Source organism: Bacillus sp. N447-1, assembly GCF_022701035.1.
Classification (GTDB): Bacteria; Bacillota; Bacilli; order Bacillales; family Bacillaceae_G; genus Bacillus_A; species Bacillus_A cereus.
The window spans coordinates 4,999,097-5,114,439 of sequence record NZ_CP065509.1; the positions used below are offsets into that span (position 1 = coordinate 4,999,097).

Genomic DNA, 115,343 nt, shown 5'->3' on the forward strand with positions numbered 1-115,343 from the left:
CGTATTTTCGTTTCTTTAGGTGTGAGAAAATTACGGATTACAGGCGGAGAACCGTTACTTCGAAGAGGGCTTCCAAAGCTTATTGAGCGCCTTAATAAAATTGATGGTGTAGAAGATATCGGTTTAACAACCAATGGATCGTTACTTAAAAAGTTTGCTCCTGATTTATATAAGGCGGGACTATCACGTGTAACAGTTAGCTTAGATTCCTTAGAAGAAGAGCGGTTTTTCTATTTAAATGGTAATAGGAGCAAAGTGCAAAGGGTTCTGGAAGGAATACAGGCTGCAGCTGAAGTTGGAATGAAAATTAAAATAAACATGGTCGTTCAAAAGGGAAAAAACGAACAGGACATTTTGCAGATGGCGCAATATTTTAAGGAAAATAAGCATATTCTTCGTTTTATTGAGTATATGGATGTTGGAAATTATAATGGTTGGGATTTAAAAGAGGTCGTCTCTAAACAAGAAATAGTAGATACGATTCATCAAGTTATGCCGTTAGAACGGATAGAAGCAAATTATTCTGGTGAAGTGGCTACTAGGTATCGTTATATAGGAAGCGATGAGGAAATAGGTATTATTTCATCAGTAACAGATTCTTTTTGCTCATCATGTACGAGAGCTCGTATTTCTGCAGAAGGAAAATTATATACTTGCTTATTTGCTTCTAAAGGAAATGATTTAAGAGAATTGCTTCGTTCTGAACATACAGATGAGGACATTACAGATGTAGTACGCGATATATGGAATAATAGGGAAGATCGTTATTCAGATGAACGCTTAAATCATACAAATAAGAAAACAATACCTAAAATTGAAATGTCACATATCGGTGGTTAATATATAAAGCTAGCGTCATAGTGAAAAATGGAAAATTTACAAGAGTTGTGGATTTTCTATTTTATAGTAAAAGTGATGATTGATATCTCTGTAAAAGATGTGCAGAGAAATTAAGCAGCATTCAAAAACCTTTATTTTGAGGAGGTTTTTTGAAGCTGCTTTTTTATTTGGAGAAAATGGAGGAATGGGTAATGGCATTTCATAAGCCGGAACAAATTGCTGAGCTTGTCATTGAGGCCGGTGTTCAAAAAGTAAGACAGACATTGCCAGCGATGCTTATTCTCGGTTTTTTAGGAGGAGCGTTTATTGCGATAGGTTTTTTACTTAACATTCGAGTTTTAGGGAATTTACCTGAGCGCTGGGGAAGTCTAGTGAATGTTTTAGGAGGAGCAGTATTTCCTGTTGGACTCATGCTCGTAGTATTAGCAGGAGGAGAATTAATTACGGGAAATATGATGTCACTGTCTATGGCGCTTTATGCAAAGAAAATTACATTGATAAGTGTACTGAATAACTGGGTTTGGATTACTCTCATGAACTTTATTGGGGCAATTTTCGTTGCGTATTGCTTTGGACATCTTGGCGGATTAACAGAGGGAGAGTATTTAAATAAAACGGTAGCGATAGCGGAAGGGAAGTTACATGAATCATTTGGGAGAACTTTGATTTTAGCAATTGGTTGTAATTGGCTCGTTTGTCTTGCTCTTTGGCTCGCTTACGGGACGAGTGATTTTGTCGGGAAAATCATCGGAATTTGGATTCCAATTATGGCATTTGTAGTGATTGGATTTCAGCAAGTAGTAGCAAATATGTTTGTCATTTCCGCTGTTATTTTTGCTGGTCATCTAACGTGGATGGATCTGGCTAAAAATTTTGTTCCTGTTTTTATCGGAAATGTAATTGGAGGAGCTGGGTTTGTTGGTTTTGCTTACTTTGCTTGTTATCAGAAACAACATTCTAATATGAAATAGAGTTCTTGAGAGGAAGGGTATGTAATGGCTGATCGGTATTCACGACAACAGTTGTTCAAACCAATTGGGAGTAAAGGACAAGAAAAAATTCGAAATAAACATGTGTTAATTGTAGGGGCAGGCGCATTAGGAAGTGCAAGTGCCGAAAGTTTCGTACGTGCAGGTGTTGGTAAGTTGACGATTATCGATCGTGACTACGTTGAATGGAGTAATTTACAAAGGCAACAATTGTACTCTGAACAAGATGCGAGAGAGAAAATGCCGAAAGCAATTGCTGCAAAAAATCGGCTAGAACAAATTAATTCGGAAGTACAAATACATGCTTTCGTAATGGATGCAACTTCAGAAAATATGGAAGGTCTATTAAAAAATGTAGATGTAATCATTGATGCAACAGATAATTTTGATATTCGATTTGTAATAAATGATTTATCACAAAAACATAATATTCCGTGGGTATATGGTTCTTGCGTTGGATCATATGGTATGAGTTATATAATTATTCCGCAAGAGACACCGTGTTTACATTGTATGCTGAAAAATATCCCTGTTACAGGTGTGACGTGTGATACTGCTGGGATTATTAGCCCGACTGTTCAAATCGTCGCAGCATATCAAGTGGCAGAAGCGCTCAAAATTTTAGTGGAAGATTTCTCAGCAATTAGAAAAACATTTTTCATGTTTGATATATGGAGTAATCAAAATCATTTTATAAAATTAGGGAAAATAAAAACAGACGCTTGTCTCTCATGCGGTTTGAATCGAACTTATCCTTATTTATCATACGAAAATCAAACGAAAGCAGCTGTTTTATGCGGAAGAAATACAGTTCAAATTAGAACAGTAGACAATAGGAAATACAATTTTGATGATATAGAAAAAGTATTAAAAAAACTGGGAAAAGTAGATCGGAATCCGTATTTACTATCTTGCCAATCCGATGATTACCGCATCGTTTTTTTTCGGGATGGTCGTGTTTTTATTCATGGTACAAATGATATTTCGAAAGCGAAACAACTATATTATCGCGTATTCGGTTAATAGAGAGGGTGTCAACAATGGAAAGAAGAGTGCCAATTACGGTTGAAGAAGCTGTTCGTAAAGTGATGGGATTTGCTGATAAGGGCTTAAAGGAGCTATTACCAATTGAATTAGCTTATGGACGTATATTAGCAGAGGATTTAGTAGCTGACCATGATGTACCGTCATTTAATCGTTCGCCGTATGACGGATTTGCTATTCGAGCAGAAGATACTAATTTAGCAAGTTATGAAACGCCAATTGTATTTGAAGTAGTGGGTGAAATTGGTGCAGGATCGCTATTCCATGAGAAAGTAGGTCCATTTCAAGCAGTTCGAATTATGACAGGAGCACAAATTCCGAATGGATGTGATGCGGTTGTTATGTTAGAGCTGACTCGTCAATATGAGAAGAATGGCAACAATTATATGGAAGTGAAGCGATCATTCAAAACGGGCGACAATATTTCTTTTCAAGGTGAAGATGCTCGTAAAGGAACAGTTCTTGCAAAGAAGGGATCGTACATTAATCCAGGTATTTCAGCTCTTCTTGCTACATTCGGTTATAGTGAAGTACCAGTTGCGAGAAAGCCTGTAATTGGATTGTTAGCGACTGGGAGTGAATTACTGGATGTCAATGATTCATTACAGCCAGGGAAAATCCGAAACAGTAATACGTACATGATATTGTCTCAAATTCGAAGAGCGGGCGGAAGAGTAAAATATTTTGGGAAGTTTAGTGATGATTTTAATACGTGTTTTACAGCTGTGAAAGAAGCGCTTGGCCAAGTAGATATGTTAATTACAACGGGCGGTGTATCAGTAGGAGATTATGATTATTTACCAGCTATTTACGAAAAGTTAGGTGCATCTGTTCTTTTTAATAAAGTTGCAATGCGACCAGGAAGTGTTACGACTGTAGCACAATTAAATGGCAAGTTATTATTTGGTTTATCAGGGAATCCATCAGCTTGTTACGTAGGGTTTGAATTATTCGTAAGACCGTGTATTCGGACGTATATGTTTAGTGAAAAAGTACATTTAAAAAGAGAAAAAGCGTTATTAGGAGAAGATTTTCTAAAACCGAATCCATTTACAAGATTTGTACGAGCAAAATTGCAATATGATGAGGGGAAATTAATCGCTTATCCATCAGGGTTTGATAAATCTAGCTCAGTTTCTTCATTGGCAGAATCCAACGCGTTTATCGTATTGCCGGGCGGGACAAGAGGATATAAAAAAGATATGTTTGTCGATGTTCTTTTATTAGAAGATAACGAAGGTAGTGAATGGCCTTGGACATTTCATAAAGTGAGAGGTGGTTTTAATGGGACAAGTGCTATTTGAGATTGTAGATAAACCGATTTTAGTTGAAGAAGTAACGAATAAAGTCGCAAGAAGGGAAGCAGGTGCGATTACAACATTTATTGGTACGGTGAGAGAATTAACAAAAGGAAAACGAACGCTACATTTAGAGTATGAAGCATATAAACCGATGGCAGTAAAACAACTTATGAGAATTGGTGAAGAAATTAGTGAAAGATGGCTGGATGCAAAAGTAGCAATTACGCACCGTGTAGGGCGGCTAGAAATAATGGATATTGCGGTAGTCATTGCAGTTTCATCACCGCATCGTAAAGTAGCTTATGAAGCGAATGAGTACGCGATTGAACGTATAAAACGAATCGTTCCAATTTGGAAAAAAGAATTTTGGGAAGATGGAACGATGTGGGTTGGAGATCAACTTGAAAACACACCTTATCCAGAAGGAAAACCAAAGAAGGAAGAATGAGAAAATGATTACAATTTTACTGTTTGCAAATTTGCGTGAGGAAGTTGGATCGGATCGATTAGTAATTTCAGAAAAGCAAGAAATGACAGTGCAGCAATTAAAAGAATGGCTCAAAGCCAGCTATTGTTTACAATCGCTGGATAAAGTGATGGTGGCTGTTAATGAAGAGTTTGTAATGAATGAAGAGATGATAAAAGCCGGAGATATAGTCGCATTAATCCCACCCGTTAGCGGGGGATAATAAGCTTTTTCACCAGATGAAGTGCCAAGAAAATGTTGTATATAAATTAGAATAAGAGAAGGGATGAGTTCTATGCTTACTCAAGAACAAATAATGAATGCATTAAAACATGTAGAGGATCCAGAGTTACACAAAAGTGTTGTAGAATTAAATATGGTTAGAAATATACAAATGAACGGAACAGAGGTTAAACTTGAAGTAGTACTAACAATCCAAGGTTGTCCGTTAAAAGCAAAAATTCAACAAGATATTGAAGAATCGCTTCACGCAATTGGTGCCTCTAAAGTGGAGGTAACATTTGGTTCTATGACACAAGAAGAACGTGCAGCTTTAACAGAGAAGTTAAAGCGAAATACTAGAACAGAAACTGGTATGCCGAGCATGCTTCGCCCGGATTCAGGAGTACGTTTTATTACGGTAACGAGCGGAAAAGGCGGAGTTGGAAAATCAACGGTGACAATTAATCTTGCAACTGCACTAGCTCGTATGGGCAAAAAAGTGGGGATATTAGATGCAGATATATATGGTTTTAGTATTCCAGCTATGATGGAAACGAATAAGAAACCAACGATGATTGATCAAACGGCAATTCCAGTCATTAGTCACGGTGTTAAAATCATGTCGATGGGATTCTTTACAGAAGGAAATAACCCAGTGATGTGGCGCGGACCGATGCTAAATAAATGGATTCAAAATTTCCTTGCGAATACGCACTGGGGAGAATTAGATTATTTATTACTTGATTTACCACCAGGTACAGGAGATGTTGCGATTGATGTTGCAGCGATGATTCCGCAAGCGAAAGAAATAATTGTTACAACTCCGCACAATATAGCTTCATTCGTTGCTTCAAGAGTTGGTGTAATGGCAAAACATACGAAGCATGAGATTTTAGGTATTGTGGAAAATATGGCTTATTATGAAGAACAAGATGGATCGAAAAATTATCTCTTCGGAAAAGGCGGCGGCGAAATGCTTGCAGAACAATTGCAAACAGAAGTAATTGCCAAAATACCTTTTGCGAAACGTGAAGAAAATAATGGCTCATCTGTATATGATGAAGATTCTCTTGTTGGAGAAGTGTTTACATCGTTAGCTGAGGATATTATTTATAGAGGATAGAGGGGGAAGTTTAGTATGGCATGTAACATTGATCATTCTATTGAAGATGTGATGAATAAGCTTGAAAGTCAAAAGAATTTTTTACCTGAAGGGATCTTTAAAGAGTTAAAGAGTTTTTTGCAAGGTATTCATTCACAGAAATTATTAAATGATGTTTTTCACCTCCTAAAAAAGTATGATTTAGTCAGTGAGGAAGAACGAGAGACGAGAAACGCACAATTGTTGTACATTTTGAATTAAGTACTCTTTGGCTTTAGAATTTTTTCAGAAGGGGTGAATGTGATGGATATGAAAAAGATGATTGAAACGATAGAAGTAACTAGAGTGACTGACGAGGAATTATCGATTTCGAATTTACATCCAAAGCTTGTGAAGTTGTATAGTCAAAAAGATAGTGCAGAGTATACGAAGCTATTAAAATATATTTTATCATTATCCGTACAGCTGAAGCTGAATCTTGTATTGAAATATTTTGGTGTACGTCCCATTGTTGCTGCAGACGAGCGTATGCAATTTCAAGAGATATTTAAATGCTTAGCTAAGAAAGATGAGAATGGGGAATGGTTTCTAAATTTTGTTTCTTTATATGTAGGGCTAATTGTAGTTCTTCGTTTTGATGAGAAAGTGATTGAGAGCAATTTTTTTGATGATATGGTAGTGGATGAATGTAATGAAATATAAGATTCTACTCATAACATTTTTCTATATTAAATGCTTTAACTGCGATTTTAGTTGGTTATGTAAATATGAAGGTAACTAATTAAGAAAAAGGAATGAAACTAGTTGGATAAAAAGAGTTCTTCAGTTGTTTCCATCGTTTTTTCGTGTTACTATTAATCGAATTTTTCATAAGGAGAGAAAGCGATGAAATGGATTTATTTTCTTATTATTAACGTTATAGCTTTTAGCCTTATGGGGCTTGATAAACGAAAAGCAAAGAAGAAACAGTGGAGAACGCCAGAAAGTACGTTGTTTTTATCGGCGGCAGCTGGAGGAGCAGTTGGAGCTTGGATCGGCATGTATATGTTTCATCATAAAACTCATAAAAAGAAATTTGTTTTCGGCATACCGTTACTTGTTGTAATAACGGTATGTTTATTATTCGTTGTATGAGAAATGTCGAAAGAAATGCAGATTGATTATTGGTAAAGTGAGCATGTGAGACCGTATAATGGAGAAAAAATGAGAAGAGGAGAAAAAGGAAGATGGGGAGTCAATCAGCAGAGCAAAAAAAAGGGATACTATACGCGGCTGGTGCTTACACGATGTGGGGAATCCTACCGATTTATTGGAAATGGGTTGAGGAAGTTCCAGCAGATGAAATATTAGCACACCGCATCGTTTGGGCATTTGTTTTTATGTTACTCGTATTAGGTGTTACGAAGAGGTTTCGTCAGTTTATTGGGGAATTTGTGAATCTTTTTAAACGACCTAAATTATTAATGTCATTAACAATAGCTTCAGTCTTGATTAGCGGAAACTGGTTTGTTTACATATGGGCCGTTAATCATAATCATGTTATTGAAGCGAGTCTTGGCTATTATATTAATCCGCTTATTAGTATTTTACTTGGTACAGTCGTTTTAAAGGAAAAGTTAAACTTCTGGCAATATGTTGCAGTTGGTTTAGCTGGAGTGGGGGTTATCATTTTAACAGTGCGTTTCGGATCTATTCCGTGGGTTTCTCTTTCACTTGCCTTTTCATTTGGATTATACGGATTAACGAAAAAACTGTTAAACTATGATGCTACAATTGGACTTACGATGGAAACGATGTTAGTGACACCGCTTGCAATCATTTACCTTGTTATGACAGGCGCCCATGGTTTCGGCTCATTTGGATCTATTTCAATGTTATCGACATTACTATTAATAGGAGCAGGTATTGTTACAGCTCTACCACTTTTTTATTTTGCAAAAGGAGCCCAACTTATTCCGCTTTATATGGTAGGTTTTTTACAATATATTGCACCAACAATTAGCTTAATTTTAGGTGTATTCGTATTTGGTGAACATTTCACATCTACTCATATGATTGCATTTTTCTGTATATGGGTTGCATTATTTGTATTCTCGGTAGCGAAGACTAAGTTTTTAGTGCAGAAACAACCGAAATTTATAAAAAATAAATCAGCAAAAGTATCATAATGCGTAGTATTTTCTACGCATTTTTCTTTATACTTATATTATATAGAATTTCCATTATAGTCAGTAAGGAGCTGAGAACATGGAAACAATTTTACATAATGATCCGCTTATGGCAGCTGTAATTTCATGGTTTTTAGCACAATTAACGAAAGTAGTCTTCAAATTAGTTAAAACAGGTGAATTTGATTTTGCAAAGTTTTTTGCTTCAGGTGGGATGCCAAGTTCTCATGCTTCAACAGTTACAGCGCTTGCTACAGGAGTTGGAGTAGTGGAAGGCGTGGAAAGCTCGATGTTTGCGGTTGCTACAATTTTTGCCATTATTGTTATGTATGATGCTTCAGGAGTAAGGCTTGCAGTAAGTAAACAAGCAAAAATATTGAATGACTTTTTTCACGGTAGAGAAACAGAATATAAGAAGTTAAATGAACTTGTTGGGCATACACCGTATGAAGTAGTAGTCGGTGCTTTATTAGGGATTATTGTCGGAGTAGGGTATTGTTTATGAGCAGAACATTTTATATGTTCTGCTTTTCTTTGTTTTTATACATATTCAGCTACCTTTTTGAATATCGTTATACGGATTTCGAAAGGGTGGGTGAGCAACTTGTTATTATATGAAAAAGTGCATGAAGAAATAGCGAGAAGAACAACTGCACTTCAAACAATGCAACGGCAAGATGGTACGTGGCGGTTTTGTTTTGAAGGAGCGCCACTAACAGATTGTCATATGATTTTTTTATTAAAATTATTAGGTAAAGATAAAGAGATAGAACCGTTTGTAAAAAGATTAGCATCACTCCAAACAAATGAAGGAACATGGAAATTGTATGAAGATGAAGTGGGTGGTAATTTATCTGCTACAATTCAATCTTATGCTGCCTTACTTGCATCGAAAAAATATACAAAAGAAGATGTGAATATGAAGCGAGCGGAAATGTTTATAAATGAGCGCGGTGGGGTAGCGCGTGCTCATTTTATGACGAAGTTTTTATTAGCGATTCATGGAGAATATGAATATCCTTCTCTCTTTCATTTGCCAACACCAATTATGTTTCTGCAGAATGATTCCCCTCTCAGTATTTTTGAACTGAGTAGCTCAGCACGTATTCATTTAATTCCGATGATGTTGTGTTTAAATAAAAGATTTCGAGTAGGGAAAAAGTTATTGCCAAATTTAAATCACATTGCAGGCGGGGGCGGAGAATGGTTTCGGGAGGATCGGTCTCCAGTTTTTCAAACGTTAGTAAGTGACGTGAAGAAAATTATAACGTATCCACTTTCTTTGCATCATAAAGGATATGAGGAAGTAGAACGTTTTATGAAAGAGCGTATTGATGAAAATGGAACATTATATAGCTACGCAACTGCCTCGTTTTATATGATTTATGCTTTACTTGCATTAGGACATTCTATTCAATCACCAATTATTCAAAAAGCTATAACGGGAATCACATCTTATATATGGAAGATGGAGAGAGGGAGCCATTTGCAAAACTCTCCATCAACTGTATGGGATACAGCTTTACTCAGTTATGCTTTGCAAGAAGCTCAAGTTCCGAAAGCAAGTAAAGTGATTCACAATGCATCAGCATATTTACTAAGAAAACAGCAAACGAAGAAAGTAGATTGGAGTGTACATGCACCGGATCTCTTCCCGGGTGGTTGGGGCTTTTCGGATGTGAATACGACGATTCCAGATATTGATGATACAACTGCTGCGTTAAGAGCATTGGCGCGAAGTAGAGGGAACGAAAATGTAGACACTGCTTGGAAGCGAGCGGTTAATTGGGTTAAAGGATTGCAAAATAATGATGGTGGTTGGGGGGCTTTTGAAAAAGGGGTAACGAGCCGTATATTAGCAAATTTACCAATCGAAAATGCAAGTGATATGATTACAGATCCTTCTACACCAGATATTACAGGAAGAGTATTAGAATTTTTCGGAACGTATACGCAAAATGAATTGCCCGAGAAACAAAAACAAAGTGCGATAAATTGGTTAATGAATGTACAAGAGGAAAATGGATCGTGGTATGGGAAATGGGGAATTTGTTATATATATGGTACATGGGCAGTGTTGACTGGTTTACGGTCACTAGGAATACCATCTAGCGATCCATCAGTGAAACGAGCAGCTTTATGGCTTGAACATATACAGCATGAAGATGGTGGCTGGGGAGAATCTTGCCAAAGTAGTGTGGAAAAAAGATTTGTTACTTTGCCATTTAGTACACCATCCCAAACAGCATGGGCGTTAGATGCCCTCATTTCTTACTATGATAAAGAAACGCCAGTCATTCGAAAAGGTATTTCATATTTGCTCTCCAACTCTTATATAAATGAAAAATATCCTACTGGAACAGGTTTACCAGGTGGGTTTTATATTCGTTATCATAGTTATGCTCATATATATCCATTGCTTACTTTGGCTCATTATGCAAAAAAATATAGAAAATAAACCGAGAGATGTCTCTCGGTTTATTTTGTTGGGTAGTAGGTCCCTTTTGAAAAGAATAAGGTTGTGATGTACCTTATTTTTCGGTTGATTGGCGCTTTTGACGTGCATCAGCGGCATTTGCACGTGCATTTGCTTCTAAGTCGTTGTGGTCAGCGAGTTCGCGAGAGAACTCAACATCAATGCCATCAGTTGCTTTGCTTTGTTTGAAATTCTTTTTGTTCATTCGACACAATCTCCTTGCGTTTATGCGACGTTGCAAAGTTAGTTTGACACAAATAGACTTTTTTATACAAAGAGGAATTGGAAAGCAAGGAGCCGAAATATACAGTATAAGTAATAGAAATGGGGGATAGGAATGGAGTTTTTAAATGGGAAAACAGCTGTTGTAACAGGAGCTGCACAGGGAATTGGAAAAGAGATTGCAAGGGTTTATGCAAAACTAGGGGCGAAAGTATTAATTAGCGATGTAAATGAAGAAAATCTACAAAAAACGACACGTGAATTATCAGATGAAGGATATGAAGTGTGCTCATATCGATGTGATGTGAGTAATCAAAATGAAGCAAAGTCGTTAATTGAATATGCGGTTCAAAAATTTGGTACATTACATATTTTGGTGAATAATGCTGGAATTACAAGAGACGCAATGTTACATAAAATGGAGAAGTCTGCTTGGGAACAAGTATTACAAGTGAACTTAACTGGAGTTTTTTATTGTATGCAACCCGCGCTTCTTTACATGAGACAACAAGGGTATGGACGCATTATTAATATATCTTCAATTAGTAGAGAAGGAAACATAGGTCAAGCAAATTATGCGGCTACAAAGGCAGGAGTTGTAGGATTAACGAAAACAGCAGCGAAAGAAGTTGGAAGTTTCGGTATTACTTGTAATGCGATTTGTCCGGGGTTTATGGATACAGATATGACCAAAACGATACCAGATAAAGTGAAAGAAAAGATGGTTGGCGCTATTCCAGTTGGTAGAATTGGAACGCCAGAAGATATTGCGAACGCAGCAGCCTTTTTAGCATCAGAATACGCATCTTATATTACAGGTGAAGTATTAAATGTGAGCGGAGGACTGCAAGTTTAAAGGAATACATAATGAAAAGAACCTGACCAGGTAGGTCAGGTTCTTTCTCATTAATTTAAGTTAAGCCAAACGCTCTTTACTTCTGTATAGTTATTTAATGCGTAAGATCCCATTTCACGGCCAAGACCAGATTGTTTAAATCCTCCAAATGGAGATGCTGCATCAAAGACGTTATAGCAGTTTACCCATACTGTACCTGCACGTACTTTACTTGCAACATAGTGTGCTGTTTTAACATTTTCTGTCCACACACCAGCCGCTAAGCCGAATTGTGATTTATTTGCACGTTCAATTACTTCGTCAATATCGTTAAACGGTATTGCAGAAATAACTGGACCGAAAATTTCTTCTTTTGCGATCGTCATTTCATCATTTACGTCAGCGAATACTGTAGGAGAAACGAAGTAGCCTTGATCGAATGGATTACTTCCTCCGCAAAGTACTTCAGCGCCTTCTTCAATCCCTTTTTCAATGTAGCCCATTACACGTTTTTGTTGTTCTTCGGAAACGAGAGGGCCAATTGTTGTTTCAGGGTTAAGACCGACACCTTGATTTAGTTTTTTAGAATAGAGGACGAGATCAGCCATGACATTATCATACATTTTCTTCGGAACAAATAAGCGTGATCCAGCAGAGCATACTTGTCCTTGGTTAAACATAACACCAGAAAGTGCACCAGGAATCGCGCGAGATAAATCAGCATCTGGCAATATGATATTTGGTGATTTACCGCCTAATTCAAGTGTAACGCGTTTTAATGTTTCGGATGCTTGTCGCATAATTTGTTTACCGACAGGAGTAGAACCGGTAAATGCAATTTTATCAACGAGTGGATGATTAACGAGAGCTTGTCCAGCTGATTCACCGAATCCAGGTACGATATTAATAACACCTTTCGGGAATCCAGCTTCTTCAATTAATTCAGCTAAGTATAGAGCAGATAGTGGAGTTTGTTCTGCAGGTTTTAAAACGATTGTACATCCTGTAGCAAGCGCTGCTCCCATTTTCCACATTGCCATAAGAAGCGGGAAGTTCCAAGGGATAATTTGACCAACGACACCAACAGCTTCATGGCGTGTATAGTTAAAGTAATCACCGGAAACAGGAATTGTTTGACCAACGATTTTCGTAGCCCATCCAGCGTAATAGCGCATATGCTCAATTGCAAGTGGTATGTCTGCTGCCATTGTTTCACGGATTGGCTTTCCGTTATCTAATGTTTCGAGCTGTGCAAGCTCTTCTTTATGTTCTTCCATTAAATCAGCTAACTTGTACATGAGACGGCTTCGCTCAGCGGTGCTCATACGAGACCAAGGACCTTCGTCAAAAGCCATACGAGCTGCGACTACAGCTTTATGAATATCTTCGCGACCAGCTTCAGAAACGACGGCAAGTGTTTCACCAGTTGCTGGGTTAGGTGTTTTAAATGTTTTACCGGAAGCGCTTTCAATGAAAGATCCATTCACATATAACTTTTTTGTACCTTGAAGAAATTTCTCTACCTTTTCATGAAGATTTACAGCTAGTTGACTCATTGTATAACCCCCTTGAAAATATAATGTAAACGCAGTACGAGACGGCGCTTATTCCGAAATCAAGGATGTGGAAACTAGATGGAAAGCCTCTAATTAAAATCATAATTAAGAAATACTGAAAATTCAAATTTCATTTGTGTTACAATTGTAAAAAATATGTAATGTAAGAGAATCTTCTATATGATTATAAAAAATCCTGCTTGTTTTTGCTTTCTAGTAGGAAAAACTAGAAGAACAATGGTACAATAATACATCGTGAGAGGAGGGGTAAAAATGAAAGATTATCATGATGATCCACGCTTTCGAATAGCCCATAGAGAAGCGTTAATTGGTCTTGGACTTGCTATTATTAATTTTATAATATGGTACGGATTTGCTTATGGGCTTGGTAGTAAAAATCCGAATGAATATACATATGTATTAGGTTTTCCCGCATGGTTTTTTTATAGCTGTATCGTTGGATTTATCGTTATGGTTATTTTACTTAGTTTAGTTGTTCGTTTTGTATTTCAAGATATTTCACTCGATGAGGAAGAAAAAAGTGAGGAATAATAGATGAATTGGTATGTAATCATTCCAATGATAATTTCGTTTATCGTTGTATTTTTAATTGGTGTATATGCTTCAAGACGTGTGCAAGCAACTGCTCATAATAAATTTTTACAAGAATATTTTCTTGGTGGGCGTGAGCTAGGCGGTTTATTATTAGCGATGACAATGATTGCTACGTACGGTAGTGCAAGTAGCTTTATTGGTGGCCCTGGTATTGCTTACAATATGGGGCTTGGATGGGTACTGTTATCTGCGATTCAAGTTGTAACAGGCTATATCGTTTTAACGGTTATCGGTAAAAAGTTTGCAATTATCGCTAGGAAGATGGAAGCAATTACTCTTATCGATTATTTAAAAGGGAGATACAATAATAAAGCAGTTGTTATACTTTCTGCGTTATGTATTATTATCTTTTTATTTTCAGCGACAGTAGCCCAGTGGGTCGGTGGTGGACGATTAATCGAGTCACTAACTGGTCTATCGTATACAACAGCACTATTTTTATTTACTTTTTCTGTACTTGTGTACGTATTAATTGGTGGATTTCGTGCAGTTGCTCTATCAGATACATTATTAGGAATCATTATGTTAGTTGGAACGACAATCATTTTAATTGCTACTGTCATTGCTGGTGGTGGAATTGAAAAGATTATGCAGGAACTTGTTCAAATTAATCCAAAGTTAATTACACCATTCGGAGCAGATGGCAGTTTAACGAAATCATATGTTACATCATTTTGGATTTTAATTGGAATTGGCGTTGTCGGCTTACCGCAAATTAGCGTGCGTGCCATGTCTTATAAAAATTCAAAAGCGATGCATCAAGCTTTAATAATTGGAACCGTTGTCGTTGGCACAATTATGATCGGTATGCATTTAACTGGTGTATTTGCAAGAGTAGTACTTCCAGGTATAACGGTACCAGATAAAGTAATGCCGCTACTTGCGATGGAAGTGTTACCTCCTTGGTTAGCTGGAGTTTTCTTAGCTGCACCGATGGCAGCGATTATGTCTACAGTAAACTCTTTATTATTACTTGTAAGCTCGTCAATTATTAAAGATATATATGTAAATTACATAAATAAAGATGCAGCAGACAGTACGATAAAAAAAGGAAGTTTGTGGATTACTGGTATTGTAGGACTACTCGTTTATGCAGCGGCGATTAAACCACCAGATTTTTTAATATGGCTAAATTTATTTTCTTTCGGTGGATTAGAAGCAGCATTCATTTGGCCAATCGTATTAGGGTTATATTGGAGGAAAGGAAATGCTACAGGAGCGCTTGCGTCTATTTTAGTTGGGGTAGGCTCATATATGTGTATTCATCTTTTCTATCCAAATCCGTTCGGTATACATACAGTTGTCTTCCCGATTTGTTTTGCGTTTATCGCTTATGTTATTGGAAGTATGAGTGCTGTAAAAAAAACAGTATAGGTTAGCTGAAGAACGTAGTCCTTATAAGACTGCGTTTTTTCGTATGAATTTGTTCTTTTTTTATTCTGTATATCCACGGTTATTCATAAATTAATAACAACTGAGGGGATGGAGTTGAGGTCGATGAAAAAAGTGTTATTTTTAGGAGACCCGGGAATTGATGACTCTTTAGCAATTATGTATGGATTGTTGCATCCTGATATTGATATTGTTGGTGTAGTAACGGGATATGGAAATGTAACACAAGAAAAGGCGACAAGTAATGCCGCATATTTATTGCAAATGGCAGGACGGGAAGATATACCTGTTATTAATGGTGCGAAAATTCCTTTATCCGGAGATATTACGACGTATTATCCAGAAATTCATGGGACAGACGGTTTAGGGCCAATTAAACCTCCAAAAACTTTTTCACCAAATATAAAGCCTTTTTGTACATTTTTTGATCTTCTTGAAAAATATAAAGGAGAATTAATAATAGTCGATGCTGGTAGATCAACAACATTAGCGACAGCATTTATTTTAGAAAAGCCGATGATGAAGTATGTGAAAGAATATTATATAATGGGCGGTGCTTTCTTAATGCCTGGCAATGTAACACCAGTCGCAGAGGCGAATTTTCATGGTGATCCCATTGCGTCACAATTAGTTATGCAAAATGCCAAAAATGTGACATTAGTGCCACTTAACGTTACATCTGAAGCAATTATTACACCGGAAATGGTAAAATATATTACGAAACACTCTAAAACGAGTTTTAATAAGTTAATCGAGCCGATATTTACGTACTATTATAAAGCTTATAGAAAGTTAAATCCGAAAATAAAGGGAAGTCCAGTACATGACGTCGTTACAATGATGGTTGCGGCAAATCCATCCCTTTTAGATTATGTATATCGTCGTGTCGATGTAGATACAGCTGGAATTGCAAAAGGAGAGAGTATTGCTGATTTTCGGCCTCAACCTGATGCAAAAGCATTAAAAAATTGGGTGCGAATTGGTTGGTCGTTACATTATAAAAAGTTTCTTGAGGATTTTGTGAAATTTATGACGTAGACATAATAGGAGCATACAAGTTAAAATAATGGAGATGGTTATGTAAATGACCATCTCCATTATTTTGTTTTTAAATGATAAATAGAGAAGAGTTACACAATAGGAGAGGAATTTTACTTGAAAAAAACTATAGTATGCGCAGTAATTGTGGGTATTTTTGTTTTGCTAATATCGGGTAACTTTTTAGTGAAAAAAGTGTGGAGTTCAAATAATGATGATGCACAGTATATTGCATCTTTTATTGAAGAACATAAAGATGAAAAAAATAGTGCGCTTCTAGTAAAGAGAAATGATAAAGTTGTTTATTCTGTAAACCCAAATGTTGTATTGCCAGTTGCTAGTACGATGAAATTAATTGTGGCGCTTGAATATACGAAACAAGTTACTGAAGGGAAAATTGATTCTTCTAGTTTCGTGTCGATTAATGATGTGAATCGCTATTATGTGCCGAATACAGATGGTGGTGCACAAGATAGATGGCAAAAGTATTTGGAGAAAACGGGCAAGATAACTGAAGGAGCGGTTTCTTTAGAAGAAGTGGCAAAAGGAATGGTTAAGTTTAGTTCGAATGCAAATGCTGAATACTTAATGGAATTGTTAGGATTAGATAACATCAATCGAAATTTACAAAGTTTATCACTTCCTGCACATCAACCACTATTTCCAATCGTTTCATCTTTGTATATCCCGGGATATTTGCATAAAGAATTACATGTTCCAAAATATAAAATAGAGAAAAAGTTAAAAGAAATGTCTCAAGAGCAATATCGTGAATATGCGATGATTATTCATGAACGCTTAAAGAAGAAGGGACCATTATTACAGAAGGAAATTCCGCTTTATTTAGAGGAACGTTACGACAAAATTTGGTCAGATAGATTACCAGCAGCTTCTGCAAATGATTATATGGTATTACTTCAAAAGGCAAACCATAAAGGTGGCTTGACAGAAGCTGAAGAAAAAGTGTGGGCAAATATCGTTGAAACAGACATGAGTGCCAAGAAATACCGTAAAACATTTAGACATGCTGGGCAAAAGAATGGTTATACACCATGGACGGTTACAAAAGCAGTTTACGCTATGGATAAACGTGGAAACTGTACGGAGATTGTGTTTTTGGCGAATAATTTAAATGAAGACGATAGTGCAGAAATACGGAAACATTTAGCAAACTTACATTTCCAAGTGTTGCAAAGTGATAAGTATGATGCGACTTTTATTAAATAAACTCGGTGCAGAGAGCACCGAGTTTATTTTGATGTACAGGCACTTTTTTTCTATCAATGGGTATGATGGGTAGTAATACTTAGGTGAGAGGGGAAAAGGTGATGAAACAGAGTAAGGAAGAGTTTATAAAGAGTGAAGGCGCTGATTTCCCTGGAAAAACATATGTGGATTGTGTATTACAACATGTATTTGATTTTCAACGAAATTACTTATTGAAAGATATGTTTCAAGTGCATAAAGCACATATTACGATGCTGACTGAAGAAAGTTTAATAAAAATAGAAGAAGCTAAAGTTATATTAAACGCACTTAGAAAAGTAGAGCGAATACCAAAAGATAAATTGGTATATACAGAGCAGCATGAAGACCTCTTTTTTTTAATCGAACATTTAATTTCTCAAGAAGCGAAATGCGATTTTGTAAGTAATATGCATATTGGTAGAAGTAGAAATGATATGGGTGTAACGATGTATCGCATGAGTTTAAGGCGGTATATATTACGATTAATGGAACATTATTTGCTATTGCAAGAAAGTGTACTGCAACTTGCTGATAATCATAAGGAAACGATCATGCCAGCTTATACACATACACAACCGGCACAGCCAACAACATTTGGTCATTATACGTTAGCAATTTATGATACGATGCAAAGAGATTTAGAACGAATGAAAAAAACGTACCAGCTTTTAAATCAGTCTCCAATGGGGGCGGCTGCACTCTCTACAACAAGTTTCCCGATTAAACGAGAACGAGTTGCTCATCTACTTGGATTTACAACTGTAATTGAGAACTCATATGATGCTGTTGCCGGAGCGGATTATTTATTAGAAGTTAGCTCGCTACTTATGGTAATGATGACGAATACGAGTAGATGGATTCATGACTTTTTGTTGTTAGCAACGAAAGAATATGACGGTATTACTGTTGCAAAGCCATATGTACAAATCAGTAGTATTATGCCGCAAAAACGAAATCCGGTTTCAATTGAACACGCTCGTGCAATTACGAGTAGTGCTTTAGGAGAAGCATTTACAGTGTTTCAAATGATTCATAATACACCATTTGGTGATATTGTCGATACGGAAGATGACTTGCAGCCATATTTATATAAAGGGATTGAAAAGGCGATTCGTGTTTTTTGTATGATGAATGCAGTGATCCTAACGATGAAAGTAGAAGAAGAAACGTTAAAAAGTCGTTCCTATAAACATGCAATAACGATAACGGATTTCGCTGATGTTTTAACGAAAAATTATGAAATTCCATTTCGGCATGCTCATCATGCAGCAAGTGTTATTGCAAATATGTCATTGGAGCAGAAAAAAGAACTACATGAATTACACTTCAAAGATGTAAATATGTATTTGCAAGAACATTTTAAAATAAATTTATTAGAAAAAGAGTGGAAAGAAATTATATCGCCAGAAGCTTTTATTCAAAAAAGAAATGTATACGGTGGACCGAGTAAAAAAGAAATGAAGCGTATGATTAAAAATCGAAAAGAGTCCTTTCGAAAAGAAGAAGATGTATTTGAAAAGGAAAAACAGAGAATTTTACAAGCTGAAAATGCCTTGAATACATTAGCTTTGAATATTATTGAATCGTAAAAGAGGGATTTAATGAATTAATCGCCAATACTTAATTAAAATATAAATAGAGAGAAGAGATTGTCGATGATTCAATTACATGTATATGAAGAGATTTTTCATTTTAAAGAAGATGTTACACCATTTCTAGAAAAGAATGAGCAGGAAAACAATCTCATATTAGGTGTATTACAAATGGTTCAAGAACCGATATTTATGGGGATAGCGAAACAAGGAGAAGACATTGCGGTTGTATTTCTGCAAACAGAAGAGAAGAAACAAATCATTGTTGCAACTTCTGAAATTTCGGGAGTAGCTATTGAGGAACTTGCAAAAGAGTTAACGAAAGTATATCCGGATATTCCTGGATTGATCGGTAATAAGAAAATTGTACAGAAATTAGCGGAAGAGATTGCGGTATTAGAAAATAAGAAAATGAATGTTGCAATGGAGCAAGGTGTGTATGAGTTGAACAGAGTAAAGAAGAAGTGTAATGCGAATGGACTTTTTCGAGCGGTAAATAATGATGAATTACCATTAATAGAACAGTGGATATATCAATTTTGTGAAGATGTAAAGCTTCCTACTACGAAAGAAGAAGCAAAACAAACTGCATATACATTAATAACTACAAATCGACTGTTTGGTTTGGAAGTGGATGGGAAACTCGTTTCTGTAGCTGCAAAAACGAGACCAACTAAAAATAATATAACAGTTAATTTTGTATATACGCCGAAAGAAGCAAGGAAAAAGGGATACGCATCTAAGTGTGTAGCGGCACTTAGTCAACGTATGTTAGATGAAGGGTACAAGACGACTACGTTATATACTGATTTAGCGAATCCGACATCGAATAAAATTTATCAAGAAATTGGTTATGAGCAAATTGCGGAGTCTGTGCTTATATTTTTAGAGAAGTAGAACAAAAAGGCGTGCTATTTTAGCACGCCTTTTTGTTATTCATCGATTCTAATAACCTCGCCTTGAGGGAAGTCCTCAGTTTCTAGTAAGTTACGAATAGCTTTCGCAACATATTCAGGTGATAATAGTTTTCCTTCTTCTTTTAATGCAATGAAGCGGTCCAAATTTATGAAATCTTCTTTATTTGTTTCGCGAATTTGTGATTGCATATTTGTATCAACAACGCCAGGTGCAAAAGCGACGATTTTTACTGGATATTCTTTTTCCACTTCTTCAGTTGCTACGCACTGTGTAAACATATTTACACCAGCTTTCGTTGTACAATAAGCGCCCCAGCCAAAGTAAGGGTTTTTTCCTGCACCAGATGAAATGTTAATAACGCGTTTATCTACTTTCCAGTCTTTCGTATGTTTCATAAATGTAGATGTAAGAATCATAGGTGCAAGTAAATTAATGTGAACGTTCGTAATGAATTGTTCACTTTCAGCTTTTTCAATTGGCTTCATAGGTGCAACTGTACCCGCATTATTAATTAAATGAATAGAGGATACATTGTCTTTTTTAATAGATGAAATGATCTCTTTAAAGTTAGTTTCTAAGTTATGTACATCTTGAAGATCTAGGGAATGAAAAATGCAATTGCTGTTATATTGCTCTGCAAGTTTTGTAAGCTCTTGATTTTCTCTTCTAGAAATAGAGATGACAGTTGTATTTTTTTCTAATAATTGCGTAGCGATTGCCTCACCTAAACCTTGTGAAGTTCCTGTTATGATAACGTAGCGCATAGTTTTATAAACCCCTCTCATATGTGCGGAATTTTGTTGGACAACGTACATTGTATAGTTTGTCTACATTTTATAGTATAGAGCACTTTTTACTATAATTGAAATGAGATGATTGTGTGCCTTTTATAAATAGGTTTACGACAACAGTACCTGGTGCCGTCACGTTTACTGGGAATACGCTGGGACTTAGCCCTACATCACCTGCACCAGGTAATATTTTTGGTACACTTGCTGTGTTTACGACAGTAAATACAGCATTGCAAGTACCAGGGTTCCCAGCAGGGACAACAGATGAATGGCAATTGAATTCTTCAAGTGCAATTTTAAATCTTCCAGCGGGAAGCAGTGTATTATATGCAGAATTAGTTTGGGCTGGTACTTTCCGGACTGATACGGAAGATGTGTTACCATTTTTAAATGATAACATTACATTTACAACGCCAGCAGGGACGTTTTCTGTTACGCCAGATCCTGCTACCGCGCAGCAAGGTTCAGTAGGAAATCAGTTTTATTATGCTCGCTCTGCCAATGTAACAAATCTTGTTAGTGCAGGTGGAGCAGGCACATATACAACGGGTGCTGTGCCAGCTGCAAGAACTTCAGCCGACCCGACAATCAGTCGTTCAGCTGGATGGACGCTTGAGGTTGTGTATCAAAATGCAAGTTTACCACTTCGAAATTTGTCAGTATATGCAGGTCAAGAAATTATCGATGCTTCATCCCCGCCAGTTGATGCTACAATTTCAGGTTTTGCTACGCCGGCAACAGGAGCTGTTACAGGAAGAGTGCTCGTAACTGCTCAAGAAGGTGATTCTAACATTGTTGGAGATCAACTTCGCTTTGGGCCGAATGCAAATGCTACAGTTGCATTATTCGGACCGAGAAATCCTGCGAATAATTTCTTTCAGTCACAAATTTGTAATGATAGTGGAAATTTAGATACGAGCGGCACGTTTGGAGATTTGAATCAGCCGTTAGGGGTAGCTTTGGCCGTCCGAAGACAAGGGTGGGATATTACGAATGTAGATGCCTCCTCATCTTTAGTAAACAGTCAAACATCAGCAACGGTTCGATTTGTTACAAATGGAGATGGATACGCAGCAGCTGGTTTTGGTGTTCAAATTGATGCAACAGGTCCAATTATTAATCCTGTTAAATCAGTTAATAGAACAGTCGCAGGGGTAGGGGATATTCTCACTTATACGATTACGGTCCCAAATACAGGAACAGGAAGTGCAGAAAACGTTGTATTACGTGATAGTATTCCGAACGGAACGACGTTTGTTGCAGGTAGTGTTACGGTAGGGGGAGTAACACAGCCGAATGCAAACCCTTCTAATGGAATTAATTTAGGTACAATCCCAAATAACACGCAAAGAATTGTTACATTTCAAGTTCGAATAATATCATTCCCGAATCCCAATCCTATTTTAAATCGTGCAATGGTGTCATATCAATTTCGTCCTTTCGTTGGTAGTCCTCCTATTACAAGTACGTCTTCTTCAAACACAGTACAAACGACAGTGAATCAAGCAACTATAAGTATGCAGAAATCTGTAGATTTACAGACGGCAACGCTTAATGATGTATTAACGTACACAGTTAATATCACAAATAATGGAAATGTCACTGCGAGCAATGTTATTTTTGTTGATAGTATCCCTGCTGGAACAACATTTGTCGCAAATAGCGTTACGGTAAATGGAGTAGCGCGTCCAGGAGCGAATCCAGCAAGTAGTATTAATCTAGGAAGTATTAATGCTTCGCAAACGACTGTAGTGCGCTTTCAAGTTCGAGTAACATCGAACCCTCTTGTCAATCCAATTCCAAACCGTGCAAGTGCAACATTTACCTTTACTCCAGTGCCTGGTCAACAACCAGTTTCAGGGCAAGCGACAAGTAATACTGTAGTTACGACAATTAATATAGCTGATATAACAACGAGAAAAACAGTGGATAGAGCTTTTGCAACGGTTAACGATGTTCTTACGTACACGGTAACAATTCAAAATACAGGAAATGTACTTGCAACGAACGTTATTTTTCAAGATCCAATACCAATTGGAACGACATTTATAGCAAATAGTGTGACTGTGGATGGGGTTTCACAACCTGGGGTAAATCCAGCGACTGGGTTTACAGTAGCTAATATATCTCCTGGCGGAAGTAGGACTGTTACATTTCAAGTACGAGTAACATCTACACCATCGGGAGGTACGATTGCGAATCGCGGAAATGTATCTGCTAATTTCGTCGTTATTCCGAATCAGCCACCGATAACAATTAATAGACAAACGAATACAGTTGTGACACAAGTTAATACAGGCGGTTTAAATGTAATAAAAGAAGTAAATACAACGCAAGCGGCGGTAGGGGATACTTTAACGTACACAATTGCCGTCCAAAATACAGGGAATGTTCCGTTAACAAATGTATTTTTCCAAGACCCTATTTCTTCTGCTGTTTCATTTGTTGCAAATTCTGTAACAATTAATGGAGTACAGCAAAGTGGACTAAATCCGAATACAGGATTCTCTCTTCCGAATATTCCTGCGGCTCAAACGGTTGTAGTCACATTTGACGTAGTAATTGTACAGAATCCAGAAAATGAAGATATTTTAAATCAAGCAAATGTAACAGCAAGCTTTCAAGTGAATCCGAATGAACCACCAGTAACAATCAATGTACCGAGTAATGTTGTGAATACGACAGTACAATCAGGAAACTTTGAAGTTGTGAAAGCAGTCAATACGGATGTTGCAACAGTAGGGGATATTTTAGTATATACAATAGAAGTCATAAATGCAGGTAGTGTACCAGCTACGAATGTATTTTTCCAAGATTCAATTCCCCAAGGGACATTATTTATTGAAAATAGTGTAGTTGTGAATGGTGTTTTACAAGAAGGGGCAGATCCAGAACTTGGATTCCCATTAAATAATTTGCCTACTGGCGCCAGTGTTATTGTTACATTTGAAGTATTAATTGATGAAATTCCCCAAGGAAATAATGTTGTAAATAATGCGAATGTAACTGGAGATTTCCTTGTAAATCCAACAGAGCCGCCGATTACTGTAACAGTACCAAGTAATACTGTTATGACGATCGTGAATTCTTCAGGGTTAAATGTAATGAAAAGTGTAAGTGCTACTGAAGCCGGTGTAGGAGATACGTTAACGTATACAGTTCGTATACAAAATAGTGGAACGGTGACAGCGACAAATGTATCATTCCTTGATCCGATTCCAGTTGGAACCACTTTTGTAGCGAATAGTGTAACAATAAACGGGACACCTCAACCAGGTTTAAACCCGACAACTGGATTTCCACTTGCTAATATTCCAGTAGGAGGAATGGTGACGGTCACTTTTCAAGTGACAATCACGAGTGTACCACCAAATAGAGTTCTTCCAAATAATGCGAATGTCACTGCTGATTTCCAAGTAAGTCCTCTCCAGCCACCAATTACAATTGTAACGATTAGTAATATTGTTGTGACGCGAGTGAATGTAGGATCACTTAATGTAATGAAGAGTGTAAATACACTACAAGCCGGTGTAGGAGATACGTTAACGTATACGATTCTTATTCAAAATACAGGAACTGTTCCTGCAACGAATATTGTTTTTCAAGATCCAATTCCGTCTGGTACTGCCTTTGTAGCAAATAGTGTGACGATAAATGGAGTCGTACAGCAAGGCGCGGATCCTATGCTAGGTTTCCCGGTACCAAATATTCCGGTCGGGCAAACGGCTACGATTACGTTTCAAGTTACAGTGACGAGTGTTCCGAGCGGTGGAAATATAAGAAACCAATCAAACGTTACTGCAAGTTTTCTTATAAATCCAGCAAACCCTCCAATAACGACTGTTACAAATAGTAATTTTGTAGTGACGCAAGTAAACACAGCACAGTTAAATATACAAAAATCTTCATCTGTACAACAAGCAGCACTTGGAGAAACTTACACGTATTCTGTTGTTATTCGAAATAACGGTACAGTAACAGCAACGAATGTCTCTTTCCTTGATCCAATTGCTTTAGAAACAACTTTTGTAGCAAATAGTGTAACGATAAATGGAACGCCACAACCTGGATTTGACCCAAATGTTGGTTTCCCGCTTCCTAATATTGCAGCTGGAACATCATTGACAGTAACGTTCCAAGTTACGGTAGTTGCACCGTCTACACGTGGAGCAGTATTAAATACAGCATCTGCTACAGCCACTTTCTTATTAAATCCTTTACAGCCACCTGTAACAACAACGAATTCAAGTAATACAACGGTAGTTACAATACCGTTACCTCCTCCTGGTGAAGTAACTGCAACAAAGACAGTTGATGTTGCAACTGGGGCCGTTGGGGATGTATTAACGTATACTGTGCTCATTTCAAACGTAGGAATTATCCCTGTTACAGATGTGTTCTTCCAAGATGTCATACCAGAAGGAACGACGTTTGTTGACAATAGTGTAACGATAGGTGGAGTGCAGCAACTTGATTTAAATCCAGAAATAGGATTTACAGTTACTCCATTATTAATCGCTGGTGGAAGTATTGAGGTCACATTCCAAGTGACGATTACAGAAATTCCAGATAATGAAGTCATATTAAATGATGCAGATGTTACATTTACTTCACAACCAAATCCGCAGGAACCACCGATTACGGAAACGATATTAACAAATTTAGTCGTTACGACAATTAATATAGCGTTTATTTTTCCATTGAAACTAGTAGATAAAGAAGTAGCGACGGTAGGAGAAATATTAACGTATGATGTATTGATTTTTAATTTCGGAACAGTGCCAGCGACGAATGTTCAATTTATCGATACTACTTCCGCGGGTGTAGCATTTGTACCAGGAAGTGTGAGCATAAACGGGGTACCAGCACCAGGATTAGATCCTTTCATTGGTTTTACAGTTCCAGATATACCTGTCGATGATTTTGTACTTGTCACATATCAGGAAGTGGTTACAAGCATACCAGAAGGTGGAACGATTGTTAATTTTGTAGACGTTACAGCTACATTTGCTGTAAGTGAAACAGAACCGCCTATTACGGAAACAACGACAAGTAATACGACATTAACAGAAATCAATGAGCCTGGTTTGAATGTTTTAAAATCAGTGAGTCAGCCGGTTGTTGCAGTAGGCGATACAATCACATATACAACAGTAGTTCAAAATACAGGAACAGTGCCAGCAACGAATATTCAATATAGTGATCTATTACCTTCCTCTATAGCATTCGTGCCGAACACTGTAACGATAGACGGTGTGTTACAACCTGGATTCAATCCGAATAATGGATTCCCGCTTCCAGATATAAACCCAGGTGAAAGTGTAGAAGTCATCTTCCAAGTAACCGTTGTTAGTGCGCCATCAAACGGAACAATTGCCAATACGGCAAATGTAACTGGAAGTTTTGTATTAGTACCAGGAGAACCACCAGTTATAGTAACAGAGCCGAGCAATACAACACTTACAACTGTAAATAGAGGGCAATTTAATGTTATTAAACAAGTAAATAGGGTTGCTACTCTCGTTGGAGATATATTAACGTATACGGTTCAAATAACAAATACTGGAACAGTAACAGCTAATGCTGTTCAGTTTGTTGATACCATTTCAGCAGGGGCGTCATTTGTACCAAATAGTGTAACGATAAATGGAGCCTCGCAACCAAACTTAAATCCGATTACTGGATTTGGAGTTGGAGATATCCCAGTTGGTGAAACAGTTATAGTGACGTTTCAAGCGACAGTTACAAACATCCCGTCATCAGGAACAATTACGAACGTTGCAAATATAACAGGAAGCTTTACTTTAGTGCCAGGAGAACCACCAGTTGTAGTAACAGAGCCGAGTAATACGACGATAACTAGAGTGAATAGAGGACGATTCAGCGTTATAAAATCTGTAAATAAAGAAGCGACACGATTAGGAGATACGTTAACGTATAGTGTGCAAGTTACAAATACGGGAACGGTAACAGCAACGAATGTTCAGTTTATCGATGTTCCATCACCTAGTTTAGAATTCGTTCCTGGAAGTGTACAAATAAATGGGATTCCGCAAGTAGGTTTAGATCCATTTGTAGGCTTTGCATTGCCTGATCTTGCAGTAGGGGATAGTGTATTAATTACATTTGAAGTAAATGTAATCGCAGTTCCGCCTTCTAGTAGCATTATGAATACAGCAAGAGTAACGGGTGATTTCGAATTGATTCCAGGAGAACCTCCGTCTACAATTACAAATTCAAGTAATACGACGGTTACGCCGGTAAATAGAGGTAGCTTAGATATGCTAAAAGAAGTAGACCATTCAGTTGTTGGTGTAGGAGAAACGGTAACGTATACTGTTCGTATATTAAATACTGGTACTGCTGATGCAATGAATGTTCAATTTATCGATGTGCTATCTCAGGAAGCTGATTTCGTTCCAAATAGTGTAACGATAAATGGGGTTCCGCAACCGGGGTTAAATCCGCAGATTGGATTTACGATACCTGATATACCAGTTGGTGAGACGTCACTTGTAACATATGAAGCTACGATTACAAGTTTTCCGGATGGTGGTACAGTAGTGAACGTTGCTGGGGCGTTAGCAGAATATATTTTAGTACCAGGGGAGCCGCCAGTTACAGTGATGGATACAAGCAATACAGTTATAGTGACGGTAAATACTGCAATCTTATTTGTTGCAAAAGGAGCAAACTTTGAAGTAGCAATGATAGGGGATGTTGTCACTTACGGAATCGCTGTTATAAATGATAGTACAGTTCCTGTGACCAATATTGTGTTAACAGATATCATTGATCCGAATACGCTATTTATAAATGGTACGGTAACGGTAAATGATGTACCTCTTCCATTTGCTAATCCGAATACTGGTATTCCGTTAGGTGATTTTCAGCCAAATGATGCAGCAATTATTAATTTCCAAGTTGTAATAATAGGAGGGCAAGTAAATAATTTAGTTACAAATACTGCTACAGCGAATGGGCTTGCAACTGTAAATCCGAATGAGCCGCCAGTAGTAGTTGAAGGTGATAGTAATACAGTTGTTATCCCGTTTATTCCTCAAAATGTCTCAACGACAGTCGTAAAAACGGCAGATTTACAGGTAGCAACAATTGGAGATGTCATTACGTTTACGACAGTCATCACAAATACGGGTGATACTGTAATGCAAAATATTCGTTTTCAAGATATGTTAGATAGTAGTGTTCGATTTGTTCCTGGAAGTGTAACGGTTGATAATACGCCAGTGCCGAATGTAAGCCCGGCAGTAGGGTTTCTTATCGAAAGTTTAAATCCTGGTGAAGCAAGGACAGTTTCGTTCCAAGTAGCAGTACAGAGCGCGCCAAATGGTTCAGGAAATTATATAAATCAAGCGAGTATTCGTTTTGAACATCAAGTAGGCACAGTATTGCCACCTGTTACACAAATAGTAGAAAGTAACATAGTTGTCATTCCATTTGTTCCAACGATTGAACAAATTTGCGAAACAAACTTTAATTGCTTAGATAAGATTCCATTTCAATGTTCTCCGTGTAATCATTTGCATGGACATAAAAAATAAAAACAGAAAGAGCATCCTGAAAAATAATTGGATGCTCTTTCTGTTTTAATCATATAGATTCATTTTCGGGCGAGGTGAAAAATTCGTCGATTTTGTCGGAAAGTAGTAATGGAATAGCTCCTTTTATAACAGAAATGTCCCAGTCCCACCATGCAAGATTCTCTAGTTTGTCAATTGTTTCTTGCGGGAAACGATATCGAATAAATTTTGCTGGATTACCAGCCACAATTGCATATGGAGGGACGTCTTTTGTAACAACACTTTTTGCACCAATAATGGCACCGTTACCAATTGTAACACCAGATAAAATGCAGGATTGATAACCAATCCATACATCATTGCCAACTACGATATCACCTTTTGAAGAAGGGTGACCAGTAATATGTGCTCCTTCATCAAAAAGTGCATTAAATGGATAAGTTGTTATCCAGTCTGCGCGATGTTCACCGCCAAGTATGAAAACGACTTCTTCTGCTAATGAACAAAACTTACCTATTTTCAATTTTGTTTCATCGTTCCAAGAAAAAATGGTTGGCCCTACTTTACTATAAGTATAATCACCAATATCATATTTATTATATTCAGGTTTTTGATTTAAATATAACATGCTTCTTCAGCCTCCTTTCTCAATTAAGTGATACGTATGGAATATTATATGCAAGATGTAGTAATGTGAACTGTATTAATAGGTGAAATGAACAAAAGGGAGTGGGATGTATGCGATACGAAATGGGTTTATATAATAAACCGTTTCAGTCAATTCGATCAGGGAAAAAAGTATATGAAGTACGCCTATACGATAAAAAACGTCAACTAATAAACAAAGAAGATGAAATCGTATTTACGAATCTTAAGACAACAGAAATGATGACGGTAAAAGTAACGGAAATAAAGCGATACGAGAGCTTTAAAGCTATATATGAACAAATCGATAAAAATTTATTGGATTGTGAAAATGATAGTTTAGAGGAAATGTTAGAAAGTACATACAAAATATATACGAAAGAACAAGAAAAAGAGTGGGGAACAGTTGCGATTCGTATTGAGGTAATAAAATGATAAGAAATCGCGGAGCAGCTATCATTGTACAGGAAGGAAAAATCGCTCTTATAAAACGTATTCGAGGAGAGGAAAGATATTATGTTTTTCCTGGCGGAGGGATTGAGGAAGGTGAAACGCCTGAAGAGGCAACGAAAAGAGAGGTATACGAAGAATTAGGGGTACACATATACAAGTGGAGCACCTTATTGCAAAGGTAAAATATAAAGGAAATGAATATTATTATGCTGCCTATATTACAGGCGGAGTGTTCGGAAGCGGAACAGCTGAGGAATTTCAGCTGGAAGGTAGGGGAAATTATATTCCGTTATGGCTATCGATAAACGAGTTGGAAAAAGTGAATATAAAACCTTATGAAGTGGTCAGAAATATATTTAATCATTATAAAATATAACGTCTGACAACATACAAAAAAAACCATTGACATAGTCTTCTGATTTAAGTATTGTATTCGAGTATGTTTATAATCAGGAGGTTTATATGAGCAATCAAACTACTACACATCATGTGAAAATGACAACAGCGGATCCATCTGGAATTGGTCTATTTGGATTAGCGATGGTAACACTTGTAGCATCATCTCAAAAGTTAGGCTTAACAGATGGCGTTTCACTTGTATTACCGTGGGCAATCTTTTTAGGAGGATTTGCACAAATCTTTGCTTGCATTCATGATGCAAAGCATAACAATACATTCGGTACAACAGCATTCGGTGCGTACGGTTTATTTTGGCTAGGTGTTGGAATGACTTGGTTAATTCAACTTGGAGTATTTGGCGAAAAATTAGCACAAGCTGCAGATTCAAAACAGCTTGGTGTAGCCTTTATCGGATATTTGATTTTCACAATCTTTATGACAATTGGTGCAATGGAAACACATAAAGTATTATTTATGATTTTCGTCCTTATTGATTTCTTATTTATCGGTCTTTCATTAAGTACTTTAGGTGTTATGCCGCATGCAATGCATAATTTAGCAGCATATTCTGAACTTCTTATTTCATTATTATCTTTCTACGGTTCAGCTGCAGCAGTGTTAAATACACACTTCGGAAAAGTTGTTTTACCAGTAGGAAAGCCTTTTGGTATTTTTAAAAAATAATAAAAAAGCACAGATGATTGTATAGTCATCTGTGCTTTTTTATTTATTCCGCTCTTTGTGGGTTGTCTGAAAAAGCCTGATTGGTGAGGACTCATTAAACTTTCACTTTATCCCGCTATTTGCCGGGCAGTAAGCCCCCCGCCTCAAAATTCAGCGGAAACAAAGAAGTTAGGTGGGGGATGAATACCCTCACTGATTAAAGTTTCACCTTATTTGAAATAAGTAATGTGAAATGTAAATAAAAGTAGAAAAAATCAATTGAAATTGATTCTCATTATTAATATAATGAGAATGAGAATCATTTATTGTTAGAGGGGGATGCCAAAGTGGCAAAAATTTTAATAGCTTATGCAAGTATGTCAGGAAATACAGAGAGTATTGCTGATTTAATTAAAGTTAGTTTAGATGCTTTTGATCATGAAGTAGTATTGCAAGAAATGGAAGGCATGGACGCTGAAGAATTATTAGCTTATGATGGAATCATTTTAGGATCTTATACGTGGGGCGATGGTGAATTACCATTTGAAGCGGAAGATTTTCATGATGACTTAGAAAATATAGATTTAGCTGGGAAAAAGGTAGCGGTATTCGGATCGGGTGATACAGCGTATGAACTGTTTTGTGAAGCGGTAACGATATTTGAAGAACGTCTTGTGGAACGCGGTGCAGAGCTTGTACAAGAAGGGCTGAAAATTGAATTAGCTCCAGAAGATGAAGAGGATGTTGAAAAATGCAGTAATTTTGCAATTGCATTTGCTGAGAAGTTCTAAGAATGGGAGTGTCAACGTGGAGACAATGTTAAGTGCAACTGCTATTACAAAGTTAAGAGATGGAAAACTGTTGTTAGCTACTACATATAATGGCTTATTTGTTGAACAAGACGGAGAATGGAAACGAATTTTAAATGGTTTTCAAAAACGAATTAGGGATTTACATAGCGAAGATAATGTAGTTTATGGTGTAGGTGACGAAGGGATTTTTATTCGCAGTATGAATGGTGGAGAGAACTGGACAATTCAGCGTTTTCCAACAAAAGCAACGAGTTGGAATGTATGTAGCAATGTACAAGGAACTGTTGTTGCTCATGGAGAAAAAACGCTGTATCTTTCTAATAATTTCGGTTTGACATGGGAAACTATTCATCCGTTTCTTGAGTATGGCAGTGCGGCACCGTCTATTCGATCATTATTTTTATATAAACATTACTTATTTATTGGTACGAAAATACATGCTAAATATGGTGGTGTTTGGCTCTTTGATTTGAAGACACGTAAATTAAAGAGGATTAAAATTGCGATGAATCAAATGATCTCCGCGTTGACTTTACACAATTCTTATTTAGTAGTGGCAAGTGGATCGTGCAAGGGAGTTAGCGGAAATATTTCTTATTGTAAAATAGATGAAAGTATTGCAAGTGAAAAAATATATTGGCATACATGTCAAAGTGAGCAGAAAGCAAGTAGTTATTTAGACTTAAGTGTAGATCAACATGTTTTATATACAACTTCAACGCAAAATAAGGCGGGGATTAGTAGTGTGTGCCGTGTGCTTCTTGAAGAAGGTATTGTTACAGTATGTGATTCAGTTAAAGGGCACGGATGGCGCATTGTTAATCAAAAAGATGGTTATGTAGTAGCCGGATCAGGTGAATTAAAAGCAATGCAGTGGGAACAAAAAATAATTTAAGAAAAAAACTTTACTTTTATTATATTGATATGATATAGTATATTTAAACCATTTTACTTTTAATAATATAGAGATTTAAATGAGCTGTAACTTCCGAGGAGGATAGCAATGTTAAATCTCCTCAGGGGTTGCAGTTTTTTAATATCTGGCTTATTATTGTAAGGTGGTTGAAAATGAATATGTACATATAGGTACATTGTAGGAGGATTTTTTTCATGCAAAACGGTAAAGTAAAATGGTTTAACTCAGAAAAAGGTTTCGGTTTCATCGAAGTTGAAGGCGGAGAAGACGTATTCGTTCATTTCTCAGCTATCCAAGGCGAAGGCTTCAAAACTTTAGAAGAAGGTCAAGAAGTTACTTTCGAAGTAGAACAAGGTAACCGTGGACCTCAAGCTACTAACGTAAACAAGAAGTAATTTTTGAAAAAAGAAGGGCTCGCCCTTCTTTTTTTTTGCATTTTTATAGATGTCCTCCTACTTACATATCATAACAAGACTGAATTTTCATTTATTTATTCGGAGTATTTTTGTATAAAGTACATGAATAAATAAATACTGAAAATAAAGTGTTTGTGTGAAAAGGAATTTAGAAAGAGGTAAATAAATTGAAAAATGCTACACATTTCATTGTGTTTGATATTGAAAGGAATTTCAGACCGTATAAATCAGAAGATCCATCAGAAATAGTTGATATCGGAGCTGTAAAAATAGAAATAGGTACAATGAAGATAATTGAAGAATTTTCGGAGTTAGTAAAACCAAGTGCACGATTAACTCGTCATACAACAAAATTAACCGGTATTACGAAAAAAGATTTAATGGGTGTAGAAAAATTCCCTCAAATTATAGAGAAATTTATTCAGTTCATCGGCGAAGGTTCTATATTTGTTTCATGGGGAAAAGAAGATTATCGCTTTCTATCTCATGATTGTACATTATATGGTGTTGAATGCCCAAGTATAGAAAAAGAAAATAGAATTGATTTGCAAAAATTTGTTTTCCAAGCATATGAGGAATTGTTTGAACATACGCCAAGTTTACACTTTGCGGTAGAACAGCTCGCTTTAACGTGGGAAGGAAAACAGCACCGTGCTTTAGCAGATGCTGAAAATACAGCAAATATACTTCTTAAAGTATATAGCGAGAGAGATATCAATAAGCGATACAAAAGACATGGTGAACTTGAACTTGTAAAAAACGGAAAACTAACAGAAAAAGCGAAAAAAAAGATGCGAAAATGGGTTTTTAAAGAACTAAAGAAAAATACAGAACGCCCTTTTGAATGGAGTACATTTGAAAGTGGTGACACGTGGGAAAGTATAACGGAAAGATATTATATAAGTGAAAATACAGTGGAACTCCTGAAAAAACATTTTCGTACAGCAGTGAGAAAAGCGGAACGGCAGATTAGGTATTTGGCTGAGATGGAGGAGAATACAGAGGTTAAATGAATTTCTCCTCCCCCTCTAACTACATACATGTAATAACAGCGTATTGATATTAAATAGGCATCAACTTGTTGTTGTGATTGTGCATTATAATTGCTTTGGGATTGTTAAGACGTAATAAGAGTTTTAAACCGTATTAATAAAATAAAAATATATATAAAGAAAAGAGTGTAGTTTAATGGAAACGATCTTTAACATTTTAACTGTTTTAGTTTTTGGGATAATATTTACCACACAATTAGCATTAACTACACTTTCTTTCATAGTAAAGAAGAATTGGAAAAAACTTAATATCTCTTTAAGTTGTGGTGTATTAAAGTTTAAAATAGAAGAGTAAGATTGAGTTTTGTACAAGGGAGGTGTGATAGTGGTAGACTTGGATATTAAAGATGTCACAGTAAAGATGGAATTAAACGGTGTCTTTTGGAATGAGGATCGGATTGCTGAAATGAAGGTGACTACAAAAGAAGAGCATTCTGTTATTCTTCGTCTAGTAGTTGATTTAGAAAGTAAAACTATTAGGGCGACGAGTGCGGAAATAGTGAATGGATTCTGCCCTCTGTGCAAACAGAAAAGGGACGAATGTAGTGAACTTAATGACTTGCAAAACAAAATGGAAATTTTAGAAGAAGCCTACGATTGGGTGAGAGAACATCCGGAATATCGTTTTCAATTATCTTTTTACGAGTACAATAAATTTGAGGTAGTAAAGTGAAATTTGCATCTTAACAACTTATAGAAGGTCTTGGTCAACTAGAAATATTGAAGTAGATATTTCTAATGGAAATAAGCTTGTATAACAAGGAAGGGATGTATTTGATTCTGCAACAAATGTCATCTTGCATCAAAAAAATTTGAAAATAAACATGTTTTATTATAAAGCAGAAAAATCGATTCTTAGTAGAATCGGTTTTTAATATAAACAAAAGAGCGCTTATTATAAGCGCCCAGTAACAACAGTTATATGGAAGTATTTATCCCGTAACAGCCCGATTGGTGAGGGTAATAATTAGTGGGGGATGAACAAAACCCCACTGATTAAAGTTTCATTTTATTCAATACCGCTCGGATCAAATGAATACTGCTGCTTATTCTCAATCCGCTCAATCACATCCTGCAGCTCATCTGGCTTCAGAAACTCAATCGGAGAGAAGCCTTTTTCAAATGTAAGTGTGTCTGCTTCAATCATAAGTACATATCGGTCATTTACCTTCGCAATATGTATTTGATCCCCGAAATCAGCAAGCAAAGCCTTCACAGAGATATGATCGGCTTTTAGTTTTAATTCCACTTCAGGAGCATGCTCGACGATTTGAGCGGTAGCTTCCATTACTTCTTCGGTTGAAAATTGTTCCATAATTTCCCGCTTCGGACTAGCAGCCCATACTTCCATCGCTTGGTCGAATTGTTCGCGTTCTTCCGTACCTTCTTCAAATACATCTTCAATTTGGTCGTATACCATGTCCATTACTTGTGTTTTCATAATTTCAGGCATAGAGCGTTCATATTCGACGAATTTTAAGAAGTCTTCAAAGTAGCGGGCATGTGATGCTTGGTGTATTTTTAGTTCGCCTACTTCAACCATACCTTCTTCAGGCATGTACGGATATTGGATAGATTTCATATTCTTTGTTGTGATGGCCATTTCAACGTTACGAATCAGTGTGGATTCATCAGAAATAGAAGCAACCTTTGGTTCGAAGTCGCATTTCATTACGAATACGAATGGGTCATCAAAGTATTTGCGTAGTTTTGCCTGAGCAATTAAAAATACACCACCGCGTACAGCGCTTGTGTCAAGATATGTATAAACGAGAGGTTCGCTCATATCTTTAAAATTGTCCTTTGTTTCTGCAAAGCGAATACGATTAAAAAGGTTGTAATGAGGGTTTGAATCAAGTTCGTGCCCTTCTTCTACAATAAAGCGACCAATTTTTGTTGGGGCTTGTTCTGTTTTTGCATGACGTTCTACTTTTCGCTTCGATATTTTTAATAACTCACCATTCAAAAATTCTTTTAAGGAACTATCTTCATATTCTTCAGCGTCTAAAGTTTGAAAATGTTTGTAGCGTTTATCAACTGCTTCACCTTTTCCTTCTACTTGTACAACATAAAAGGAAAGATAATTTATTTCAAAATCCATATTTATCACCTTGTTTCATTTCATTAACTCTTATCAGTATAGAGATGGAAAAAACTTTCGTCAATTTATATAAGGAAGGGGAAGCCCCTTCCTTTATATAATCTTTATTTTCTCGATTAAAATCCGTCTTCTAATGCTGCGAATGGAATGTTTAGTCTGTTTTCTACTGTGCGTAAACGTTGGTTTAAGCGGTTTAGTCTACGTGTATGGCGCTCAACTGTATTTTCTAGTTGACGAACTCTTTGTTCAAGCTCATTTACGCGTCTTTCTAATTGACGATTTCCAGTGCCAGGAAAAGAGATTGGAAGTTGGAATTGTCTATTTTGGTCATATGGATTCGTGTGCTCTGCTTGATCTATATAAGATTGATATTGTGTTTGTAAGTCATACTGTGGTTGTTGGTACGCATATTGATTATATGGATCATATGGATTGTAGGGATACATAATAACATCCTCCATTTCTTTAAAATAGGTTGAATTCACCATAATGTATGTGCAAAAGCGGAGTGGTGGCACGGCAAATACCTATTTATGTTGACGGGATTTCTCTTTATCCCGCTATTTGCTGGGCAATAAGACCCCCATGTCAAAATTCAGCAGAAACAAAGAAGGTCGGGATGCCCGTAAAACCCCCACTGATTACAGTTTCACTTTATAAAAAATAGCTTGAGGGTTTTTGATTTGTATTTCTTTTACTTAATGGTATATACTGGATAAAAGAGAGAGTTTACATAAAAGTTACAATTCTATCAAACTCAAACTTTTATGTAAATATGTATAGACATTTATAAAAGAAAAGAGTAATTTATATAGAGTGAAAAATAACTTGTAACATTTTATAAACATATTGTAAAATGATTGTAACAAAACATACATGAAAATGAAATAAATACATAATAGTGATGTTGGGGAAAGGGAGAGAGTATATTGTTCCGTAAAGTAAAGGGTATATTGGTTGGGGTGTTATGTGTAGCTATAATGAGTGGCTGTGGTGCAAAAGTAAGTGATGTTGCATTGGTAAGTGATATTGGTGGGCATACTGTAGAGGCTAAAGCAGAAGTGCAGGATACTATTAGTTTAGTTGATGGTCGAACTGGTACTGAAGTGAAAAAATTAGATTTATCTAGTTTAGGCTATTTTGAAGATGAAGCGAAATTTAAAAAGTCTGTAACAAAGGTTGTTGGTGAGGTTGGAAAAAGCGTCGACAAAAAAATGGTTCCTTCACGTATAGCACCTGATGGAAGTTGGCAAGAAGGAAAACCTTCTTATGAATTAATGGAAAAAGAATTAGTAGATAAATTGTTAAATGTTGGTATGTGGGATGCTACGTATCAGTTGCCGATCGTGGAGAAAAAACCAGTCGCAACATTAAGTGATGCGCAAGGAAATGGTACGGTAATTGGTAGATATGAAACGAACTTAGGTGGTTCAACAGGTGGCCGTATTGAGAATATTCGTTTGTCAGCAGCGAGCATAAATGGAGTTGTGTTAGCAAAAGGAGACCGTTTCTCTTTTAATTCATTAATCGGTGATACAACACCAGATAAAGGATATCAATTAGGGAAAGAAATAGTTGATGGTAAATTAGTAGATGGATATGGCGGTGGTGTTTGTCAAACATCTTCAACTTTATACAATGCAGCAGATCAAGCTGGTCTGAAAATGGTGGAGAGAACTACACATTCTAAAACGGTAGGTTATGTTCCACAAGGAAGAGATGCTACAATTGCATATCCATACTTAGATTTAGTATTTGAAAATACGAATGATGCACCTGTGAAGCTTTATATGGGCATTCAGGGTGGAAAGCTAGTTGCTGAAGTACATAAAATGAGATAAGAGTTAAAAAGCCACCTTTTCTAAAAGTTAGAAAAGGTGGCTTTTTATTATGAAAATAAAAATGTATGTAAATTCTGACTTTTCTTATTTACATAGGATGATTTTAGTTGTATCCTTCATAGTAACGGTTATATGTAATGGGAAAATATAGGGATAAGGAGATGAAGTTATTCATGGTAAAAATTCATCCGAAAACACGTATTGGTCATGTTGAATTTAAAGTGAAAGATTTAGAGCGTCAAATTGCTTTTTATGAGAATGTTGTAGGATTAGAGGTAATTAAGCAAGAGGGGAATAAAGCATATTTATCTGGAAAAGGTGGAAAGAATGCGTTACTTGTTCTTGAAAAGTTAGAGGACGGGGTACTGCAAGAACCGCGTACGACTGGTATATATCATGTAGCCTTTTTAGTTCCGACTCGTGAAGCTTTTGCTTCTGCGCTATTTGGGGTTCTTCGTAATAAGAATGTAATTGACAGCCCGGCTGAGCAAGAAGGGCGTTATACATATTCAAATGAAATTTTACCAATTTCAAGGTTTAATAGTGCAAGTGATCATACATATAGCGAAGCTTTTTATTTGCAAGATTTAGAGGGGAATGGTATTGAAATTTATGCAGACCGTCCGCGCGATCGATGGGGAGAAGGGCCAGGAGGAAGTACACCACTTGATTTAAAAGAATTGGCAACATTCGTTGATTATGAGTTTGATGGTTTGCCTGCTAATACTGTCGTTGGGCACGTACATTTACGAATAGCTGATGTAGAGAAATCACATGAATTTTATGTGGAAACAGTAGGTTTTGAAGTACAACAGCGTGAAGAGGATTGCTTATTTATTTCAGCAGGGGGATATCATCACCATATTGGTGCAAATACGTGGAACGGAGTAAACAATCCACACCCACCAGTACATGCAACTGGGCTAAAGGTGTATACGATTGTACTACCGTATAAAGAAGCGTTAGATGAAGTGAAAGAAAGATTAATAGAAAAACAACATGAAATAAATGAAACTACAAATGGGTTTGTGGTGGTAGATCCAAGTGGTATTACAGTGCAGTTTGAAATAGAAGCAGTGTAAAATAAGCGAGAAAGTGTATAATCACTTTCTCGCTTATTTGTGATCATTCATAGCTCAATCCAATATCTTCTTACTACATTCCCATCTTCCTCAGTGAAATCATCATCACGAAGCCCGCCGTTATGTAAAATCGTTTTTTCAGAAGCGGTATTCACTGCGTCGCAAACGACAAGTACTTTCGTGATGTCTAATTCCTTCGTTTTTTCTAATGATAATGCTAGTAACTTCGTAGCATAACCTTTTCTTCTTTCAGAAGGGCGAATGCCATAACCAATATGACCGCCAGCGTTAAATAAGTGTTCGGTTAAACTATGACGTATATTAACAGCTCCCACAATTTTATTTTCATCTGTAACAAGCCAATATGTAGAGTCTGGTACCCAAGTTTCAGGGATATTTATTCCGTTATGCGCATCGAGAAGTTCTTGAACCATAGCTGGGAAGTTGGCAGGATTTTTTGAGATAACCCACGGGATCATTGTTTCACCGCTATCTTTCCATTCGTTATAGAAATCTAAGTATTCTTCTTGTAAATCAGTAGTAGGTGTAAGTAACGAGACGTTCATTGTTAGTAAGCTCCTTTGTTTATGTAGTATTTATAAAAAATTATGATACAAAATGAAAGCGTTTTCTGAAGTTTCTCAACCTAATTTCATGTAATTCACCTTTTATTTTTTAGAAAATTAGTGAAGGTTTAAAATTAGAAGTTATTTATTTTATGTTAATATTTTAAATATTAACATAAAACGACCGGAGTATTAAGTGTATTTTAGTGGTATTCCTTCATGTTGATAAATGGATGTTTGTGATATTTTTTGTTTTATCTATCTATAATGAATGAAAGGGGGAAGTGCCCGTGAGTGTAGATTTTGATTTTATTATACGAATCGGTGTTGCTGGCTTGTTAGGAGCAATGATTGGCATTGAAAGAGAAATTCGATCGAAAGAAGCTGGATTAAAGACTCATTTCCTCGTAGCGGTAGGAAGTGCGTTAATAATGGTTGTTTCGAAATATGCCTTTTCAGATATTGTGTTTGAAGAGCATATGTCTCTAGACCCAAGTCGTATTGCAGCACAAGTCGTTAGTGGAGTTGGTTTTTTAGGTGCAGGCACAATTATTATTCAAAAGCAGGCGGTGAAAGGATTAACGACCGCGGCTGGTTTATGGGCTACTGCCGGTATAGGATTAGCAATTGGAGCGGGAATGTATGTAGTAGGCATTGGAGCGACGATTCTCGTTTTAATTGGTTTAGAAATTGTAAGTCGTATTTTTAAGGTGCAATTTCTATTTCCACAAAATATAACAGTGCAAATGTTTGTAAATAAACATGAAGCGATACAACAAATATTAGAAACACTACAAGTGAAAGGCATCCCAATACTCTCATATGAGGTGGAAGCTTCACAGCAAGGTACAGAAACTGTTTATAAGGTAGGAATGCAGCTGAAAAATATATCGTCAGAAGAAAAGAATGAGTTTATTCAGCATATGCAAACATTACCGGAAGTTACGTTTATAAAGTTAAAATCATAGTGTTGAAAACGAGGATAGATGTAGCAGAAATTTTGCTATTATCTATCTTTTTTGATATAAAATGCACGGAAAGTCAAGCGTTAATTTTACATGGAATGGATACATGTGTGAACGTTACCTTATTTTTTCTCAATACAGGACAAAAAGCGAAAATAGTAAAATAATGGAGCGGGACACTAAAAATGTAAGGTAGGGGAGAGCATGAAAGGCTATTCAAAGAACATGTTAGTAGGGGTAAGTTTTGCTAGTTTAATGTTAGGGAGTTTTCAAGGGGTCAGTTTGGCAGAAGATACTAAGGGAGAGCAAGTTTCTTATCGAAATGTGCTCAAAATGGAGCCAGTCGGTGTACAACTACCAGTACAAGAATTAGCTCATTCATCGAAAGTGCTCGAAAGCAAGTCTTTTGAGAAAAGGTTACAATTTGCCGATTTATCACAAAGACCACCTGAGGTGAAAAAAGAAAGTAAGCAATTAGCTGTAGCGAAAACTTATACAATTGCTGAATTAAATCAATTAAGCAATCAGCAGTTAGTAGATTTACTTGTAACAATTGATTGGGAGCAAATTACGGGGCTATTTCAGTTTAATACAGACAGTCTAGCATTCTATCAAAATGATAGTAGGATGCAGGCGATTATTGATAAATTGAAGCAGCAAGGACAAGCCTATACGAAGGATGATTCAAAAGGGATTGAGACATTAGTGGAGGTATTGCGTTCAGGATTTTATTTAGGATTTTATAATTCGGAACTTAGTAAATTAAATGAACGGAGTTATCATGATAAATGCTTACCTGCATTAAAAGCGATAGCTAACAATTCAAATTTCAAGCTGGGTACATTAGAGCAAAATAGAGTGGTATCATCATACGGAAAGTTAATAGGAAACGCTTCGAGTGATGTGGAAACGATAACATCAGCTGCAAAAATTTTCAAACAATATAATGATAATTTTTCTACATTAGTAGATAATCTTTCAGCTGGAAATGCTATTTACGATATTATGCAAGGTGTTGATTACGACATTCAATCGTATTTGTACGATACGAGGAAAGCTCCGAAAGATACAGTATGGTATCAGAAAATAGATAGTTATATTAATGAACTAAGTCGTTTTGCATTAATGGGAACGATTACAGCAAAAAACGGTTGGCTTATTAATAATGGCATTTATTATACAGGTAGACTTGGTACATTCCATAGTACAGGAACGAAAGGGTTACAAGTTGTAACAGATGCGATGAAAATTTATCCGTATTTAGGGGAGCAATATTTCGTAGCTGCTGAGCAAATCGCAACGAATTATGGCGGAAAAGATGCAAATGGTAAAGTGGTGAATTTAGATCAAATAAGAGAAGATGGAAAGAAAAAATATTTGCCAAAAACGTATACGTTTGATGATGGGGCAATTGTTTTAAAAGCTGGAGATAAAGTGACAGAAGAAAAAGTAAAACGTTTATATTGGGCGGCAAAAGAAGTGAAGGCACAATTCCATCGTACGGTTGAAAGTGATCAACCTTTAGAAAATGGAAATCCTGATGATGTACTAACGATGGTTATTTATAATAGCCCAGCAGAATATCAATTTAATCGTCAATTGTACGGTTATGAAACGAATAACGGTGGTCTTTATATAGAAGGAACAGGTACGTTCTTTACTTATGAGCGTACGCCAGAAGAAAGTATTTATAGTTTAGAAGAATTATTCCGGCACGAGTTCACGCATTATTTACAAGGTAGATATGAAGTACCAGGATTATGGGGACAAGGAAAAATATATGAAAATGAAAGATTATCTTGGTTTGAAGAAGGAAATGCTGAATTTTTTGCAGGGGCAACGAGAACGGATAATGTTGTACCGAGAAAGAGTATTATAGGAGGATTATCTTCAAATCCAGCAGAGCGTTATACGGCAGAGCGAACGTTAAATGCAAAGTATGGAACGTGGGATTTCTATAATTATTCCTTTGCTTTACAATCGTATATGTACAATAAGAGATATGATATGTTCGATAAAATACATGATCTTATTAGGAAAAATGATGTAACAGCATATGATGCATATCGCTCTACATTAAGTAAAGATGCGAATTTAAATAAAGAATATCAAGACTATATGCAAATGCTAGTTGATAATCGTGAGAAGTATAATGTGCCATTAGTATCAGACGATTATTTAGCGAATCATGCATCGAAGCCAGTTTCAGATATTGCAGCAGAAATAACAGCGGAAGCAAAATTGAAAAATGTATCAGTGAAGAAAAATAAATCACAGTTCTTTAATACATTCACACTACAAGGAACATATACAGGAACTGCAGCAAAAGGAGAATACGAAGATTGGAAAACAATTACACAAAACGTTAATGATACGTTAAAACGTTTAAGTGTAAAGGAATGGACAGGCTATAAAACAGTAACAGCATACTTCGTAAATTATCGCGTGAATGCATCAGGACAATTTGAATATGATGTTGTGTTTCACGGTATTAATACAGAAGAAGGTGCAGAGAATAAAGCACCAGTTGCAGTTATAAATGGTCCGTATAGTGGAAATGTAAATGAAGCAATTTCATTTAAAAGCGACGGATCAAAAGATGAAGACGGGAAAATTACTTTGTATAGATGGGAGTTTGGTGATGGAGCAGTAAGTAATGAGCAAAATCCAACTCACGTATATACAAAAGAAGGAACGTATACGACGAAATTAACGGTAACAGACGATAAAGGAGCAACTAATACTGCTACAGCGACTGTAACTGTTCAAAAGAAAGAAGATAACAGTGTAGAAAAAGAACCGAATAACTCATTCCAAACAGCAAACAAACTGCAGTTAAATCAAGTTTTACGTGCTAGTTTAGGAAATGGCGATACAAGTGACTTCTTTGAAATTAATGTGGAGAATGCTAAAAACCTTCAAATTAACGTAACGAATGAAAATAATATCGGAATGAACTGGGTACTTTATTCTGCAGCAGATTTAAATAATTATGTTACGTATGCTCAGCAACAAGGGAATAAACTAGTAGGTAGTTACTACACATATCCAGGGAAGTATTATTTACATGTGTATCAGTATGGTGGTGGAACAGGGAATTATACGGTGGAAGTGAAGTAGTAAAAAGGGAGTTGTCTTTTTCAATGAATGGCACAAGGTCTGTACTTTAATGAAAAAACAACTGCAGGAAATGTCCCTAATGATAATAACAAATTAAGTATCGCGAGATATTATATTTACATTAAACAAATCTAATCAGTAAATGAGATAAAATCGATGAACTAGTATTTCATCACGATGTAAGAAAAGTTATAAATATTAAGTGCGTTTAATGTAGTTAAACTAAAGGATCAGAGTGTATCTGTAACAATAGATAAGCTCTGATCCTTATTATATTTAATTAACGCATATGAATTTAAGATAATTAATAAGTAAGCTAGCTAGCGGGATTCTTAAAATTCATTTATGTAATTAACTAAACAGAAAATTGTTATCACATTAGCAAGGGATACTAATAGAAAAGCGTGTCCCTTTACCTAATTCACTCTCTATTTCTATATCTCCGTTTAATTCTCTAATAATACTATAAGCAATCATAGTACCAAGCCCAGTTCCTTTTCTGTTGCTAGAAAAAGACTTTAAAATTTACATGTTTTTATGAAGTGTAATATTGTAGCTTTATCTATGTGGCTTTCTCAATAACTATTAAGGCGGAAAGTTAATATATATAGGTTTATAGATATGAATTATTACATAAAAACGCACTTAAAAAAGGATGTATGATGGTAATAGAATACAAACATCAAGGGGGAACTTAAAATGAAGTTAAATAAACTAGTGCTTAGTTGTGGAGTAGTTTCAGCATTAACACTTGGTGTGTTAGGGAATAATACTTATGCTGAAGAAGTACACAAAACGAATGATCCAATTCATGTAGTTGAACATGTTTCTGCAGACTTATTATTAACCCAAACAATGGATTATAGTGGTGAGGCTGTAACTTCTTTCGTATATGATGGGAGTACTGACTTAAGCTTCTCTATGAAAAATAATGGTCAAAATACAATGGGATATAGTGTAAAAGGTCCAAATACAGAGCTAATTGTTGGTGGTTATATAAAACCTGGAGAACAACAAATTAATGTTACAAATGTACGGAATGCTTTATCTCCATTACCGAATGGAACATATAAAATTTACGTTTCAAATGATGATGGTTCTAAGGGGCAATTCCAAGTTTCAGTAAGATCTATGAATTAAATTTAAAACGCTTTGTTTTTAAGTTAATTTAATCTTTACTTATTGGAAAGAAGCTAAATTGAATTGAGAATTACCGATAAAAATGAAAACGAGCACCTTATCTAATTGGGAGAGGGTGTTCGTTTTTTGCTATTAAACAGAAAATAATTATAAATATATTTTGATATTCCCATTGCTAACCTACTAGATTGTGTCAACTAGAGAATGTCTACTATAAAACATATTAAAATAAAGATGATGTAACATTCCGCTAAATTATATGGGAAAGCTTAATAACTGGAGTAAAGGAATTGCTATTTATATATTTAACATACATATTTGTCTTTTAAATTGTAGACGTGTTTTAGAATTTGTATATAGTAAATTCGTTAAAAACTTGATAAATAATAAAATGTGTAAATTTTTTGACTATTTTATTAAAATTATTTAATATTTGTAATTTATTGTTTTATAATGATAAATGGGTCGATCGTGAATGTTTTAGATATTGCGATATATACTCGGATTAATTTATTCTAGGGAGGTTACAAAATTGGGTAAGAGAGTCATTATAAGAGTTTTTACATTATTATCAGTACTGGCATTATTCCTTAATGTATTTTTACCTAGGGCTAGTGCAGAGGTTATGACGCATGAGAAATATTCAATGGACTGGAGTTATAGTAATAGTCTAGGTAAGTACATTCGCACTGAAATGATTAAAAATTCAAGTGGTCAAATTGCTTATTGCTTAACCCTTGGATTAAAATCACCAAATGGTGAAGATCTTCCTGAAATGGGGAAAACAGATAATGTAGTATATAGAGTCTTATTAAATGGTTTCCCGCAAAAAAGTGCTGAACAGCTGGGAGTAGCTAATAAAAATGAAGCGCATTATGCAACGCAACTTGCGGTTTGGAATGCATTAGGTCAACTCGATGTAAATGAATTAAAACATGAGAATAAAAATGTTGAAAAAGCAGCTAAGGCTATTATTAGTAATGCTAATAATAGTGAAGAGACTCAAGATGTTTTTATGAATGTGATTCCTGCTGAAAAGCAAAAAGCAGAATTAAAGGGTGAATTCTTCGAAACAAATCTATATTCAGTACAAACAAATGCTAAGAGTGGTTCTTATAAGGTAGTAGCGAAAAATGCACCTAATGGAGTTAGAATTGTTAGTGAAAATGGAGAAGTGAAAGATCAGCTTTCAGTTGGAGAAAAATTTCGTATCCAAATTCCTAAGAATACAAAAACGGGTGAATTTAATTTAAGTGTTGCTGCTAATTTAACTAAAGTTCAAGCAATTGCTTACCGTGGTACGGATACTGTTCAGAACGCTACAGTACTATTAGAAAGAAATGAAGAAAAGCTTAGTAGTGATCTTGCAGTAAATTGGGAAGCAGCTGGTTCTTTAAAAATTAAAAAGGTTGGAGAAAATGGAGAAGTTTTAGCTGGTGCAGTATTTGAGGTCTTTAATGTAAATAATGAATCAGTCGGAAAAATCACGACTGGTGCTGATGGTATGGCAGAATTAAACAACTTACCAATTGGTACTTACACATTAAAAGAAATTAAAGCACCAACAGGCTATGTTTCAGATGATAAACCACAAACTATTGAAGTTAAGACAGGAGAAACAGGAGCTGTCCAAATAGTAAATAACAAAGTAAAAGGTAACATCGAAATTAAAAAGCTTAGTGATTCAGGAAAGATTTTACCAAATGTTGAATTCACAGTCTTCACTGAAGATGGAAAAGAAGTGAAAAAAGTAGTAACAAAAGAAAATGGAATTGCAAACGTTGAAGGTCTTACGTATGGTAAATATTATTTCTTAGAGACAAAAACACCTAATGGATATATTGGAAATAAAACAAAGTATCCTTTTGAAATTAAAGAGCACAATAAAACACTTACTTTTACAGTGGAAAATACCGAAGTGAAAGGTAGTGTAAAATTACTAAAAGTAGATAATGAAGATATTAGTAAAAAATTAGAAGGTGCAGCATTCGAGCTAAAAGATGCAAGCGGAAAAGTAGTTGGGGAATATAAGACAGATAAAAATGGTGAGATTAACGTCAAAGATTTAGCGTATGGTAAATATTCATTTGTAGAAAAGGCTTCTCCACATGGTTACGTTCTTGTTAAAGAACCAATTATGTTCGAAATAAAGGAACATGGGAAGATTATTGAGTTATTGGCAGTTAATCATCTTATCAAAGGTGATCTAGAAATTACAAAGGTAGATGTAGCTGATGGAAATAACAAGCTTCCAAATGCAGAATTTACGATTTATAACGAAGCAGGAAAAGAAGTAGTAAAAGGAAAAACAGACGATAAAGGAATCGCTAAATTTGAAAAATTACCATTTGGAAAATACACATATAAAGAAACTGTTGCACCAAAAGGTTATGTATTAAATGAAGAAACGTTCTCTTTTGAAATTAAAGAGAATGGTCAAATCATTAAACACATTGTCAAAGATGAAAAGATTCCTTCAATAAAAACAACAGCTACTGATAAAACAGATGGTACAAAAGAAATGCACACGTCTAAGTCTGTAACAATCCAAGATAAAGTGGAATACAAAGACCTACAAGTAGGTAAAGAGTACACTTTAAAAGGTAAATTAATGAATAAAGAGACTAATAAACCATTAGTTGTAAATGGTAAAGAAGTAACTGCTGAAACGAAGTTTACACCAAAAGAAGCAAATGGTTCTATTACACTAGATTTCACTTTTGATGCAACTGGTTTAGAAGAAAAAGAAGTAGTAGTATTCGAAGAGTTACTGAAAGACGGAAAAGTTGTTACGACACATGCTGATATCAATGATAAAGGTCAAACAGTTAAGTTCGTTAAGCCATCAGTAAAAACGACAGCAACAAACAAAGCTGATGGTTCTAAAGAGTTAGACGCTTCTAAATCTGTAACAATCCAAGATACAGTGGAATACAAAGACTTAATCGTGGGCAAAGAGTATGTTGTAAAAGGTAAACTGATGGATAAAGCAACAAACAAGCCATTATTAGTTGATGGTAAAGAAGTAACAGTAGAATCTAAGTTTATTGCTAAAGAGAAGAATGGTTCTATCACACTAGATTTCACATTTAATGCTTCTGCATTACAAGGTAAAGAAGTAGTCGTGTTTGAAGAACTGTATCAAGATAATATATTAGTAGCTATTCACGCTGAAATTGAAGATAAGGGACAAACAGTGAAATTTAAAGAGGCAAAGCCGGAACAACCTAAACCAGAACAGCCAAATTCAGATAAAAATACTTCAACACCAGAGCAGCCTAACGAGCAAGTAAAAGAACAACCACAACCTAAGCAAGAAATTCAATCTAAAATTGGATGGTTACCGCAAACAGGTACTAATCTTACAAGTTGGATCTCTATGGTTGCAGGCGCATTACTGTTAATTGTTGGTGGAGTTATTTTCTTGAAACGTAAAAATGCATAGAAATTAAAAAATAAGCACATCTGTTTTTTAACAGGATGTGCTTATTTTCTTACATATCTTTGATTTAAAATAAAATTTTTGCAGGATCAATTAAATTCATTTCTTGTTATGCAAACACATTTTCAGCGAAAATAACGTCTTCACTATTTTGCGCAGGACAGACTTTATAAAAAAATGGCTACGTTTCCTGATTTTGAAATAATCTTCTCAAATTGCAATCCTGCTTTTCTAAAAGCTTTACTGCATCAACAATAGAAGTAATTGCTAAAAAGGTTATTCAAATGAAATTTATAAAAGCTTGATAGGCGATACCAAGTGAAAATACCGTAGCTACTATATGTGCAGTCCATTTAGGCATATTTAATTTCAATACGGTATTGTACAAGATTCCATATACGATACAAATAATTAATATAAATGCAATGAATTGAAGAACTAATAAAAATAGCGGTTGTCCCATTTATTTTCACTTCCTTTATTTAATATATTAATATAATTTATTTAGAAGTGAAAGTTTTATTTCTATGAATTTCCAAAAATGTGATATGAAAGGAATAGTGGTAATCACAAGAATTACTGCAAAACTATAATGTAACTAAAAGTATTATTACGAGATCAGTAAAGTAGTAAAAAAGGTCGCCATTCAAGGCGACCTTTTTTACTATGCGTTATACCCAAATAATTTTAAATCTTCTCCTGAATCTGAAATGATTTTCTCAAATCGTAATCCTACTTTTTCTAAAAGCTTTCCTGAGGCAATGTTATCTATAGAAGTAATTGCTACAATTCGTTTCATGCCGAGCTTTTGTACACCGTATTCGATTATCGCAGAAGCTGACTCGTAGCCATATCCTTTTGAACGGAATGTTTCTAAAAAGGCAAATCCGATATCAACGTCTTCTAATGAATCTCTTTTAATAAGGCCACACATACCAAGTGGAGTGAGATCTTCTTTTCGTTCTACTAAGTAAAGGCCAAATCCGAGTTTGTTATACATATCGATGGGACCGTTTACAATATAATTTTTTGCATCTTCTAAGTTTCTAACCCCTTTGTCACCGATAAACTGAATCCATGCAGGATCGTTTACTAACTCAAGAATAAAAGAAGCGTCTTTTATATCAAACCAACGAAGATTTAGACGTTCGGTTTCAAGAACTATCAATTATTACACCACCTTTAAAAAGTTATAACAATTAGTATGGATTGTGTAAAACAAAAGTGCAACATATTTTAATGGGGGTGTTTGTTCACATAAAGTTCGTTTGTTTTGTATAGAGAGATATTTTATAATTAGGATTGATTGTAAAGAGTGAGATACTTATACAATGACTCCTAGGTGACTAGGAGTTTTTACTATATAACTATCATTATTACTAAATATGACACACTACACATTCTACTCAAGGAGGTACATAATGAAGAAATTATATAATGCATCGTTTACGTATTTGATTATCGGTTTATTATCAGGGATTTTCGCTAGGGAGTATGGTAAGTATAAAGGGATTTTAGGATCTACTTTGTTAAATCTTTTGCATACACATACACTTGTACTTGGCTTTTTCTTCTTTTTAATTGCTTTAGGATTAGCAAAAGTATTCGCATTTCATGAAGTGCAAGGGTTTAATAAGTGGTTTGTTTTACATAACATTGCATTAACATTAATGTTAGGTTCGCTAGCAGCGAGAGGGCTTCTTCAGTTAAATGGAGCTGACTTTAAAGGGTTAACTTATATTGTAGGGTTTTCTCATTCGTTGATGGCAGTTACTTTAATTTGGTTTATGTTGTTAATAAAGAAATCGTTTAAAATGTAGTAAAAAAGAACTTGTAGCGTGTGCTACAGGTTCTTTTTTGTATGTTCAGATTTAATAATCTTATTTTTCTAATTATTTAGTATAAAGATGGTATACTTGTTTTAAAATTAAAAAGGAGAGTTGATTATGGAAATAACAATTGAACATGTAGTAAATGAATTAAAAGGCATACTTCCTGAAGATCGAGTAGTAATAAATATGACAGTACGAGAGTTACATAGTAAAGATGAATCTTACCATAGTAGTAGTTTACCTGATGTAGTTGTTTTTCCAAAAACAACCGAAGAAGTTAGCGCGATAATGAAAATAGCGAGTCAGCACGGAACAGCTGTCGTTCCATTTGGAGTAGGATCCAGTTTAGAGGGACATGTAATCCCTTACGAAAAAGGAATTACAATGGACTTTTCTCTTATGAACAAAATACTTGAAATAAGAGAAAAGGATTTTCTTGTGAGAGTACAGCCAGGGGTGACGCGCTCTCAGCTTAATAAAGAATTGAAAAAGTATGGATTGTTTTTTAGTGTAGACCCAGGAGCTGATGCAACGTTAGGAGGAATGGCTGCTACAAATGCGAGCGGAACGACAGCGGTAAAGTATGGGGTAATGCGTGATCAAGTTCGAGATTTAGAAGTCGTTCTTGCTGATGGAGTAGTAATACATACCGGGAATTTAGCGGCGAAGTCATCATCAGGTTATCATTTAAATGGTATTTTCGTAGGCTCAGAAGGAACACTTGGATGTTTCACGGAGTTAACTTTAAAAGTATACGGTATACCAGAACATGTTATGGCTGCGAGGGCATCGTTTCCAACTATAAATGATGCAGTAGAAGCTGTAATTAACATATTACAAGCAGGTATTCCAATCGCGAGAATTGAACTCGTTGATGAATTATCTATGAAACAAGTAAATCATTACAATGAAACAAGTTACAGAGAAGAACCGACACTGTTTGTAGAGTTCCACGGCAATGAAGCAGGGTTAAAGCAAGATATTGAATTTACGAAAGAAATCGTTCTTGATCATAAATGTATAGAAATTGCGTTTGAGATGGAAACAGCAGCGAGAAATAAACTGTGGGATGCAAGGCATAACTTAGCGTACTCTTACGTGCATAGTTATCCTGGTAAAAAGCTAATGAGTACAGACGTATGTGTGCCAATTTCGGAATTAGCTGGAGCGATTCAACATGCGAAAGAGGTATTAGATAAAGTAGGGCTTATTGGCGGTATTCTCGGTCATGTTGGGGATGGGAATTTCCATGTACTCTTAATGATTGATACAAATGATAAAGAGGAAGTGAAGAAGGCAGACGAAATAAATGAAAGTATCGTTCAGTATGCTCTTAAACGAGGAGGAACGTGTACAGGAGAACATGGCGTTGGAATCGGAAAACGAAAGTATCAAGAAGAAGAGCATGGGGCAGCATTATTTGTAATGGAGAAAATAAAGAAAGCTCTTGATCCGCAAAATATTTTGAATCCGAATAAGGTGTTTCAATTAAAAGATAGGGGCTGATTGGATGAAAGTACTAGAAGCGATAAGTAATATAGCTGGAAAGTATTTTGCATTGTGGACCGGCTGCTGCACTCCCAAGTGTATTAGCGGCAGTATGGCATAACATTGTAGGGCCAATATTAGCAACCATCTGGTCAAAAAATGCAAAGAACACTTTCAGCGATGAAAATGTATCAATAAATATAGAAAAATAGGAATGATAAATAATGCAAAAACGTATTGTACATTTTGAAGGAATGGTTGTATTTTTAGCCACGATTTATATGTATTCAATATATGAGTTTAGTTGGATTATATTTTTTGTATTCCTTTTTGCGCCGGATTTATCCATGTTAGCGTATGGGATCAATAATCACGTTGGTGCGAAAATATATAACGTATGTCATACATATATCATATCCATATTAATTGTTCTAATAGGTGTCTATTTTAAGATAGATACCGTTATAATGATTGGCTTAATATGGACAGCACATATTGGAATGGATCGAATGTTTGGATATGGATTGAAATATGAGACGGATTTTAAGGATACTCATATTCAAAGATTATAATTGCTTTTGAGGAGAGGGATACGTTGAAACAGAGAATTACTATCGAAGAATATAACATCAAATGGGAAAGTGAATTTAATAAGCTACAAACTCTCATTAACGATGTGATGGAAGACAGCATTTTATCCATTGAACATGTTGGGAGTACATCTGTTAAAGGGCTTGCATCAAAACCAATACTAGATATTGATGTTGTAATAGAAGAGTACGAAATTTTTCATGAGGTAGTAAAAAAACTTGAGAAGATAGGGTACTATCATCAGTTAGAATGGAGCTTTAAAGGAAGAGAGGCATTTGGAAGAAAGGATATGTTCGTTCCATGGAACGAGGGAAATACAGTTTGGATGGAACATCATTTATATGTGTGTGATAAAAATAGTGAAGAGTTGAGAAGGCATATAGCGTTTCGAGATTACCTTCGTGAACATACTGAAGTAGCTAATAAGTATGGAAACTTGAAGGAAGAGTTAGCAAGAGAGTCGAAAAATCGATCTAGTTATATTGAAGGTAAGACCGTATTTATTACAAATATATTAGAAAAAATAAACTAAGGCAGCATGGAATACATGCTGCCTATTGTTTTGAAATAGAAAGCTGCCATTATAAAACAAATATAAACTGGCCCTGTTGATTGATGCGGTTACTAAATATAATAGGAAATAAAATAGAAAAGAGCGGAAAAGAGGGAGCTTATGTACATACCAAAATATTTCGCAATACAAGATGAAGAGATGAAGTACGAAATAATGGAACAAAATAGCTTTGCGACATTATTTTCTCAACATAACGGAGAACCATATGCAACGCACTTGCCGTTGTTGCTAAATAGGGAGACCCTTACTTTACATGGTCACTTCGCACGACCGAATGAACAGTGGAAAGATATTGGGACTCAGCAAGTACTAGCTATATTTCAAGGACCACATAGTTACATCTCTCCGTCATGGTATGAAACAAACAATGCAGTACCAACATGGAATTACGTTGCAGTGCATGTATATGGTGAATTAGAAATTGTTGAAGATGAGAAGACATTAGTAGATTCTCTTCAAGATTTAGTAAATAAATATGAAGATCCAGAGAGCACCTACTCACTTAATGATGTAGATCCAAATTATATGGGAGGATTAAGTAAGGGAATAGTTGGATTCAAAATAAAGATAAATAAAATAGAAGGAAAAGCGAAGTTAAGTCAAAATCATTCTGTAGAGAGACGGAATTTAGTTGTGGAGAAACTTGAGAAAGTTGGTAGTGAGGAGAGTAAGAGGATTGCGGAGTTGATGAGAAAATAAAGCCTACATGAAAGGGAAATATTCTAAATAAGCGTATTTAAAAAGACCTTCTTAATTGAAGGTCTTTCATTTTTTAAAGTGCTTTTTCAGTTGTTGTTGAGTTGTAGTCTTTACTTACGTCAATAGATTGAACAAGGTCAGGTCTTTGTGGTGCAGGGGTGTCCCCAATGTTTAATGCTACATATCCTAACTGTGTTTTCGGTGTTTCTGAGGTGAAGCTTAACCCAAGAGTTGTGATGCTAATAACAGCTAAGCCAATGATGCTCAATTTAATCTTTTTCATTATATCAAAGCTCCCTTTTCTTCATGTTTTTTTCTTGCTTGATTGGCCATGTAAAAGTATTGACTAGCTTTTATATGGTCTTCTTTTTCATAAAACATATTTGCTAGAACATCAGTGTACTCTTGTATACATTCCCAAAGGTTTTCTGTTTTAAAGTAAGAAATTCCTTCCAAAATTATCATTTCTAAATCATTTATAGAAGTTTTATTATTTAGTTCTCTTAAAATCATGAAACGATATTGAAACTCTTTGTTTTCTAGTTTATTTGAGATGTTTAATCCTTTTTTTATAAGTTCTTTAGCCTGGGTATATTCTCCAAGCTTGTAGTATTCACGTGCTTCAACAAAAAGTGCTTTAAAGTGATTTGGTTGCTTAGTTGTAACCTCTGAAATATGACGCATTGCTAACTCTGAAAGGTTTTGACTTGCATATAGCCAAGCTAAATTATGTCGTACTCTTAATGATAAAGTCTCCTCTGAATACTTCTGTAGAATATTTAATGCTGAATCAAGTCTAATTTCAGCTTGTTCAAACTGTTTTAAATCAATACAAGATAAACCAAAGATGTTATCACACAAAGCAACATTAATTTCACAGTTTATATGTTTTGAAAAAATCGCTTTAGCTTCATTTGCAGATTGGATTGCTACTAGTGGTTGATATGTTTGATAATAATAGGCAGCTAAGCGGTAGTTAAATTCAGCATTCTCTAGTTCGTCAGATACGTGTATTAGCAGCTTTTTAGCGTTCTCGAAAAGGTGTTTTGCTGCATTGTAGTTTCCAATAATTGTATTGTGAATAGCCTTAAAAAAATGATAATAATAAGAAAATAGCCCATTCTCTGGAAGTGGGAAAGAATCAATTTTATTAAAATCATCTTTATTAATATTTAAACCATCTGTTAAGATTTTGTATCTGAAATTAAAAAGTGAATAATACAATTGTAGGTTTGTATCTTCTTCTGAATTAGAGATGGTATTTTCAATATCTTTTTATTTTTGTTGCATGGGTAGTTTGATGCTGTAACATAGCTCTATACCAGTCATTAAATAATTTTGTAATTTGTTCATTACCTTGTAGTTGAACGTTCATGAAATCCCTAACTTTTTGAATATTCTTATAAAATATAGTATCAAAAATAAAAATATTTAGAAATGATGTTTTATATTTCTCAATATTTGTTTAACAAGCTTACGAGTAAGTCTATTGGAATAGTGTAGAATTTGTTTTGGATTAAAGAAATGGCATCGGGGGATGTGTATTTTAAAGTTTTAGTTGAGTGGGGGGATATAAAAAGGGTGCGTTCACACAAATTATATGAACGCACCTTTTTACATATTAAACAATCAAGTCCCACAAAAAGTACGATAAGGGCGATTCGTCGGTGCAGGCGGAATGCAGTATTCTTCTTGATCTGTAGAATACGCATAAGGGTTTGATAAAGCTTCAAGAAGTTGCTCCATTACGCTATAGTCTTCATTTGTAACAGCTGCTTCTAGTGCTTCTTCTACACGGTGGTTCCTCGGGATGATTGATGGGTTATTATTTTTCATCATCTCGTAGGCGTTTTCTTTTGATTGTTCTTGTCTTTCTAATCGAGATTGCCACATTTTGTACCATTCTTTAAATTCAGGACTTTCAAATAGAGCTGTATTTTCGATAGCATCAAGAGTTAATGAACGGAATGTATTTGTATAATCCGCTTTATATTTCTCCATCATTTTTAAAAGTTGCTCAATAAGTGATTGATCTTGTTCTTCGTTGCTAAATAGTCCTAATTTCTTTTTCATTCCAAGGAACCACTGTTTTTCATACTGTACGCTAAATTTCGAAATTTCGTCTTGAGCGATTTTTAATGCTTCTTCTTCATCTTCGTGCAGAATTGGTATTAAAGATTCAGCTAGTCGTGCTAGATCCCATGCGGCCATATATGGTTGATTTCCATATGCATAACGACCTTGTGTGTCAATAGAGCTAAATACGGTTCCTTGGTCGTAATTGTCCATAAATGCACAAGGACCGTAATCAATTGTTTCGCCACTGATTGTTATATTGTCAGTGTTCATTACGCCGTGAATAAATCCAACAAGTTGCCATTTTGCGATAAGACTGGCTTGTCTTTTAATGACTTCTTGTAGTAATGCAGTATATCGGTTTTCATGAGCTTCAATTTCTGGATAATGCCTTTTTATCGTATAGTCAGCTAGTGATTTCAGGTCCTCTATTGAACCACGAGCTGCAGCATATTGAAATGTACCGACCCGTATATGACTACTAGCGACTCTAGTTAAAATTGCTCCAGGTAATTTTGTTTCACGATATGTTGGCTCCCCGGTTGTAACAACTGCTAAACTGCGAGTAGTCGGAATATCAAGTGCATACATTGCTTCACTAATAATATATTCACGTAGCATCGGACCGAGTGCAGCACGGCCATCTCCTCGGCGTGAATAGGGAGTAGGGCCAGAACCTTTCAGTTGAATATCGAAACGCTCACCTGAAGGAGTAATTTGTTCGCCAATTAAAAGAGCACGACCGTCGCCTAACATATTAAAATGTCCGAATTGATGACCAGCATATGCTTGAGCTAATGGATGAGCTCCTTCTGGAAGTCCATTGCCAGCGAAAATGGCAATTTCAGCTTCCTTTTTCAGTTCTTCAGGGGTTAAGCCAAGAGATATCGCTAATGAATGATTTAGTTTAACTAACTCCGGTGAACTTACGGGAGTAGGGGGGATTTCTGTATAAAATGATTGTGGTAAAGTCGTATAACTATTATCTAAATTCCAACCTGTTTCATTATTTTTAGTCATTGTATCTCCTCCTTTTTGTATTTTAAATTATGTATTTGTACGTATATATTCTTTGTAAAGTTAACTAAAAGTATAATATAATATTTCCCCTTGCAATCTATTGTAAGGACTTCATTGCACTATGTCTATTTAACAGCAAATTTAAAACCTCCATTTTAAGAAAATGGAGGTTTTATTATTATTTAATTTTTACAATTATTTTTCCTTTTGCTCTTCCAGCCTCGGAATATTCCATTGCTTTTTGCGCATCTTCAAAAGGGAAAACTCGATCGATTACCGGTTTGATTTCACCAGCTTCAATATAGTTTGCAATAGTACGTAATTGACCCCCACTTGGCTTCATAAATAAAAATGAATATTGAACATTATGCTTTTTTTCAAGTGCAGTAAGTTTTTTGCTGGCTAATGAAAATAAGAGAGTTTTAAAGAATCCTGAACCAAATTCTTTACCGAAGCGAGCATTCGGCATGCCTGAAACGGAAACAATGTTTCCTCCCCTTTTTATAATATTGAATGATTTTTCAAGTGTTGCACCGCCGATTGTATCAAATACGGCATCATAATTTTTTAGTATATCTTCAAATTTCTCTGTTTTGTAATTAATAATTTCATCTGCGCCAAGAGACGTTACTAAATTCGCACCAGCTTCACTAGCAGTCGTTGTAACAATGGCACCCATTATTTTTGCTAGCTGAATAGCGAAAGTACCAACACCACCGGATCCGGCGTGAATTAAAATCTTTTGTCCTTTTTGTAATTGCATGATGTCATGTAATGCTTGATATGATGTTAAGCCAACGAGTGGAATCGAAGCAGCTTCCTCAAAACTTAAATTTTTCGGTTTTAAAGCAATATCATCTTCATGAATGGCTATATACTCCGCGAAAGTACCAATCTTATTTTTTCTTGGACGAGCATATATTTCATCACCGACTTTAAAACGAGTCACTTTTGATCCAACCTTCGTGATGACACCGGAAAAGTCATTCCCAAGGATTAGAGGCATTTCATATTTCAGTAACATTTTAACTTTTCCATCACGTATTTTAAAATCAATTGGGTTAATACTAGCTGCATGAATTTCTGCGAGCACTTCATACTCATTAATTTCAGGAGTAGGTACCTCTGCCATACGCATTGGGACTTTTCCATATCTATCAATTATCATTGCTTTCATATCTTATACCTCCAAGTTTTAATAAAAGTTTTGCAATAGCTTCTCAATATCTAATACAAGATTTTTTAATAAACCTAATTTTGTACGTATATCAATATAATAAAAATTCTTTGTACCTTCTTTTCTCATTAAAATAATGCCAGCTTCTCGTAAAATCTTAAGGTGATGTGATACTGCTGGACGGGAAAGGTGTGTTTGCTTCGTGATTTCTCCTACACGTAATCCTGTTTGACATTCTGTTTCCATTAGCACTAATAAAATAGCTTGACGTGTTTCATCACCAATTGCCAATAATACTTTTTGAGAATCAATAAAATCTTTTTTTATAATATTTAATTGTTCTTGTTTATTCATTTCAATCACTTTGCCTCCAGGTAATTAGTCGAAAGGTTTAAGATGATAAACCATTACTTCGATACGGTAATGCTACATGATTGTTGTACGAGGTGCAATATTGAGAAAGAAAATCGAGACGAATGAATTTTTTATTGTTGAAAATTATAGGGAGATAGAAAAGGGATTGGAAGGATTACATAACACAATAGATGAAGTTTTAAAAACAAAAAATGATGTAACAATAAAATAAGCGGTCGTAACCTTGTATAATCCATAAGGTTACGACTGCTTATAATGTTTATATTATTTTTGATTTTTACGATAGAACATGGTTCAACGTAAAGTAAGTTCTTTTGTTTTACACTTTCATACAGACACAATTCAGGTGGATTATAGATGTATGAAAAGGTAAAAGGAATTTTGGGGCGTAATCTATCTATATGATAATTCAAAATGAAATATAAGTCTATATTTTAATGTTTTTTTTGATTATATTTATGTCACTGAGCTCAGAACAATGATGTGGAGGGTAAATATATGAAATCGAATTATGTACCAGTTTTAATTGTTGGAGGGGGATTATCTGGGTTAGCGTCTGCGTTATTTCTTGCAAAACATAACATTGAGTACTTACTTATTGAAAGGCATCCGTCTACTGCCATTCATTCGAAAGCAGGTGGTCTTACTTTACGTACAATGGAGTTATTTCGAGAATTAGGCTTGGAACAAAGAATTAAATTGGCAGGTAAAGCATTAGAGAACTGCCGAGGAAGAATAGCGGTTCATACAATAGCTGAAGCGAATAAAGAAGACCTGGAACAAATGAGAGCGACGCAATACAGAAACGATGAAGAGTTACTTCAAAAAATAGAAAAGATTAGTCCATCAAAACAAACTGCATGTTATCAAATTATTTTAGAAGAGATGATGTTACAAGAGGCAAAAACGCTAGGCGGGCAACTATCTTTTTATCATGAATTAGTTTCATTTGAACAAAGTGAAAACGGGGTAAAAGCAAAGATTCGAAATCGTGAAGCAGAAAAAGAAAGTGTCATACATTGTGACTATGTAATTGCAGCAGATGGAGCGAAAAGTAAAATACGTGAGCAGTTAGGGATTAAAACTGAGGGGCGTGGAACCATTGGTGGCTATTATATGAATATTTATTTTGAAGCAGACTTAAGTGAGTTTATACAAGGAGACGCATTCGGTTTTTCTATGGTACTTCATCCAGAGGTTCTTGGTGCACTGATCCCAGTAGATAACGTAAAAAAATGGATTTACCATGTAGCCTACGATCCATTAAAAGGAGAGGGACCAGAGGATTTCACGATGGAACGTTGTAAACAAATTATTGAAATAGCAATTGGAAGTACAAATGTTGAGTCAGAAATATTAAGTGTTTTACCGTGGGAAGCGGCCGAAAGTACAGCAATGAAATTTCAAGGAAATCGAGTCTTTCTAGTTGGAGATTCAGCACATATTATGCCACCAACAGGCGGATTTGGTTCAAATACAGGAATACAAGATGCGCATAACTTAGCTTGGAAATTAGCGGCTGTTATAAAAAGGAAGGCAAAACCAAAATTGTTAGAAACATATCATGAAGAGAGACACTCTGTTGCAAAATTAACGACAGCTTATGCAAGTAGTTTACTGTTTCGTGCTGCGAAGAGAGAGAAAGGCAGTTTGAATAATATGGATGGTTTAGCTGTTACAGTTGGATATCAGTATTGTTCAGAGGCGATTATAGATAATTCAGTCACTCCACATAGAATGGATAGCATAGAGTTGAACGGAAGACCTGGAACGCGAGCGCCACATTTATGGGGAACGTATGAAGGGAAGAAAGTTTCTACATTAGACTTATTCGGTAACAGTTTTGTATTACTTACAGGAGTAGAAAATAGTTCTTGGGCTGAGGTAGCACATACTGTTTCAGCTAAATTAGGAATAAATATAAAAGGGTATCGTGTTGGCTTAAGTGGAGACTTTATTGCTCCAGAAGATATTTTTAGCAAATTATATGGTATAGAGAATGGAGGTGCTGTATTAATTAGACCAGATGGCTTTATAGGATGGCGTTCAGAAAAAGCGGTAGTAAATCCAGATATAGTATTGGACGAGGTAATGGGAAATTTATTATGTGATTTTTAAGTAACTACGGAAATATTGTTTTATGTGCTTCACTGCACTGAAAAAAATATTCACAAATTTCAATAGGTTTGATATGATTAAATTCGACAAGTTAATAGAGGCCGGAGATATTTGAGAAAAGCCATAAATTTATTTAGGGATACAGGAGTGTAGCCTAAATAATTTATGGCTTTTTTTATTGAATGAACCGTACAAAATAGGGAGTTACATGTGAAAAGGAGGGCTATAGAAATTAAATAGGATAATACTAGTTTTCTATATTAATAATATAGAAAACATTTGTAAGATTGGAATTTTAATATAGGTTTATAAAAATAATGAAAGTGTGTCTTCTGTTTCGTGTAAATCTCATTAGCTTGTTGAAATTTGCAACGTAGGAAGGGTTAGAAGAATGAGAAAGATTATTAGCGTTTTAGTTATTTTCTTTATGACTGGAAGTATCTTTGCTGGGGGAGCTGTTCATGCGAAAGCAGAAGGAAAGCATGAATGGAATACGAATAAGTTTTTAAATATTGCACATCGCGGAGCAAGTGGACATGCACCTGAGCATACTTTTGCTTCTTATGATTTAGTGAAAAAAATGAAAGCGGATTATTTAGAGTTAGACATTCAATTAACAAAGGATGGCCAATTAATTGCAATGCATGATACAGCAGTTGATCGCACTACAAATGGAACAGGCGAAGTACGCGATAAAACGTTAAGTGAAATAAAGAGTTTAGATGCTGGATCATGGTTTAATAAAGCGTATCCAGAAAAGGCTAAGCAAGAGTATGTTGGGCAAAAGGTTCCAACTCTTGAAGAAATCTTCCAAAAGTATGGAAGAAGTATGAAGTATTATATTGAAACAAAATCACCAGATGTGTATCCAGGAATGGAAGAGAAATTGTTGGCGTTGTTACAAAAATATAATTTAGTAGGCCAAAACATGTCTTCTAGCCGTGTTATGATTCAATCATTTAGTAAAGATAGTTTGAAAAAGATTCATAGTATGAATGAAAATATTCCGTTAGTTCAATTGCTTTGGTATTACCCAAATGAAAACAATGAAATTGTTGAATGGTCTGGCATTACACATGAACCGAAAAGTGTAACAAATGATGATTTTCAAGAAATTAAAAAGTATGCAGCTGGTATTGGACCAAACTTACGTAATGATAACGGGGAACTAATTATTGATGAGTCATATATGAAAATGGCTAGGAAAAATGGACTGTTAATTCACCCTTATACAATTAATGAGAAACCAGATATGAGACTGTTAATCAAATGGGGTGCTACAGGAATGTTTACAAATTATCCGGATCGATTACATAGTGTATTGAAGGAAAAATAAGTGGAAAAGGGTATACCAGTGTTTTAGGTATACCCTTTTTAATCTAACTCTCCAATAAACAGAATCTCTTTTTCATAGCATTCATCTGCATCATAAATAATTTCTTGAAAGTGAAGCGTTTTGAAGGAATGACAAACTGACATTTCCCGTGTCTCCCAAAAATCAATTTCATTTGAAAGAAGAATCCATTTTTGAAATTCACTATCTCTATTAAAGAAATTATGAAAGTAGTCCTCATTTTTAAATATAATGATTTGCGAATCCCACAAATTATTTATAGAAATCAAAACAACAACTCGATATGTATGTGTATCGCTCGGTTTCATATTTATTAAATGATTTGCTTGATTTAATAAGGTTTGAATACATAACCGTTTTACTTTTCTAGGTGTTTTACGAGAGTCAATAAAAGCTTGCGAAACTGGCAATAGCATATTCCAATATTCATCGTTATAGAAAGTAGAAGGGAACGTTTTTGTATGTTCCTCAATTCGCTTTATCATAGTGTTTGTTTTTCGTTTCATACCACTTATTTTCTTTTCACGCATTGCGAGTCATCTCCATAAATTTTTGTAATGCAGCAGAGTGATATATATCTTTTCTAGTAATAAAAGTAGTAGGAACTTTTTTGAAGCTATTTGGTAAAGGATTGAATGATATGTCATGTTTATGACCACTTAAAATAGACTTCATCATAATTGCTATGCCTATACCTGATTTTACACATGCGAGAATCGCTTCAATTGTTCCAAACTCTAATACTCGCTTAGGTGAAATTCCTTCTTCTTGAAGCCAATCTTCTAATAAATTTCTATAATAGCACCCATGACTAAATGCAAGTAAATTCATGTCTCCTATGTCTTTAAAGGAAGATAAAGGCTTTTTGCTAATGAGAACTAATTCTTCTTCACGAAATATATTTGTATGAAGTTCAGCATGCTGAGTAGAGCCAGCTATAAACGCTCCGTCCAGTTTTCGTTCTAGTACAAGCCTAATCAATTGTTCCGTCGTATTTGATTCTAAAATCAATTCGACTTTTGAGTATTTCTCATAATAGGCCGTTAATATAGATGGAAGTCTTACAGCGGTTGTAGATTCTGTACATCCAATTTTTAAAGTGCCTCTTGGTTCGATCCCATTACTTTGAACTGCTTTAACAGATTGATCCATTAAGTAGATAATTTGTTTGGCGTATGTTAATAAAATCTCACCATTAGAAGTTAAAGTTACACCTTTTCCGTTTCGGTAAAATAAAGGCACACCTAATTCGTTTTCTAGTTGTTTCATACGCATTGTTACGCCAGACTGTACATAGTTTAAATTTTTAGCTGCGTGAGATATGTTTTTTTCTTTCGCAACTTCGTAAAATACAGTTAAATCTTTTATATCCAAGTATCATCCCTCCAGAAAAGGTATCATTTTTTTTGATGAATTACATGATAAATCTTTATTTTATATGATATCAGAACTTTCATACAATGGAAGGGGATGGAGGGATTATTGTGTTAATGGAAGAAAGGGTAAATAGTACTTATAAGTGGGTTATGTTAATTTTTGCGACGGTTGCTCAAACAACAGCGACACTTATAACGTATGGTGTTGGAGCGTTTGCTTTATTTTGGAAAGAAGAATATGCACTTACGAATACGGAGATTGGATTGTTAGTAAGTGTTGTAAATATAGGACCGCTATTTTGTATGCTTTTTGTCGGGCGGCTACTTGATCAATACAATGAAAAGTTGTTAATTTCGATAAGTTCATTTTTACTAGGAGGTTCGTTTTTACTGACTAATATGGTCAATGGATTTAATGGGTTACTCTTTGTACTTTTATTAGTAGGAACGTTTTATAGTGTTTCGCAGCCAGGAGGAAGTAAGGTGATAATGAAGTGGTTCTCAAAAGAAAATCGCGGGTTAGCGATGGGGATTAGACAAGCCGGTATACCGATTGGTGGTACATTAGCGGGAGTATTGATCCCGTTTCTTACAATAAAATATAATATGGCCTATGCGGTAAATAGTATTGCATGTATTTGTATAATTGGAGGGTTTTTATTTTTTATATTTTATAAGGAACCATATATTCAAGAGAAAGTTAAACAAGCACGTAGTAAACTTTCTTTTTGGATGCAGTTAAAAGAAGTGATGTGTAAAAAAGAGTTATATGCAATTTATATAACTGGCATTTGTATGATTTCATTGCAAATGGTGTTAGTTGCGCACTTTATAAAATTTTTAGTATTGGAACAATCAATCACGCCAATTTTAGCTGGAAAAGTATTTTCCGTTATGTTCTTTTCTGGAATGGTTGGTAGGGTTATATTAGCAGCTACTAGTGATTTATTTTATAAGGGGAATAGGCGTAACCTCTTATTTATAACTGTTTGTATTTCTATTTTCTTCATTCTAATATTAGTAATGAGCATACATACAATAACGAATGTATTGTATGGTGTAAGTGCATTGTTAGGGTTCTTTGCAATTGGATGGTTTAGCCTTTTCATAACTGAAGTTGCGGAATCAGCAAGTGAAGAATCGGTAGGGATGACAGTGAGTTTTGCACTTACATTAAATCAAATTGCCATTATTGCTGCGCCTGCTTTATTTGGTTATATTGTAGATAAGAAGGGATATACGTATGCGTGGTTATGCATAGTTGTATTACTAACTATTTCAGCGGTTAGCTTATATAGGAAGGATAGAAAATGAAGGAATGTTAGCAATGTAAATTTTTTATGAAGAAAGTCTAAAGAAATGTTGAATGAGCGACATTTCTTTTTTTATTTGTTGTATAATCAAAATATAAATGAGATTCGTTTTCAATTTCGTTCATTACCTCTTTTGAAATTACCTGTAATTTTAGCCATAATTAGCTGTTTTTCTTTATCGTTATTTGCATGATTTATTTTATTTGAAAATTTTTCAGCATCTTTTCCTTTTAATACCATAATCAGTTTTCCGTAATATTCAATTAATACCATGTTGTTTTTGTTATCCGATAATGAAACATCTTATCATCTAAACGATTGCGTTTATCGGTGTTTTTCATATTACATCTCCATTCTTTTAGTATGTAACAAATGTTACAAAAGAATTTGAAATTATAGTGTAATGCATCCGATTGTATGTTGGAAATTTTGCAAGAAAGAAATACAATAGAGAGTAGTCAAAATTGAAAATGAGAAAAGGAATCTAGTTTTAACAGAGTGAATATTAAATAATATTATAATATACTTGATAATTAAAAGATATAAAATAGAATGGATGTACGTTAAGTGAAACTAGATAAAAGAGGGTTCCTAGTATGTTAAAGAAATGGTTAATCGTTTTCTTTATTTTTGCAGTTTTTTGTGGAAGTATTGTTACACTAATACATGCAAATAAAGGAAAAAAATATGATGCAAAGGCATTTTCTAATGTAAATAGTAAGCAAAAAGATGTTAAGCAGGAAATTGATGCGAATGAGAAAAAGCGTTATGAAATTGCAGCTGGAAAACTAGATCAGTACTTAAAAGATAAAGGATTTAATGGAAGTGTTCTTGTAGCAAGTAAAGGTCATGTGATTTTACGAAAAGGCTACGGTTATGCGAATGTGAAAGATCAAGTATTAACAACGCCAAGAACGAAATATCGCATTGGTTCTATTACGAAAACAGTTGTTGCAATATCTATTATGCAACTAAAAGAAAAAGGGAAGTTGAACATTGAAGACAATGTAAATAAATATATCCCATCGTTTCCAGCAGATAAAAATATTACGTTACGAAACTTGTTAACACATACGTCTGGATTACCAGAACAGGGACAAGGTAGTGTTGACGCAGCATCACGGTTAAAATTAGTAACGTGGATTGGGGCACAAACGTTACAATTTCCAGCAGGGACAGGATGGAAATATACAGATTATAATTATATGGTGCTTGCATATATTGTAGAAAAAATATCGAATAAACCACTTGCTGAATATGTGAAAGAAAATATTTTGACTCCCGTTGAAATGAATGAATCTGGAATGGGCGCAACACTTCCAGAAGATATTTTCTTAGCAGAAGGGTATACGAAAAAAGATAATAAGTTAATAGCCACGCCGCGCTTAAAAATGAACTGGCTGTATGGTTGTGGTGAAATGTATACGACTGTTGAAGATATGAAAAAGTTAGATGAAGCTATTATGGATGGTAAACTACTTTCTAAACAAAGTGTATCAGATATGTTTTCTGCATCACCTGCAAGAAAATATGGATTTAGTTTCTATATTTACCCAGATTATTATCATAACCACGGTGTATTAGCTGGTTGGAACACTTTTAATAATTTTAACTGGGATAAACGAACGTTTGTCATATTATTTTCTAACGTCCAAAATGGTATGAATGACGCATTTAATCAAGAATTCAGGAAAATGGCGAATGATTTAATAGAAGGAAAATAATTATAAAAAATCGGTATTGATATGTAATTATCAATACCGATTTTTTTATTTTGTAAAGTTTTACTTACTGAATAAAGTGAAACTTTATTCAGTGGAGGGGCTTTGTTCATCCCCCACTGAGTAGAAGCCCTCATCAATCGGGCTTTTACGGGCAGCAGGGCCCCCACCTAACTTTTTTGCTTGCGCTGAATTTTGAGGTGAGGGTCTTACTGCCCATAAATAGCGGGATAAATAGGTAAGAAAGGTGATTGGCATATGAATAAATCTAAATAGGTAGTTAAATGCTAAGTAATGCAAAGAACAATTGGTAATTTTTACATTGATAAAAAAGCTTGAGCTTCACACTATGTGAAGCTTTATATTATTGGAGACAAGAACAGGAGGTTGAAAAAATGAAAAAAGCAATAAAGTTTTGTTTAATAGCTACATTATCTACAACAATTATTAGTGGATGCTCTTTTGAGGGTAACAATGAAAATGTTAAAGGGAAAGAAGGGGAAAAAGTAGAGGTACAGAAAAATGCTGGGAAATATACGATGCCAGATGAAAAAGATAAACATGAAGGTACATGGCTGCAATGGCCACATGAATATACATATGGTGAAGAGTATAAGAAGGAAGTTGAACCTATTTGGGTTAAGATGGCAAGTGCTTTAACTGAGGGTGAGAAAGTCCACATTGTTGCATATGACCAGGAAGAAAAAGAAAGAATCAATAACCTTTTAACAGATGAAGGGTTAAATATGGAGAAGATTGATTTCTTTATCGCGCCTACTGATGATGTATGGGCAAGGGACAGTGGACCAATTTTTGTTTATGACAGCAATAAAAATCTCAAAATATTAGATCCAGCATTTAATGGTTGGGGGAAGAAAACACCTTATAAAAATGATGCTCAAATACGTAAGAATGTTAGTAAACAATCAGGAATTGAAAGAGTTGATTGGGGGAAATTTGTCCTTGAAGGCGGCGCAATTGAATTAGACAGCAATGGGACTGCTTTATTAACTCGAAGTGCAGTAACGAATAAAAATAGAAATCCTGATTTATCAGAAAAGGAAATTGAAAAATATATAAGTGACCTTGGGGTATCAAACTTTATTTGGTTAGACGGAGTACCTAATTTAGATATTACGGACTTTCATATTGATGGATTTGCTAAATTCCATAATAAATCTACTATTGTAACGATGAAAGAAGATGACCTAGCTGAATGGGGTTTATCTAATAAAGATATGGATACATTGTTAGATGCCAAAAATGCTTCAGGACAGAAATATAAGTATGAATACTTGCCGCTTAGTAAAGAAAAGGTTGCTTTAGAGAATGGAAAAACTCTCGATTATAAGGGATCGTATATCAATTATTATATTGGGAATACAGTTGTATTAGTGCCTAATTATAATGATCCGAATGATAAAATCGCAAACGATACGATTCAGAAGTTATACCCAGATCGTAAAGTAGTCGGTATTGATGTGAGGGAGTTGTATAAAAACGGCGGTATGATACATTGTGTGACACAACAACAACCAATTGCATTGAAGTAATTAATTGTAATTTCGTTGTGCTGCTATATAGACAAAATAGGTGGAATCTTATTACCTATTTTGTCATTCCTTATTATTTATAAAAATAAATTTAAATATAATGATAAATGAATTGTAGTGTATATTCGCTTTTCGTTTTATATGGTAAAGGAGAAAAATGTTTGTGTTAAAGAATTTTAAAATAGTGTTTTCGTATTTCCCTATCGTTTTACAGTACATTTTAAATGTAGCTTTAATTTGCTTAGGGTTGTTCTAAGTGTGTTTCTTATGAAAGAAGTCATTCAGTTTATACAAGAACTGAAATTGGATGGTAATGAATCTAGTTATCATTTAATTGATAGTATCGTCGTATTCTTTCTGTACTTCGAGTTCATCGTAATGATTATAAAGTATTTTCAAATGAATTTTCATTTTCCATTACGATATTTTATATATATAGGTATAACAGCTATTGTGCGTCTCATCATTATAGATCACGATAGTCCGTTAGATTTATTGTTATATGCCTGTGCAATCTTTGTATTAATTAGTGCATTGTTCATTGCGAATTCTAAAATGATGCGTCGGGATTTAGAATAGTAAACATTTGTTGTTGAATTAAATAAGATATTTTATCTTTTTGCAAAAAGGAGTAACGGTATTGAAAGAAATAATCTTAACCAGCCTCATAATGATAGGGTTTATGATTCTATTATTTAATTGTATACTTTCATGATTTAAAAGAATAAAAGGTTAATAGAGAAAGAGGTTTTTGTAAATATGGTTCATTACAATAATCAAAATAGTTTACATCAAATATTTACATTAAAAGGGACAATTATAAGAGATATTTTCCCACAAATCGTATTATATACGTGTATTTCAACGATAGTAGCTGTGATTAATTATTACTATACAGAAATAAATATAAATCAGACTCCTTGGGTAATCGTCGGAGGAGCTTTAGGATTACTATTAGTGTTTCGTACGAATACTGCCTATGATCGGTACTGGGAAGGTAGAAAGCTGTTTGGCGCGATTGGTGCTTGTACTAGAAATTTAGCAATTAGTTTTTTGTGTCATTGGGATTCTAAAGGGAAGAGTATGGAGCAGGAAAAAATAAAATTTTTACATCTATTAATTGCATTTCCAAAGTTAGCGAAAGGACACTTGAGAGAGGAAAAAGATTTATCTGAAGTGAAATCATTGCTCGCTGTCTGTTCTGAGAAGGAAAAAGCACTTTTGGTTGAGTCCAATCATTTACCGATTAGTATAGTTTTTATGTTGAAAACTATACTATCAAAAGGTTTGAAAACGGGGCAAATTCATCCAAATGCGATAATTAGTATGGAAATGGATTTGAATACGTTACTTACATCTGTGGGTGGATGTGATCGTATCAAAACAACACCTATTCCTTTTGCATATTTTGCTCATATAAAAATTTTATTGATTATATTTTGTGCGACTTTACCAATTGGTCTTGTTGATAGTCTCGGATGGTTTACAGTACTTGCGACTACGTTTATAAGTTTTGCATTCATAGGTATTGAAGCAATAGGGGTTGAAATTGAAGATCCCTTTGGTCAGGATCCAAATGATCTTCCGCTAGAAGGAATTTGTATAGGAGTAGAAGCGCATTTAGTGAATTTATATAATCAAAACGATCTATTAGAAGTAATGGGTTTGAATCTTGATACAAAAATCATTTAATCATTTATTGTTGTTTTAAAATAGGTTATTTAAAAAACTTGTCAAGAGTCAATTTAAGACTTAACGTCAGCTTTATATTTTTTATATAAATATATAATATTTCTCCATGCTATAATCCATTCATGAAATATACGCGGTTCATGAGTTGTAATGAAAAGAGAAATGAATTGAGGAATAGTTGGCTTTGTGAAATCAGTTATGTAACTACTATTAAAAAGCGAGGTAAATAATATGGAACAAAAACATAATGGGATTATTTTTACTGCAATACCAGACGAATCGAATGAATATTATCAACCATTTTATGAAGACTTGATTTACTTTAATGAATGTTTAAATGAAAAGAAATCAATTGCGGATCAACTTATATCTTTATCTGTTGAAGAACAAGACTTTCATACGAGCTGTTTTGAGTATGATGATATTTGGCTAAGAGATGTTGCACCGGTTGTCACAAATCATCTAGTTAAATTTAAATATCGACCAAATTATTTGCCAGATGATCAAGGGCGATATTTAGATCAACAGTTTAATAAATGGTTGAAAAAGAATGACTTTGAATATGTGAAATCCCCATTAATATTAGATGGTGGTAATCTTATTTGGAATAAAAAAGATACCGTAATATTAACAGAACGTATATTTGATGATAACGATGATTGGACAGAAGAGGAAATTATTGAGCAGTTAGAATGGGATTTAGATGTGAGCCGAGTTATTATTATTCCTGCTGAAGAAGGGGATGTACTAGCACACGCAGACGGAATGGTTAAATTTATTGATGAACATACAATGTTTATTAGTGATTTTTTAGGGGATCATGAATTTAGATATAGTGTTCAAGAGATTATTCAAGAACAAATGCCAGAAGCTGAATTTATAGTTGTTCCTTCATCATATACAGAGAAAGGACAATATGATCAAGAGATAGCATCAGCAAAAGGGTTGTATATAAATATGTTAGAATCATGTGATGCTCTTTATGTTCCTAAGTTTGGATTAGCTAAAGATGAGGAAGTTTTACGATATATTCAACAGTATACGGAGAAGCAAGTTATTCAAATTCATGTAGGAGAAATATCAACAATGGGAGGCGCAATGAATTGTTTAACGTGGTATTGTCCAAGCCATTTGTTACCTTCAAAAATGAGAAGATTAAAAAATCAGAATGAAGATTTTTCAATGAAGAAGATTTTTGATTGGTTTTAATAAATAAGTAATGAAAAGAAAATCTATTCAAGGAGTATTGATATGTATACCATCGCTGAGTTTTCTCGGATTTGTAAAATGAGTACGCGGATGTTAAGACATTATGACAAAGAGGAGATATTAAAACCGGCATATGTGAATCCGGTTAATGGGTATAGATATTATGAACAAGAGCAGCTGGAAGTAGCGTTGAAAATCAAAAAGTTAAGGGAGTATAAATTTCCTCTTCCAAAAATTAAAATTGTTTTGCAGTCATCAGATCAAGATTCGTTTGTTCAACATATACAATCACAAATTATCGAGTTGTCTCATGAAGTGAAGCAAAATTTACAGGTTATTTCAGAAATGAATGAAATGGTAAAGGTGAATAGTAGTCTAAATATTGCTCGTCATAGAAATTACGATATATTAATGGGAATGAGGAATGAAGTAACGATAATTACTCAAAGAGTAAAAATAGATATAGATGATATGGATGATTATTTTTATGACTTATATGAAGAGGTACAAAAAAATAATTTTCAAATAGTCGGTTCACCATCTGCAGTCTTTTATGATGAAGAATATATTCCAAGTAACAGTGATATTGAATTAAGAATCCCGGTTATGCAGGGGAATGATGAAGACGTAGCACAAGAGTATGAAATGAAACAACTAAGTCCACATCATATCGTTACTACTATGCATTATGGAAGTTACGACTATATAGGTTACGCTTATATAGCGTTAGAAGAATGGATTGAAAGAAATGGGTATGTGATAATTAATTCGCCATATGAGGTTTATATAAAGGGACCTGAATGTGATTGTTTAGCAGAAGAGTATGTGACACAAATTTGTTTTTTAGTTACGAAAATAGAATGAGAATAAGGATTGACATTAACATTATGTCAATCCTTATTCTATGTATGAAAGCAATTTATCATAATAAAAAGGAGAGAGAATATGAGAAGAACAATCATGATTATTTGTCTCGTTCTAAGTATGGTATGGATTTCCGCATGTACTGCTGGAGTAGGAGAAGGTGAGAGTGGTAGCGCTGTACTACCAAGTCAGTTACCTAAAAATGTAGTGTTTAAAAATGGTACAATCTATACTTCAAATGAAAAGCAAGACATCGTAGAGGCTGTAGCCGTTAAAGAGGGGAAAATTATATTTGTTGGTTCAAACAAGGATGTAGAGGAATTTATAAATGAAGATACGAAAGTGGTGGATTTACAAGGACGTTTTATCCTTCCTGGTTTTGTGGACAATCATAATCATATATTTGAAGCAAAATCACCAGCAGCAGGAAATTGTAGTGTCTCACCAGATGCTTCTCTGCAAAAACAACGCTCGTATTTAAAGGCTTGTAAAAAAGGTGTGAAAGATGGCGAATGGATAAGTGGAACGGGGTTCAGTTTGGAAGCGTTGTTAAAAGATATGGACGAAAAATCAGAGCAACAAACCCCATTACAAGTTCTTGATGAGTTATTTCCTAATAATCCAGTATTAATTATGGAAAGAACCTCCCATTCTGTATGGGTTAATTCAAAGGCACTCGAGTTAGCTGGAATAAATAAAGATACAAAAGATCCACAAGGTGGAAGGATTATTCGGGATTCCGAGACAGGAGAACCGTTTGGTATTCTTTATGATACAGCAGGAGATATCGTGATGGAAAAAGCATGGAATTCTCAACCAAATCTGTTTGAAAAAAATTATGAAGGTTTATTAGACGGTTTAGATGAGGTTGCAAAGAATGGTATTACTACAGTTGGTGATGGACGTCTTTATTGGAAGCGAGGCTGGTTAGACGTTTGGAATAAAGTAAATGACGAAAAAAAGCTAACGTCACGCGTAGTACTTCGACCATGGGTATATCCAAATTTAAACGAAGCAGAACAAATGGAGTATTTCAAAAAAATTAAGCGTGATGATGTGTCATCCCGTATGCTTATTAATCAAGTGAAAATGTATAGTGATGGAATTAGTATTAATAGCACTGCTAAAACACTAGAAAAATATAAATTTGAATGGTTTACAGGAACTCCGTATGGGTTGAATTATATTCCAGAAGAAAAAATGAAATGGTGGTTAACCGAATTAAATAAAATTGGTTACGGTGCACTTATTCATACAATTGGAGATGCTGGGGTAAGAGAGAGTTTAAATGCGATTGAAGCAGCGAAAAAAGAAGGTGCAAACCAGCCTTATACACTTACGCATGTGGAAATGGTAGAAGATAGTGATATAGATCGTTTTGCTAAGTTAGGTATTAGCGCTGATTTTCAAGTAGGTCATGATTTTGCGGAAGATCCAAAACAAAGCTGGGCAAGTACGTATTTTACAAATCAGCAAATGAAACGAATTATGCCGTTAGGGCGAATTTGGAAAACCGGTGCGAATGTATCACTTAGTAGTGATTGGGATGTAAACGAACTGAATCCACTTGTGACGATTTCAAATGCATTAAGCATTGATGAAAAGGGCTTGTCTGATGTATACGCAGCTATTGATGCCTATACAATTAAGCCAGCTAAAGCGCTAGGTCTTGATAACATTACAGGTTCGATTGAAGTAGGCAAATCAGCTGATATGGTATTACTAAATGAAGATATTACTAAAATGAGTGCCGATAAGATTCCGAATGCGAAAGTTTTAGTGACGGTTTTACAAGGAGAAGTAGTGTATCACAAGGAGAAATAAAGAGTCACCTTATAAAGTTGCTACAAGTAAATGAATATATTCCTGTTGACCTTAACACGATGTCAAAGTATAGACTGGACATACATTCATATAAGGGGTGAACACGTATGAGAAATATAGAAAATAGTTTGTATTATATGCCTGCGGAATGGGAGAAACATGAAGGTACATGGCTCCAATGGCCACATGATAAAACACATAGGGGTGAAGGTTACAGAGCTAAGTTAGATGATATTTGGATATCGATGGCAAAGGAGCTTCACTATGGAGAAAATGTCCATATTGTTGTATGTGATGAAGAAGAAAAAATACATGTCCAATCGAAGTTAATGGAAGCTAACGTGAATATGAATAAAATTGATTTCTTAATTCAAGAAACTGATGATATTTGGATAAGAGATAACGGACCAATCTTTGTAAAAGATAAAGAAGGGAACCGCTATCTAACGCACTGGATATTTAATGGTTGGGGAAATAAATATCCGTACGAAAACGACGCTAATATTCCGAATAAAATAAGTGAAATGTATCGCATTCCAAAAGTTGAATCTAGTGTCTGTCTAGAGGGCGGGGGAATTGAGACAAACGGAAACGGGACCTTAATGGCGGCGGAAACGTCTATTATAAATGAAAATCGAAATCCTACACTAAGTCAGAAAGAAATTGAAATGGAGTTAACGAAATATTTAGGAGTAACAAATTTTATATGGATAACTGGTATACGTGGAGAAGATAATTATGATGAAGATACGGATTATCATATTGATGGCGCAGCACGGTTTGTAAATGAAAATACGATATTGTATGAATATGATCCTTTCGGTGAAGGAGAGTCATATCTTTTGGAGGCGTACGAAAAGCATTATCAAGAATTGCGACAAGCAAGAAATATAGATGGCAAGCCATTTCAGCTCATTCCAGTACCAGTAACAAGAAAATTGGTAAAAGAAGCAGATTGTAAAGGATCGTACTTAAATTTTTACATTGGTAATGAAGTTGTATTGGTACCTATATACGGTGATGAACATGATAAATTAGGGCTTCAAATCATTGAAGGTCAATTTCCAGGGAGAAGAATTGTCGGTATATATGTTAACGAATTGTATGCATACGGTGGTATGATTCATTGTGTGACGCAGCAGCATATAGAATAGAGTAATTCAAATAAAAAGCATGCAGAGCATATACTCTGCATGCTTTTTATAATGTTGAAAACTCCTCAACAAGTTGAGTGAATTGTTTCAATGCACTTTCAATCGGTTCTGGCGTAGTTAAATCAACACCAGCTTTTTTCAATAGGTTTAGTGGATAATCAGAACTTCCACCTTTCAGGAATTCAATATAATTTTTCTGAGCATTCGGATCACCGCTTAATAGTTTATCAGCGATTTGAATGGCAGATGCGAATCCAGTTGCATATTTGTATACGTAAAACGGGCGATAGAAATGAGGGATTCTAGCCCATCCGTATTTTACTTCTTCATCAAATACAAGTGAATCACCGTTATATTCTTTAAATAGCTTTTCATAAATTTCACTGAATACTTGTGCATTTAATGGTTTACCTTGTTCAGCCATTTCATGTGTGATTTTTTCAAATTCTGCAAACATAATTTGTGTAAAGAAAGTACCTTTAAATTTCTCAATAAAATGGTTAACTAAATGGTTACGTACGTTCGTTTCTTTTGCTTCTTTTAATAAATAGTGAATTAATAACACTTCATTTACTGTTGAAGCGACTTCTGCGACAAAGATAGAATAATGTGCAGAAATTCTTGGTTGGTATCCATGTGAATAGTGCGTATGCATACCGTGTCCGCATTCATGAGTAAGAGTGAACAGGCTGTTTAAATCATCGTGATGATTTAAAAGAATGAAAGGGTGAACACCATATACACCAAAGTTATAAGCACCAGAACGTTTTCCTGGTGTTTCCCTTACGTCTATATATCTTTTATCTTTAAAACTTTTTAATGTTTCAATATATTCTTCTCCTAAAGGAGCTAGTGATGCAATCATAATGTCAAATGCTTCACTATATGGAATGTCTTGTTTTGCACCTTCTACTAAATCGACGCCTAAGTCGTATTGTCTTAGTTCATCTACGTTTAATTTTTCTTTTCGAATTTCATTGTATGTATGTAATGTTTGAATGTTTTTTTTCGTTGTATCAATTAGGTTTTCATATACTTCTTTCGGAACCATATCGCCAAATAATGATTTCTCTAGCGCTGATGGATAGTTTCTTAGCTTCGAAACAGTAACATTATTTTTAATAGCAGCGGATAAAGTAGATGCGATGGAATTCTTTAACTGAACATATGGTTTGTAATATGCTTTATAAGCTTCTTTACGCTTTTCACGATTCGTATCTTCTATTAACTTTGCATACATTCCGCGTGTTAAGTTCACTTTTTCTCCATCGTCAGTCGTCACTTCACCAAATAATATATCTGCATTGTTTAACATACCAAATGTGTGCTGTGGAGAAGAAAGAGCTTCACCCATCTGTGATAAAATTGCTTCTTGGTCCTTATTCAATACGTGTTTTTTATAACGATATAATTCAAATAAGTCTTCTTTATAATATTGTAAGCCTTCTGTTTCTTCTATGTAAGAATGTAATGTGCTTTCGTCTATGCTAAGTAAGAAGGGGGAAAAGAAAGATTTAGCTGCACTTACTTTCACGTGTAATTGTGATACTTTATCGACAAGAGATTGTGCGTCAGTATCGCGTGTATCAAGGTCAGATTGTAATCGTGCATAAGCGAACATTAAAGATATTATGCTAGAAATTTCTTCACTCTTCGTTAAATAAGCTAATAAACTATTGCCATCGTGAATATTGCCATTAAACTCGTGTAATTCCTTCGTTAATACTTCAATTTTATGAAAATCACTTTCCCAATCTTCAATTGTATGGTAAATGTCTGTTAAATCCCATTTTTCTATATCAGCTACTTGTAATCGATCTTTAAGTTCTGTCATAATCATTTCCTTTCTAAACATGTAGTTATATTTCTATATAACTATGAAATACAACAAATTGCAAAAAATCCCTGCTGAAAATTGAAAAGCCTTGCTAAAATAACAAGGCTTACATACTTATAGTGTAATTCCGAATTTTGAATGTAAAAGGTTTGTATATTGCATGTCTGTAACGGTTTCTTTCGTTTTTTTACCATTTTTCGCTACTGTAAGGCTATCTTTCGTTAAAGAGGCATGCCCATCTTCAGTTAGTTTTACAATAAGAGGTACTTTATTAAAGGGTGATCCTTCATGTTCAACGATAATTTTTTGTGCTGTATTTGCTTTTTCTTCATCCACTTCTTCTATATAAAATGCATAGCCTAACGTCCAATCATCAGCAGCAGATTGATCCAAGAACTCATTGTTTTTCCGCATCTCTAAAATGTAGTTTCCCTTTTCGGTCATTTCTTTACGAATACGATAATCTCCTGTAGCAGAGTGAATGACTTCACCTGAGAAAGGGACAGGGGCAAGAGGTAAGTATGATCCGAATCCTACTTCAATTAAATAAAGTTCATTATGATGTGTTAAAACGGTTGCGATATGGCCAGAATCAACAGCCCATATGGAGTTTGCAGCGTTATAAACTGTTCCTGAAACGAGATGAACATCGAATCCAGAATCTTTCAGGAAGTAATACATAGTAGGATTGAGTTCATAACAAAGACCGCCACGGTTATTTACTAAAATTTTCTCTTTCAAATTTTCTTTTGATATTTCTTTAAAATTCTTTTCGAGAATATTTAAGTTTTCAAAAGGAACAGTTTGTGCCATTGCGTACATAATGTTAGATAAATCTTCAAATGAAACTGTGTCTTTTTCTTCTATATGTAATCGTGCGAAAAATTGTTTTTGAAAGTCTGTCATCGAAATCCCTCCGTTATGCTTTTATAGGTAAATTGTAAACAATCTTGAATAGGATGTGAAATGAAAACTACGTTGAATATTTGAAATTAGATTAAAAATAATATGGGAGAGTGAGAGATTGCTACTTTACTAACGGTGGGACGAATATTATAATAATTCTGATAAACTATGCAAACGCTTTCTTGGAAGGGGATGGTGTACAGATGTTTAAAAGAATAACAATAGTCGGATTGTCAGTTGTTATGTTTTTACCTAGTATATATGAGGGGAGTAAGGCATATGCAGACACAGTTAACAATGGAACGTTAATGCAATATTTTGAGTGGTATGCTCCGAATGATGGGAATCATTGGAATCGTTTGCGTACTGATGTTGAAAATTTAACGGAAAAAGGAATTACATCTGTTTGGATACCACCTGCATATAAAGGAACTACGCAAAATGACGTAGGATATGGAGCATATGATTTATATGATCTGGGGGAATTCAATCAAAAGGGCACAGTGCGGACGAAATATGGGACGAAAGCACAATTGAAATCTGCAATTGACGCTTTACATAAGAAAAACATCGATGTATACGGTGATGTAGTTATGAATCATAAAGGTGGGGCTGATTATACAGAAACTGTAACAGCAGTTGAGGTAGACCCGAGCAATCGAAATGTTGAAGTATCAGGTGATTATGAAATTAGTGCGTGGACGGGATTTAACTTTCCAGGACGTGGAGATTCTTATTCTAATTTCAAATGGAAATGGTATCATTTTGACGGAACGGATTGGGATGAAGGAAGGAAATTAAACCGAATTTATAAATTTAGGGGCATAGGTAAAGCATGGGACTGGGAAGTGTCTAGCGAGAATGGGAATTATGATTATTTGATGTATGCGGATCTTGATTTTGATCATCCAGATGTTGCGAATGAAATGAAAAAATGGGGAACGTGGTATGCGAATGAATTAAATTTAGATGGTTTTCGTTTAGATGCTGTTAAACATATTGATCATGAATATTTGCGCGATTGGGTAAATCATGTTAGACAGCAAACAGGGAAAGAAATGTTTACAGTAGCTGAATATTGGCAAAATGATATCCAGACTTTAAATAATTATTTAGCGAAGGTTAATTATAATCAATCTGTGTTCGATGCACCACTTCATTATAATTTTCATTATGCTTCAACAGGAAATGGAAATTATGATATGAGAAATATTTTAAAAGGAACGGTAGTTGCGAATCATCCTACACTTGCGGTTACTCTAGTTGAAAATCATGATTCACAGCCTGGTCAGTCATTGGAATCTGTAGTGAGCCCTTGGTTCAAACCGCTGGCATATGCATTTATTTTAACGCGTGCAGAGGGGTATCCTTCTGTTTTCTATGGTGATTACTATGGTACAAAAGGAAATAGTAACTATGAAATTCCAGCGTTAAAGGACAAAATTGATCCGATTTTGACGGCACGAAAAAACTTTGCATATGGTACGCAGCGTGATTATTTTGATCATCCGGATGTGATTGGCTGGACAAGAGAAGGTGATAGTGTACATGCTAATTCTGGTTTAGCAACATTAATCTCTGATGGACCAGGAGGGGCGAAGTGGATGGATGTTGGAAAGAATAACGCAGGGGAAGTATGGTACGATATTACGGGTAATCAAACAAATACTGTAACAATTAATAAGGACGGATGGGGGCAGTTCCAAGTAAGTGGAGGATCAGTTTCCATATATGTTCAACAATAATTTGGTGATGAAAAAGAAGAGGTAGACTGAAATATAAGTTTTCCTCTTCTTTTTATATTGTGCATATTTATCCCGCTATTTGTGGGAAGCCCGATTGGTGAGGGCTTATTAAAGTTTCACTTTATTTTTCATAAATCTTTATTGTAATAAAAGAGCTAGTCGACCTTTATAACAACAAGAGAGGCATTGGAATATATAATGTCACCCGTGGCTTCTCTTATTCGTACTCGAAGAACATCCCCTTGATTTAAAGGTAGTAAATCAGTTCTGGCGGATGTAGCTCTCACCCCAGAAGCACCACCAACTCGCGTTTCAATTGCGAATTGAATGGAATCGTTTATTGTAAGATTTAATATACTAGACGATATAGCTTGTATTACAAATACAATTGAAAAGGATACAGAGTACACGCCAGTGGTATCAATTGTAATAGAATTATTTAATGGATTTAGGGTAGTTCCACTAGCAGGTCCTGGAATGGTAAAATTAATATTTGTATTAACTACTGCTGAAAAACCGATTCCTACTTGAGAAGTTATTGTTCCAAATATGGGAAGAATCCCTAAACCGGTTGCGCCAGTAGGACCAGTTATTCCGATTCCGGTAGGACCTGTAGCCCCAGTAGGACCAGTTATTCCGATTCCGGTAGGACCTGTAACCCCGGTAGGACCAGTTATTCCAATTCCGGTAAAACCTGTCGCGCCGGTAGGTCCTGTGATTCCAGTAGGTCCGGTGGGGAATGTAAATGGTGGAATTGATGGTAGTGTGGGACCGATTAAATTTGGTTCCAGAGCAGGTCCGTGTAAAATACTATACTCTTCATTCATATAGTAAACCTCCTATCATTGCTTGTCATAATTATTAAATGTATTTGGGGAAGTAAATGACATTCGCAATAGCGGAGGCGCTTCTTATAATTTCTCTTCAGCGAATATAGACCTAATTTAAGCAATATTGAAATTTATAGTTACGTACTACTAAAGTATGACACCTTTACTTCTCACGTAACATATAGTATGATGATTTCAATAAATTAGATTTCAATGACTATAATATAAATTAATGAGAGGTGCTTTTTGTGAGTGCGGTAGGTATTAAATAGGAAAAATTTAATGAAATAAATCGGATAAGACCAGGGGATTTTTATGTACATCATACCCCTAATTTTGTCATGCATTTATTTCAAAACCTATGAAGATACCTACAATACTTTATAAAGCGTGTAATAAGGGACTGCCATCTATTTTTTATGGCTTATTTCCTCATACGTTATTACACATGCCTTGTAAATGTAAAAGCTGCGGTATCCCCGCAGCTTTTTTGTATATGTTTTTATTGTATAATTATGGAATTTTATATATGACTCATTGGAATCTAATGAGTAGGTATCTTCATTTATGATAAAAATCAATCATAGTGAGGAGAAACAAAATGAATACGATGACTTTTGAAAAGTTACAATATAACGAATTAAAGGATATAGTGAAATCTTATTGTGTAAGTGGATTAGGTAAGGAATTATTAAACAAATTAGAGCCGAGTACGAGTATAAAAGTAGTGAGAAATCGGCTGAATGAAACGACAGAAGCACGAGCTATATTAGATGCAGAAGGGCATGTTCCTTTCTTCGGCATTTCTAATATTGCTAGTACAATTCAAAAATTAGAAAAAGGTATGATTTTAGATCCAGAAGAATTAGTGAGTGTTTCAGACTTTTTACGTGGATGTAGAAAGATTAAAAAGTTTATGTTAGATAAAGAATTTTTTGCACCAGTATTAGCTTCTTATGCAAATTCAATGACTGAATATAAAAGTATTGAAGAGGAAATTAACTTTTCAATTAAAGGAAATAGTATTGATGCAGCTGCAAGTAAAGAGTTAAAACGAATTCGAAATAATATCGATTCTGTAGATGGGAAAATAAAAGAACGTTTAACGAAGTTTTTAAATAGTAGTGCAAATAAGAAATTCATTCAGGAATTCTTTATTAGTAAAAAGGATGACCGTTATACGATTCCAATTAAATCTTCCTATAAAAACCAAGTTGCCGGAAGTATTATTGAAGCCTCGGCAAAAGGTTCTACTGTATTTATAGAACCGCATACGGTTACGAAATTGAATGCAGAACTAGCAGGTTTGAAAGCAGAAGAAGCGATTGAAGAATATCAAATTTTAGCGACTTTATCAGGGATGGTATTAGAAAATATTTATAGTATAAAGATTAACATGGAGCTAATTAGTCAGTATGATATGGTATTTGCGAAAGCGAAGTTTAGTAAATCGATTGATGGAATAGAACCGAAGTTAAATGATCATGGCTACATTCATTTAGTGAATTGTAAGCATCCGCTTTTAACAGGGCAAGTTGTACCCTTGAATTTTAAAATTGGTCAAGAGTATCGTAGTTTAATTATTACAGGGCCGAATGCGGGCGGAAAGACAATTGTGTTAAAAACGATTGGATTGTTAACATTAGCTACAATGTCAGGTCTTCATATTGCAGGAGATAAAGGGACAGAAATCGCTATTTTTGAAAATGTATTTGTAGATATTGGTGATAATCAAAGTATCGAAAACGCACTAAGTACATTTTCATCTCATATGAAAAATCTTTCTGAGATTATGAGGATGTCAAATAATAATACGTTACTTTTATTTGATGAAATAGGGAGCGGTACAGAGCCAAATGAAGGTGCAGCACTTGCAATTTCTATTTTAGAAGAGTTGTACTTTGCGGGATGTATTACCGTTGCGAGTACGCATTACGGAGAAATTAAACGATTCTCAGAAATGCATGATGACTTTATGAATGCAGCGATGCAGTTTAATAGTGAAACGTTAGAGCCGCTTTATAAATTAGTTATCGGAAAATCAGGAGAAAGTAATGCACTTTGGATTGCGAATAAAATGAACGTAAAAGAACATGTACTGAAAAGGGCGAAAGAGTACATGGGAAATAAAGAGTACGCTTTAGAAAAAGTGAATGAAAGTAAAATTAGAAAACCGAAATTCGTACAAGAAAAAAGAGAATCTCATTATGAGTACAAAATCGGCGATCGTGTTAATTTATTGGATCATGATGATTTTGGTATCATCTATAAGGAAAAAGATAATTTTTATAACGTTGTTGTATATTATAACGGTGAATTCGTTGAAGTAAATGTAAAACGTATTACTTTAGAAGTAGCAGCGAAGGAGTTATATCCAGAAGGATACGATTTAAATACACTATTTGTTGATTATAAAGAAAGAAAAATGCAACACGATATTGAGCGCGGATCGAAAAAAGCACTGCGTAAAATTCAAAAAGAAATAAGAAAGAATAGAGGATAAGTTAAAATGGTAACGATTAGACAAGAACAAAAAAATGATTATAGAAAAACAGAAGAAGTCGTAAAAGAAGCATTTTTAAAGGAAGAATTTAGTGATAAAACAGAACATGAACTTGTAAAACGTATTAGAGAATGTGACGCGTTTGTTCCAGAGTTATCAATTGTTGCGGTAGATGAAGATATAGTTGGTCACATTATGTTATCGAAAATTACAATAGAACAAGATGGAACTTCTGTAGAATCGTTAGCGCTTGCACCAGTTTCAGTTGCTAGGGGTCATCAGAAAAAAGGAATTGGTGGAAAACTGATTGTAGCTGCATTAGAAAAAGCGAAAGAACTTGGATACGGATCAGTTGTAGTATTGGGACATCCAGAGTACTACCCGAAATTTGGTTTTAAGAAAGCAAGTGAGTGGAATATAAAAGCACCGTTTGAAGTGCCTGAAGAGGTATTTATGATAATGGAATTAACAGAAAATTCTCTTCGAGGTGTAAAAGGAATTGTACAATATTCGAGTGCTTTTGCTGAGTAGGAGTAACGGTTAAGAAATGTAATCATAAAAGATGCTATCTTTTTGTATGGATATACAGAAAGATAGCTTTTTTTATTAAGCGGATCTACTGACGTATATTTTGCTCAATGAATAATTGAGGTGGTAAAATTGATATAGAAACGTAAAGGGAGAGAATGAAATGAATAAGCGAGAAACAGATAGCAATGAGAATGCAGTTACGTTATATGTTACAAGACACGGTAAAACAATATTAAATACGAATCATCGCGCGCAAGGTTGGGCTGATTCTCCATTAGTAGAAAAAGGTGTTGAAGTTGCCACAAATTTAGGGACAGGATTAAAAGATATTCATTTTATGAATGCATATAGTAGTGATAGCGGCCGCGCAATTGAAACTGCTAATTTAGTATTAAAATATAGTGAGCAATCAAAATTAAAACTTGAGCAAAGAAAAGATTTGCGAGAATTAAATTTCGGTATTTTTGAAGGTGAAAAACTTGAGAATATGTGGGATGTGGTTGGAAAAGCTGCAGGCGTTGCATCACCAGAAGAACTTATGAAGTTTTCTATTCAAGAAGTGATTAATCTTATTAGAGTAGCAGATCCTACAAAACAGGCGGAAGATTGGGAATTATTTTCTACTCGCATAAAAGCTGAGATAGATAAAATTAGTGAAGAAGCTGCTGGAAATGGTGGCGGTAACGTTTTAGTTGTCGTTCATGGGCTTTTGATTACTACCTTAATAGAAATGTTAGACAGTAGCAAAACAAAACTTGGGGTGGAAAATGCTAGTGTGACGAAGATTGTATACCAAGATGGAACATATACAGTCGAGTCGGTTGGAGATATGAGTTATGTTGCAAAAGGGAAAGAAAGTGTGGAAATATAATTAAATCTCAAATAGAAATAAGAAAAGGAAGGTAGAGAAATCTAGCTTCCTTTTCATTTTGTGAATTATGGGATTAATAAAATCTTCCCTGTGCTTTTACGGCTCTCTAATAATTCATGAGCAAGAGCACCGTCTTGTAAAGAGAATGTAGTAGGATTTGAAATGTTTAATTTTCCAGTTGCGATCCAATCGAATAATTGAGTAGATCGTTTTTTACGTTCTTCATAAGTGGTAAGCACGTTCCAAAGGTCTCCACCAGTTAAAGTTTTTGAAGTATCCATAAGCATACGCGGATCAACTGGCGCAGGATTACCACCAGCCATTCCGTAAAATACGACAGTACCGCCAATTTTAGTAGCGTTAAAACTTTCCCCTAATGTAGAACCTACTGATTCATACACAACATTTACTCCAGTTCCATTAGTCATTTCAAGTACTTTCATATGCCATGCTTCGGTATATAAAAATACGTGATCGGCACCAGCTAATGTAGCTATCTTTGCTTTTTCTTTTGATGATGTAAGACCAATTACTGTTCCGCCCTGTAGTTTAATCATTTGAATAAGAAGTTGACCGACGCCACCAGCTGCAGCGTGTACTAAAGCTATATCACCTTGTTTTAGTTGATAGCTATCGTGCGTTAAATAATGTGCAGTTAATCCTTGTAATAAGACAGAAGCGGCTGTTTCAAAAGAAATAGAATCTGGTAGTGGGATTACTTTTTCAGATGGAACGGCAACTAGTTCTGCATTTGCAAATGGGACGTCCGCAAATGCAATACGGTCTCCTAGGTTGATAGTAGTAACGTCAGCTCCTACTTTTTCAACAATTCCAGCTCCTTCATAACCTAATACATAAGGCAGATTGCCAGCAAGATGATAATCGCCGCGGCGTCTATAAATATCAGCGAAGTTTAATCCGATTGCTTTCGTGCGGACAAGAATTTCATTTGGACTTATGATTGGATCGTGTATTTCTTTATAGTGTAGAACATTAGCGTCTCCGAATGTTTCGAAACAAAGTGCTTTCATATGGAATACCTCCATTTATATTGTTTATAGATGTTCTTTATCATACAATACAAATATCAATAGACAAAGAGGATTATTTCGATGGAATCAATCGGAAATATCGATTGAAAAGAGGGATGATAAATGGAAATAAAACAGTTAATTACATTTAAAGTAGCGGCACATACTTTGAACTTTACACAAACTGCGAAGAAATTAAACTTTGCCCAATCGAGCGTTACAGCACAAATTAAAACATTAGAGGCTGAGCTCGGTACACCACTATTTGAGAGATTAGGGAAACGTCTTTTCTTAACTGAAGCAGGTAGGAAGTTTCAACTATATGCCGACAAGATGATTGCACTCAGTAACGAAGCGAAAATGGCTGTGAAAGATGATGAAGAAATAGCAGGTACGTTAATAATTGGTGCACAAGAAAGTCAATGTACATACAGACTGCCTTCTATACTAAAGAGGTTTAAAATACAATTCCCAAAAATAAAACTTATATTTAAACCAGCACATTCCAATAAAGATGCGAAGGAACAATTGATGGAGGGAAAAGTAGATCTTGCATTTATTTTGGATGAGTGTAAAACAGAAGATGTTTTACATGTGGAACCACTTATGAAAGAAGAATTAAAAGTAGTAGCTGCTCCTACACATCGTTTACTTGAACAGACTACTGCTTCTATAAAAGATTTAGAGAGTGAAACACTGTTACTAACAGAATTAGGCTGCTCGTATCGGACTTTATTTGAAGAGCTATTTCGCTGGGAAGATGTATATCCAGCAAATAAAATTGAGTTTGTTAGTGTTGAAGCAATTAAACAATGTGTTATTGCAGATTTAGGCATAGCCGTTTTACCAGCAATAGTAGTAGAAAAAGATATACGAGAGGGGACGATAAAAGAGTTACATTTAGAAAATACAATCTCTCCGATTTATACGCAAATCGCTTGGCATAAAGACAAATGGATGACAGTGCCACTGCAGCAATTTATTGATGTAACGAGGGAGTTCTTTACAACGGATTAAGTGGAGAAATATTTATTTTATAAAAAGAAAAAATGGCAATTTTGTATAAAGAACTGATGCTTGCATGTAACAAGTATCGGTTCTTTTATGTTTGAAATAAAGGATGTCTTCAAATTTGTATTTCTCAATTTTTTTTCTTAAAAGGATAAGTAAATTTCTTTGTATATTCCAATAATCGTAAGGGAATTTACAACTTTTATTCGTTTCTGTAAGATGCCTCTAGGCAGCATGAAAGGAGGGGCGTACATAGGGGATAGATAAACGTACTTATTTTGAGGGAGGAGATTTACAATGTTTAAAAAGCTAATGAAAGTATGTGTGTTAAGTGCAGCGAGTGTAGGGGTATTATTTAGTTTCCAAGGAAGTACATTTGCAGCTACTGATTTAAGCAGTTATTATGACGGGAAAAATCCAGCAACAACGAAAGTATACGGGGGAAGTACGACGTGTGATGCAGATGGATTTAATGCAAAATCTACAGCTGTATATGAAGGTAGTAAAAAAGTAGGGACAGTGTATTTACGTTACAGTAATAAATGTCATGCAGCATGGGCTAAGTTTGTTTTAGATCAACCAGCACCAGCTGTTTCGGGAGGAGTGTACGCGTACGCTGTTGTGAATAAATACAAAAATGGTGTATTCCAAAAATCAGTTACTTCTAATCAGGGGAACGGCACAATAAAAACAGGTCAAACGAGCACTTATACAGGAATGGTATTTGATTTGACTGCTGATTTCGGATACACAGCAGATGCTGAAGCAGTTACGTTTAATAACGGTTACGGAAAAACAGCACGTTATTAAGAAAGGAGTGAAATGATATGAAACTTTTAAAAAAGACGAGTGCATGTTTATTGCTATCTTTACTCATTGTAACTAGTATGTTTAGCACGACTAATAGCGATAAAGTATACGCAGAAGATCATTCATATGATGGGAAAAGTCCTTACTATAACAGCTGTGATCAATCCGCAGTAACGAAAGAAAAGAAGTGGATTGATTCAAATTCTTATGTAGAATTAAAATTTAGCACGACGTGTAAAACAGCGTGGGCAAAAGTTACTGTAACTCGCCTGGCAGTTTATAATAACGAAGCTGATGCAAGGATTGTTAGAAAAACAGATGGAAAGGCATACACTTGTGGAAGTGCTGGAGGAAATGGTGTTGTAAATAAAGGGCAAACATCATGCTATACGCCAATGGTATATGACTTAGATCCAAGAAAGGCGCAAGCACAGGGGAAACATGCAATACCAAATAGTGATGCTTATAATTATGCGGAGACTATTTGGTATTAATACGATTATACATGTTTTAAGAGCTGTTATTTGATATAAAAATGAAAGAGCCTTACTGCATTTTATTGTGGTAAGGTTCTTTAAATTTGTTTAATAGATTAACTGCATCCATTTACAAAGGTCTCTCTATATAATCGCTTTTAAGTATGGCCATAATAATTTCATCTGAGTATGTATCGTTATAAAATAAAGATTGACGTAAGGTTCCTTCTTTTACAAAACCAACTTTTTCATAAGCTTTAATTCCGCGTAAATTATGGCTAAATACTTCTAACTGTAAACGATTTAATGATAGTTGTTCAAAAACAAATCTTAAAACTATTTTAATAGCTTCCGTTCCATAGCCTTGTCCTGTTAATGCTATTGAAAGCATTGATATTCTGAATCCTGCTCTTTTGTTCTCCTCATCGATATCTAAAATCGACAACTCTCCAATCATCTTGTCAGTACTTTGTAAACAAATAGCGAAATCATAGCGACTTGAATCATTATTTATATGATCTATATGTTTCGTAATTTGCTCCAATGAAAAAGTGGACTTAGTTCCAGTCATATATCTTATTTCATCATCCATTGTACTTTGTAATATAATAGGAGCATCTAGCTGACAAAGAGGCCTTAAATAAATTCTCTCGCTCTCTAATCTCATTATAATTTTCTCCTTTAGTTAGTAATTGAATGTATAAATACTTAACTTTCTTCAATGAGTTACATAAAAATATGAATCTTAATTCGATGTTACATGAATTTTATAATGGCATGGTATACCTAAAACAAATAATAAATGTTTTATACACAACAAAATGTATCAACGAGTTTTTTGATCATACTATTATTCTTGCTGCTCATTCCGCTTTTAAATGAACACGAATGTATTAACTAAGGTCTGTATCAGGAGGAGTATATCCAAGGTGACGAGCCATAGATACAATTTGTCCTTTATGGTGAAATTCATGCGTCTCCGTATGAGTTAAAAGCCATAGCGGAGTTGTGCTCCAAGGTTCTTTTTGCCATTTCACTTCATTTGCTATATTTTCGAGCCAACGGTCATTGTATTCATCTAAAAAATGTTGTACAGTCTCATCTACTAACTTAAATCTAGCGCGAACTTTTTCCACATCTGCATGCTCAATTTCGTAATCGCTAGCAAATGAAAAATCTGCTCTTTTTTGCTTGAATGCGAATGATCCAAGCCAGTATCGATAGCAATCGGCTACATGAATATGAGTCTTTATAATGCTACCGCTTCCGAAATTAGGAACTGTGCTATGTAATTTTTCTACTGGGATTTCTTCCAAAAACGAAAATAGAGTTTCTCTTGTAGAGCTAATAAGATTATATTGTTGTTTTAAAATATGTAACATGCAAGTACACTCCTCTTTTATTAACATAGTAAGTAATTCTATATTTACGAGGAGTGAACCTTTTTATTATTTTTAATAAGCATATTAGATGTATTTCTTATTTGTTTCTGATAGATTAAACAAGGTGAAACTTTAATAAGTTGAACATTCTTAGTTCATAATAAATTGTACATCAAGAAGGGGAACGATAAAATGAATAGACTAGTGGGTTTAAAACAATTTGAAATAACGCGCGGGGCGTTACTTAAATTTATGGAAACGTTAGATGATAAAACTGTGGATACGCAGCCAGAGGGTTTTAACAATACAATTCGTTGGCATATCGGTCACGTGTTAACAGCAGCAGAGACTTTCATGTTCGGAAGAGAATTTAAACAATTGCCAACTGAATATCCAGGTATGTTTGGATATGGATCAAGACCATCTAAATGGACGACAGAAGGACCATCGTTAGAAGTGTTAACGGCTCAATTAAAAGAACAAGCAAAACGTATTAACGAAATTCCAGCAGAAGCATTTGAAAATAAACTGCCAGAGCCATTCCTAGGATTGGAAACAGTAGGGGAGCTTTACGGTATGATGCTTTATCATGAAGCTGATCATATTGGGCAAATGAAGGCGATGGAACGTATTATTAAAGCTCTTTAGTCTTAATTGCATATAACAAGCAATACAGTTGTAATGTTAAATAATATATACAAAAAAGGTAGATAAATTATTATCTACCTTTTTTGTATAACTTCTTGAAGGATTAGAGAATTTTATAATTTTTTATGTTGTGATTATTAATTGTAGTATTCCTAAATATGGAATATACGTATAATAATAGAGAAGAACTAGAAATAGGGGTGAATACTATGATTACATTAGAGCAAAAGTTGGAGCAATATAAACATACATATGTACAGTTAAAGGGAGAACTAAAATGGAAAACGAGTGATTCTCGAACAGGAATGATGATTGCTGCTATGTATGCAGGTAGTGATAAATTGTTTGATCTCGGACGTTTTTTAGAAATTAGTAGCTATATTAAGAATCAGGTAGGGATGTTTTCATACTTAAAGTCTTATCATCGTTTTGTAGTGGCCGCAACATTAGATATTCACTTTACAGATTACAAGGAAGCTTTTCGGAAGTTTTTAGATTTATATGAACAATTGGTCACTGGTGGCTTTAGCCGGAGTATATTTACTTATCTCGCAGCAGCTGTGCTTTTAACAGAAGAAAATGAACAGCATGGCGCGCACATTCAGCGTTCGATGCAAGTATATAAACGCATGAAAAAGGATCACCTCTTTCTTACAAGTACAAATGATTATCCGCTCGCAGTTTTATTAGCAGGACAATCAGAGCATGTAGAAACACTTATGGACCGAGTGGAACGTCTTTATCAGAAACTAGCGACAGCTGGTTTGCGTAAAGGGAATGATCTTCAATTTTTGAGTCATATTCTTTCACTAAAGAAGGATGTCAGGGAAGAACTATTAGTTGCAAAATGTACAAATATATGGAATTTGTTAAAGCAAGAAAAGGTAAAAGTAAAACAGATGCATTACCCAGCTATCGGGCTACTAGCGTTACTCGAGGACGGAGAAAAAGAGATTCATTCTATTCGAGCATTTATTGAAAAATTGCAGGGGGATAAATTGTTCCGTTGGCATACAGATACAACTATTCTTATTGCTATTCAACTGTTCGTAAGTCAGAAAGGTGAGGAAAGTAAAGCTACTAACACAGGTTTACAAACAATGATAGAAGTCCTCATACAAGCACAACAGGCAGCTATGATGGCAACGATTGCCGCTTCATCTGTAGCAACATCTTCTGCTAGTAGTAGTTCATAATGTGTAATTGCTTATACTCTTGTAAATTATAACTCCCTTGATAAGGACGGTTTAAAAAATATTACTAAAAACAGTTAGCTCATCACTTTCTAATGAGTGATGGGCTAACTGTTTTTACATAATTAGCATTATCTTTTTGATTCCTTCAAATGTTTGAGCTGCGTGACAATCATAATGCTAATAACAACGAGTAAAAACCATGAACTAATTTTGCTTAAGTGGACGAGATTCCATGCTTCCCGTTGATTTGGATATTGCCATGCTCCGAAAAATGTTGCGATGTTCTCTGCAATCCAAATGAAGAAACCGATAAGGAAAAAGGAGAGAACGAGTGGTATTTTATATGTAACGCCTCGTAATGAAAATTCCACAAATGTCCGAAAGAAAACGATGAATAGAAGTAAAGTTAAGAACCATCTAAAATCGTATAGAAAATGATGCGTGAAAAAATTGAAGTAAATCATTGCTCCTAATGGCACGGTAAAAATAGCTTTCGGCCAATAATGCATTTGTAAATGCAACCTTCTCCACGCTTGGCATATGTAACTTGCGACACTTGCGTACATAAAGCCGCTGTAAAGCGGAACTCCAAAAATCTTTGAATACGCCTCTTCAGGATAACTCCATGAACCGAAATGAACTTTATATATTTCTAGTAAAAGGCCGATGAGGTGAAAGACAGTAATTACTTTTAATTCGTCTTTCGTCTCAAGTCCAGTCTTGTACATAATCCACTGCATAAGAAGACATGCGATGAGTATGAAATCATAGCGATATAACCCTGGAATAGAAACGATTTTTGAAAGGGCTAGTGTTAAGAAAATAACGACTGGGAATAAGCAAGATAATGTTTGCTCGTAAGTGAAGTGTAGTAGTTGTTTTATATGGAACATTGTGTCACCTTCGGGATTTTTATTAGAAAAATCAAAATAATCAATAAGTATACTACAATTTAAAAAATAATCCAGTAGTCTATGTTGCATGTATTTGTAAGTTTTAGAAGGAATTGTAATGAGTATTTTAATATTTAGCGAAGTGAAAAAATAGTTTGCTATTTAAAAAAGTGGGGATATAATATCTAAATGAAAATGATAATTATTATCAATAATAATTATAAATAAAAAACAATTATAAAAAACAACTGAATATAAAGGATGAAATGAAACATGTTACATAAGTCTACTGTACATGCTGGTAATAACCGCTGGATACATATTAAGTTCATATGTTTCATGAGCTTAACAATTTTATGTTTAATTGGATCTATATTTTTAGCCATTTCATTTGGTGCAAAAGATATTCATTTACAAACGGTTTGGGCAGCGATTTTGAATTACAATCCGAAATTAACGCAGCACCAAATTATTTATGAATTAAGGCTCCCGAGAGTAATTGGTGCAGGAGTTGTAGGGGCAGCTTTTGCGGTTGCTGGTGCTGTTATGCAAGGTATAACACGAAATCCTTTAGCTGATGCAGGTGTACTCGGAATAAATGCAGGTGCGATGTTTGTAGTGGCACTTAGTTTTGCTTTTTTTCCGCATATGCCGTATTCCTATTTAATGATTGTTTCCTTTATTGGAGCAGTCTTAAGTACAGTACTTATTTTTGTTATTGGATCAGCAACATCAGGCGGGTTAACACCAATGAGATTAACGATTGCTGGAGCAGTTATGGCAGCGCTTTTACATTCATTAAGTTCAGGTGTTGCGATTTATTATGATTTAAGCCAAGATTTAGCATTTTGGTATGCTGGTGGTGTTGCAGGGGTTAAGTGGGAACACGTGAAATTTTTAGTTCCTATTATTCTTATAACGATTATTTTCGCGACAATGCTAGGGAGATCTATTTCACTCATATCAATGGGGGATGATGTTGCTACAAATTTAGGAGTGAAAACGAACCGAACGAGAATACTAGGGATGATTATAGTAGTTATTCTGGCAGGTGTTTCTGTTTCAGCTGTTGGTTCTATTGGATTTGTAGGACTAGTTATCCCGCACATTGCTAGAAAATTAGTTGGTGTGAATTATAGACTCATTATTCCTATGTCAGCATTATTAGGAGCTATGTTATTAGTTGTAGCTGATTTAGGGGCAAGAACAGTAAATCCTCCTAAGGAACTTGCGATAGGGATTATGGTAGCTCTTGTTGGAGTTCCGTTCTTCCTCTATATAGCACGTAAAGTTGGGAGGGAGTTATAAGTGAAAGATCTTTTTAACACGGATAAAAAGAGAGCTATTACTGTAACTACAATCTTCGGATGTATAAGTATCGCTGTAATTTTAATTAGTTTAAATACAGGGACGCTGAGTATAGCACCACTTAGAGTAATTGAAACACTTTTGGGTTATGGTGATTTTGAGAGTGCAACCGTGCTATATGATTATCGTATGCCAAGAATAATAATCACGATGTTAGCCGGTATTGGTCTTGGTATTTCCGGTGCGATTTTGCAAGGGTTATCACGTAATGCACTTGCAGATCCTGGTATTTTAGGGTTGCATTCAGGTGCATCTTTCGGTCTTATCGTATTTGTTACTCTCTTTCATTCTATTAATGAGAGTGCATCCATTTTAATACCGTTATTTACATTTGGCGGAGGAGTATTAGCTGCATTTCTTATTATTTTACTTGCGAGTGATCGGTCAAAAGGTTTACTTCCCATTAGACTTATTCTCGTCGGTATTGCAGTTTCAGCTGGCTTTAGTGCAATTTCGCTATTTTTCTCTCTCAAGTTAAATGATGAGACGTATACATTCGCTTCTAGATGGCTAGTTGGTAACGTGTGGGGAAGGGATTGGATTCATGTCCTTGCATTATTACCTTGGATTTTCATACTAACCCCTTATGCGTGGCTAAAATCTAAAACGTTAAATGCATTGTCACTAGGTGATAGTGTAGCAGCAGGACTTGGTGTTTCTGTTCAAAAAGAACGGTTATTACTTTTAGCTACAGCGGTTGGATTATCTTGCACAAGTGTATCGATGGCAGGAGGAATTGGTTTTATCGGTTTAGTTGCTCCGCATATCGCAAGGAAGTTAGTAGGTACTACATATCAACACTTTCTTCCTTTAGCTGGCATTATCGGAATGATTATTTTAGTGCTAGCAGATACGATAGGTCGTTCTATATTTGAGCCAAACTCTATTCCAGCTGGTATAGTAGTGGCAACTTTAGGAGCACCGTATTTTCTTTATTTACTTACAAAAACAAAATAAATACTTCAAAGAGGAGAACATATGAAAAAGAAACTTACTATTTTATTTAGCATGATGTGTATTTTAGTATTAGCAGCATGTGGTCAAACGAAAGCTAATGAAGAGGCAACGAAAAAAACGGAAAAAAGTAATGACCCAAAAATTGCTTCAATGTCTATTCATTTAACGAATGATTTACTTGCATTAGGAATTACACCAGTAGGTTCTGTTATTGGTGGAGATTTAAAAGATTTCTTACCGCACGCTAAAGAGAAGTTGAAAGATACGAAGAAGCTTGGTGTTGTAACAGATCCGAATATGGAAGCGTTACTTCAATTAAAGCCAACTGACATTTATGTTGATGAAAAATATGCTGGTAAAGATGTAGCGAAATACGAAAAAATTGCAAAAACACATTCTTTCAATTTAGATGAAGGTACGTGGAGAGAGCATTTAAAACAAGTTGGTAAACTTGTAAACCGTGAGAAAGAAGCAGATAAATATATTCAAGATTACGAAGAGCAATCAAAACGAGTAAAAGGTTTAATAGATAAAGAGCTAGGTAATAACGAAAAAGTAATGGCAATTCGCGTTACTGCAAAAGAATTGCGTGTATTTAGTACGAAAAGACCGATGGGACCAATTTTATTCCAAGACCTAGGGTTACAACCTGCAAATGGTGTAGAGAAAATTGATGGAAACCGTCCTTTCGAAGTCATTTCACAAGAAGTATTACCTGACTTTGATGCAGATGCGATTTTCGTTGTTGTAAATAGAGATGACAAAGCAAAAGCAGCATTTAAACAACTTCAAGAAACACCAATTTGGAAAGACTTAAAAGCAGTTAAAGGCAAGCATGTATACATTATCAATGATCAACCATGGCTTGACTATTCTGCTTTAGGAAACAAAATGGCAATGGATGAAGCGGAGAAAATGTTTACGAAATAATATAGTTTTGTTATTAGGAAAGGCCCTCTAAATTTGGAGGGCCTTTCTATTATTGTTAGAATAAATGAAAAATTATACAATGAAGTTAATTCGATATGGAGGAGATGTGCCAATGTCAGCGCTTATTGTAAGTATCCCGTTTATGAAACAGTTTATGAAACGAGGGGGTAAATAGGCTGGAATAATTATCCCCGTTATTTAATAAAGGGGGAGTTTGAAATGACAATGAATCTTTTTCGAAATAAAACGATTAAATTATCAGCTATGAGAGAAACAGATGCTGAAGTAATGGCTATGTGGCAAGAAGATAGTGAGTATTTAAGAAATGTTGATACAGATGTAGCATTCCCGCAATCTTTAAATGAAATAGCAAGTGATGGGTTATTAAAAGGACGAAGATCGAATAGTGTTTCTTTCATGGTAAGGACAGTTCAAGAAGATCGCTTAATTGGTTTTGTGGCGATTCATGGTATAGAGTGGAATAACAGAACAGGTTTATTAGCCATTGGTATAGGAGATGCGAATGATAGAGGAAAAGGATATGGGAAAGAAGCAATACATCTTATTTTAAAGTATGCTTTCTATGAATTGAATTTACACCGCGTCGGTCTGGATGTGATTTCTTATAATAAAGCAGCCATTGCGTTGTATAAAAAGATAGGTTTTCAGATGGAAGGGTGTATGAGAGAAGCGGTTCAAAGAGATGGGAAGTGTTTTGATCGTATCATTATGGGGATATTGCGGGATGAATGGATAGGGTTGCAAGATTAGCGAATACATTCAATATTATATATGTAGTATGCAGGAGATATAATGATAATTGGCGAAAATTTACAGTGAACTGATTGAATTTATAAGGAGTTATGTAAAATGAATTTAGAAAAAGCAAAACCAGTAAATGAAGAGGTCGCTGAATTAAAGGAACTAATTAAAGAGTTACACGGAAGTGTACATCAACTGCAAAGCGAAGTGCAGCAACTAAGGCACGAAAGACCAGTTGTTGAAGTGAGAAAAGGTGTTCAATTATCACCAACAATTGTCGGACAAATTGGTGGTATGATTTTAGGTGGGTTAGCAATTATCGGTATATTTTGGTGATGAAAAAAGGTTTGCAGCACGATGCTGCAAACCTTTTGGATTTGACGATATAATTTCATGCAATACAACTTTTACATTAAATAACGTAAATATATATAAGCATGTGATAACAAGAGTGCAACAATAGTTAATGGTAAACCAATTTTTAAGAAGTCCATATAAGAGAAAGCATGTCCTTCACGTTTTGCAATACCAGCAACGACTACGTTTGCAGATGCTCCGATTAGCGTTCCATTTCCTCCTAAGCAAGCTCCAAGAGATAACGCCCACCATAGTACTTCGATTTGCGGAGAATCGACAGATAGTCCGAGTCCTGTAGCTAAGTCTTGAATAAGAGGAATCATCGTAGCGACAAAAGGGATGTTGTCGATTGTCGCAGATGCGATGCCAGATACCCATAAAATAAGTATAGCTGCGAATCCGATGTCACCGTTTGTTACGCCGATTACTTCTTTTGCAAGTGAAGAGATAAGTCCGATATCAATTAACCCGCCAACGAGAACGAATAGTCCGGCGAAGAAGAAAATGGTTACCCATTCAACGTGGGCAAATACATCTTCAATATCATGTTCTTTCACGCCGATTAACATAAGAAGTGTAGCGCCTGTCATCGCTATAACGGCAGCGTCTACATGAATAATCGAATGAAGTACGAAGCCTAAAATAGTTAGTCCTAAAATCGAAATAGATTTTAAAAGGAGGCTTTGATCCTTAATATAATCTTTTTCATTTAATGCCATTAGTTTTTCGATTTGTTCAGGTGTTGTTTTTAGTTTGTTACGGTACATGAAGTAAATAATGCCAAGTGTCACAATAGAAATAATAATTACGATTGGAGCTAAGTTAAGTAAAAAGGCGTTAAAGTCTAAATGCTTGTTTGCTGATCCAATCATAATATTAGGTGGATCACCGATTAATGTTGCTGTTCCGCCTATATTTGAAAACAGCACTTCTGAAATCAAATAAGGCACAGGATTTACTTTTAAAATACGTGTAATGGATAATGTAACAGGAACGATTAATAAAACAGTCGTTACATTGTCCAAAAATGCTGATCCGACAGCAGTTAATAGGGATAGTAATAATAAAATGCGAATCGGTTTTCCGCCAGCTGCTTTTGCCGCTTTAATGGCCACAAATTCAAAGACGCCTGATTGACTCGTAATATGTACGAGAATCATCATCCCAATTAAAAGGGTAATCGTTTCCCATTGAATATGTGATGTGAAAGCAGTATGTAAATCTACAACTCCAAAAATAATCATAATAGCAGCACCGAATAGTGCGATTACAGCACGATTCAATTTCTCAGAAATAATAAATCCGTACGTGATTAAAAATACGGCAATTGCAAAATAATATTGCCAATTTGCTACTTCATGTGCTGACTGTTCCAATCATGTCACCTTCTTTAAATTATGTATTCAATTGTCGAAATGTATCTCGCTGCAATAATACGGGATAAAATATATTGTAGCAAATTCAAAAAAGAAAGAAAACTATTTAACAAAGTGAAGGAAAAAATGTATTTTTTACATATCATATAAAAAATATAAAAAACACAGTGCAAATTATTAGGAAAAGTGAGCGTTGTCCTCTAATATAGAGATAGCAATTTACATTATTTTTGCGTAAAATGGTTTAAAGAGGTGAATTCCGATGGAAATAGTAAAAGATAGTTCTCTTATTCAAAATGAAATTGAACGTTTTGTAAATAAAGATGTATATATTCATTTAGAAACGACAAACGGAGCGTATGCATCACACATAAATGAAAAGATGATGACAGTTGGTGCTTTCATTCGAAATGCGATTATCCGTTTTGAACGCGGGAAGATAACTGGAACAAATCCATACCGAGTTGGTCTGAAAATGGATCACGGTTGGGTATATGCTGAAGGTATTACGCACTGGGAAGTAGACGATCAAGAGCGTTTATTATTAGCTGGACATGATAATTTAGGTCGTCTAGCAGTTGCACTTGAGTTAAGCTTAACACCATTTAAGTAAGAAGGAGGGAAACTTATGGAGAGACATGTACTTGTTGTATTTCCGCATCCAGATGATGAAGCATATGCTGCGGGAGGGACAATTCGCTTATTAACAGATCAAGGAGTACCTGTAACATATGCATGTGGTACTCTAGGACAAATGGGACGTAACATGGGTAAGAACGTATTCGCTAACCGTGAAACGATTCCACATATCCGTAAGAAAGAATTGAAAGATGCTTGTGAAGCGATGGGTATTAAAGATTTAAGAATGCTTGGCTTCCATGATAAAACGTTAGAATTTGAAGATGTTGATTTCGTTGCTGACAAAATTGAAGCAATCATTCAAGAAGTAAATCCATCTCGAATTATTACATTTTATCCAGAGCACGGTGTACATCCAGATCATAATGCATTTGGCCGCGCTGTCGTTCGCGCTGTATCACGTATGCCAAAAGAAGAGCGCCCAGTTATTCATGCTGTTGCGATTACGAAAAATCGTGAAGCAGTATTAGGAGAACCGGATGTTGTAAATAACATTAGTGAAGTATTTGATCATAAATTAACTGCATTAGGTGCGCACCGTTCACAAACAGAAGCAATGCTTGAAGACACGCATGCAAAAATAAAAAACAAAGATGCAGCAACATTAAAATGGCTGCAACTTGAACAGTTTTGGACTTATAAATGGGAGTAGGCTAGAAGGATATCTTCTAGTTGCTCTTACATAGAAAAAGCGCCGTCACTTGTGATGGCGCTTTTTCTTGTTGAAGACTATATATTTTTTAGGGTGCTTCAAAATTTTTAAATTAACGTGCAGTATAGCCTCCATCAACAAGAAGTGTTGTGCCGTTAACAAAACTAGCATCATCACTTGCTAAAAATAAGACAGCTTTAGCGACTTCTTCTGGTGTTCCAAGTCTGCCTTGTGGATGAAGTGAAGCTAAATATTCTTTCTGTTGAGGATTAACACTACCTAGTAAAGGGGTGTCAATATAACCAGGGCACACCGCGTTAATACGTATTCCATATTTAGCGTAGGCAGTACATAAATTTTGAGTTAATAGTTTCACACCACCTTTTGCAGAGGAGTATGCTGTTGGTGTAGGTAATGAAACAAAACTATGAATCGAACCAGCGTTAACGATGACACCACCTGTACCTTGTTTAAGAAATTGTTCAATCGAATATTTATCAGAAAGGAATACCCCAGACAAATTAATATCAATAGTTCTTTTCCACTTTTCATAGGATAATTCGTTTGCCGGTGCATCATCAGCAACGCCGGCATTGGCATACATAATATCTAATTTACCGTATGTACTTACTGTCTCATGAATTAGCTGTTTAATATCTGCCTCTTTTGTTACATCGGTTTTAATAAATAACGTATTATATCCATGTGCATTCAATTCATCTGATAGTTCTTTTCCACGTTCAGAAAAGTCAGCAATAACTACTTTTGCACCTTCTTCGATAAAAAGACGAACAGTAGATTCGCCAATTCCACTTGCACCACCAGTTATGATTGCTACTTTGTCTTTTAATTTCATATAAACCTCTCCATTCATTAATGAATTTAAGTCGAATTTTTAAATCTTGTTACTAAACTATTAACCTTAAATAGTAAGTAGATAGAAGAAAAAAGCTCGCGTTTACTTAATCGTGAGAGTGCTATTTTTTCTTTAGTGTACTTTTTGATACAGTTATGGACGAAAATATTAATTTGGTCAATTTTATCATTAGATTGAATATTTGGTAAAGAGCTCTCGAACAGAGCGAGTAAGGATGTTGAAAAAGTAAAATAAACATTCAGTATTATTTGTAGGGTAAGGAACAAAGGGGAGAGATGCATAACGAAAACTACTACTCTAGTTAAATAGGAAAAAGCCTTGCAGGGGGGCAAGGCTTTAAACAGGGTATTAAAAATGATTGATTTATTAAGAATAACTTCTTCTTGTGAATAAACTAATTTTAGCATAATAACTCATATATATGTGTTACGAATTTGTGAATAAAAACTCAATGATAAAAGTATGAGTGAAAGGAAATAATGTATTTGAAATATGCATTATTACACAAAGTTAAGTTGAAATAGGGATTTGTATATGTAATTTCTTTTGCATTTAATTCTTTAGAACTGATTTTTAATAATGTATATGAGAAGCGTATATTTTGAATTATTTAATAGAATAATATATATTTATATTGATTTAATGATTTTAGTTTGTTAAAAATGGGGAAATCGATATGAAGGTTAAATTTGCCGTAATAAAAGATGAGAATTTTGATTGTAGTTTATTGGAAACAAAATTATTGAAAACTTTTAAAGAAGTAGATTGTGAAGCAGATATTGTAAAGGTTGAGGATGAAATTTTTGAAAACAATGATATACAAACGTATTTATCAGAAATAACCATTCATGTTACTGGAAAAATATTGGATATAGATCCGTTTCAGCCAGTATATTTATTGTTCTAGAGAGTTTATCAATACAGCTATTTCGTATTCATATTAGTATACTTTAAGCAGTTCAAAAGTGGCTTCTTCAGAAAATCATACTGATTATATGGAGTTGTAAATATGAAAACAATAGAAATTATCGTAGGTGCTCCCGAATGTTGGATTGCACCTTGTTTGTTGTTAAATAAACAAGGGATTCCTTTTTTAATTTATCTTAACGCTGATTTATATAGAAGATAGGAAACATATGAATAATTCAATTAGATTGTACAAATAATTTGGTACGCGGATGTACGCAATGTATTCACAGGTAAGAGGGTTGTCTCATAATATATATAGATTTTTCTATTAAGATGAACAGAGGGTGTGAATATATGGAAGATGTTTACGCTAAAATTGACAGTCTCAAGGCGGAGCAAAAAGAAATTATGAGAGACATTCGTGCTTTAGAAACGCGTACTACTATTAATGAGAAAGATATAGCAACAATCAATAAGCAATTAGAAAAAATAAGTACAAACACTACTTGGATTTTGCGAATTATTATTAGTGCGATAATAATGTCAGTTTTAGGATTGATATTAAAAGGGATGATTTAAAAGAAAGAGGGGAGCTCCCTCTTTCTTTTATGTAAATGAGAAGCTATAAATTTTCCGTTTCCTTTTCATCTGCATACTTATCCTCTAAGGAAATTAATAGAGGATTGATATAGTTACAAGAATGATTAAAGTAGTTATAAAAGATCTAGAAAGAGAAAAAGAACCTTCAATTAAAGGTGATAAAAACTTGAATGAAAGGCTAGTCTATCGTTTAATAATTAAACTTAATAATTCAAACTATTTCTAATTATTCCATAAAAAGGTGACTGCATCAAGTTATCTTTTTAACAATCCTCCAAGGCCGAGCACTAGTAAAAGAAACGTAGTATGTAATATAATTGAAAAAGTATATTTAAAAATCGATGTTAATATTACCCTCCTATAAGTATTAACATACGTAATTGAGGTGTTTTCTTTGTTGTTTTATGAACGGATTTCTATAATGGCCCCTCCTGTTCCGTAGCTAAGGAAAGTCTTTTTATTTCTGAGATTTTCAAAGTTATAGGAGGGTATGAAAAATGAAAAAAGTCTCAGTACCATCACTTTTGTTAATGATTGTTCTTGTCGCATTTCCGCAAATTAGTGAAACGATTTACACACCGTCTTTACCAGACATTTCAAAGGCGTTACATGTAAGTAATAATGAGGTGCAGTTAACACTTAGTGTGTATTTTGCTGGTTTTGCGTTAGGTGTATTTTTTATTGGGTGGTTATCAGATATAATGGGTCGTCGCCGGGCGATGTTACTTGGAATTGTCGTATATGGCGCTGGGAGTTTCTTATGCTATATTGCAAGTTCCATTGAAGTTTTATTGATAAGTCGTTTTATTCAAGCGTTTGGAGCAAGTGCAGGATCCGTGGTTACACAAACGATTCTTCGGGAAAGTGTAGAAGGGCATAAGCGGCATGTTATGTTTGCTCAAATCTCGGCAGTCATTGCTTTTACACCAGCGATAGGACCGTTAATTGGTGGCTTTCTTGATCAAATGTTTGGATTTAAAATAGTATTTTTAAGTTTAGTAGTTATGAGTATCGGTATTTTTCTGTATACGTTTGTTTCTCTCCCTGAAACAAAAACGATCTCAGTAACGAATAAAATAAATGTATTTTCAGTCTCGAAGAGGTTAATTACAAATCCGAAAGTGGTAACATATGGGCTGTTAATTGGAGGAGCAAATGGTGTTTTATTTAGCTATTATGCAGAAGCGCCGTTTATCTTTATTGAATATTTTCAATTATCGCCTAGTATGTATGGATTTCTAGGAATTGTTGTTGCATCTGCTTCTATTGTTGGAGCGAAAATTTCAAAACGTTTACTTGCTACTTATAAACCAGAGAAAATTATATATATCGGTTGTCTCGTAATGACAGGGGGAGCTATCCTTTTATCTGTTATTACGTTTATTGGATTAAATCCGAATGTAATATATATGGTTGTATTTTTAATAGCAATGTTTATATTGTTATTAGGGATTGGAGTAGCGTTACCTAACTGTTTAAGTTTAGCGTTAGTAGATTTTCAAGATGTCATTGGTACAGCAGGTGCATTGTTTAGTTTAGGGTACTATGTAATTGTAACGATGACAATTTTGGGAATGAGTCAGCTGCATACAGGCTCGTTACTAGTGATGCCACTTTATTTTCTAGTTATTGTAGTTATAATGGCAGTGTTTACTAGGGTATTTATCTTTGGTAAGCAAACTTCGAAATCGATTTAAATATGAAATTGTAAAAGAGTCTCATTTTTTAATGAGACTCTTTTATATTTTGGCTGGGGTAAAGAAGTTAGTAGTTTATTAATATATTAAATTTCTCATTGGTATATAAATCGAATGTGTGGGGAATTACGTTATCAACTATAAAGGTTGAAGTATTTGAGATATGAAACCGAGGAAGAAATACTCTCCTCGGTTATTTATATTGTAATAATATACATGCCGGAATCATATTGAATAGATGTATTTTATTGTTAATTTAGTTAAAAATTAATCAGACTTATGTATAATAATTTATTGAAAAAATAATTGAATTTTTCAGATTAATGAATTAATATAAGGTAAGTAATTTTAAGATTTATAGAATATTGGAAGATGAAAGGTTTTGAGAATTTTATTAGGAGCACAAAACGATTTTAGGATAGCTTTAAAGCTAGTGTAAAATGACGTTTGCTTCATCATTTTCAGGGCCGAAAGGAATTAGGGGAAAGCATCTTGTGTTAAAATGCGGCTATGAATCATCTAAGAGGGGGAAGTGAAGTGGCAAACAAAGAATTGAAAAGAGGTTTAGAAGCACGTCATATTCAAATGATTGCTTTAGGCGGAACGATTGGTGTTGGTTTGTTTATGGGGTCAGCCAGCACAATTAAATGGACAGGTCCGTCAGTAATGCTTGCTTATGCCATTGCAGGTATTTTTATCTTCTTCATCATGCGTGCCATGGGAGAAATGTTGTATATGGAGCCAAGTACAGGCTCATTTGCGACGTTCGGTCATAAGTATATTCACCCGTTAGCTGGTTATATGACAGCGTGGAGTAACTGGTTCCAGTGGGTTATCGTTGGGATGTCAGAAATTATCGCGGTTGGAGCATATATGCAATATTGGTTCCCGGATTTACCAGCTTGGATACCAGGTATAATCGCAATGGTTATTCTTGGTGCAGCTAACTTAATTTCAGTTAAGTCATTTGGTGAATTTGAATTTTGGTTCGCGATGATTAAAATCGTTACGATTCTATTAATGATTATTGCGGGATTTGGCCTTATTTTCTTTGGAATTGGTAACGGCGGAGAAGCGATTGGCATATCTAATCTTTGGTCAAATGGCGGTTTCTTTACAGGTGGTTTTTCAGGATTCTTCTTTGCATTATCACTTGTAGTTGGTGCATACCAAGGTGTGGAATTAATCGGTATTACTGCTGGTGAAGCGAAGGATCCAAAGAAGACACTTACAAGAGCGATTCAAAGTACAATTTGGCGTATTTTAATTTTCTACATCGGTGCTATTTTCGTTATTGTAACTGTGTATCCGTGGGATCAATTAAGTACAATTGGTAGCCCGTTCGTAGCAACTTTTGCGAAGGTTGGTATTACGGCAGCAGCTGGACTTATTAACTTTGTTGTTATTACAGCAGCAATGTCTGGTTGTAATAGTGGTATTTATAGTGCTGGTCGTATGCTTTATACGTTAGGTGTAAATGGACAAGCACCGAAATATTTTACGAAACTTTCTGGAAATGGTGTACCTTTATTTGGTACAGTTGGCGTAATTATCGGTCTGGCGGTTGGTGTTGTTTTAAGTTACATCGCACCGAAAAACTTATTCGTATATGTATATAGTGCGAGTGTACTTCCTGGTATGGTACCATGGTTTGTCATTTTAATTAGTCAAATTAATTTTAGAAAAGAAAAGGGAGCAGAGATGAAAGATCATCCATTCAAAATGCCATTTGCTCCTGTAACAAACTATTTAACGATTGCCTTTTTAATTATGGTATTAATCGGAATGTGGTTTAACGATGATACTCGTATTTCATTAGTTGTAGGTATTATTTTCTTAGCTATCGTTACAATTAGTTTCTATGCTTTCGGAATAGGAAAGCGAGCTCCGTTAGACGTTCAAAATAATAAAGAGATTTCAAGTAAATAAAGAAAAGGCTGTTCATCTTGAACAGCCTTTTCTTATTGTTGCTATTTGTCGATAAATCGATATACCTTGACGAATCGTTGATATAATTTGATTTGTGATAGATATATTTGAAAAATCGTTGATATATTGTACGTTATGATAGATATATTCGAAAAATCGTTAATATAATTTTACATACTATCTGTCACTATCATGATTAAAATTTCTCTAATACGATTTTTCCAATGGTGTGCCCGCTTTCAAGTAGTGCATGTGCTTTCTTTAAGTTTTCAGCGTTAATCGGTGTTAATGTTTCTTTTTTATGTAAGCTGTACTGATAGTCTAGAAGGAGTTTATTTCTAAAAAGAAGAATTTTTTATTGTATTACTTTATCCCAAACTAAATGTAAAGGTGGATACATAATGACAGTAAAGAAGCTTTATTTCATCCCAGCAGGTCGTTGTATGTTAGATCATTCTTCTGTTAATGGTACACTCGCGCCGGGGAATTTATTGAACTTACCTGTATGGTGTTATCTTTTGGAGACAGAAGAGGGGCCTATTTTAGTAGATACAGGTATGCCAGAAAGTGCAGTTAATAATGAAGGGCTTTTTAACGGTACATTTGTTGAAGGACAGATTTTACCGAAAATGACTGAAGAAGATAGAATCGTGAATATATTAAAGCGTGTAGGGTATGAGCCGGACGACCTTTTATATATTATTAGTTCTCACTTACATTTTGATCATGCAGGAGGAAACGGTGCTTTTACAAATACACCGATTATTGTGCAGCGAACGGAATATGAGGCAGCACTTCATAGAGAAGAATATATGAAAGAATGTATATTACCGCATTTGAACTACAAAATTATTGAAGGGGATTATGAAGTGGTACCAGGTGTTCAATTATTGTATACGCCAGGTCATTCTCCAGGCCATCAGTCGTTATTCATTGAGACGGAGCAATCCGGTTCAGTTTTATTAACAATTGATGCATCGTACACGAAAGAGAATTTTGAAGATGAAGTGCCGTTCGCAGGATTTGATCCAGAATTAGCTTTATCTTCAATTAAACGTTTAAAAGGAGTTGTGGCGAAAGAGAAACCAATTGTTTTCTTTGGTCATGATATAGAGCAGGAAAAGGGTTGTAGAGTGTTCCCTGAGTATATATAGTGCAAAAAGTCATGAGTTCGCGTGCTCATGACTTTTTCGTTTAAATAATTTTTTTAAATAAATTATAAACTTTTTTTGAACTATCTTCGTTTAACTGATAGTACGTAAGTTTTACATCATCAGGAGTATCTTGCTGAGCAATCATCACTTCGCTACTGTGATGATCAACTACCCATATGAAATATTTTTTATAAGTTCCATCCTCGAAAGTAATCCACATATCACAATCTATTAAGTCTGATCCTTCTTCATCTAATGTTAATTTACCTTTTTTTGCGGTATTCATACTGTTAATAAACGTTTTTAATTCATCTGTTTTTGTGAGAAAGATATCCTGTTTTGTTTTAATTGATTCGACATGTATATCTTTTATTTCCTGTTTTCCTAAAAAAACAGGGGGCTCATTTGGATCTCGCGAGCTTGAAATAATAGTAGCTTTCTTTTTCGGTTTATTTGCAGTATAGAGATCTTGAATAGATTTTCCCGAGTTTATAAACCATGCAATTCCAGAAATAATTAATACGCTACCTAGCAATAAAATAATTTTTTTAATAGGATTTTCTCCTCTCTATTACTTCGTGTGAAGAGCTTTTCTATTAATATATGATAGGTAAGCGTAAAGTATTATAGTTGAACTTGGTTATGCTTCACAGTTTTTATCGGGCGATCTATGAGTAAATTGTAAGTGAGCCCAATTAATACGAAAATGCCACCGATAACTTTCCCGATTGAGAGTTCATTTGTCAGGAAGAAATCAATAATAGTCCCCGCAAATAATTGTCCGATAAAGATGAGTAATGTTAAATAAAAGGCTGATATTTTAGGAGTAATATAGTTGGATAACGAAATAACGATAACGCCTACTAATCCGCCTAAATACACGGCGATAGGAATAGATTGCAACGTATGAATAGGCATATACAATGAATCTGAACTGAAAATTAAAAACAACATAGAGAAAAATAATCCAGTAATATAATTGAAAAACGTGCCTTCCCAGTTTCCAATTTCCTTTGCTAAATTCGCGTTAATAATTCTAGCAACGACGATAGAAACACCAGCTAAAATAGCGATCGTAATATATAACATATTTTTGCCCCCATTAATATATTGTCATGATAATAATCCCAGAAGAGATGAATGCTAATCCAACTAGTTTTTTCTTTTCAAACTTTGCAACTTTCATTCCTAATAATCCAAAATGATCGATAATGATGGAAGCAATGGATTGGCCGAGTAAACTTAATGCGATCGTAATAGAGGCACCAAGGACGGAGAAACTTATATTATTAAAAAGAACAGTGAATACTCCAATCGCTCCAGCGCTATATAAAAAAAGTGGAATACCTTTATCGAAATGAATTTTATGTTTGTTTAAGATTAAAACGAAAATAACTGCAATTAAACCGACAAGGTGAATGACTACGCTTGCTGTATACTTGCCAATTAACTCAGATAAAATCCCATTCAATGGAAGCATAACGGCGATGAGTACACCAATAAAGACAGAAAGAAAGTTATACAATGCAATATCCCCTTTATATTTCATATTTGTAATGACTGTATCATGCTGAAATTGTGTATTACTATGACATATGTCATAGTGGAAGAAGAAAATTTTGATTACAATGGGGATGAGTTGTAAAGGTGGGGAACTATGAAGAAAGTATGTAATTCTATTAAATTAGCAGAGTATATAAAGCAAAATAATATTGATTCATTTTTAGTCATGATATGAAGCCATATATGGAACTTATATTTTTAAAAAGAATGAGTTTATTTGTAGAAAATGAAGAGATAGATTATTTATATTTCTTTGTTGAAGGAAAAGCGAAAGCGTTTAACACATTAAGTAACGGAAAATCCGTATTACTGTGTTTTTATGATAGTTTGCAGTTACTTGGAGATGTGGAGTTAATTCATTCCCAAAGGATTACTTCAAATGTACAAGTAATGGCAGATTCATATTGTGTTGGTTTACCATTAGGAAAAGTGAGAAATCAGCTATTTCATGATGCGAAATTTTTAAGATGTATTTGTGGATCGTTAGCACATAAGTTAAATCGACTTTCAAAAAATAGTACAATTAATTTATTGTATCCGCTTGAAAATAGACTTGCGAGTTACATGTTAGCAGCAGGGGAACGAGCAGTTCAGCATGAAAATAGAATTGTATTTAGTGGGAATTTAACGGAAATAGCGGAATTGTTAGGAACGAGCTATCGGCATTTGTTGCGAACATTAAATATTTTTTGTGATAAAGAGATAATAAAGAAGAACGATGGATGCTATGAAGTAGTAAACGTGGATGTTTTGAGAGAATTGGCAGCAGATGTTTATAAATAGGAGGAGAGTATAAATGATAACACCTATATTTAGAATTTTTGATATTGAAAAAGCAAAACTATTTTACTTAGGTTTTTTAGGATTTAAACTGGATTGGGAACATCGGTATGAGGAAAATATGCCATTATATTTGCAAATTTCGTTACAGGATGCTGTGATACATTTATCAGAACATCATGGTGATGCCTCACCAGGTGGTGCGATTCGGATCAAAATAGATGATGTAAAGGATTATCATTCTGTATTATTAAGTAAAGAATATGCTTATTCGAAGCCGAATATAGAAAAAACACCTTGGGGTACAATTGAATTAACTGTAATTGATCCGTTTTCAAATAGAATTACACTATACGAGGAAAAATTGTAGAAATGGAATGAAGAGTAGTTCATAGAGCAGTGAACTGCTCTTTTTTATTTTGAGTAGATATTGAATCATATAAAAAGAAAATGTTATGATTTTGGAAACGTATGAATATATGAACAAATATTCATACGTTTAAGAAGAGGAGGGATTAGAATGAAAGATCTAATTATTATTGGGGCAGGTCAAGCTGGATTAACAATGGGATATTACTTGAAGCAGGAAGGGTATAATTTTTTATTACTTGAGGCAGGAAAGCGAGTTGGTGATTCATGGAGAAATCGATATGATTCTTTGCAGCTTTTTACCCCAAGGTCTTACAGTAGCTTGCCGGGTATGGCGTTAATAGGTGAAAAAAATGAATTTCCATATAAAGATGAAATTGCAACTTATTTAGAAGAATATGCAAGACATTTTCAATTACCGGTACAATTACAAACGGAAGTTCTAAAAATAAAGAAAGAAAAAGAAATATTTGAATTACATACTCCTACAGAAATTTTACAAACGAAAAAAGTTATTATCGCAACAGGTGCTTTTCAGCAGCCGTTTATTCCCTCAGTTTTAGCAAATCTATCATCACATATTTTTCAAATACATTCATCACAATATAAATCACCGTCACAAATTCCTAAGGGAAAAGTACTAGTAGTAGGTGGTGGGAATTCAGGAATGCAAATTGCAGTAGAACTGGCAAAGACTCATGAAGTTACGGTGTCTATTAGTCATTCTTTAACGTTTTTACCATTACAACTTTTTGGAAAAAGTATTTTTAATCTGCTAGAAAAAGTGGGTTTATTGTACGCTGAAATAAATACAAAGAGGGGAAGATGGTTTCAGAAGAGAAAGGACCCTATTTTCGGTTTTGAAGGTAAGAAACTTATTCGTAATGGAGCAATCAAACTGCAAGAAAAAGTAGTAAGTGCATCAGGAAATAACATTATGTTTCAGAATGGTGATACTTATAGTGCAGAAAGCGTTATATGGTCAACTGGTTTTGTACAAAATTATAATTGGATTGAAATTGAACAGGCAGTGAATGAGAAAGGATTTCCTAATCATATAAAGGGAATCAGTCCAGTAAAAGGATTGTATTATATCGGTTTACCATGGCAATCTCAAAGGGGTTCCGCACTTATTTGTGGTGTAGGAAAGGATGCAGCGTATGTACTTTCTGAAATCAAAAAAATAGATCAGTAGCAATAACTACTGATCATCCATATGTACATGAATTAGGAGAGGTCAAACATTTATTAACTTTATTATAATAGACTTTCATAGAATTAAAAACTGAAAATTCAAATTTAATGTTGAGAAAGTTTTTTGTATCGAAATATACGAAAAAATAGGGATTTTTATTAAAACAGAAAAAGATATTTCTATTTTAGTAAATTATGATATAGTCTAAATAAGTGTGTTTTTCCATAAATGTAATTATTTTCATTGTAATTTTGTTTATATGAGGGAAGGAGAAGTAATTATGAAGTTTGATGATCAACGCTTACTAGGAGTCCGATTAGGTTCTGTACTTGTGACAGAGGAAAATCAATATTTAGTAATTAAGAAAAAAGATCATTATGCACTGTTAAATATACATAATTTAGAATGCACTCATGTTGAAGTGCAGTTAGAACATTTGGAAGAAATGTTGCGGGAAGATTTCCAAGAAAGTATAACGGAGATTATCGCACCAGAACATATAAAAATTGTTGCGAAAAATGTTATATAGGTAAAGAAGCTGGAAGGGACAGCTTCTTTATTTTCATTATAAGGATAACGTTTTTACAACCTCACCAATGAAGTGTTTTCTTTTTTAGTTAGTTTGAAGTGAACTTTTGAAAAAATTTGTCTCGGTACATGTACATAACCCATGAGATTGTTATTAAAGAAATGATGATTTGTTTGTTTTTAATTGGTGCATTGAAAACAAGCCAACCAACTATATCAAATAACAAATGTAGCACGATTGAAAGAACTACAAATTGAAGTAACGTATTTAAAAATCTTTTCATAAAGTGTCCCCCTAAAATAATAGGTTTTATTAACAGTTTGATATAGTGATATTATACATTAAATGTGTATTGGGGTAAAATTTACATAAGTTAGTGGAATTAAAGCAAATGAAAGTTAGTAAGGGGGGAACATTCATGGAATTCTGGACGGTTATACTGATAGTAGCCTTTGGTTTCATTTATATCGCTGAAAAATTAACTACAATTGAAAAGAAAAATGATGCGCATTTAAAGAGAATTGAAGATAGATTACAATTAATTACGAAAGAAATGGGAATTGTAGAAAGAGAACCTGAAATTAATAAAGAACTACGCCAGCTTGTAGAAGAAGGCAAAAAAGTTACAGCAGTTAAGAGAGTAAGAGAAGCTTTTGGTTTTTCCTTACTAGAAGCGAAGCAATATGTTAATAAATTATAAAAAAGATCATCCATTTGGGTGATCTTTTTTCACTGCACCATGCGTGTATTTACATAAGCGGCGATAATAAAGTGTCCAATTATATGGAACAAACATTTGAGATAAATTGTCTAATATAGGTAATAACTATTTAGCTTGAAAGAAAGGGTTGATAACATGAAAAAGAATACGTTGTTAAAAGTAGGATTATGTGTAGGTTTACTAGGAACAATTCAATTTGTTAGCACAATTTCTTCTGTACAAGCATCACAAAAGGTAGAGAAAACAGTAATAAAAAATGAGACGGGAACCATTTCAATATCTCAGTTAAACAAGAATGTATGGGTTCATACGGAGTTAGGTTATTTTAATGGAGAAGCAGTTCCTTCGAACGGTCTAGTTCTTAATACTGCTAAAGGACTAGTGCTTGTTGATTCTTCTTGGGATAACAAATTAACGAAGGAACTAATAGAAATGGTAGAAAAGAAATTTCAGAAGCGCATAACGGATGTCATTATTACACATGCGCACGCTGATCGAATTGGCGGAATAAAAACGTTGAAAGAAAGAGGAATTAAAGCGCATAGTACAGCATTAACCGCAGAACTAGCAAAGAACAGTGGATATGAAGAGCCGCTTGGAGATTTACAAATAATTACGAGTTTGAAGTTTGGCAATACAAAAGTAGAAACGTTCTATCCAGGGAAAGGACATACAGAAGATAATATTGTTGTTTGGCTGCCACAATATCAAATTTTAGCTGGAGGCTGTTTAGTAAAATCTGCGGAAGCTAAAGATTTAGGAAATGTTGCGGATGCGTATGTAAATGAATGGTCTACATCGATTGAGAATGTGCTGAAGCGATATGGAAATATAAATTCGGTAGTACCTGGTCATGGAGAAGTAGGAGACAAGGGGTTACTTTTACATACATTGGATTTATTAAAATAAGAAATTGTAGAAATACAAAAGAAAGGAGAAATAATTTTCTCCTTTCTTTCTTCTAACTATATTTAAATGCTGAATCTGTCGATTACGTCAGCATATATTACTGAGATTTTAATTCCAAGTATACAAATACTAGTACTGTCATAATTGCAATAACAACGTAAGTAGCATCAAGCATTATAAGTGTTTTTAAAGTTTCAGTCATCGTAATTCACCCTGTTATAAAAATATAACATGATCTTTTATTGATTAGATTAGAGATCATAAAGATAAAATGTATATGAAATTTCTTAAGTAGCTTCTATATAAATATATCATATAAATAATGTAAGTAATGTTAAGATAGTGTAAATGTATTGTAAATAAAGAGGTTTACAATGAAGGCTTTAATAAAAAATGATAGTTCCTTAAAATAAAAATACGCTATTTTCATATGAGATGAATTGCAATTATTTGTATAAGGGATTCAAAAAATTTTTTGTTGTATATATTTCTCTAAATTAATTATTTAGCTATTTAAAAGTATCGAAAGATGTGTGCACACTAATGTATATTTTTTGGATGTCAATAAAAGTATTATGTCAACAATATGAACTGTCACAAATCTTTATATATTATTGTGATTGATATCACATCACTTTTTTTCAATGGGTATTATGCTTAAGGTGTAATGAATGATTGGGAGAGGGTGGGATGATATGTTTTGTTATCAATGTGAACAAACGCCAACAGGCGGATGTAAAGTAATGGGTGTTTGTGGCAAGAATGAAACGATTGCGAGTCTACAAGATACGATTGTGTTTGGGCTAAAAGGAATTGCAGCTTATCGCACACATGCTGCTCAGCTAGGGTATACGGATGGATTTGTAGATGCTACAACACAAGAAGCTTTATATATGACATTAACAAATTCTAATTTTAACGAACAAGAGCATATTGATATGGCTATGAAAGTTGGGAAATCAGCTTTACGGGTGATGGAATTATTAGATGAGGCACATACGAATCATTTTGGTGTGCCAGAACCTGTACAAATTACACAAAATCGTGTAGAAGGTAAAGCAATTGTAGTTACGGGCCATAATTTATTTGCATTAGAAGAACTATTAAAGCAAACAGAAGGAAAAGACATTAATATTTATACGCATTCTGAAATGCTACCAGCACACGGATACCCGCAACTGAAAAAATATAAACATTTAAAAGGAAACATCGGTAAGGCATGGTATGATCAAAGACGCCTTTTTGAAAAATTTACTGGTGCCATATTAGCTACAACGAACTGTGTTATGCCAATTAAAGGATCATACTCTGATCGATTCTTTTCATATGACATTGCAGGTTTAGAGGGTGTACAAAAAATTGAAAATGATGATTTTACACCATTGATTCAAAAAGCACTAGAACTTTCAGAAGTACATATGGAGTCGGATGAACAGTTAGTAACAGGGTTTCATCATAATACAGTATTATCATTAGCTCCGGAAATTATTAATGCAGTAAAAGAGGGGAAGATAAAGCGTTTCTTTGTTATTGCCGGTTGTGATGCACCGGGAAAAGGTGGAGAATATTATCGTGAATTAGCAACGTCACTTCCGTCAGAAACAGTTATTTTAACAACTTCTTGCGGGAAATTCCGCTTTAATGATGTGGATTACGGTGTTGTACCTGGTACCGAGATTCCGCGCTACATCGACTTAGGACAATGTAATAATTCCATTTCTACAGTGAAAATAGCAGCTGCATTAGCTGATGCTTTCCAATGTGAAGTGAATGAATTGCCAGTAAGTATTGTGCTATCATGGTTTGAACAAAAAGCGGTTGCCATTTTACTCGGGCTATTTAGTCTTGGAATTCAAGATATTCGCATCGGTCCAAAGGCTCCTGAATTTATTTCACCTGGCGTGCTTGATGTATTACAAGAAACATTTGGTTTAAAACTAATTACAAATGCAGCAGAAGACATGGCTATGATGTTATCGTAACGGAAAAGATGTTTTCACTTAATTGTGGCTTTAATAATCATTTGTATGTGTGTGAGTAAACACACATACAAATGATTATTAATAAAGAAAATCGCTATATCTATAAAATTTATAGAGCTTTTAAAGTATAACACCACATGCCCATCACCTTAAGATTTTAAGTATCCTCAAAACGAAATTTCTACATGAATATCTATAATTTTACCTCTTTTTCATTTGATTTGAAAATAAGCTTTCTATTTTAAAACCAACGATACCACCTCAAATTATAGGAATAAAATCCATTCATTTATTAGGAAAATGGATTGAAAATAATAAGGTAGACTAAAAAGTAAAATATTATTTATGATAATCATTCTTTTATAAAATTTAAATTGAAATAGCCCTACTCATTTTGATTGCGCATTTTCAAAATGGAGGGCTTTTTACTGTAAAATCAATAACTGCATCTTATTTTTGTTGAAAAAATTCTCATTCTTATTTTGAAAGTGATATGGGTACATTTACATGCACATCAATCTTTTATTATGAAGTGGACCTTGAATATATTGTTTTTATTGACAGACATAAAAATGATTTATTTGCTGTATTGATAATTTATAGACGTTATAATAAAATGTTTATGTATATGTAAACTTAATTTATTTTCGTTTGGTTTTATTGTAAGGTTAGGCAGTGTTGATAACAATAAAATAATGAATATATCACCTGTAAAAAGAATGAAACCAATACGAAGAAGATGATTTCGTTAAAAATTCGAAAAATAAGCGTTATTAGCTCTTGAAGAAAAATGACTAGAAAAATTACAAGCATATGGAAAATAGGGTTATACAAAAAGTCCTAAAGGGGGACGGAATTATGGAGAAAAGAAAGTATTCAGTAACACCACAAGATCGAATGAATTATGTATTAGGTCTTTATTCTGCAGATCAACAAATTAATGCAGTTCTTTATTTTCCTGTAGGTATATCCAAGGAAATACTTGAAGAATCAGTAAGGATAACGTTGCAATTGCAACCAGTTTTGAACAGCCGGTTTGTAGAAAATGATATTCCTTACTGGGAGGAACATTCATCTGACACTAACTCATCTATTTGCTTTTTTGCAGAAGGAAATAATCAAGAACTTGAAATAATGGCAATAGATTTTATTAAGGAACCTGGTGATCGTATTCAGGGGCCTATGGTTCAAACGAAATTATTACGGGGCACTACAATAGATATGTTAGTTGTGAAATTGTCTCATCTATGTTCAGATGGTGCAGGAGTCAAGGAATATATAAAATTGCTTGGAACAATATATACTCACCTTTCATTGGGACGGTCTAAGAAGCAAATTATAAAGGAATTTGATGAGGGAAATGAGAGTTGTCGAGATCAATCACATGTATTCAAATACGCTGGAATATCGGACATAAAAAGTGCGTATCGTCCTAACCAAGAACAACAGGCATCGTTATGGTCTTTTCCATCTCAACCTAACAAAAATAAATTTCCCCAAATGTCCGTACGGCGATTGAGCCATAAGCAAACTCTACGTTTAACCCAATGGACAAAAGCACAACAGGTTACCTTGAATGATGTAATCATGACTGCTTACTTCCGAGTTTTATCACATTTCACTGTGTATGCAGAACCTCGCACTGCAGAAAAAATGATTGGTTTGACAATTGATTTACGTCGATATCTGCCTAATAATACAACTGGTGCTATTTGCAACTTATCCGGTATGGAAATGCCAGTGATTAAAATGGAAGACGATGAAACATTTAAGCAGACTCTTGTTCGAGTTAAACAATCAATGGATAAAATAAAGTCTCAAAATCCAGGTCTTTCTTCAGCAGCAGGAATGGAGTTACTGGCAGAAATGAAGCTATCTACAGTGAAGGAAATGTATAATCAGCAATATGAACAGGCTGTACAGATGGGGATGGCGTTGCCATTACTGACAAATTTGGGAGTGATTGCTGAGGAACCTATTCAGTTTGGTCAAATTCAAGCTGAGGACGGGTATATGGCATCACCTATTATGTATGCACCATTCTTTTCAATGGGAGCAAGCTCTTATAATGGAAGGCTTACATTTACGATCGGTTATCATGCGCCGGATACATCAAAAGAAAAGATAGAAAAATTTTTAGATAGTGTTGCTAATCAACTATCAGAAATAAAATAAAAGAGAATATAGAGAACAGATTTCTAACAGAATTGTATTTTAGGGGCTCGTATCATGTACGGATAATCTCTAGAAATTTTCTCTGACCGCACTTGCCTTTATGCTTTATATGCAATGGGAATGGTAGTGAGAAACAATTCGTATCGTGAAAAAACAAGATATATCGGTATAAAAACAATAAAACAGAGCTGATTTAAATTACACTTTGAATCAGTTCTGTTTTGCTAGTGTGATGGTCCTTACAATAAAAAAAGTAGGCTGTAT

Annotated in this window: 105 protein-coding genes and 9 pseudogenes (1 of these 114 cut by a window edge); 82 read left to right on the forward strand and 32 right to left on the reverse strand. The window is 34.7% G+C overall.

Features of this window, described 5'->3' with window-relative positions; all coding sequences use genetic code 11:
- The 13 genes from moaA to IQ781_RS25660 form a co-directional block, all read left to right on the forward strand.
- A protein-coding gene (gene moaA, locus IQ781_RS25600) for a GTP 3',8-cyclase MoaA (protein ID WP_000844124.1) crosses the window boundary here: on the forward strand, positions 1-840 show its 3' portion. The gene continues 177 nt to the left of window position 1, outside the view; the window shows 840 of its 1,017 coding nt (coding positions 178-1,017); its start codon lies off the left edge, out of view; its stop codon occupies positions 838-840.
- Between the two features lie 191 nt (positions 841-1,031).
- A complete protein-coding gene (locus tag IQ781_RS25605) occupies positions 1,032-1,811 on the forward strand; it encodes a formate channel (RefSeq protein ID WP_000863998.1) in 780 nt (259 codons plus the stop codon).
- 24 nt (positions 1,812-1,835) lie between these two features.
- On the forward strand, positions 1,836-2,852 hold the full coding sequence (locus IQ781_RS25610) for a molybdopterin-synthase adenylyltransferase MoeB (RefSeq protein WP_000785261.1): 1,017 nt from the start codon (positions 1,836-1,838) through the stop codon (positions 2,850-2,852).
- A gap of 17 nt (positions 2,853-2,869) precedes the next feature.
- Positions 2,870-4,177, forward strand: coding sequence for a molybdopterin molybdotransferase MoeA (locus IQ781_RS25615; RefSeq protein ID WP_000442200.1), 1,308 nt, complete (start codon positions 2,870-2,872; stop codon positions 4,175-4,177).
- Positions 4,158-4,622, forward strand: a complete 465-nt coding sequence (gene moaE / locus IQ781_RS25620) for a molybdopterin synthase catalytic subunit MoaE (RefSeq protein WP_000531881.1) — start codon at positions 4,158-4,160, stop codon at positions 4,620-4,622. The genes IQ781_RS25615 and moaE overlap by 20 nt, the downstream gene beginning before the upstream one ends.
- Positions 4,623-4,626: 4 nt before the next feature.
- A complete protein-coding gene (moaD, locus tag IQ781_RS25625; protein ID WP_000628500.1) occupies positions 4,627-4,863 on the forward strand; it encodes a molybdopterin converting factor subunit 1 in 237 nt (78 codons plus the stop codon).
- A 72-nt stretch (positions 4,864-4,935) separates the two neighbouring features.
- On the forward strand, positions 4,936-5,985 hold the full coding sequence (locus IQ781_RS25630; RefSeq protein ID WP_000957508.1) for a P-loop NTPase: 1,050 nt from the start codon (positions 4,936-4,938) through the stop codon (positions 5,983-5,985).
- Positions 5,986-6,000: 15 nt separating this feature from the next.
- Positions 6,001-6,225 (forward strand): hypothetical protein, encoded by a 225-nt coding sequence (locus IQ781_RS25635; RefSeq protein WP_000752375.1) that lies wholly within the window; start codon positions 6,001-6,003, stop codon positions 6,223-6,225.
- 42 nt (positions 6,226-6,267) lie between these two features.
- Entirely contained in the window at positions 6,268-6,666 is a 399-nt protein-coding gene (locus IQ781_RS25640; RefSeq protein WP_000367297.1) for a hypothetical protein, read from the forward strand.
- A gap of 183 nt (positions 6,667-6,849) precedes the next feature.
- Positions 6,850-7,098 carry a DUF1294 domain-containing protein gene (locus tag IQ781_RS25645; RefSeq protein ID WP_000871349.1) on the forward strand — a complete coding sequence of 83 codons (249 nt, stop codon included), beginning with the start codon at positions 6,850-6,852 and terminating at the stop codon, positions 7,096-7,098.
- 92 nt (positions 7,099-7,190) lie between these two features.
- Positions 7,191-8,132 carry an EamA family transporter RarD gene (rarD, locus tag IQ781_RS25650; protein WP_000535539.1) on the forward strand — a complete coding sequence of 314 codons (942 nt, stop codon included), beginning with the start codon at positions 7,191-7,193 and terminating at the stop codon, positions 8,130-8,132.
- 79 nt (positions 8,133-8,211) lie between these two features.
- On the forward strand, positions 8,212-8,637 hold the full coding sequence (locus IQ781_RS25655; protein WP_000447820.1) for a divergent PAP2 family protein: 426 nt from the start codon (positions 8,212-8,214) through the stop codon (positions 8,635-8,637).
- A gap of 99 nt (positions 8,638-8,736) precedes the next feature.
- Positions 8,737-10,590, forward strand: a complete 1,854-nt coding sequence (locus IQ781_RS25660; RefSeq protein WP_000928147.1) for a terpene cyclase/mutase family protein — start codon at positions 8,737-8,739, stop codon at positions 10,588-10,590.
- A gap of 73 nt (positions 10,591-10,663) precedes the next feature.
- Here IQ781_RS25660 and IQ781_RS25665 read toward each other — a convergent pair whose 3' ends face one another.
- On the reverse strand, positions 10,664-10,813 hold the full coding sequence (locus tag IQ781_RS25665) for a YfhD family protein (RefSeq protein WP_001035815.1): 150 nt from the start codon (positions 10,811-10,813) through the stop codon (positions 10,664-10,666).
- Positions 10,814-10,945: 132 nt separating this feature from the next.
- On the opposite strand from IQ781_RS25665, the gene fabG reads away from it, so the two are divergent.
- Positions 10,946-11,686: a 3-oxoacyl-ACP reductase FabG gene (fabG, locus tag IQ781_RS25670; RefSeq protein ID WP_000395038.1), complete on the forward strand. Its 741-nt coding sequence runs from the start codon at positions 10,946-10,948 to the stop codon at positions 11,684-11,686.
- 50 nt (positions 11,687-11,736) lie between these two features.
- Here fabG and dhaS read toward each other — a convergent pair whose 3' ends face one another.
- Positions 11,737-13,221: an aldehyde dehydrogenase DhaS gene (gene dhaS / locus IQ781_RS25675; RefSeq protein WP_000080281.1), complete on the reverse strand. Its 1,485-nt coding sequence runs from the start codon at positions 13,219-13,221 to the stop codon at positions 11,737-11,739.
- Between the two features lie 273 nt (positions 13,222-13,494).
- On the opposite strand from dhaS, the gene IQ781_RS25680 reads away from it, so the two are divergent.
- The 6 genes from IQ781_RS25680 to IQ781_RS25705 all read left to right on the forward strand — a co-directional run bounded on the left by IQ781_RS25680 (position 13,495) and on the right by IQ781_RS25705 (position 20,003).
- Positions 13,495-13,773: a YhdT family protein gene (locus IQ781_RS25680; RefSeq protein WP_000656239.1), complete on the forward strand. Its 279-nt coding sequence runs from the start codon at positions 13,495-13,497 to the stop codon at positions 13,771-13,773.
- 3 nt (positions 13,774-13,776) lie between these two features.
- Positions 13,777-15,210, forward strand: coding sequence for a sodium/pantothenate symporter (panF, locus tag IQ781_RS25685; RefSeq protein WP_001104820.1), 1,434 nt, complete (start codon positions 13,777-13,779; stop codon positions 15,208-15,210).
- Positions 15,211-15,333: 123 nt separating this feature from the next.
- Positions 15,334-16,266 (forward strand): nucleoside hydrolase, encoded by a 933-nt coding sequence (locus IQ781_RS25690; RefSeq protein ID WP_000756458.1) that lies wholly within the window; start codon positions 15,334-15,336, stop codon positions 16,264-16,266.
- Positions 16,267-16,383: 117 nt separating this feature from the next.
- Positions 16,384-17,493, forward strand: a complete 1,110-nt coding sequence (locus IQ781_RS25695; protein WP_000751366.1) for a serine hydrolase — start codon at positions 16,384-16,386, stop codon at positions 17,491-17,493.
- A 101-nt stretch (positions 17,494-17,594) separates the two neighbouring features.
- Positions 17,595-19,103 (forward strand): argininosuccinate lyase, encoded by a 1,509-nt coding sequence (argH, locus tag IQ781_RS25700; protein ID WP_139846884.1) that lies wholly within the window; start codon positions 17,595-17,597, stop codon positions 19,101-19,103.
- Between the two features lie 66 nt (positions 19,104-19,169).
- The gene (locus IQ781_RS25705; RefSeq protein WP_000615373.1) at positions 19,170-20,003 is read left to right on the forward strand and encodes a GNAT family N-acetyltransferase; all 834 of its coding nucleotides are present in this window, start codon (positions 19,170-19,172) and stop codon (positions 20,001-20,003) included.
- A gap of 35 nt (positions 20,004-20,038) precedes the next feature.
- On the opposite strand, the gene IQ781_RS25710 is transcribed toward IQ781_RS25705, so the two are convergent.
- Positions 20,039-20,788, reverse strand: coding sequence for a (S)-benzoin forming benzil reductase (locus IQ781_RS25710; protein WP_001271070.1), 750 nt, complete (start codon positions 20,786-20,788; stop codon positions 20,039-20,041).
- Between the two features lie 116 nt (positions 20,789-20,904).
- On the opposite strand from IQ781_RS25710, the gene IQ781_RS25715 reads away from it, so the two are divergent.
- Positions 20,905-28,377 carry a DUF7507 domain-containing protein gene (locus IQ781_RS25715; RefSeq protein ID WP_139846883.1) on the forward strand — a complete coding sequence of 2,491 codons (7,473 nt, stop codon included), beginning with the start codon at positions 20,905-20,907 and terminating at the stop codon, positions 28,375-28,377.
- A gap of 49 nt (positions 28,378-28,426) precedes the next feature.
- Here IQ781_RS25715 and IQ781_RS25720 read toward each other — a convergent pair whose 3' ends face one another.
- A complete protein-coding gene (locus IQ781_RS25720) occupies positions 28,427-28,984 on the reverse strand; it encodes a CatB-related O-acetyltransferase (protein WP_000966303.1) in 558 nt (185 codons plus the stop codon).
- 110 nt (positions 28,985-29,094) lie between these two features.
- Here IQ781_RS25720 and IQ781_RS25725 point away from each other — a divergent pair, with 110 nt between their 5' ends.
- The 8 genes and pseudogenes from IQ781_RS25725 (at position 29,095) to IQ781_RS25760 (ending at position 34,385) form a co-directional block, all read left to right on the forward strand.
- Positions 29,095-29,436: an ASCH domain-containing protein gene (locus IQ781_RS25725; protein WP_139846882.1), complete on the forward strand. Its 342-nt coding sequence runs from the start codon at positions 29,095-29,097 to the stop codon at positions 29,434-29,436.
- Positions 29,433-29,830: pseudogene (locus IQ781_RS25730) on the forward strand (NUDIX hydrolase). Before IQ781_RS25725 ends, IQ781_RS25730 begins: the two are co-directional and overlap by 4 nt.
- A gap of 86 nt (positions 29,831-29,916) precedes the next feature.
- The gene (locus tag IQ781_RS25735; RefSeq protein ID WP_000070938.1) at positions 29,917-30,537 is read left to right on the forward strand and encodes an acetate uptake transporter; all 621 of its coding nucleotides are present in this window, start codon (positions 29,917-29,919) and stop codon (positions 30,535-30,537) included.
- A 326-nt stretch (positions 30,538-30,863) separates the two neighbouring features.
- Positions 30,864-31,307, forward strand: coding sequence for a flavodoxin (locus IQ781_RS25740; RefSeq protein ID WP_001062752.1), 444 nt, complete (start codon positions 30,864-30,866; stop codon positions 31,305-31,307).
- Between the two features lie 16 nt (positions 31,308-31,323).
- The gene (locus IQ781_RS25745) at positions 31,324-32,223 is read left to right on the forward strand and encodes a WD40/YVTN/BNR-like repeat-containing protein (RefSeq protein ID WP_063220826.1); all 900 of its coding nucleotides are present in this window, start codon (positions 31,324-31,326) and stop codon (positions 32,221-32,223) included.
- 215 nt (positions 32,224-32,438) lie between these two features.
- Positions 32,439-32,639 carry a cold shock-like protein CspB gene (gene cspB, locus IQ781_RS25750; protein ID WP_001179150.1) on the forward strand — a complete coding sequence of 67 codons (201 nt, stop codon included), beginning with the start codon at positions 32,439-32,441 and terminating at the stop codon, positions 32,637-32,639.
- 188 nt (positions 32,640-32,827) lie between these two features.
- Positions 32,828-33,673 carry an exonuclease gene (locus IQ781_RS25755; protein ID WP_065211554.1) on the forward strand — a complete coding sequence of 282 codons (846 nt, stop codon included), beginning with the start codon at positions 32,828-32,830 and terminating at the stop codon, positions 33,671-33,673.
- 364 nt (positions 33,674-34,037) lie between these two features.
- Positions 34,038-34,385, forward strand: a complete 348-nt coding sequence (locus IQ781_RS25760; protein WP_000227983.1) for a hypothetical protein — start codon at positions 34,038-34,040, stop codon at positions 34,383-34,385.
- A gap of 336 nt (positions 34,386-34,721) precedes the next feature.
- Here the strand turns inward: IQ781_RS25760 and IQ781_RS25765 are convergent, their stop codons facing one another.
- Together IQ781_RS25765 and IQ781_RS25770 are read right to left on the reverse strand one after the other, a co-directional pair.
- The gene (locus IQ781_RS25765; protein WP_000345034.1) at positions 34,722-35,813 is read right to left on the reverse strand and encodes a DUF3900 domain-containing protein; all 1,092 of its coding nucleotides are present in this window, start codon (positions 35,811-35,813) and stop codon (positions 34,722-34,724) included.
- Between the two features lie 116 nt (positions 35,814-35,929).
- Positions 35,930-36,259 carry a hypothetical protein gene (locus IQ781_RS25770; RefSeq protein WP_000283715.1) on the reverse strand — a complete coding sequence of 110 codons (330 nt, stop codon included), beginning with the start codon at positions 36,257-36,259 and terminating at the stop codon, positions 35,930-35,932.
- Positions 36,260-36,742: 483 nt separating this feature from the next.
- On the opposite strand from IQ781_RS25770, the gene IQ781_RS25775 reads away from it, so the two are divergent.
- Positions 36,743-37,654 carry a VanW family protein gene (locus tag IQ781_RS25775; RefSeq protein WP_000488973.1) on the forward strand — a complete coding sequence of 304 codons (912 nt, stop codon included), beginning with the start codon at positions 36,743-36,745 and terminating at the stop codon, positions 37,652-37,654.
- Between the two features lie 137 nt (positions 37,655-37,791).
- A complete protein-coding gene (locus tag IQ781_RS25780) occupies positions 37,792-38,736 on the forward strand; it encodes a VOC family protein (RefSeq protein ID WP_139256967.1) in 945 nt (314 codons plus the stop codon).
- A 47-nt stretch (positions 38,737-38,783) separates the two neighbouring features.
- Here IQ781_RS25780 and IQ781_RS25785 read toward each other — a convergent pair whose 3' ends face one another.
- Positions 38,784-39,302, reverse strand: a complete 519-nt coding sequence (locus IQ781_RS25785; RefSeq protein WP_001103118.1) for a GNAT family N-acetyltransferase — start codon at positions 39,300-39,302, stop codon at positions 38,784-38,786.
- A gap of 290 nt (positions 39,303-39,592) precedes the next feature.
- On the opposite strand from IQ781_RS25785, the gene IQ781_RS25790 reads away from it, so the two are divergent.
- Positions 39,593-40,270, forward strand: coding sequence for an MgtC/SapB family protein (locus IQ781_RS25790; protein ID WP_000109719.1), 678 nt, complete (start codon positions 39,593-39,595; stop codon positions 40,268-40,270).
- A 201-nt stretch (positions 40,271-40,471) separates the two neighbouring features.
- Positions 40,472-43,387: a collagenase ColA gene (gene colA / locus IQ781_RS25795; protein WP_072770238.1), complete on the forward strand. Its 2,916-nt coding sequence runs from the start codon at positions 40,472-40,474 to the stop codon at positions 43,385-43,387.
- A 378-nt stretch (positions 43,388-43,765) separates the two neighbouring features.
- Here colA and IQ781_RS25800 read toward each other — a convergent pair.
- Positions 43,766-43,891 (reverse strand): annotated as a pseudogene (locus IQ781_RS25800) (ATP-binding protein); the annotation flags it as partial.
- 195 nt (positions 43,892-44,086) lie between these two features.
- Here IQ781_RS25800 and IQ781_RS25805 point away from each other — a divergent pair.
- Both IQ781_RS25805 and IQ781_RS25810 read left to right on the forward strand, forming a co-directional pair.
- Positions 44,087-44,527 (forward strand): hypothetical protein, encoded by a 441-nt coding sequence (locus IQ781_RS25805; protein WP_000773522.1) that lies wholly within the window; start codon positions 44,087-44,089, stop codon positions 44,525-44,527.
- A gap of 532 nt (positions 44,528-45,059) precedes the next feature.
- Positions 45,060-47,972: a VaFE repeat-containing surface-anchored protein gene (locus tag IQ781_RS25810; RefSeq protein ID WP_063220828.1), complete on the forward strand. Its 2,913-nt coding sequence runs from the start codon at positions 45,060-45,062 to the stop codon at positions 47,970-47,972.
- Between the two features lie 277 nt (positions 47,973-48,249).
- Here the strand turns inward: IQ781_RS25810 and IQ781_RS25815 are convergent, their stop codons facing one another.
- Both IQ781_RS25815 and IQ781_RS25820 read right to left on the reverse strand, forming a co-directional pair.
- Complete coding sequence (locus IQ781_RS25815; protein WP_000531430.1) at positions 48,250-48,432, reverse strand: hypothetical protein; 183 nt, start codon at positions 48,430-48,432, stop codon at positions 48,250-48,252.
- A gap of 201 nt (positions 48,433-48,633) precedes the next feature.
- Positions 48,634-49,137 carry a GNAT family N-acetyltransferase gene (locus IQ781_RS25820; RefSeq protein ID WP_000636213.1) on the reverse strand — a complete coding sequence of 168 codons (504 nt, stop codon included), beginning with the start codon at positions 49,135-49,137 and terminating at the stop codon, positions 48,634-48,636.
- Positions 49,138-49,390: 253 nt separating this feature from the next.
- On the opposite strand from IQ781_RS25820, the gene IQ781_RS25825 reads away from it, so the two are divergent.
- The 6 genes and pseudogenes from IQ781_RS25825 to IQ781_RS25850 all read left to right on the forward strand — a co-directional run bounded on the left by IQ781_RS25825 (position 49,391) and on the right by IQ781_RS25850 (position 53,153).
- Complete coding sequence (locus IQ781_RS25825) at positions 49,391-49,789, forward strand: DUF2871 family protein (protein WP_000737896.1); 399 nt, start codon at positions 49,391-49,393, stop codon at positions 49,787-49,789.
- Positions 49,790-49,915: 126 nt separating this feature from the next.
- Complete coding sequence (locus tag IQ781_RS25830) at positions 49,916-51,307, forward strand: FAD-binding oxidoreductase (RefSeq protein WP_000406573.1); 1,392 nt, start codon at positions 49,916-49,918, stop codon at positions 51,305-51,307.
- A gap of 50 nt (positions 51,308-51,357) precedes the next feature.
- A pseudogene (locus IQ781_RS25835) lies at positions 51,358-51,501 on the forward strand (bile acid:sodium symporter family protein); the annotation flags it as partial.
- A 12-nt stretch (positions 51,502-51,513) separates the two neighbouring features.
- Positions 51,514-51,861 (forward strand): DUF4260 domain-containing protein, encoded by a 348-nt coding sequence (locus IQ781_RS25840; protein ID WP_001172060.1) that lies wholly within the window; start codon positions 51,514-51,516, stop codon positions 51,859-51,861.
- A gap of 23 nt (positions 51,862-51,884) precedes the next feature.
- Positions 51,885-52,412 carry a GrpB family protein gene (locus tag IQ781_RS25845; protein ID WP_059303544.1) on the forward strand — a complete coding sequence of 176 codons (528 nt, stop codon included), beginning with the start codon at positions 51,885-51,887 and terminating at the stop codon, positions 52,410-52,412.
- 141 nt (positions 52,413-52,553) lie between these two features.
- Positions 52,554-53,153: an FMN-binding negative transcriptional regulator gene (locus IQ781_RS25850; RefSeq protein ID WP_000275796.1), complete on the forward strand. Its 600-nt coding sequence runs from the start codon at positions 52,554-52,556 to the stop codon at positions 53,151-53,153.
- A 73-nt stretch (positions 53,154-53,226) separates the two neighbouring features.
- On the opposite strand, the gene IQ781_RS25855 is transcribed toward IQ781_RS25850, so the two are convergent.
- The 5 genes and pseudogenes from IQ781_RS25855 to IQ781_RS25875 form a co-directional block, all read right to left on the reverse strand.
- Complete coding sequence (locus IQ781_RS25855; RefSeq protein ID WP_000721430.1) at positions 53,227-53,436, reverse strand: hypothetical protein; 210 nt, start codon at positions 53,434-53,436, stop codon at positions 53,227-53,229.
- Positions 53,436-54,528, reverse strand: a pseudogene (locus IQ781_RS25860) (response regulator aspartate phosphatase). The gene IQ781_RS25855 and the pseudogene IQ781_RS25860 overlap by 1 nt, the downstream one beginning before the upstream one ends.
- Before the next feature lie 254 nt (positions 54,529-54,782).
- Positions 54,783-56,249, reverse strand: coding sequence for a protein adenylyltransferase SelO (locus IQ781_RS25865; RefSeq protein WP_063220830.1), 1,467 nt, complete (start codon positions 56,247-56,249; stop codon positions 54,783-54,785).
- Positions 56,250-56,427: 178 nt separating this feature from the next.
- Entirely contained in the window at positions 56,428-57,426 is a 999-nt protein-coding gene (locus tag IQ781_RS25870; protein ID WP_139846881.1) for an NADP-dependent oxidoreductase, read from the reverse strand.
- An 18-nt stretch (positions 57,427-57,444) separates the two neighbouring features.
- Positions 57,445-57,789, reverse strand: a complete 345-nt coding sequence (locus IQ781_RS25875) for an ArsR/SmtB family transcription factor (RefSeq protein WP_000571870.1) — start codon at positions 57,787-57,789, stop codon at positions 57,445-57,447.
- 91 nt (positions 57,790-57,880) lie between these two features.
- Here IQ781_RS25875 and IQ781_RS28205 point away from each other — a divergent pair, with 91 nt between their 5' ends.
- The 3 genes from IQ781_RS28205 (at position 57,881) to IQ781_RS25885 (ending at position 61,255) form a co-directional block, all read left to right on the forward strand.
- The gene (locus IQ781_RS28205; RefSeq protein ID WP_001227549.1) at positions 57,881-58,012 is read left to right on the forward strand and encodes a hypothetical protein; all 132 of its coding nucleotides are present in this window, start codon (positions 57,881-57,883) and stop codon (positions 58,010-58,012) included.
- Positions 58,013-58,299: 287 nt separating this feature from the next.
- Positions 58,300-59,919 (forward strand): FAD-dependent oxidoreductase, encoded by a 1,620-nt coding sequence (locus IQ781_RS25880; protein ID WP_242808201.1) that lies wholly within the window; start codon positions 58,300-58,302, stop codon positions 59,917-59,919.
- A 391-nt stretch (positions 59,920-60,310) separates the two neighbouring features.
- Positions 60,311-61,255, forward strand: a complete 945-nt coding sequence (locus IQ781_RS25885; RefSeq protein ID WP_001226340.1) for a glycerophosphodiester phosphodiesterase — start codon at positions 60,311-60,313, stop codon at positions 61,253-61,255.
- A gap of 38 nt (positions 61,256-61,293) precedes the next feature.
- Here IQ781_RS25885 and IQ781_RS25890 read toward each other — a convergent pair whose 3' ends face one another.
- Positions 61,294-61,803 carry a DUF3916 domain-containing protein gene (locus tag IQ781_RS25890; RefSeq protein WP_065382233.1) on the reverse strand — a complete coding sequence of 170 codons (510 nt, stop codon included), beginning with the start codon at positions 61,801-61,803 and terminating at the stop codon, positions 61,294-61,296.
- On the reverse strand, positions 61,796-62,647 hold the full coding sequence (locus IQ781_RS25895; protein ID WP_065382232.1) for a LysR family transcriptional regulator: 852 nt from the start codon (positions 62,645-62,647) through the stop codon (positions 61,796-61,798). The genes IQ781_RS25890 and IQ781_RS25895 overlap by 8 nt, the downstream gene beginning before the upstream one ends.
- Before the next feature lie 86 nt (positions 62,648-62,733).
- On the opposite strand from IQ781_RS25895, the gene IQ781_RS25900 reads away from it, so the two are divergent.
- Entirely contained in the window at positions 62,734-63,963 is a 1,230-nt protein-coding gene (locus tag IQ781_RS25900; RefSeq protein ID WP_065382231.1) for an MFS transporter, read from the forward strand.
- Positions 63,964-64,073: 110 nt separating this feature from the next.
- Here the strand turns inward: IQ781_RS25900 and IQ781_RS25905 are convergent.
- Positions 64,074-64,303 (reverse strand): annotated as a pseudogene (locus IQ781_RS25905) (hypothetical protein).
- 255 nt (positions 64,304-64,558) lie between these two features.
- On the opposite strand from IQ781_RS25905, the gene IQ781_RS25910 reads away from it, so the two are divergent.
- The 8 genes and pseudogenes from IQ781_RS25910 to IQ781_RS25945 all read left to right on the forward strand — a co-directional run bounded on the left by IQ781_RS25910 (position 64,559) and on the right by IQ781_RS25945 (position 73,979).
- Positions 64,559-65,686 carry a serine hydrolase domain-containing protein gene (locus tag IQ781_RS25910; protein WP_000915192.1) on the forward strand — a complete coding sequence of 376 codons (1,128 nt, stop codon included), beginning with the start codon at positions 64,559-64,561 and terminating at the stop codon, positions 65,684-65,686.
- A 392-nt stretch (positions 65,687-66,078) separates the two neighbouring features.
- Positions 66,079-67,236, forward strand: a complete 1,158-nt coding sequence (locus IQ781_RS25915; RefSeq protein ID WP_000709181.1) for an agmatine deiminase family protein — start codon at positions 66,079-66,081, stop codon at positions 67,234-67,236.
- A gap of 163 nt (positions 67,237-67,399) precedes the next feature.
- Positions 67,400-67,815 (forward strand): annotated as a pseudogene (gene psiE, locus IQ781_RS25920) (phosphate-starvation-inducible protein PsiE).
- A gap of 180 nt (positions 67,816-67,995) precedes the next feature.
- Entirely contained in the window at positions 67,996-68,928 is a 933-nt protein-coding gene (locus IQ781_RS25925; protein ID WP_065382387.1) for a bestrophin family protein, read from the forward strand.
- A 231-nt stretch (positions 68,929-69,159) separates the two neighbouring features.
- Positions 69,160-70,137 (forward strand): agmatine deiminase family protein, encoded by a 978-nt coding sequence (locus tag IQ781_RS25930; RefSeq protein WP_000435519.1) that lies wholly within the window; start codon positions 69,160-69,162, stop codon positions 70,135-70,137.
- Positions 70,138-70,179: 42 nt separating this feature from the next.
- On the forward strand, positions 70,180-71,001 hold the full coding sequence (locus IQ781_RS25935; protein ID WP_000287978.1) for a MerR family transcriptional regulator: 822 nt from the start codon (positions 70,180-70,182) through the stop codon (positions 70,999-71,001).
- 81 nt (positions 71,002-71,082) lie between these two features.
- Positions 71,083-72,825 carry an amidohydrolase gene (locus IQ781_RS25940; protein ID WP_001254972.1) on the forward strand — a complete coding sequence of 581 codons (1,743 nt, stop codon included), beginning with the start codon at positions 71,083-71,085 and terminating at the stop codon, positions 72,823-72,825.
- A gap of 107 nt (positions 72,826-72,932) precedes the next feature.
- Entirely contained in the window at positions 72,933-73,979 is a 1,047-nt protein-coding gene (locus IQ781_RS25945) for an agmatine deiminase family protein (protein ID WP_065382386.1), read from the forward strand.
- 46 nt (positions 73,980-74,025) lie between these two features.
- Here IQ781_RS25945 and pepF read toward each other — a convergent pair whose 3' ends face one another.
- Both pepF and IQ781_RS25955 read right to left on the reverse strand, forming a co-directional pair.
- Positions 74,026-75,813 (reverse strand): oligoendopeptidase F, encoded by a 1,788-nt coding sequence (gene pepF / locus IQ781_RS25950; protein ID WP_000137535.1) that lies wholly within the window; start codon positions 75,811-75,813, stop codon positions 74,026-74,028.
- Positions 75,814-75,930: 117 nt separating this feature from the next.
- Entirely contained in the window at positions 75,931-76,722 is a 792-nt protein-coding gene (locus IQ781_RS25955) for an arylamine N-acetyltransferase family protein (protein ID WP_000129192.1), read from the reverse strand.
- Positions 76,723-76,925: 203 nt separating this feature from the next.
- Between IQ781_RS25955 and amyS the strand changes: the two genes are divergently transcribed.
- Positions 76,926-78,467 (forward strand): alpha-amylase, encoded by a 1,542-nt coding sequence (gene amyS, locus IQ781_RS25960; protein ID WP_139846879.1) that lies wholly within the window; start codon positions 76,926-76,928, stop codon positions 78,465-78,467.
- 155 nt (positions 78,468-78,622) lie between these two features.
- On the opposite strand, the gene betA is transcribed toward amyS, so the two are convergent.
- Positions 78,623-79,294: a collagen-like exosporium glycoprotein BetA gene (gene betA, locus IQ781_RS25965; RefSeq protein ID WP_069358177.1), complete on the reverse strand. Its 672-nt coding sequence runs from the start codon at positions 79,292-79,294 to the stop codon at positions 78,623-78,625.
- Positions 79,295-79,898: 604 nt separating this feature from the next.
- On the opposite strand from betA, the gene IQ781_RS25970 reads away from it, so the two are divergent.
- From IQ781_RS25970 to IQ781_RS25980, 3 genes are all read left to right on the forward strand, one after another.
- The gene (locus tag IQ781_RS25970; RefSeq protein ID WP_139846878.1) at positions 79,899-81,800 is read left to right on the forward strand and encodes an endonuclease MutS2; all 1,902 of its coding nucleotides are present in this window, start codon (positions 79,899-79,901) and stop codon (positions 81,798-81,800) included.
- Between the two features lie 6 nt (positions 81,801-81,806).
- Entirely contained in the window at positions 81,807-82,331 is a 525-nt protein-coding gene (locus IQ781_RS25975; protein ID WP_000256470.1) for a GNAT family N-acetyltransferase, read from the forward strand.
- Between the two features lie 160 nt (positions 82,332-82,491).
- Complete coding sequence (locus tag IQ781_RS25980) at positions 82,492-83,202, forward strand: histidine phosphatase family protein (RefSeq protein WP_001042044.1); 711 nt, start codon at positions 82,492-82,494, stop codon at positions 83,200-83,202.
- A 65-nt stretch (positions 83,203-83,267) separates the two neighbouring features.
- Here IQ781_RS25980 and IQ781_RS25985 read toward each other — a convergent pair whose 3' ends face one another.
- On the reverse strand, positions 83,268-84,233 hold the full coding sequence (locus IQ781_RS25985) for a quinone oxidoreductase family protein (RefSeq protein ID WP_139846877.1): 966 nt from the start codon (positions 84,231-84,233) through the stop codon (positions 83,268-83,270).
- 123 nt (positions 84,234-84,356) lie between these two features.
- On the opposite strand from IQ781_RS25985, the gene IQ781_RS25990 reads away from it, so the two are divergent.
- The 3 genes from IQ781_RS25990 (at position 84,357) to IQ781_RS26000 (ending at position 86,548) form a co-directional block, all read left to right on the forward strand.
- Positions 84,357-85,250 carry a LysR family transcriptional regulator gene (locus tag IQ781_RS25990; protein WP_000403897.1) on the forward strand — a complete coding sequence of 298 codons (894 nt, stop codon included), beginning with the start codon at positions 84,357-84,359 and terminating at the stop codon, positions 85,248-85,250.
- Between the two features lie 291 nt (positions 85,251-85,541).
- On the forward strand, positions 85,542-86,054 hold the full coding sequence (locus IQ781_RS25995; RefSeq protein ID WP_000473741.1) for a YjfA family protein: 513 nt from the start codon (positions 85,542-85,544) through the stop codon (positions 86,052-86,054).
- A 17-nt stretch (positions 86,055-86,071) separates the two neighbouring features.
- Positions 86,072-86,548, forward strand: a complete 477-nt coding sequence (locus IQ781_RS26000; protein ID WP_000771156.1) for a DUF2690 domain-containing protein — start codon at positions 86,072-86,074, stop codon at positions 86,546-86,548.
- Positions 86,549-86,660: 112 nt separating this feature from the next.
- On the opposite strand, the gene IQ781_RS26005 is transcribed toward IQ781_RS26000, so the two are convergent.
- Both IQ781_RS26005 and IQ781_RS26010 read right to left on the reverse strand, forming a co-directional pair.
- The gene (locus tag IQ781_RS26005) at positions 86,661-87,197 is read right to left on the reverse strand and encodes a GNAT family N-acetyltransferase (RefSeq protein ID WP_001235433.1); all 537 of its coding nucleotides are present in this window, start codon (positions 87,195-87,197) and stop codon (positions 86,661-86,663) included.
- 226 nt (positions 87,198-87,423) lie between these two features.
- Positions 87,424-87,912: a DinB family protein gene (locus tag IQ781_RS26010; protein ID WP_063220840.1), complete on the reverse strand. Its 489-nt coding sequence runs from the start codon at positions 87,910-87,912 to the stop codon at positions 87,424-87,426.
- Positions 87,913-88,104: 192 nt separating this feature from the next.
- Between IQ781_RS26010 and IQ781_RS26015 the strand changes: the two genes are divergently transcribed.
- Both IQ781_RS26015 and IQ781_RS26020 read left to right on the forward strand, forming a co-directional pair.
- A complete protein-coding gene (locus IQ781_RS26015; RefSeq protein WP_001081123.1) occupies positions 88,105-88,560 on the forward strand; it encodes a DinB family protein in 456 nt (151 codons plus the stop codon).
- A gap of 158 nt (positions 88,561-88,718) precedes the next feature.
- A complete protein-coding gene (locus tag IQ781_RS26020) occupies positions 88,719-89,756 on the forward strand; it encodes a DUF4003 domain-containing protein (RefSeq protein WP_002041575.1) in 1,038 nt (345 codons plus the stop codon).
- A gap of 128 nt (positions 89,757-89,884) precedes the next feature.
- On the opposite strand, the gene IQ781_RS26025 is transcribed toward IQ781_RS26020, so the two are convergent.
- On the reverse strand, positions 89,885-90,649 hold the full coding sequence (locus tag IQ781_RS26025; RefSeq protein ID WP_000468401.1) for a DUF817 domain-containing protein: 765 nt from the start codon (positions 90,647-90,649) through the stop codon (positions 89,885-89,887).
- Positions 90,650-90,922: 273 nt separating this feature from the next.
- Here IQ781_RS26025 and IQ781_RS26030 point away from each other — a divergent pair, with 273 nt between their 5' ends.
- From IQ781_RS26030 to IQ781_RS26050, 5 genes are all read left to right on the forward strand, one after another.
- Positions 90,923-91,957: a FecCD family ABC transporter permease gene (locus tag IQ781_RS26030; RefSeq protein ID WP_065211775.1), complete on the forward strand. Its 1,035-nt coding sequence runs from the start codon at positions 90,923-90,925 to the stop codon at positions 91,955-91,957.
- Complete coding sequence (locus IQ781_RS26035) at positions 91,958-92,974, forward strand: FecCD family ABC transporter permease (protein WP_139846876.1); 1,017 nt, start codon at positions 91,958-91,960, stop codon at positions 92,972-92,974.
- A gap of 21 nt (positions 92,975-92,995) precedes the next feature.
- Entirely contained in the window at positions 92,996-93,904 is a 909-nt protein-coding gene (locus IQ781_RS26040) for an iron-hydroxamate ABC transporter substrate-binding protein (RefSeq protein ID WP_000728218.1), read from the forward strand.
- Between the two features lie 219 nt (positions 93,905-94,123).
- Complete coding sequence (locus IQ781_RS26045) at positions 94,124-94,675, forward strand: GNAT family N-acetyltransferase (protein WP_000178509.1); 552 nt, start codon at positions 94,124-94,126, stop codon at positions 94,673-94,675.
- Between the two features lie 99 nt (positions 94,676-94,774).
- On the forward strand, positions 94,775-95,002 hold the full coding sequence (locus tag IQ781_RS26050) for a coiled-coil domain-containing protein (protein ID WP_001047304.1): 228 nt from the start codon (positions 94,775-94,777) through the stop codon (positions 95,000-95,002).
- 71 nt (positions 95,003-95,073) lie between these two features.
- On the opposite strand, the gene IQ781_RS26055 is transcribed toward IQ781_RS26050, so the two are convergent.
- Complete coding sequence (locus IQ781_RS26055) at positions 95,074-96,399, reverse strand: ArsB/NhaD family transporter (RefSeq protein WP_000437988.1); 1,326 nt, start codon at positions 96,397-96,399, stop codon at positions 95,074-95,076.
- 262 nt (positions 96,400-96,661) lie between these two features.
- Here IQ781_RS26055 and IQ781_RS26060 point away from each other — a divergent pair, with 262 nt between their 5' ends.
- Together IQ781_RS26060 and bshB2 are read left to right on the forward strand one after the other, a co-directional pair.
- Positions 96,662-97,012 (forward strand): YojF family protein, encoded by a 351-nt coding sequence (locus IQ781_RS26060; protein ID WP_000407045.1) that lies wholly within the window; start codon positions 96,662-96,664, stop codon positions 97,010-97,012.
- A 15-nt stretch (positions 97,013-97,027) separates the two neighbouring features.
- Positions 97,028-97,690, forward strand: coding sequence for a bacillithiol biosynthesis deacetylase BshB2 (gene bshB2, locus IQ781_RS26065; protein ID WP_000439483.1), 663 nt, complete (start codon positions 97,028-97,030; stop codon positions 97,688-97,690).
- 112 nt (positions 97,691-97,802) lie between these two features.
- On the opposite strand, the gene IQ781_RS26070 is transcribed toward bshB2, so the two are convergent.
- Positions 97,803-98,546: an SDR family NAD(P)-dependent oxidoreductase gene (locus tag IQ781_RS26070; RefSeq protein ID WP_000768018.1), complete on the reverse strand. Its 744-nt coding sequence runs from the start codon at positions 98,544-98,546 to the stop codon at positions 97,803-97,805.
- A 697-nt stretch (positions 98,547-99,243) separates the two neighbouring features.
- Here IQ781_RS26070 and IQ781_RS26075 point away from each other — a divergent pair.
- Positions 99,244-99,521: pseudogene (locus IQ781_RS26075) on the forward strand (hypothetical protein).
- A 309-nt stretch (positions 99,522-99,830) separates the two neighbouring features.
- Positions 99,831-100,055: a hemolysin XhlA family protein gene (locus IQ781_RS26080; protein ID WP_000390461.1), complete on the forward strand. Its 225-nt coding sequence runs from the start codon at positions 99,831-99,833 to the stop codon at positions 100,053-100,055.
- A 43-nt stretch (positions 100,056-100,098) separates the two neighbouring features.
- On the opposite strand, the pseudogene IQ781_RS26085 reads toward IQ781_RS26080, so the two are convergent.
- Positions 100,099-100,253, reverse strand: a pseudogene (locus IQ781_RS26085) (DUF5823 family protein); the annotation flags it as partial.
- A gap of 320 nt (positions 100,254-100,573) precedes the next feature.
- On the opposite strand from IQ781_RS26085, the gene IQ781_RS26090 reads away from it, so the two are divergent.
- The 3 genes from IQ781_RS26090 to aiiA all read left to right on the forward strand — a co-directional run bounded on the left by IQ781_RS26090 (position 100,574) and on the right by aiiA (position 104,856).
- Complete coding sequence (locus tag IQ781_RS26090; protein ID WP_063220844.1) at positions 100,574-101,773, forward strand: multidrug effflux MFS transporter; 1,200 nt, start codon at positions 100,574-100,576, stop codon at positions 101,771-101,773.
- Between the two features lie 537 nt (positions 101,774-102,310).
- Positions 102,311-103,702 (forward strand): amino acid permease, encoded by a 1,392-nt coding sequence (locus IQ781_RS26095; protein WP_001284404.1) that lies wholly within the window; start codon positions 102,311-102,313, stop codon positions 103,700-103,702.
- Between the two features lie 401 nt (positions 103,703-104,103).
- Complete coding sequence (aiiA, locus tag IQ781_RS26100) at positions 104,104-104,856, forward strand: quorum-quenching N-acyl homoserine lactonase AiiA (RefSeq protein ID WP_000216574.1); 753 nt, start codon at positions 104,104-104,106, stop codon at positions 104,854-104,856.
- A gap of 40 nt (positions 104,857-104,896) precedes the next feature.
- Here aiiA and IQ781_RS26105 read toward each other — a convergent pair whose 3' ends face one another.
- From IQ781_RS26105 to IQ781_RS26115, 3 genes are all read right to left on the reverse strand, one after another.
- Positions 104,897-105,391, reverse strand: coding sequence for a hypothetical protein (locus IQ781_RS26105; RefSeq protein WP_000901700.1), 495 nt, complete (start codon positions 105,389-105,391; stop codon positions 104,897-104,899).
- An 89-nt stretch (positions 105,392-105,480) separates the two neighbouring features.
- The gene (locus IQ781_RS26110) at positions 105,481-105,945 is read right to left on the reverse strand and encodes a DMT family transporter (protein WP_242808202.1); all 465 of its coding nucleotides are present in this window, start codon (positions 105,943-105,945) and stop codon (positions 105,481-105,483) included.
- A 13-nt stretch (positions 105,946-105,958) separates the two neighbouring features.
- On the reverse strand, positions 105,959-106,405 hold the full coding sequence (locus IQ781_RS26115) for a DMT family transporter (RefSeq protein ID WP_048655704.1): 447 nt from the start codon (positions 106,403-106,405) through the stop codon (positions 105,959-105,961).
- A 108-nt stretch (positions 106,406-106,513) separates the two neighbouring features.
- On the opposite strand from IQ781_RS26115, the pseudogene yeiL reads away from it, so the two are divergent.
- From yeiL to IQ781_RS26135, 4 genes and pseudogenes are all read left to right on the forward strand, one after another.
- Positions 106,514-107,202 (forward strand): annotated as a pseudogene (gene yeiL / locus IQ781_RS26120) (transcriptional regulator YeiL).
- Between the two features lie 13 nt (positions 107,203-107,215).
- Positions 107,216-107,569 (forward strand): glyoxalase superfamily protein, encoded by a 354-nt coding sequence (locus IQ781_RS26125; protein ID WP_000632403.1) that lies wholly within the window; start codon positions 107,216-107,218, stop codon positions 107,567-107,569.
- Between the two features lie 150 nt (positions 107,570-107,719).
- Positions 107,720-108,763, forward strand: a complete 1,044-nt coding sequence (locus IQ781_RS26130; RefSeq protein ID WP_063220846.1) for a flavin-containing monooxygenase — start codon at positions 107,720-107,722, stop codon at positions 108,761-108,763.
- Positions 108,764-109,043: 280 nt separating this feature from the next.
- Positions 109,044-109,292 carry a hypothetical protein gene (locus tag IQ781_RS26135; protein WP_000666948.1) on the forward strand — a complete coding sequence of 83 codons (249 nt, stop codon included), beginning with the start codon at positions 109,044-109,046 and terminating at the stop codon, positions 109,290-109,292.
- An 88-nt stretch (positions 109,293-109,380) separates the two neighbouring features.
- Here the strand turns inward: IQ781_RS26135 and IQ781_RS26140 are convergent, their stop codons facing one another.
- Complete coding sequence (locus IQ781_RS26140) at positions 109,381-109,575, reverse strand: hypothetical protein (RefSeq protein WP_000819660.1); 195 nt, start codon at positions 109,573-109,575, stop codon at positions 109,381-109,383.
- 135 nt (positions 109,576-109,710) lie between these two features.
- On the opposite strand from IQ781_RS26140, the gene IQ781_RS26145 reads away from it, so the two are divergent.
- The 4 genes from IQ781_RS26145 (at position 109,711) to IQ781_RS26160 (ending at position 115,079) form a co-directional block, all read left to right on the forward strand.
- Positions 109,711-109,992 carry a hypothetical protein gene (locus IQ781_RS26145; RefSeq protein ID WP_000397734.1) on the forward strand — a complete coding sequence of 94 codons (282 nt, stop codon included), beginning with the start codon at positions 109,711-109,713 and terminating at the stop codon, positions 109,990-109,992.
- Between the two features lie 156 nt (positions 109,993-110,148).
- On the forward strand, positions 110,149-110,922 hold the full coding sequence (gene bla2, locus IQ781_RS26150) for a BcII family subclass B1 metallo-beta-lactamase (protein WP_000742476.1): 774 nt from the start codon (positions 110,149-110,151) through the stop codon (positions 110,920-110,922).
- 695 nt (positions 110,923-111,617) lie between these two features.
- Positions 111,618-112,904: a hydroxylamine reductase gene (gene hcp / locus IQ781_RS26155; protein WP_002204729.1), complete on the forward strand. Its 1,287-nt coding sequence runs from the start codon at positions 111,618-111,620 to the stop codon at positions 112,902-112,904.
- An 858-nt stretch (positions 112,905-113,762) separates the two neighbouring features.
- Positions 113,763-115,079: a condensation domain-containing protein gene (locus IQ781_RS26160; RefSeq protein WP_063220847.1), complete on the forward strand. Its 1,317-nt coding sequence runs from the start codon at positions 113,763-113,765 to the stop codon at positions 115,077-115,079.
- The last annotated feature ends 264 nt before the right edge of the window (positions 115,080-115,343 follow it).

Coding starts and splice junctions, on each gene's coding strand:
- IQ781_RS25605 (WP_000863998.1), top strand. CDS start 1,032: ATGGCATTTCATAAGCCGGAACAAATTGCTGAGCTTGTCATTGAGGCC.
- IQ781_RS25610 (WP_000785261.1), top strand. CDS start 1,836: ATGGCTGATCGGTATTCACGACAACAGTTGTTCAAACCAATTGGGAGT.
- IQ781_RS25615 (WP_000442200.1), top strand. CDS start 2,870: ATGGAAAGAAGAGTGCCAATTACGGTTGAAGAAGCTGTTCGTAAAGTG.
- moaE (WP_000531881.1), top strand. CDS start 4,158: ATGGGACAAGTGCTATTTGAGATTGTAGATAAACCGATTTTAGTTGAA.
- moaD (WP_000628500.1), top strand. CDS start 4,627: ATGATTACAATTTTACTGTTTGCAAATTTGCGTGAGGAAGTTGGATCG.
- IQ781_RS25630 (WP_000957508.1), top strand. CDS start 4,936: ATGCTTACTCAAGAACAAATAATGAATGCATTAAAACATGTAGAGGAT.
- IQ781_RS25635 (WP_000752375.1), top strand. CDS start 6,001: ATGGCATGTAACATTGATCATTCTATTGAAGATGTGATGAATAAGCTT.
- IQ781_RS25640 (WP_000367297.1), top strand. CDS start 6,268: ATGGATATGAAAAAGATGATTGAAACGATAGAAGTAACTAGAGTGACT.
- IQ781_RS25645 (WP_000871349.1), top strand. CDS start 6,850: ATGAAATGGATTTATTTTCTTATTATTAACGTTATAGCTTTTAGCCTT.
- rarD (WP_000535539.1), top strand. CDS start 7,191: ATGGGGAGTCAATCAGCAGAGCAAAAAAAAGGGATACTATACGCGGCT.
- IQ781_RS25655 (WP_000447820.1), top strand. CDS start 8,212: ATGGAAACAATTTTACATAATGATCCGCTTATGGCAGCTGTAATTTCA.
- IQ781_RS25665 (WP_001035815.1), bottom strand. CDS start 10,813: ATGAACAAAAAGAATTTCAAACAAAGCAAAGCAACTGATGGCATTGAT.
- fabG (WP_000395038.1), top strand. CDS start 10,946: ATGGAGTTTTTAAATGGGAAAACAGCTGTTGTAACAGGAGCTGCACAG.
- dhaS (WP_000080281.1), bottom strand. CDS start 13,221: ATGAGTCAACTAGCTGTAAATCTTCATGAAAAGGTAGAGAAATTTCTT.
- IQ781_RS25680 (WP_000656239.1), top strand. CDS start 13,495: ATGAAAGATTATCATGATGATCCACGCTTTCGAATAGCCCATAGAGAA.
- panF (WP_001104820.1), top strand. CDS start 13,777: ATGAATTGGTATGTAATCATTCCAATGATAATTTCGTTTATCGTTGTA.
- IQ781_RS25690 (WP_000756458.1), top strand. CDS start 15,334: ATGAAAAAAGTGTTATTTTTAGGAGACCCGGGAATTGATGACTCTTTA.
- argH (WP_139846884.1), top strand. CDS start 17,595: ATGAAACAGAGTAAGGAAGAGTTTATAAAGAGTGAAGGCGCTGATTTC.
- IQ781_RS25705 (WP_000615373.1), top strand. CDS start 19,170: ATGATTCAATTACATGTATATGAAGAGATTTTTCATTTTAAAGAAGAT.
- IQ781_RS25710 (WP_001271070.1), bottom strand. CDS start 20,788: ATGCGCTACGTTATCATAACAGGAACTTCACAAGGTTTAGGTGAGGCA.
- IQ781_RS25720 (WP_000966303.1), bottom strand. CDS start 28,984: ATGTTATATTTAAATCAAAAACCTGAATATAATAAATATGATATTGGT.
- IQ781_RS25725 (WP_139846882.1), top strand. CDS start 29,095: ATGCGATACGAAATGGGTTTATATAATAAACCGTTTCAGTCAATTCGA.
- IQ781_RS25735 (WP_000070938.1), top strand. CDS start 29,917: ATGAGCAATCAAACTACTACACATCATGTGAAAATGACAACAGCGGAT.
- cspB (WP_001179150.1), top strand. CDS start 32,439: ATGCAAAACGGTAAAGTAAAATGGTTTAACTCAGAAAAAGGTTTCGGT.
- IQ781_RS25765 (WP_000345034.1), bottom strand. CDS start 35,813: ATGGATTTTGAAATAAATTATCTTTCCTTTTATGTTGTACAAGTAGAA.
- IQ781_RS25770 (WP_000283715.1), bottom strand. CDS start 36,259: ATGTATCCCTACAATCCATATGATCCATATAATCAATATGCGTACCAA.
- IQ781_RS25780 (WP_139256967.1), top strand. CDS start 37,792: ATGGGAAAATATAGGGATAAGGAGATGAAGTTATTCATGGTAAAAATT.
- IQ781_RS25785 (WP_001103118.1), bottom strand. CDS start 39,302: ATGAACGTCTCGTTACTTACACCTACTACTGATTTACAAGAAGAATAC.
- colA (WP_072770238.1), top strand. CDS start 40,472: ATGAAAGGCTATTCAAAGAACATGTTAGTAGGGGTAAGTTTTGCTAGT.
- IQ781_RS25805 (WP_000773522.1), top strand. CDS start 44,087: ATGAAGTTAAATAAACTAGTGCTTAGTTGTGGAGTAGTTTCAGCATTA.
- IQ781_RS25815 (WP_000531430.1), bottom strand. CDS start 48,432: ATGGGACAACCGCTATTTTTATTAGTTCTTCAATTCATTGCATTTATA.
- IQ781_RS25825 (WP_000737896.1), top strand. CDS start 49,391: ATGAAGAAATTATATAATGCATCGTTTACGTATTTGATTATCGGTTTA.
- IQ781_RS25830 (WP_000406573.1), top strand. CDS start 49,916: ATGGAAATAACAATTGAACATGTAGTAAATGAATTAAAAGGCATACTT.
- IQ781_RS25840 (WP_001172060.1), top strand. CDS start 51,514: ATGCAAAAACGTATTGTACATTTTGAAGGAATGGTTGTATTTTTAGCC.
- IQ781_RS25850 (WP_000275796.1), top strand. CDS start 52,554: ATGTACATACCAAAATATTTCGCAATACAAGATGAAGAGATGAAGTAC.
- IQ781_RS25855 (WP_000721430.1), bottom strand. CDS start 53,436: ATGAAAAAGATTAAATTGAGCATCATTGGCTTAGCTGTTATTAGCATC.
- IQ781_RS25865 (WP_063220830.1), bottom strand. CDS start 56,249: ATGACTAAAAATAATGAAACAGGTTGGAATTTAGATAATAGTTATACG.
- IQ781_RS25870 (WP_139846881.1), bottom strand. CDS start 57,426: ATGAAAGCAATGATAATTGATAGATATGGAAAAGTCCCAATGCGTATG.
- IQ781_RS25880 (WP_242808201.1), top strand. CDS start 58,300: ATGAAATCGAATTATGTACCAGTTTTAATTGTTGGAGGGGGATTATCT.
- IQ781_RS25885 (WP_001226340.1), top strand. CDS start 60,311: ATGAGAAAGATTATTAGCGTTTTAGTTATTTTCTTTATGACTGGAAGT.
- IQ781_RS25890 (WP_065382233.1), bottom strand. CDS start 61,803: ATGCGTGAAAAGAAAATAAGTGGTATGAAACGAAAAACAAACACTATG.
- IQ781_RS25900 (WP_065382231.1), top strand. CDS start 62,734: ATGGAAGGGGATGGAGGGATTATTGTGTTAATGGAAGAAAGGGTAAAT.
- IQ781_RS25910 (WP_000915192.1), top strand. CDS start 64,559: ATGTTAAAGAAATGGTTAATCGTTTTCTTTATTTTTGCAGTTTTTTGT.
- IQ781_RS25915 (WP_000709181.1), top strand. CDS start 66,079: ATGAAAAAAGCAATAAAGTTTTGTTTAATAGCTACATTATCTACAACA.
- IQ781_RS25925 (WP_065382387.1), top strand. CDS start 67,996: ATGGTTCATTACAATAATCAAAATAGTTTACATCAAATATTTACATTA.
- IQ781_RS25930 (WP_000435519.1), top strand. CDS start 69,160: ATGGAACAAAAACATAATGGGATTATTTTTACTGCAATACCAGACGAA.
- IQ781_RS25935 (WP_000287978.1), top strand. CDS start 70,180: ATGTATACCATCGCTGAGTTTTCTCGGATTTGTAAAATGAGTACGCGG.
- IQ781_RS25940 (WP_001254972.1), top strand. CDS start 71,083: ATGAGAAGAACAATCATGATTATTTGTCTCGTTCTAAGTATGGTATGG.
- IQ781_RS25945 (WP_065382386.1), top strand. CDS start 72,933: ATGAGAAATATAGAAAATAGTTTGTATTATATGCCTGCGGAATGGGAG.
- pepF (WP_000137535.1), bottom strand. CDS start 75,813: ATGACAGAACTTAAAGATCGATTACAAGTAGCTGATATAGAAAAATGG.
- IQ781_RS25955 (WP_000129192.1), bottom strand. CDS start 76,722: ATGACAGACTTTCAAAAACAATTTTTCGCACGATTACATATAGAAGAA.
- amyS (WP_139846879.1), top strand. CDS start 76,926: ATGTTTAAAAGAATAACAATAGTCGGATTGTCAGTTGTTATGTTTTTA.
- betA (WP_069358177.1), bottom strand. CDS start 79,294: ATGAATGAAGAGTATAGTATTTTACACGGACCTGCTCTGGAACCAAAT.
- IQ781_RS25970 (WP_139846878.1), top strand. CDS start 79,899: ATGAATACGATGACTTTTGAAAAGTTACAATATAACGAATTAAAGGAT.
- IQ781_RS25975 (WP_000256470.1), top strand. CDS start 81,807: ATGGTAACGATTAGACAAGAACAAAAAAATGATTATAGAAAAACAGAA.
- IQ781_RS25980 (WP_001042044.1), top strand. CDS start 82,492: ATGAATAAGCGAGAAACAGATAGCAATGAGAATGCAGTTACGTTATAT.
- IQ781_RS25985 (WP_139846877.1), bottom strand. CDS start 84,233: ATGAAAGCACTTTGTTTCGAAACATTCGGAGACGCTAATGTTCTACAC.
- IQ781_RS25990 (WP_000403897.1), top strand. CDS start 84,357: ATGGAAATAAAACAGTTAATTACATTTAAAGTAGCGGCACATACTTTG.
- IQ781_RS25995 (WP_000473741.1), top strand. CDS start 85,542: ATGTTTAAAAAGCTAATGAAAGTATGTGTGTTAAGTGCAGCGAGTGTA.
- IQ781_RS26000 (WP_000771156.1), top strand. CDS start 86,072: ATGAAACTTTTAAAAAAGACGAGTGCATGTTTATTGCTATCTTTACTC.
- IQ781_RS26005 (WP_001235433.1), bottom strand. CDS start 87,197: ATGAGATTAGAGAGCGAGAGAATTTATTTAAGGCCTCTTTGTCAGCTA.
- IQ781_RS26010 (WP_063220840.1), bottom strand. CDS start 87,912: ATGTTACATATTTTAAAACAACAATATAATCTTATTAGCTCTACAAGA.
- IQ781_RS26015 (WP_001081123.1), top strand. CDS start 88,105: ATGAATAGACTAGTGGGTTTAAAACAATTTGAAATAACGCGCGGGGCG.
- IQ781_RS26020 (WP_002041575.1), top strand. CDS start 88,719: ATGGAATATACGTATAATAATAGAGAAGAACTAGAAATAGGGGTGAAT.
- IQ781_RS26025 (WP_000468401.1), bottom strand. CDS start 90,649: ATGTTCCATATAAAACAACTACTACACTTCACTTACGAGCAAACATTA.
- IQ781_RS26030 (WP_065211775.1), top strand. CDS start 90,923: ATGTTACATAAGTCTACTGTACATGCTGGTAATAACCGCTGGATACAT.
- IQ781_RS26040 (WP_000728218.1), top strand. CDS start 92,996: ATGAAAAAGAAACTTACTATTTTATTTAGCATGATGTGTATTTTAGTA.
- IQ781_RS26045 (WP_000178509.1), top strand. CDS start 94,124: ATGACAATGAATCTTTTTCGAAATAAAACGATTAAATTATCAGCTATG.
- IQ781_RS26050 (WP_001047304.1), top strand. CDS start 94,775: ATGAATTTAGAAAAAGCAAAACCAGTAAATGAAGAGGTCGCTGAATTA.
- IQ781_RS26060 (WP_000407045.1), top strand. CDS start 96,662: ATGGAAATAGTAAAAGATAGTTCTCTTATTCAAAATGAAATTGAACGT.
- bshB2 (WP_000439483.1), top strand. CDS start 97,028: ATGGAGAGACATGTACTTGTTGTATTTCCGCATCCAGATGATGAAGCA.
- IQ781_RS26070 (WP_000768018.1), bottom strand. CDS start 98,546: ATGAAATTAAAAGACAAAGTAGCAATCATAACTGGTGGTGCAAGTGGA.
- IQ781_RS26080 (WP_000390461.1), top strand. CDS start 99,831: ATGGAAGATGTTTACGCTAAAATTGACAGTCTCAAGGCGGAGCAAAAA.
- IQ781_RS26090 (WP_063220844.1), top strand. CDS start 100,574: ATGAAAAAAGTCTCAGTACCATCACTTTTGTTAATGATTGTTCTTGTC.
- aiiA (WP_000216574.1), top strand. CDS start 104,104: ATGACAGTAAAGAAGCTTTATTTCATCCCAGCAGGTCGTTGTATGTTA.
- IQ781_RS26110 (WP_242808202.1), bottom strand. CDS start 105,945: ATGTTATATATTACGATCGCTATTTTAGCTGGTGTTTCTATCGTCGTT.
- IQ781_RS26115 (WP_048655704.1), bottom strand. CDS start 106,405: ATGAAATATAAAGGGGATATTGCATTGTATAACTTTCTTTCTGTCTTT.
- IQ781_RS26125 (WP_000632403.1), top strand. CDS start 107,216: ATGATAACACCTATATTTAGAATTTTTGATATTGAAAAAGCAAAACTA.
- IQ781_RS26130 (WP_063220846.1), top strand. CDS start 107,720: ATGAAAGATCTAATTATTATTGGGGCAGGTCAAGCTGGATTAACAATG.
- IQ781_RS26135 (WP_000666948.1), top strand. CDS start 109,044: ATGAAGTTTGATGATCAACGCTTACTAGGAGTCCGATTAGGTTCTGTA.
- IQ781_RS26140 (WP_000819660.1), bottom strand. CDS start 109,575: ATGAAAAGATTTTTAAATACGTTACTTCAATTTGTAGTTCTTTCAATC.
- IQ781_RS26145 (WP_000397734.1), top strand. CDS start 109,711: ATGGAATTCTGGACGGTTATACTGATAGTAGCCTTTGGTTTCATTTAT.
- bla2 (WP_000742476.1), top strand. CDS start 110,149: ATGAAAAAGAATACGTTGTTAAAAGTAGGATTATGTGTAGGTTTACTA.
- hcp (WP_002204729.1), top strand. CDS start 111,618: ATGTTTTGTTATCAATGTGAACAAACGCCAACAGGCGGATGTAAAGTA.
- IQ781_RS26160 (WP_063220847.1), top strand. CDS start 113,763: ATGGAGAAAAGAAAGTATTCAGTAACACCACAAGATCGAATGAATTAT.